97 protein-coding genes, 4 tRNA genes and 1 pseudogene (1 of these 102 only partly in view) are annotated in these 114,481 nt (G+C 73.2%); 60 read left to right on the top strand and 42 right to left on the bottom strand.

The window, feature by feature from the left end:
- Positions 1–19: 19 nt before the first annotated feature.
- Both sucB and lpdA read right to left on the bottom strand, forming a co-directional pair.
- Complete coding sequence (gene sucB, locus H9624_RS02175; RefSeq protein WP_251838268.1) at positions 20–1,849, bottom strand: 2-oxoglutarate dehydrogenase, E2 component, dihydrolipoamide succinyltransferase; 1,830 nt, start codon at positions 1,847–1,849, stop codon at positions 20–22.
- Between the two features lie 26 nt (positions 1,850–1,875).
- A complete protein-coding gene (gene lpdA / locus H9624_RS02180) occupies positions 1,876–3,264 on the bottom strand; it encodes a dihydrolipoyl dehydrogenase (protein ID WP_251838269.1) in 1,389 nt (462 codons plus the stop codon).
- 132 nt (positions 3,265–3,396) lie between these two features.
- Between lpdA and H9624_RS02185 the strand changes: the two genes are divergently transcribed.
- On the top strand, positions 3,397–3,723 hold the full coding sequence (locus tag H9624_RS02185) for an oxidoreductase (RefSeq protein WP_251838270.1): 327 nt from the start codon (positions 3,397–3,399) through the stop codon (positions 3,721–3,723).
- A gap of 90 nt (positions 3,724–3,813) precedes the next feature.
- Here H9624_RS02185 and H9624_RS02190 read toward each other — a convergent pair whose 3' ends face one another.
- Positions 3,814–5,292, bottom strand: a complete 1,479-nt coding sequence (locus H9624_RS02190; RefSeq protein WP_251838271.1) for a leucyl aminopeptidase — start codon at positions 5,290–5,292, stop codon at positions 3,814–3,816.
- Between the two features lie 76 nt (positions 5,293–5,368).
- On the opposite strand from H9624_RS02190, the gene H9624_RS02195 reads away from it, so the two are divergent.
- The 4 genes from H9624_RS02195 (at position 5,369) to H9624_RS02210 (ending at position 8,692) form a co-directional block, all read left to right on the top strand.
- A complete protein-coding gene (locus H9624_RS02195) occupies positions 5,369–5,722 on the top strand; it encodes a hypothetical protein (RefSeq protein ID WP_251838272.1) in 354 nt (117 codons plus the stop codon).
- The gene (locus H9624_RS02200; RefSeq protein WP_251838273.1) at positions 5,719–6,174 is read left to right on the top strand and encodes a hypothetical protein; all 456 of its coding nucleotides are present in this window, start codon (positions 5,719–5,721) and stop codon (positions 6,172–6,174) included. The genes H9624_RS02195 and H9624_RS02200 overlap by 4 nt, the downstream gene beginning before the upstream one ends.
- A gap of 80 nt (positions 6,175–6,254) precedes the next feature.
- Complete coding sequence (locus H9624_RS02205) at positions 6,255–8,213, top strand: peptidoglycan-binding domain-containing protein (RefSeq protein WP_251838274.1); 1,959 nt, start codon at positions 6,255–6,257, stop codon at positions 8,211–8,213.
- Positions 8,189–8,692 (top strand): hypothetical protein, encoded by a 504-nt coding sequence (locus tag H9624_RS02210; protein ID WP_251838275.1) that lies wholly within the window; start codon positions 8,189–8,191, stop codon positions 8,690–8,692. Before H9624_RS02205 ends, H9624_RS02210 begins: the two co-directional genes overlap by 25 nt.
- Position 8,693: 1 nt before the next feature.
- Here H9624_RS02210 and H9624_RS02215 read toward each other — a convergent pair whose 3' ends face one another.
- Complete coding sequence (locus H9624_RS02215) at positions 8,694–9,716, bottom strand: quinone-dependent dihydroorotate dehydrogenase (RefSeq protein ID WP_504740226.1); 1,023 nt, start codon at positions 9,714–9,716, stop codon at positions 8,694–8,696.
- Positions 9,717–9,742: 26 nt separating this feature from the next.
- On the bottom strand, positions 9,743–10,324 hold the full coding sequence (locus H9624_RS02220; protein ID WP_251838276.1) for a DUF3043 domain-containing protein: 582 nt from the start codon (positions 10,322–10,324) through the stop codon (positions 9,743–9,745).
- Between the two features lie 132 nt (positions 10,325–10,456).
- Between H9624_RS02220 and H9624_RS02225 the strand changes: the two genes are divergently transcribed.
- From H9624_RS02225 to ctaF, 7 genes are all read left to right on the top strand, one after another.
- Positions 10,457–11,203: an MBL fold metallo-hydrolase gene (locus H9624_RS02225; RefSeq protein WP_251838277.1), complete on the top strand. Its 747-nt coding sequence runs from the start codon at positions 10,457–10,459 to the stop codon at positions 11,201–11,203.
- A gap of 36 nt (positions 11,204–11,239) precedes the next feature.
- The gene (locus tag H9624_RS02230; protein WP_251838278.1) at positions 11,240–12,598 is read left to right on the top strand and encodes a dipeptidase; all 1,359 of its coding nucleotides are present in this window, start codon (positions 11,240–11,242) and stop codon (positions 12,596–12,598) included.
- 28 nt (positions 12,599–12,626) lie between these two features.
- On the top strand, positions 12,627–13,748 hold the full coding sequence (locus H9624_RS02235) for a glycerate kinase (RefSeq protein ID WP_251838279.1): 1,122 nt from the start codon (positions 12,627–12,629) through the stop codon (positions 13,746–13,748).
- A 73-nt stretch (positions 13,749–13,821) separates the two neighbouring features.
- Positions 13,822–14,187, top strand: coding sequence for a HesB/IscA family protein (locus H9624_RS02240; protein ID WP_110850942.1), 366 nt, complete (start codon positions 13,822–13,824; stop codon positions 14,185–14,187).
- A 163-nt stretch (positions 14,188–14,350) separates the two neighbouring features.
- Positions 14,351–15,232, top strand: coding sequence for an aa3-type cytochrome oxidase subunit II (ctaC, locus tag H9624_RS02245; RefSeq protein WP_443678506.1), 882 nt, complete (start codon positions 14,351–14,353; stop codon positions 15,230–15,232).
- The gene (ctaD, locus tag H9624_RS02250) at positions 15,232–17,046 is read left to right on the top strand and encodes an aa3-type cytochrome oxidase subunit I (RefSeq protein ID WP_251838281.1); all 1,815 of its coding nucleotides are present in this window, start codon (positions 15,232–15,234) and stop codon (positions 17,044–17,046) included. The genes ctaC and ctaD overlap by 1 nt, the downstream gene beginning before the upstream one ends.
- A complete protein-coding gene (gene ctaF, locus H9624_RS02255; RefSeq protein ID WP_251838282.1) occupies positions 17,046–17,501 on the top strand; it encodes an aa3-type cytochrome oxidase subunit IV in 456 nt (151 codons plus the stop codon). Before ctaD ends, ctaF begins: the two co-directional genes overlap by 1 nt.
- A gap of 604 nt (positions 17,502–18,105) precedes the next feature.
- Here the strand turns inward: ctaF and H9624_RS02260 are convergent.
- The 5 genes from H9624_RS02260 to ctaE form a co-directional block, all read right to left on the bottom strand.
- Positions 18,106–18,741 (bottom strand): superoxide dismutase, encoded by a 636-nt coding sequence (locus H9624_RS02260; protein WP_251838283.1) that lies wholly within the window; start codon positions 18,739–18,741, stop codon positions 18,106–18,108.
- 98 nt (positions 18,742–18,839) lie between these two features.
- Entirely contained in the window at positions 18,840–20,588 is a 1,749-nt protein-coding gene (gene qcrB / locus H9624_RS02265) for a cytochrome bc1 complex cytochrome b subunit (protein ID WP_251838284.1), read from the bottom strand.
- Positions 20,585–21,679 (bottom strand): cytochrome bc1 complex Rieske iron-sulfur subunit, encoded by a 1,095-nt coding sequence (gene qcrA / locus H9624_RS02270; RefSeq protein WP_251838285.1) that lies wholly within the window; start codon positions 21,677–21,679, stop codon positions 20,585–20,587. Before qcrA ends, qcrB begins: the two co-directional genes overlap by 4 nt.
- On the bottom strand, positions 21,676–22,455 hold the full coding sequence (qcrC, locus tag H9624_RS02275) for a cytochrome bc1 complex diheme cytochrome c subunit (protein WP_251838286.1): 780 nt from the start codon (positions 22,453–22,455) through the stop codon (positions 21,676–21,678). The genes qcrA and qcrC overlap by 4 nt, the downstream gene beginning before the upstream one ends.
- A gap of 55 nt (positions 22,456–22,510) precedes the next feature.
- Positions 22,511–23,161 (bottom strand): aa3-type cytochrome oxidase subunit III, encoded by a 651-nt coding sequence (gene ctaE, locus H9624_RS02280; RefSeq protein WP_251838287.1) that lies wholly within the window; start codon positions 23,159–23,161, stop codon positions 22,511–22,513.
- Positions 23,162–23,444: 283 nt separating this feature from the next.
- Between ctaE and H9624_RS02285 the strand changes: the two genes are divergently transcribed.
- The 3 genes from H9624_RS02285 to H9624_RS02295 all read left to right on the top strand — a co-directional run bounded on the left by H9624_RS02285 (position 23,445) and on the right by H9624_RS02295 (position 25,301).
- Positions 23,445–23,876, top strand: a complete 432-nt coding sequence (locus H9624_RS02285) for a response regulator (protein WP_251838288.1) — start codon at positions 23,445–23,447, stop codon at positions 23,874–23,876.
- Between the two features lie 2 nt (positions 23,877–23,878).
- Positions 23,879–24,949, top strand: coding sequence for an anthranilate phosphoribosyltransferase (gene trpD, locus H9624_RS02290; protein ID WP_372435117.1), 1,071 nt, complete (start codon positions 23,879–23,881; stop codon positions 24,947–24,949).
- Between the two features lie 70 nt (positions 24,950–25,019).
- Positions 25,020–25,301 (top strand): Lrp/AsnC family transcriptional regulator, encoded by a 282-nt coding sequence (locus H9624_RS02295; protein WP_110850950.1) that lies wholly within the window; start codon positions 25,020–25,022, stop codon positions 25,299–25,301.
- Positions 25,302–25,319: 18 nt separating this feature from the next.
- On the opposite strand, the gene H9624_RS02300 is transcribed toward H9624_RS02295, so the two are convergent.
- Positions 25,320–27,092: a DEDD exonuclease domain-containing protein gene (locus tag H9624_RS02300; RefSeq protein ID WP_251838290.1), complete on the bottom strand. Its 1,773-nt coding sequence runs from the start codon at positions 27,090–27,092 to the stop codon at positions 25,320–25,322.
- A gap of 86 nt (positions 27,093–27,178) precedes the next feature.
- On the opposite strand from H9624_RS02300, the gene H9624_RS02305 reads away from it, so the two are divergent.
- Positions 27,179–27,376 (top strand): hypothetical protein, encoded by a 198-nt coding sequence (locus H9624_RS02305; RefSeq protein ID WP_251838291.1) that lies wholly within the window; start codon positions 27,179–27,181, stop codon positions 27,374–27,376.
- Between the two features lie 225 nt (positions 27,377–27,601).
- On the opposite strand, the gene H9624_RS02310 is transcribed toward H9624_RS02305, so the two are convergent.
- Complete coding sequence (locus H9624_RS02310) at positions 27,602–29,425, bottom strand: AMP-dependent synthetase/ligase (RefSeq protein ID WP_251838292.1); 1,824 nt, start codon at positions 29,423–29,425, stop codon at positions 27,602–27,604.
- A 126-nt stretch (positions 29,426–29,551) separates the two neighbouring features.
- Here H9624_RS02310 and H9624_RS02315 point away from each other — a divergent pair, with 126 nt between their 5' ends.
- Positions 29,552–30,490: an ROK family glucokinase gene (locus H9624_RS02315; RefSeq protein WP_251838293.1), complete on the top strand. Its 939-nt coding sequence runs from the start codon at positions 29,552–29,554 to the stop codon at positions 30,488–30,490.
- Between the two features lie 20 nt (positions 30,491–30,510).
- On the opposite strand, the gene H9624_RS02320 is transcribed toward H9624_RS02315, so the two are convergent.
- Complete coding sequence (locus H9624_RS02320; protein ID WP_251838294.1) at positions 30,511–30,984, bottom strand: hypothetical protein; 474 nt, start codon at positions 30,982–30,984, stop codon at positions 30,511–30,513.
- A gap of 70 nt (positions 30,985–31,054) precedes the next feature.
- Between H9624_RS02320 and H9624_RS02325 the strand changes: the two genes are divergently transcribed.
- The 5 genes from H9624_RS02325 (at position 31,055) to H9624_RS02345 (ending at position 37,627) form a co-directional block, all read left to right on the top strand.
- Entirely contained in the window at positions 31,055–31,933 is an 879-nt protein-coding gene (locus H9624_RS02325) for a lysophospholipid acyltransferase family protein (RefSeq protein WP_251838295.1), read from the top strand.
- Positions 31,934–32,041: 108 nt separating this feature from the next.
- Positions 32,042–33,271, top strand: coding sequence for a pyrophosphate--fructose-6-phosphate 1-phosphotransferase (locus tag H9624_RS02330; protein ID WP_251838296.1), 1,230 nt, complete (start codon positions 32,042–32,044; stop codon positions 33,269–33,271).
- 143 nt (positions 33,272–33,414) lie between these two features.
- Positions 33,415–35,571, top strand: a complete 2,157-nt coding sequence (locus H9624_RS02335) for a glycoside hydrolase family 84 protein (protein ID WP_251838297.1) — start codon at positions 33,415–33,417, stop codon at positions 35,569–35,571.
- Positions 35,572–35,649: 78 nt separating this feature from the next.
- Positions 35,650–37,002, top strand: a complete 1,353-nt coding sequence (locus tag H9624_RS02340) for a class II 3-deoxy-7-phosphoheptulonate synthase (RefSeq protein WP_251838298.1) — start codon at positions 35,650–35,652, stop codon at positions 37,000–37,002.
- Between the two features lie 103 nt (positions 37,003–37,105).
- Entirely contained in the window at positions 37,106–37,627 is a 522-nt protein-coding gene (locus tag H9624_RS02345) for a molybdopterin-dependent oxidoreductase (protein WP_286010771.1), read from the top strand.
- A 93-nt stretch (positions 37,628–37,720) separates the two neighbouring features.
- Here H9624_RS02345 and H9624_RS02350 read toward each other — a convergent pair whose 3' ends face one another.
- The 8 genes from H9624_RS02350 to H9624_RS02385 form a co-directional block, all read right to left on the bottom strand.
- Positions 37,721–39,409, bottom strand: a complete 1,689-nt coding sequence (locus H9624_RS02350) for an FAD-binding oxidoreductase (RefSeq protein WP_251838300.1) — start codon at positions 39,407–39,409, stop codon at positions 37,721–37,723.
- The gene (locus tag H9624_RS02355) at positions 39,406–40,176 is read right to left on the bottom strand and encodes a lysophospholipid acyltransferase family protein (RefSeq protein ID WP_251838301.1); all 771 of its coding nucleotides are present in this window, start codon (positions 40,174–40,176) and stop codon (positions 39,406–39,408) included. The genes H9624_RS02350 and H9624_RS02355 overlap by 4 nt, the downstream gene beginning before the upstream one ends.
- Positions 40,173–40,994: an SDR family NAD(P)-dependent oxidoreductase gene (locus H9624_RS02360; RefSeq protein ID WP_251838302.1), complete on the bottom strand. Its 822-nt coding sequence runs from the start codon at positions 40,992–40,994 to the stop codon at positions 40,173–40,175. The genes H9624_RS02355 and H9624_RS02360 overlap by 4 nt, the downstream gene beginning before the upstream one ends.
- A complete protein-coding gene (locus tag H9624_RS02365; protein ID WP_251838303.1) occupies positions 40,991–43,258 on the bottom strand; it encodes an HAD-IB family hydrolase in 2,268 nt (755 codons plus the stop codon). The genes H9624_RS02360 and H9624_RS02365 overlap by 4 nt, the downstream gene beginning before the upstream one ends.
- A 73-nt stretch (positions 43,259–43,331) precedes the next feature.
- On the bottom strand, positions 43,332–44,090 hold the full coding sequence (locus tag H9624_RS02370; protein ID WP_251838304.1) for an anaerobic ribonucleoside-triphosphate reductase activating protein: 759 nt from the start codon (positions 44,088–44,090) through the stop codon (positions 43,332–43,334).
- Positions 44,087–45,919 carry a ribonucleoside triphosphate reductase gene (locus tag H9624_RS02375; RefSeq protein ID WP_251838305.1) on the bottom strand — a complete coding sequence of 611 codons (1,833 nt, stop codon included), beginning with the start codon at positions 45,917–45,919 and terminating at the stop codon, positions 44,087–44,089. The genes H9624_RS02370 and H9624_RS02375 overlap by 4 nt, the downstream gene beginning before the upstream one ends.
- A gap of 170 nt (positions 45,920–46,089) precedes the next feature.
- A complete protein-coding gene (pknB, locus tag H9624_RS02380) occupies positions 46,090–48,009 on the bottom strand; it encodes a Stk1 family PASTA domain-containing Ser/Thr kinase (RefSeq protein ID WP_251838306.1) in 1,920 nt (639 codons plus the stop codon).
- A gap of 76 nt (positions 48,010–48,085) precedes the next feature.
- Positions 48,086–49,555 (bottom strand): lytic transglycosylase domain-containing protein, encoded by a 1,470-nt coding sequence (locus tag H9624_RS02385; RefSeq protein ID WP_251838307.1) that lies wholly within the window; start codon positions 49,553–49,555, stop codon positions 48,086–48,088.
- A gap of 156 nt (positions 49,556–49,711) precedes the next feature.
- Between H9624_RS02385 and H9624_RS02390 the strand changes: the two genes are divergently transcribed.
- The gene (locus H9624_RS02390; protein WP_251838308.1) at positions 49,712–50,077 is read left to right on the top strand and encodes an Rv2175c family DNA-binding protein; all 366 of its coding nucleotides are present in this window, start codon (positions 49,712–49,714) and stop codon (positions 50,075–50,077) included.
- A gap of 15 nt (positions 50,078–50,092) precedes the next feature.
- Here H9624_RS02390 and H9624_RS02395 read toward each other — a convergent pair whose 3' ends face one another.
- Positions 50,093–51,172 (bottom strand): polyprenyl synthetase family protein, encoded by a 1,080-nt coding sequence (locus H9624_RS02395; RefSeq protein ID WP_251838309.1) that lies wholly within the window; start codon positions 51,170–51,172, stop codon positions 50,093–50,095.
- 115 nt (positions 51,173–51,287) lie between these two features.
- On the opposite strand from H9624_RS02395, the gene H9624_RS02400 reads away from it, so the two are divergent.
- The 3 genes and pseudogenes from H9624_RS02400 to H9624_RS02410 all read left to right on the top strand — a co-directional run.
- On the top strand, positions 51,288–52,469 hold the full coding sequence (locus H9624_RS02400; protein ID WP_251838310.1) for a DUF4192 domain-containing protein: 1,182 nt from the start codon (positions 51,288–51,290) through the stop codon (positions 52,467–52,469).
- Between the two features lie 61 nt (positions 52,470–52,530).
- Positions 52,531–52,938, top strand: a complete 408-nt coding sequence (locus tag H9624_RS02405) for a universal stress protein (RefSeq protein WP_251838311.1) — start codon at positions 52,531–52,533, stop codon at positions 52,936–52,938.
- A 184-nt stretch (positions 52,939–53,122) separates the two neighbouring features.
- A pseudogene (locus H9624_RS02410) lies at positions 53,123–54,391 on the top strand (RNA polymerase sigma factor); the annotation flags it as partial.
- Positions 54,392–54,444: 53 nt separating this feature from the next.
- Here the strand turns inward: H9624_RS02410 and H9624_RS02415 are convergent.
- Positions 54,445–55,239 carry a MerR family transcriptional regulator gene (locus tag H9624_RS02415; RefSeq protein WP_251838312.1) on the bottom strand — a complete coding sequence of 265 codons (795 nt, stop codon included), beginning with the start codon at positions 55,237–55,239 and terminating at the stop codon, positions 54,445–54,447.
- Positions 55,240–55,385: 146 nt separating this feature from the next.
- Here H9624_RS02415 and H9624_RS02420 point away from each other — a divergent pair, with 146 nt between their 5' ends.
- On the top strand, positions 55,386–56,240 hold the full coding sequence (locus H9624_RS02420; protein ID WP_251838313.1) for a hypothetical protein: 855 nt from the start codon (positions 55,386–55,388) through the stop codon (positions 56,238–56,240).
- 3 nt (positions 56,241–56,243) lie between these two features.
- Here the strand turns inward: H9624_RS02420 and H9624_RS02425 are convergent, their stop codons facing one another.
- Together H9624_RS02425 and H9624_RS02430 are read right to left on the bottom strand one after the other, a co-directional pair.
- Positions 56,244–57,230: a GNAT family N-acetyltransferase gene (locus tag H9624_RS02425; protein ID WP_251838314.1), complete on the bottom strand. Its 987-nt coding sequence runs from the start codon at positions 57,228–57,230 to the stop codon at positions 56,244–56,246.
- Between the two features lie 103 nt (positions 57,231–57,333).
- A complete protein-coding gene (locus H9624_RS02430) occupies positions 57,334–57,525 on the bottom strand; it encodes a DUF7455 domain-containing protein (RefSeq protein WP_251303393.1) in 192 nt (63 codons plus the stop codon).
- Between the two features lie 218 nt (positions 57,526–57,743).
- Here H9624_RS02430 and H9624_RS02435 point away from each other — a divergent pair, with 218 nt between their 5' ends.
- The 3 genes from H9624_RS02435 to H9624_RS02445 all read left to right on the top strand — a co-directional run bounded on the left by H9624_RS02435 (position 57,744) and on the right by H9624_RS02445 (position 62,048).
- A complete protein-coding gene (locus H9624_RS02435) occupies positions 57,744–59,879 on the top strand; it encodes a DNA gyrase/topoisomerase IV subunit B (protein ID WP_251838316.1) in 2,136 nt (711 codons plus the stop codon).
- Positions 59,880–59,926: 47 nt separating this feature from the next.
- Entirely contained in the window at positions 59,927–60,946 is a 1,020-nt protein-coding gene (locus H9624_RS02440) for a GNAT family N-acetyltransferase (protein ID WP_251838317.1), read from the top strand.
- Positions 60,947–61,007: 61 nt separating this feature from the next.
- The gene (locus H9624_RS02445) at positions 61,008–62,048 is read left to right on the top strand and encodes a GNAT family N-acetyltransferase (protein WP_251838318.1); all 1,041 of its coding nucleotides are present in this window, start codon (positions 61,008–61,010) and stop codon (positions 62,046–62,048) included.
- Between the two features lie 452 nt (positions 62,049–62,500).
- Here H9624_RS02445 and H9624_RS02450 read toward each other — a convergent pair whose 3' ends face one another.
- Positions 62,501–64,957 carry a DNA gyrase/topoisomerase IV subunit A gene (locus H9624_RS02450; protein WP_251838319.1) on the bottom strand — a complete coding sequence of 819 codons (2,457 nt, stop codon included), beginning with the start codon at positions 64,955–64,957 and terminating at the stop codon, positions 62,501–62,503.
- 91 nt (positions 64,958–65,048) lie between these two features.
- Here H9624_RS02450 and H9624_RS02455 point away from each other — a divergent pair, with 91 nt between their 5' ends.
- The 4 genes from H9624_RS02455 to H9624_RS02470 are packed head-to-tail and all read left to right on the top strand — an operon-like array spanning position 65,049 to position 70,153.
- Positions 65,049–67,763: a GNAT family N-acetyltransferase gene (locus H9624_RS02455; RefSeq protein WP_251838320.1), complete on the top strand. Its 2,715-nt coding sequence runs from the start codon at positions 65,049–65,051 to the stop codon at positions 67,761–67,763.
- The gene (locus H9624_RS02460; protein ID WP_251838321.1) at positions 67,745–68,329 is read left to right on the top strand and encodes a DUF5998 family protein; all 585 of its coding nucleotides are present in this window, start codon (positions 67,745–67,747) and stop codon (positions 68,327–68,329) included. The genes H9624_RS02455 and H9624_RS02460 overlap by 19 nt, the downstream gene beginning before the upstream one ends.
- Entirely contained in the window at positions 68,326–69,498 is a 1,173-nt protein-coding gene (locus H9624_RS02465) for an alkaline phosphatase family protein (RefSeq protein ID WP_251838322.1), read from the top strand. The genes H9624_RS02460 and H9624_RS02465 overlap by 4 nt, the downstream gene beginning before the upstream one ends.
- A 1-nt stretch (position 69,499) precedes the next feature.
- On the top strand, positions 69,500–70,153 hold the full coding sequence (locus H9624_RS02470; RefSeq protein ID WP_251838323.1) for a thymidine kinase: 654 nt from the start codon (positions 69,500–69,502) through the stop codon (positions 70,151–70,153).
- A gap of 152 nt (positions 70,154–70,305) precedes the next feature.
- Here H9624_RS02470 and sepH read toward each other — a convergent pair whose 3' ends face one another.
- Positions 70,306–71,448 carry a septation protein SepH gene (gene sepH, locus H9624_RS02475; protein WP_251838324.1) on the bottom strand — a complete coding sequence of 381 codons (1,143 nt, stop codon included), beginning with the start codon at positions 71,446–71,448 and terminating at the stop codon, positions 70,306–70,308.
- Positions 71,449–71,618: 170 nt separating this feature from the next.
- On the opposite strand from sepH, the gene H9624_RS02480 reads away from it, so the two are divergent.
- Both H9624_RS02480 and H9624_RS02485 read left to right on the top strand, forming a co-directional pair.
- Complete coding sequence (locus H9624_RS02480; RefSeq protein WP_251838325.1) at positions 71,619–72,431, top strand: inositol monophosphatase family protein; 813 nt, start codon at positions 71,619–71,621, stop codon at positions 72,429–72,431.
- Positions 72,432–72,662: 231 nt separating this feature from the next.
- Positions 72,663–72,962, top strand: coding sequence for a DUF4193 domain-containing protein (locus H9624_RS02485; protein ID WP_110850981.1), 300 nt, complete (start codon positions 72,663–72,665; stop codon positions 72,960–72,962).
- Here the strand turns inward: H9624_RS02485 and H9624_RS02490 are convergent.
- Positions 72,917–73,426, bottom strand: a complete 510-nt coding sequence (locus tag H9624_RS02490) for a DUF3093 domain-containing protein (protein WP_251838326.1) — start codon at positions 73,424–73,426, stop codon at positions 72,917–72,919. The two genes, H9624_RS02485 and H9624_RS02490, sit on opposite strands and share 46 nt — an antisense overlap.
- Before the next feature lie 116 nt (positions 73,427–73,542).
- Here H9624_RS02490 and dut point away from each other — a divergent pair, with 116 nt between their 5' ends.
- The 4 genes from dut to H9624_RS02510 are packed head-to-tail and all read left to right on the top strand — an operon-like array spanning position 73,543 to position 75,750.
- A complete protein-coding gene (dut, locus tag H9624_RS02495; RefSeq protein ID WP_251838327.1) occupies positions 73,543–74,016 on the top strand; it encodes a dUTP diphosphatase in 474 nt (157 codons plus the stop codon).
- Positions 74,016–74,747, top strand: coding sequence for a DUF3710 domain-containing protein (locus H9624_RS02500; protein ID WP_251838328.1), 732 nt, complete (start codon positions 74,016–74,018; stop codon positions 74,745–74,747). Before dut ends, H9624_RS02500 begins: the two co-directional genes overlap by 1 nt.
- A gap of 5 nt (positions 74,748–74,752) precedes the next feature.
- Positions 74,753–75,028: an OB-fold nucleic acid binding domain-containing protein gene (locus H9624_RS02505; protein ID WP_251838329.1), complete on the top strand. Its 276-nt coding sequence runs from the start codon at positions 74,753–74,755 to the stop codon at positions 75,026–75,028.
- Positions 75,025–75,750 carry a DUF3159 domain-containing protein gene (locus tag H9624_RS02510; RefSeq protein ID WP_251838330.1) on the top strand — a complete coding sequence of 242 codons (726 nt, stop codon included), beginning with the start codon at positions 75,025–75,027 and terminating at the stop codon, positions 75,748–75,750. The genes H9624_RS02505 and H9624_RS02510 overlap by 4 nt, the downstream gene beginning before the upstream one ends.
- Here H9624_RS02510 and H9624_RS02515 read toward each other — a convergent pair.
- Together H9624_RS02515 and H9624_RS02520 are read right to left on the bottom strand one after the other, a co-directional pair.
- On the bottom strand, positions 75,686–76,360 hold the full coding sequence (locus tag H9624_RS02515) for a potassium channel family protein (RefSeq protein WP_251838331.1): 675 nt from the start codon (positions 76,358–76,360) through the stop codon (positions 75,686–75,688). The genes H9624_RS02510 and H9624_RS02515 overlap by 65 nt on opposite strands.
- Positions 76,360–77,013 (bottom strand): potassium channel family protein, encoded by a 654-nt coding sequence (locus H9624_RS02520; protein WP_251838975.1) that lies wholly within the window; start codon positions 77,011–77,013, stop codon positions 76,360–76,362. The genes H9624_RS02515 and H9624_RS02520 overlap by 1 nt, the downstream gene beginning before the upstream one ends.
- Before the next feature lie 54 nt (positions 77,014–77,067).
- On the opposite strand from H9624_RS02520, the gene H9624_RS02525 reads away from it, so the two are divergent.
- The 3 genes from H9624_RS02525 (at position 77,068) to H9624_RS02535 (ending at position 83,035) form a co-directional block, all read left to right on the top strand.
- Entirely contained in the window at positions 77,068–78,753 is a 1,686-nt protein-coding gene (locus H9624_RS02525; RefSeq protein ID WP_251838332.1) for a hypothetical protein, read from the top strand.
- Positions 78,754–78,757: 4 nt separating this feature from the next.
- A complete protein-coding gene (locus H9624_RS02530; protein ID WP_251838333.1) occupies positions 78,758–80,059 on the top strand; it encodes a class I SAM-dependent RNA methyltransferase in 1,302 nt (433 codons plus the stop codon).
- Positions 80,060–80,218: 159 nt separating this feature from the next.
- On the top strand, positions 80,219–83,035 hold the full coding sequence (locus H9624_RS02535; protein WP_251838334.1) for an aconitate hydratase: 2,817 nt from the start codon (positions 80,219–80,221) through the stop codon (positions 83,033–83,035).
- Positions 83,036–83,245: 210 nt separating this feature from the next.
- Here the strand turns inward: H9624_RS02535 and H9624_RS02540 are convergent, their stop codons facing one another.
- Positions 83,246–83,845, bottom strand: a complete 600-nt coding sequence (locus tag H9624_RS02540; protein WP_251838335.1) for a DinB family protein — start codon at positions 83,843–83,845, stop codon at positions 83,246–83,248.
- Positions 83,846–84,322: 477 nt separating this feature from the next.
- On the opposite strand from H9624_RS02540, the gene dxs reads away from it, so the two are divergent.
- From dxs to pflA, 3 genes are all read left to right on the top strand, one after another.
- A complete protein-coding gene (dxs, locus tag H9624_RS02545; protein ID WP_251838336.1) occupies positions 84,323–86,254 on the top strand; it encodes a 1-deoxy-D-xylulose-5-phosphate synthase in 1,932 nt (643 codons plus the stop codon).
- 138 nt (positions 86,255–86,392) lie between these two features.
- Entirely contained in the window at positions 86,393–88,654 is a 2,262-nt protein-coding gene (gene pflB, locus H9624_RS02550) for a formate C-acetyltransferase (RefSeq protein WP_251838337.1), read from the top strand.
- Positions 88,655–88,726: 72 nt separating this feature from the next.
- Positions 88,727–89,629, top strand: coding sequence for a pyruvate formate-lyase-activating protein (gene pflA / locus H9624_RS02555; RefSeq protein WP_372435082.1), 903 nt, complete (start codon positions 88,727–88,729; stop codon positions 89,627–89,629).
- Positions 89,630–89,713: 84 nt separating this feature from the next.
- Here pflA and H9624_RS02560 read toward each other — a convergent pair whose 3' ends face one another.
- The 3 genes from H9624_RS02560 to H9624_RS02570 all read right to left on the bottom strand — a co-directional run bounded on the left by H9624_RS02560 (position 89,714) and on the right by H9624_RS02570 (position 93,742).
- A complete protein-coding gene (locus tag H9624_RS02560; protein ID WP_251838338.1) occupies positions 89,714–91,783 on the bottom strand; it encodes a 3-hydroxyacyl-CoA dehydrogenase NAD-binding domain-containing protein in 2,070 nt (689 codons plus the stop codon).
- Positions 91,784–91,854: 71 nt separating this feature from the next.
- Positions 91,855–93,084: an HRDC domain-containing protein gene (locus H9624_RS02565; protein WP_251838339.1), complete on the bottom strand. Its 1,230-nt coding sequence runs from the start codon at positions 93,082–93,084 to the stop codon at positions 91,855–91,857.
- Positions 93,085–93,166: 82 nt separating this feature from the next.
- The gene (locus H9624_RS02570; RefSeq protein WP_251838340.1) at positions 93,167–93,742 is read right to left on the bottom strand and encodes a DUF3000 domain-containing protein; all 576 of its coding nucleotides are present in this window, start codon (positions 93,740–93,742) and stop codon (positions 93,167–93,169) included.
- A gap of 92 nt (positions 93,743–93,834) precedes the next feature.
- On the opposite strand from H9624_RS02570, the gene H9624_RS02575 reads away from it, so the two are divergent.
- Positions 93,835–95,088 (top strand): carboxylate--amine ligase, encoded by a 1,254-nt coding sequence (locus H9624_RS02575; protein ID WP_251838341.1) that lies wholly within the window; start codon positions 93,835–93,837, stop codon positions 95,086–95,088.
- 67 nt (positions 95,089–95,155) lie between these two features.
- Here the strand turns inward: H9624_RS02575 and H9624_RS02580 are convergent, their stop codons facing one another.
- A complete protein-coding gene (locus tag H9624_RS02580) occupies positions 95,156–96,028 on the bottom strand; it encodes a putative RNA methyltransferase (RefSeq protein ID WP_251838342.1) in 873 nt (290 codons plus the stop codon).
- Between the two features lie 38 nt (positions 96,029–96,066).
- Here H9624_RS02580 and H9624_RS02585 point away from each other — a divergent pair, with 38 nt between their 5' ends.
- From H9624_RS02585 to H9624_RS02600, 4 genes are all read left to right on the top strand, one after another.
- A complete protein-coding gene (locus H9624_RS02585; protein ID WP_251838343.1) occupies positions 96,067–96,816 on the top strand; it encodes a YaaA family protein in 750 nt (249 codons plus the stop codon).
- 56 nt (positions 96,817–96,872) lie between these two features.
- Complete coding sequence (locus H9624_RS02590) at positions 96,873–97,853, top strand: LLM class flavin-dependent oxidoreductase (protein WP_251838344.1); 981 nt, start codon at positions 96,873–96,875, stop codon at positions 97,851–97,853.
- Between the two features lie 72 nt (positions 97,854–97,925).
- The gene (locus tag H9624_RS02595) at positions 97,926–98,987 is read left to right on the top strand and encodes a lipid II:glycine glycyltransferase FemX (RefSeq protein WP_251838345.1); all 1,062 of its coding nucleotides are present in this window, start codon (positions 97,926–97,928) and stop codon (positions 98,985–98,987) included.
- Entirely contained in the window at positions 98,984–100,012 is a 1,029-nt protein-coding gene (locus tag H9624_RS02600; protein ID WP_251838346.1) for a lipid II:glycine glycyltransferase FemX, read from the top strand. The genes H9624_RS02595 and H9624_RS02600 overlap by 4 nt, the downstream gene beginning before the upstream one ends.
- A gap of 100 nt (positions 100,013–100,112) precedes the next feature.
- Here H9624_RS02600 and H9624_RS02605 read toward each other — a convergent pair whose 3' ends face one another.
- The 4 genes from H9624_RS02605 to glgX form a co-directional block, all read right to left on the bottom strand.
- The gene (locus tag H9624_RS02605) at positions 100,113–100,598 is read right to left on the bottom strand and encodes a hypothetical protein (protein WP_251838347.1); all 486 of its coding nucleotides are present in this window, start codon (positions 100,596–100,598) and stop codon (positions 100,113–100,115) included.
- Between the two features lie 103 nt (positions 100,599–100,701).
- A complete protein-coding gene (gene treZ, locus H9624_RS02610) occupies positions 100,702–102,471 on the bottom strand; it encodes a malto-oligosyltrehalose trehalohydrolase (RefSeq protein ID WP_251838348.1) in 1,770 nt (589 codons plus the stop codon).
- On the bottom strand, positions 102,464–104,983 hold the full coding sequence (gene treY / locus H9624_RS02615) for a malto-oligosyltrehalose synthase (protein WP_251838349.1): 2,520 nt from the start codon (positions 104,981–104,983) through the stop codon (positions 102,464–102,466). Before treY ends, treZ begins: the two co-directional genes overlap by 8 nt.
- On the bottom strand, positions 104,980–107,100 hold the full coding sequence (gene glgX, locus H9624_RS02620; protein ID WP_251838350.1) for a glycogen debranching protein GlgX: 2,121 nt from the start codon (positions 107,098–107,100) through the stop codon (positions 104,980–104,982). Before glgX ends, treY begins: the two co-directional genes overlap by 4 nt.
- 69 nt (positions 107,101–107,169) lie before the next feature.
- On the opposite strand from glgX, the gene H9624_RS02625 reads away from it, so the two are divergent.
- Positions 107,170–107,805 (top strand): hypothetical protein, encoded by a 636-nt coding sequence (locus tag H9624_RS02625; RefSeq protein ID WP_251838351.1) that lies wholly within the window; start codon positions 107,170–107,172, stop codon positions 107,803–107,805.
- A 50-nt stretch (positions 107,806–107,855) separates the two neighbouring features.
- Here H9624_RS02625 and H9624_RS02630 read toward each other — a convergent pair.
- From H9624_RS02630 to H9624_RS02640, 3 genes are all read right to left on the bottom strand, one after another.
- Positions 107,856–107,930: transfer RNA gene (locus H9624_RS02630), tRNA-Val, on the bottom strand.
- Positions 107,931–107,975: 45 nt separating this feature from the next.
- Positions 107,976–108,833 carry an aminotransferase class IV gene (locus tag H9624_RS02635; RefSeq protein WP_251838352.1) on the bottom strand — a complete coding sequence of 286 codons (858 nt, stop codon included), beginning with the start codon at positions 108,831–108,833 and terminating at the stop codon, positions 107,976–107,978.
- 96 nt (positions 108,834–108,929) lie between these two features.
- A complete protein-coding gene (locus H9624_RS02640; protein WP_504740227.1) occupies positions 108,930–110,057 on the bottom strand; it encodes a chorismate-binding protein in 1,128 nt (375 codons plus the stop codon).
- 76 nt (positions 110,058–110,133) lie between these two features.
- Between H9624_RS02640 and H9624_RS02645 the strand changes: the two genes are divergently transcribed.
- From H9624_RS02645 to H9624_RS02680, 8 genes are all read left to right on the top strand, one after another.
- Positions 110,134–110,206: transfer RNA gene (locus H9624_RS02645), tRNA-Gly, on the top strand.
- Between the two features lie 38 nt (positions 110,207–110,244).
- Positions 110,245–110,315 (top strand) — tRNA-Cys (locus H9624_RS02650).
- A gap of 17 nt (positions 110,316–110,332) precedes the next feature.
- A tRNA-Val gene (locus H9624_RS02655) sits at positions 110,333–110,404 on the top strand.
- A 90-nt stretch (positions 110,405–110,494) separates the two neighbouring features.
- Positions 110,495–111,115, top strand: a complete 621-nt coding sequence (locus tag H9624_RS02660) for a maleylpyruvate isomerase N-terminal domain-containing protein (RefSeq protein ID WP_251838354.1) — start codon at positions 110,495–110,497, stop codon at positions 111,113–111,115.
- 139 nt (positions 111,116–111,254) lie between these two features.
- A complete protein-coding gene (gene thrS / locus H9624_RS02665; protein ID WP_372435083.1) occupies positions 111,255–113,285 on the top strand; it encodes a threonine--tRNA ligase in 2,031 nt (676 codons plus the stop codon).
- Positions 113,282–113,848 carry an HIT family protein gene (locus H9624_RS02670; protein ID WP_504740228.1) on the top strand — a complete coding sequence of 189 codons (567 nt, stop codon included), beginning with the start codon at positions 113,282–113,284 and terminating at the stop codon, positions 113,846–113,848. Before thrS ends, H9624_RS02670 begins: the two co-directional genes overlap by 4 nt.
- Entirely contained in the window at positions 113,845–114,462 is a 618-nt protein-coding gene (gene pgsA, locus H9624_RS02675) for a phosphatidylinositol phosphate synthase (protein ID WP_251838977.1), read from the top strand. The genes H9624_RS02670 and pgsA overlap by 4 nt, the downstream gene beginning before the upstream one ends.
- A protein-coding gene (locus H9624_RS02680; RefSeq protein WP_251838356.1) for a phosphatidylinositol mannoside acyltransferase crosses the window boundary here: on the top strand, positions 114,459–114,481 show its 5' portion. It continues 928 nt past the right edge of the window; only the first 23 of its 951 coding nucleotides appear in the window; its start codon is at positions 114,459–114,461; its stop codon lies beyond the right edge, outside the window. Before pgsA ends, H9624_RS02680 begins: the two co-directional genes overlap by 4 nt.

The raw sequence follows: 114,481 nt of genomic DNA on the forward strand, positions 1-114,481 counted from the left end.
CCCGTCACGGGGGAGGTGCTCAGAGGCCGAGCTCGGCCTCGAAGGCGCCCTCCTCCAGACGCTTCTTGATCGTCTGCATGAAGCGGCCCGCGTCCGCACCGTCGACCAGGCGGTGGTCGTAGGTGAGGGGCAGGTAGACCATCGAGCGGATGCCGATCGTCTCGTTGCCGTCCGCGTCGGTGACGACGACCGGGCGCTTGACGATCGCGCCCAGGCCGAGGATCGCGACCTCGGGCTGGTTGATGATCGGGGTGTCGAACAGGGCCCCGTTCGAGCCGAGGTTGGTGATCGTGAAGGTCGAGCCACCGAGCTCGTCAGGGGTGACCTTGTTGTCCCGGGTGCGGGCCGCGAGGTCCGCGACGCGCTTGGAGATGCCCGCGATGGTGAGGTCACCGGCCTCCTTGATCACCGGCACGAGGAGCCCGCGGGGGGTGTCCACCGCGATGCCGATGTTCTCCTCGCCGTGGTAGACGATCTGGTCCCCGTCGATCGAGGCGTTGAGCGCCGGGTGGGCCTTGAGCGCCTCGGTCGCGGCCTTGATGAAGAACGGCAGGTAGGTGAGCTTGACGCCCTCCCGCTCCTGGAAGCTGTTCTTCGCGCGGGCGCGGAGCTTGGCGATGCGCGTGACGTCCACCTCGATGACCGTGGTCAGCTGGGCGGAGGTGTCCAGCGACTCGATCATGCGCTTGGCGATGACCTTGCGCAGGCGCGACATCTTCTCGGTGGTGCCACGGAGCGGGGAGACCTCGGGGACCGAGGGCGCCTTGGCGGCGGTGGGGGCCTCGGCGGCAGCCGGGGCTGCCTGCTGCTGGGCCTTCTCCGCGGCGGCGAGGACGTCCTCCTTGCGGATCCGTCCACCGACGCCCGTGCCCTGGAGGGAGTCGAGATCGACGCCCTTCTCCTTGGCGAGCTTGCGCACGATCGGGGTGACGTAGGAGGTCTTGGCGGTCTCCGCGGCACTCGGCCGCTCGGGGGCCGGGGTGGTCGAGGCCTCCTGCGGCGGGGTTTGCTGCTGCTCGGCCTTGGGCTGCTCGGCCTGCTTCGGCTCGCTCTGCCGGGGGGCGGCCTCCTCGGACGGGATGGTCCTCGTCGCCGCACCCTGGTGCTGCTCGGCGCGCTGCTCGGAGGGCTGCTCCTCCTCCTTGGCCTGCTCCTCGGAGCCCTGCGGGGTCTCCTCGGACGCGGACGCGGAGGAGTCGCCGCCGCTCTCGCCGCCGATGACGGCGAGGTCGGTACCGACCTCCACGGTCTCGTCCTCCTGGACGAGGATCTTGCTCAGCACACCGGCGTAGGGGGAGGGGACCTCGGTGTCGACCTTGTCGGTCGAGACCTCGAGCAGCGGCTCGTCGACTTCGACCTGGTCGCCCTCGCTCTTGAGCCAGCGGGTGACGGTGCCCTCGGTGACGGACTCACCGAGCGCCGGCATCTGGACCTTCTGGCCCTCGCCGGAGCCGGAGGACCCGGACGAGGCCTGCTGCTTGGCCTCCTGGGCCACCTCCTGCTCGGAGGGCTGCTCCTGCTCGGCAGGCTGCTCCTCCTCGGCGGGCTCGGGAGCCTGCTCCTGCTCGGCGGGCTGCTCGTCCTGCGCGGGCGCGGAGTCGCCGCCGCCCTCACCGGAGCCGATGACGGCGAGCTCGGCGCCGACCTCGACGGTCTCGTCCTCCTGGACGAGGATCTTCTCGAGCACGCCGGCGAACGGCGAGGGGACCTCGGTGTCGACCTTGTCGGTCGAGACCTCGAGCAGGGGCTCGTCGACCTCGACACGGTCCCCCTCGCTCTTCAGCCAGCGGGTGACGGTTCCCTCGGTGACGGACTCGCCCAGGGCGGGCATCTGCACGGAGTCGGACATGACCTGGTGTCTCCTTCGATCGAGGGTCAGTTGTGGGAGTGCAGCGGCTTGCCCGCGAGGGCGAGAGCTGCCTCGCCAAGGGCCTCGTTCTGCGTCGGGTGGGCGTGGATGAGCGAGGCGACGTCGTCGGGGTACGCCTCCCAGTTGACGATGAGCTGGCCCTCGCCGATGAGCTCGCCGGCGCGGGAGCCGATCATGTGGACGCCCACGATGGGGCCGTCCTTCTGGCGCACCAGCTTGACGAAGCCGGTGGTCTGCAGGATCTGGCTCTTGCCGTTGCCGGCGAGGTTGAAGTCGACGGTCTCGACGCCGTCCTCGCCGTGCGCCTCCTTGGCCTGTGCCTCGGTGAGGCCGACCGAGGCGACCTCGGGCTCGCAGTAGGTGACGCGCGGGATGCCGGACTCGACGATCGTCGCCGGGTTGAGCCCGGCGATCTCCTCGGCCACGAACACGCCCTGCTGGAAGCCGCGGTGGGCGAGCTGCAGGCCGGGGACGATGTCCCCGACGGCGTAGATGTTGGCGACACCGGTGTGGAGACGCTCGTTGGTGAGGACGAAGCCGCGCTCCATGGGAACGCCCTGCTCCTCGTAGCCGAGGTTCGCCGTCGCCGGCCCACGGCCGACGGCGACGAGCAGCAGCTCGGCCTCGTAGGTCTTGCCGTCCTCGGTGGACACGACGACGCCGGAGTCGTTCTGCTCGACGCCGGAGAAGCGGGTGCCCGTCGCGAAGTTGATCTTCCGCTTGCGGTAGGCGCGCTCGAGCGCCTTCGACAGGGAGATGTCCTCGTTCGGGACGAGGTTCGGCAGCGCCTCGATGATCGTGACGTCGACCCCGAAGGACTTCCACACCGAGGCGAACTCGACGCCGATGACGCCGCCGCCGAGGACGATCGCGCTCTTGGGCACGTAGTCGAGGGTGAGGGCCTGCTCGCTCGTGATGACCCGGCCGCCGATCTCGAGGCCGGGCAGGGAGCGGGCGTAGGAGCCGGTCGCGAGGATGATGTTGCGGCCGCGGTAGGTGGTGCCGTCGACCTCGACGGTGTCCTTGCCGGTGAGCCGTCCCCAGCCGGTGACGTAGTCGATCTTGCCGGCCTTGATGAGCCCCTGGAGGCCCTTGTACAGGCGGCCGACGACACCGTCCTTGTAGGAGTTGACCGTCGGCATGTCGATGCCCTCGAAGGAGCTGTTGACCCCGACGGCGTGGCTGTGCTGGATCTCGTCAGCGACGGCGGCGCTGTGGAGGAGGGCCTTGGTGGGGATGCACCCGCGGTGCAGGCAGGTGCCGCCGACCTTGTCGGCTTCGATCAGGGCGATGGACAGCCCGAGCTGGGCGGCGCGCAGCGCTGCTGCGTAGCCTCCGCTCCCGGCTCCCAGGATGACCAGGTCGTAGACATTTCCTTCAGGGCTGTCGGTCACAAACCTCTCCTCGAGCACACGTCGATCCCGGGCCGCAGCCGGGGCTTCGGTCCATCTTGTCACCGTCCACGCTGCCGGGACCACCTGACGCAGTGTCCGTCGGGTCACAACCGGAGCCGTACGCTAGGGCGTATGCGGCTGTTCTCCCGACGCAGGAACCAGGGCTCCACGAGCACCGAGGTTCCCACCGCGCAGCGACGCGCGGAGGTCATCGCCCACTTCCGTGACTTCGTCGCGACCCGGGTCGGGGTGGAGGCCTACATCGAGCCGCCGACCCCGAACGACCCGACGACGATGGTCCTCGTGGCGCGCACCGGGGAGTGGACCCGCCGTCGGGTCCCGGACCAGAAGGCGGCCTGGGCACTGGCCCGCGAGCTGGAGATCCCCGTCTACGACGTCAACCTCACCGGCTACCCCAGCAGCATGCGCCGCTGGAGCGCCGCTCAGCGCAGGAAGTAGCCCCCTCCCCTCGCATATGCGGGAAAAGCGCAGCCTTCCGACGCGGAGGACTGCGCTTTTCCCGCATATGCGGAGTGGGGGGGGAGGGGGTCAGCGGGGGGCGGCCTGCTCCAGGACTGTCAGGAGAGTGCGGACTCCCATGCCCGTGCCACCCTCGGGGGTGTAGCCGCGGGGGCTGCCCTCGTTGTAGGCGGGGCCGGCGATGTCGAGGTGGGCCCACGGGGTGTCCCCGACGAACTCCTTGAGGAACAGGCCCGCGACGAGCATCCCGCCGAAGCGGTCGCCCATGTTCGCGATGTCGGCCACCTGGGACTTCATCGAGTCGGCGAGCTCGGCGGGCAGTGGCATCGGCCAGAACTGCTCACCGGCGTCGCCGGCAGCGGCCACCACCTGCTCGCGGACGTCGTCGGTGCCCATGACGGCGCCGACCTGCGAGCCGAGCGCCACCATCTGCGCCCCGGTGAGCGTCGCGATGTCGATGAGGAGGTCGGGGCTCTCCTCCCCGGCGGCGACGAGCGCGTCGGCCATGACGAGACGGCCCTCAGCGTCGGTGTTGAGCACCTCGACGGTCTTGCCGCCGCGGATGGTGATGACGTCGGAGGGCCGCTGGGCGGTGCCCGAGGGCATGTTCTCGGCCAGCGCGAGCCAGCCGGTCACCCGGACGGGCAGCTCGAGGGCCGCGGCGGCGAGGACCGTGTGGAGCACGGTCGCGGCGCCGGCCATGTCCATCTTCATCGTCTCCATGCCCTTGGCGGGCTTGATGGACAGGCCGCCGGAGTCGAAGGTGATGCCCTTGCCCACGAGGCCGACGTGCGCCTTGGCGCGCGCGGGGGAGTAGGTGACCTTGACGAGGCGCGGGGGACGGGCCGAGCCCATGCCGACGCCGATGAGGCCGCCGAAGCCGCCGGCCGCGAGCTCCTTCTCGTCGAGGACGGTGACCTTGACCTTCGTGCCCTTGGCGCCGGCCGTCGCCTCCTCGGCGAAGGACTCCGGGTACAGGTCGGCGGGGGAGGTGTTGACGAGGTCCCGGACCCCGGAGACGGCGTCGGCGACGACGACGGCGCGGGCGTGTGCCGCCTTGGCCTCCTTGGTCCTGGCGACGTCGGAGACGAGCTCGAGGCGGGCGACCGGCGCGGTACGCGTGGTGCGGTAGCGGTCGAAGCTGTAGGCACCGAGGAGCGCGCCCTCGGCGACGGCGCCGACCTGCTCGGCCGTGGCCGCCGGCAGCGCGAGAGCGACGTCGGCGGTCCCGGCGAGGGAGCGCACGGCGGCACCGGCGGCGCGGCGCAGCGCCTCGAGGTCCGGCCCGTCCTCGCCCACGGGGCCCACGCCGGTGAGGACGACGACGTCGGCGGCGAGCTCCTTGCCCGCGGCCACGCGCAGCACCTCGTCGGCCTTGCCGGAGACCCCGAGGGCCGGCAGCAGCGAGGTGAGCGTCTTGACGGTCGCGGAGGGGAGGTCGGCGCCCGGGACGAGCACGGCGTCCTCACCGCGCCGGCCGACGGCGACGACGACGGCGTCGGCCTGGATGCGAGCAACGTTCTTCGTGGTCAGCGTCAGTTCAGTCACGCACCCGACTCTATCCGGCCCGTCTCGGGCACGGCACGGTGCGGGACTGCCGGGGTCGCGCCGTTAGGATGACGCGGTGCTCCCCGTCGTCCTCGTCGTCTCGGTCCTTGCGGCCGTGCTCGGTGTGTGGGCACTCGTCTTCGCGGTGAACGACCGCGCGGTCGTGCTGCGCCAGCTCATCGCGGGGGGTGTGGTCGAGGGGGCGCTCGTCGTCCAGGCGCTCGTCCTCGCGATCGAGCAGCTGACGGGTTCGTTCACGGGCGACCCGGTCCTCATGTGGGGCTACCTCCTGGTCGCGATGATGCTCCTGCCGGGAGCGGCGCTGGCGGCCTTCGTCGAGCGCACCCGCTGGAGCTCTGTCGTCCTGGTCGTCGCGGCCTTCACCATCATCGTCATGGAGCTTCGGATGTGGCAGCTGTGGCAGGCATGAGCAAGCAGCCGGTGCACACCGCACCGGCCACCGACGACCGTCCGCCCGCGCGCGGTGCCGGGCTCCTCGTCGTCGCCGTCTACGTCGTCTTCGCGCTGGCGGCCTCCGCCCGCGCCGGCGTCCAGCTCGTCCGTGACGCGGCGGAGGCGCCGCTCGCCTACGGGCTGTCGGCCTTCGCGGCCGTCGTCTACGTCCTCGCCGCGGCCGCCCTGGCCCACAACGGCCGCCGCATGCGGCGGCTGGCCTGGACCGCCGTCACCATCGAGCTCGTCGGTGTCGTCACCGTCGGGATCCTCAGCGTCAGCCAGCCGGGGCTCTTCCCGCGCGACACCGTGTGGTCGCACTTCGGCAGCGGCTACGGCTACGTCCCGCTCGTCCTGCCCGTCCTCGGCCTGTTCTGGCTGTGGCGCTCGAGCCCCGGCCGGGTGGCCCGCGCCAGCGAGAGCCGCTGACGCCGGGGGCAGGGAGCCCTGCCTGATCGGCTGCCCGCCGGCCACTCCCGCGTGCGGCGGCACGCGGCTTTGCTGCGTCCATGGTCCCGCACCGCGCGCCCTCCAGGGCCCGGGACGACGGCGCTGCCCTCGCCCGTGTCGACGGCAGCGGCGCCGTCCGCCGCCCGCGTGCGGTCCGCCCGGCACGGCCTGCGGTGCTGCGGGCGTCGGCAGACCGGACGACGGTCTCCCGGCTCCAGCGCCTGGTGGGCAACCACGCGGTGGCCGGCTGGATCGACGTGCCTTCGACGGCGCAGCGGGTGTCGGCCGCGACGGGCGAGGGCGGGCAGGAGTGGCTCCGCCCGGGGGACACGGGCCCACGCGTCGCGGAGCTCAAGACCCGTCTCAACGCCGCCGGCGTCGCCGGTACGCCGCTGCCCGTCACCGAGACCTACGACCCCGGGACCGTCGCCGTCGTCCGCCGGCTCCAGCGTGACAGTGGGGTGGGCGTGGACGGCGTGGTCGGCCCACAGACCTGGGAGGCCCTCGACCGGCTCACGGCGACGACGTCCGAGACGGTCACGACCGGGCCTGACCACCACGCCGGGGTCGACGCGCCGACCACTCCGGAGATCACGGCGATCGAGGCCGCGCTCAACCCGACGTCCTCGGGACCGGGCGGAGCGGCGCGGGACTGGGACGGGAGGGCGGACCCCGTGAAACGCGCCGAGCTGCGCACCGAGCTCCACGCGGCCCTGCAGGAGCACCTCGACGAGGCCACGCCCCACGTCACCGCGCGCGAGGCCGCCAAGCGGGCGGGCCGGGTCCTCACCACCACCGACCAGGAGGGCGCCGGGCGGGCGGCGAAGAGCTCGGTCGACGCCGTCTTCGGGTCGCTGGCCTCGGCGGCCACCCTGACGACGGCGCAGGAGACGGCCCGCAGCGCCTTCCGGTTCACGGCCGGGGTCAACCTCCTCGACGCCAGCGACCCCGCCGTCCGGCCGCCGGACCCGCGTGACCTGTCCGAGTGGATGTCCGAGACCGACAGCGACGCCCGCAGCGTCCAGCAGGCGCACGGCTTCAACCCGCGCCGCACGACGCAGGGCGAGCCGCAGTTCTTCGACACGCTCCTCACCGAGTTCATCGCCCAGGGCAGCAACCGCGACGACCTCGAGCGGTACGACCTCTTCGGCTTCGCCTTCGCGCTGCAGGGCCCGCGGGTCCTCAGCCAGACGGCGGTGGTCGCCCAGCCGGGCTTCGCCGACACCCCGGGCAGCGGCGGCGCACCGTCCGAGGCGGAGCGCCTCATGCGCTGGAGCACCTGGCAGACGCTCGTCCACGAGTACATCCACACGCTCGCCCACCCGAGCTTCAACGCGGCCAGCGGAGGCAACCGGATCCTCACCGAGGGCTTCTGCGAGACCTTCACCAAGGACGTCCTGCTCCACGGCGGCGCGATCGCCCGGGCCGAGGCCGACGCCGACCCCGCGCTGCGCCGCGAGGTCGAGGGCGGTGACTTCCCGGGCTTCGACCCTCGCTTCGTCCCGGACTACTCCTCGGGCGAGTACAGCGACTACGTCGCGCAGGCGGGCAAGATCGCGGCCGAGGTGGGCATGGCGGCCCTGCGCGCTGCCTTCTTCCTCGGCCACGTCGAGGCGATCGGCCTCAAGCCGGACGGGTCGATGATCGACCCCAGCGCCCCCGACGCCGCCGTCCACCTCATGCCGCGGACCGTCACCGTCCACCGCAGCGTCACGAGCGTCACGGGGCTGAGCATCGTCACCGGCGCGCCGGAGGACGACATCGTCGCCGCCAACAGCGGCCTCGTCCGCGGGGGACCGCTCCCCGCGGCGGCCTACACGTCCGGGCTCGTGGTGCCGGGCACCTCCCACCACCGCACCCTCGCCGTCGCCGACCGCAGCGGTGGCGTCGCGGTGGAGACAAAGGCGAAGATCGCCGTGCAGCACGGTGTCTCGGACGCCGCGCTGGAGCGTGCCAACCACGAGCTGTACCACCGCGAACCACGGGAGGGTGAATGGGTGCTGATACCGGTCCACTGAGCGCGGACGGGTTCCGCGCGCTCGCCGAGGGCCGCTGGTCCGCCTGGTCGGGGATCACCGGGCCGCAGACGGGCGCCGACGTCGAGGCGCAGCTGGGGACGAGCCTGGACGAGAGCCCGCACGGCGGCGTCTTCGGCGGCGCCCCCGCGCTGCTGCGCCGCTGGCCCCCGTCCCCCGGCGCGCCCCGTGGGCTCACCGTGTGGTTCGAGGGTGACGTCGTCGTCGGGGTGCAGGTGGAGGGAGCGAGCCGGGCGCAGGACGACGGCCCGCTGCCCGAGCCGGACCTGGACGAGGACTCGGGGCTCGGGACCACCGTGCGTCAGCTGCTGTGGGGAGGACGCGGCCTGGTGGTCCACACCCGCGACGACGCCTCGGCGCCGCAGGAGGCGACGCTCCTGCTCGGCCTCGCGCCGGTGACAGCGGACGCCTGGCGACAGGACCCGCTGCGCCACTGGGCCGCGGAGCGCCGCCGACGCTGACTCAGCGTCGCGCGAGCGCCCGGTTGACCGAGCCCGGCCACGCCGGGCCCTGGTAGACGAACGCCGTGTAGGTCTGGAGCAGGTCCGCGCCGGCGTCGAGCATCCGGCGGGCGGAGGCGACGTCGTCGATGCCGCCGACGCCGATGACGAGCGCGTCCGGTGAGAGCCGCGCGCGCAGCAGCCGCACGACCTCCAGCGCCCGGGCCTGGAGCGGGCGGCCCGAGACGCCGCCCGGGCCGTGGTCGTGGGCGATCGTCGTGTTCGTCGCGACGACACCGGCCAGCGACAGCTCGGTGACGAGGTCCGCGACGGCCGCGACGTCGTCGTCGTCGAGGTCCGGCGCCACCTTGACGAGGACCGGGACGCGGCGGCCCGCCGCGGCGTCCGCCTCCCGCTGCACGGCGGTGAGGATGGGGCGCAGCGCGTCGACGGACTGCAGGTCCCGCAGGCCCGGGGTGTTGGGCGAGGAGACGTTGACCGTGAGGTAGTCCGCCCAGCGGGCGAGGAGGCGGGCGCTCGTCGCGTAGTCGCCCACGGCGTCGTCCACGGGCGTCACCCGCGACTTGCCGATGTTGACGCCGACGACGACGGACCGTCCCCGGCGGGTGCTGCGCAGCGCCCGCAGCCGCTCGGCCGCCGCCTCCGCGCCGGCGTTGTTGAAGCCCATCCGGTTGCGCAGCGCGCCCTCGTCCGGGTGGCGCCACAGCCGCGGGCGGTCGTTGCCCGGCTGCGGGTGGGCGGTGATCGTGCCGACCTCGACGTGCCCGAAGCCGAGCATGTCCATGCCGAGCACCGAGCGGGCGTCCTTGTCCATCCCCGCAGCGAGCCCGAGGACGCCCGGGACGGGCCGGCCGAGCGCCGTCGTCACCCGGGAGGCGGGCCGGCGGCCGAGGGTGCCGCGCACGGCGTCGGCCACCACGGGGGTGGCCGCGACCCCGCGGATGAGCCGCAGCGCGAGCTCGTGGGCCCGTTCGGGGTCGGTACGGAGGAGGAGGGACCGGAAGACCAGGCGGTACAGGCGCACCCGGTAAGGGTAGCCAGCGCCGGAGGTCAGTCCCGCCGCTCGCCCCGCTTGACCTGGGGCTTGGGCGCGCGCAGGAAGCGTGGCTGGAAGAGCCGGCTGAAGGCGTAGATGCCGGTGAAGCGGGGGATCTGGGCCTCGTCGAAGCGCGCCGCGAGCTTGCGCTTGATGACGAGGGTGAGGCCGATCGCGAAGGCGAGGGAGATCGCGAAGGCGACGTACATGACGACCATGCCGACGACGGCGACCTCGGGGACGATGTTCGCGAAGAACAGCAGGACGATCGAGGCCATCGCGAGCGGGAGGAAGTACTCGCTGGGGCTGAAGCGCGCGTCGACGTAGTCGCGCACCCAGCGGCGGACCGGGCCCTTGTCCCGCACGGGCAGGTAGCGCTCGTCGCCGGTGCGCATGGCCTCCTGCTGCTTGGCGTACATCTCGTTGCGCTGCCGGCGCGCCTCCGCCTTGGCGACCTTGCGGTCGGTCGGGACCAGGGGACGCTGGTTGCGCGCCTGGGCCTCCTTGCGCCTGGGCGTGGGGCGGCCCTTGCCCGCGGGCGTCACCTCCGGCGCGGGGGCGGGCGCCGGGGTCTCCTTCTTGCTCCGTCCGATCACCCTTCGAGGGTAGTCGACCGCGGGTGCTGCTCGGCGTCGCGCCCGGGTGCGGGTCCCGGCGGACCGGGCGATAGTGGACGGCGCGGCGCGTCCCGCGCGCCGCCGCGTGCCGACCGACGAAGGGGAGCATCCATGAGTGCCACCGTCCGCGAGGTCGCCCCCGGCGTGCACCTCGTCTCCCACGCCCACGTCAACTGCTACCTCGTCGAGGACGACGACGGCGTCACGCTCGTCGACGCCGGCCTGCCCGCCGTCTGGCGGCCCCTGGGCGAGGCGATCCGCGCGATCGGGCGCCGTCCCCGTGACCTGCGGGCCCTGGTGCTCACCCACGCCCACTTCGACCACGTCGGCGTGGTCCGCAAGCTCCAGGGGATCGGGGTGCCCGTGTGGGCCGCCGCCGCGGAGCACCACCTCGTGGCCCACCCCTTCTCCTACGCCCACGAGAACCCGCGGGCGCTCTACCCGGTCCGACACCCGGCGGCCCTGCCGATCCTCACCTCGATGCTCCTCGCCGGGCTGCCCCTCGTGCGCGGCACCACCGGTGTGCGGACCCTGCAGACCGGCGGGATCCTCGACGTGCCCGGCCGCCCGCACGTCGTCGCCACGCCCGGCCACACCTACGGGCACGTCGCCCTCCACCTGCCCGACCGCGACGTCGTCATCTCCGGTGACGCCCTCGTCACTCTCGACCCCTACACCGCCCGGACCGGCCCCCGGATCGTGGCCGGGGCGGCGACGGCCGACTTCGCGCTCAGCTTCGCCTCCCTCGACGCGATCGCGGACACGGGTGCCGGCACGGTGCTGCCGGGCCACGGTGAGCCGTGGACGGAGGGCGCCCGCTCCGCCGTCGAGCACGCCCGCGCCGCCGGGGCCGCCTGACCCGCCCGTCGCGGGGGCCGCCGTTAGGCTGACGTCGTGACCATCGAGGACCTGACCACCCGCACCGCCGCCGAGTTCCCCCGCATCCGCAGCGACCTCGAGTCGCTCGTGCGCATCCCCAGCGTCTCGGCGCCCGCCTTCGACCCCCAGCACCTGGAGGACAGCGCCGCCGCCGTGGCGCAGCTGTTCCGCGACGCCGGGATGCCCGAGGTCGAGGTCGTGCGCGTCACCGGCCCCGACGGCCGCCCCGGCGCACCCGCCGTGCTCGCCCACAAGCCCGCGCCGGCCGGTGCCCCCACCGTCCTCCTCTACGCCCACCACGACGTCCAGCCCCCGGGCGACCCGGCCGGCTGGACCTCCTCGCCCTTCGAGCCCACCGAGCGGGACGGGCGGCTCTACGGCCGCGGCGCCGCCGACGACAAGGCCGGGATCATGGCCCACGTCGGGGCGCTGCGCGTCCTCGGTGACGAGCTCGGTGTCGGGGTCACCGTCTTCAGCGAGGGCGAGGAGGAGATCGGCTCCCCGACCTTCCGGACCTTCCTCGAGACCTACCGCGACCGGCTGGCCGCCGACGTCATCGTCGTCGCCGACTCCTCCAACTGGAAGGTCGGCGTCCCGGGCCTCACCACGTCCCTGCGCGGGCTCGTCGACTGCACCGTCGAGCTGTCCGTCCTCGACCACGCCGTCCACTCCGGCATGTTCGGCGGCCCCGTCCTCGACGCGCTCACGCTCATGTCGCGCCTCGTCGCCACCCTCCACGACGACGACGGGAACGTCGCCGTCCCCGGCCTCGTCGCGACCGACCACGCGGACGTCGACTACCCGGAGGCCGACTTCCGCGCCGACGCCGGCGTGCTCGACGGCGTCCGCCTTGCCGGCACCGGCCCGCTCGCCGCGCGGCTGTGGACCAAGCCGGCGATCTCGGTCATCGGCCTGGACGCGACGAGCGTGGACCACTCCTCCAACACCGTCATCCCGTCGGCCCGCGCCAAGCTGTCCATGCGCATCGCGCCCGGCCAGGACCCCGCTGCCGCCGAGCGGGCGCTCCACGACCACCTCGTGGCCAGTGCCCCCTTCGGCGCGCGCGTCACCGTGACGCCGGGGGAGACCGGGCAGGCCTTCCAGGCGCCGGAGGACTCCGCGGCCATGCAGGCCGCCCGCTGGGCCTTCACCAACGCGTGGGGCACCGAGCCGGTCGACCTCGGCGTGGGCGGCTCGATCCCCTTCATCGCCGACCTCGCCGAGGTGTACCCCCAGGCCGCGATCCTCGTCACGGGCGTGGAGGACCCCGACTCCCGGGCGCACTCGGAGAACGAGTCGGTGCACCTCGGGGAGCTGGAGAAGGTCGTCCTCGCCGAGGCGCTGCTCCTCGCCCGCCTCGCCGACCGCCTGTGACCGCGCCCCGCCACGGAGCGGAGGCACCGTGCGGCTGCTCCTGAGCCCCGGGCGCCTGTCCGGCGCCCTCAGCGCGGCCCAGGTCGCCGCCGCCGTGCGCCGCGGCTGGCTGCAGACCGCCCCCGGCACGGAGGTCCGCGCGCTGCCGATGTCCGACGGCGCGGCCGGCCTGCTCGACGCCGTCCACACCGCGCGCGGCGGGGAGCTCGTCTCGGTCACCGTCCGCGGGCCCCTCGGGGACCCGGTGCCCGCCACCCTCCTCCACGTCCCCGGCACCGGGGGCGGCACGGCGTACGTCGAGGCCGGGCAGGTCCTTGGCCGCCAGCTCGTCGCGTCCGGCCAGGAGCAGCGGCACGCCGAGGAGGGCAGCAGCGCCGGCCTCGGTGAGCTGCTCCTCGCCGCCCGTGACCTCGGGGCGGGACGCGTCGTCGTCGGCCTGGGGGAGGCGGCCACGCACGACGGCGGTGCCGGCCTGGTCCGGACCCTCGCCGGCGCGGACGCCGGGCACGAGATCGACGGCGACGTGCTGGCGGCCGCCCACGGCGTGCTCGCGGGGGCCGACGTCGTCGTCGCCGCTGCCACGCAGGTGCCCCTCCTCGGGCTGCACGGCGCCGGTGCCCTCCTGTCCGACCGTCTCGGTCCGGCCGAGGCGCAGCGGCTGGACACCCGGGCCGGCGAGCTCGCTGCCTACCTGGACCGCCTCGGGCGCGTGCTGCCTGCCCGGACGGCGCTGCTGCCCGCGCCGGGCGGGCACGGCGCCGCGGCGCGTCCCGGACGCGCCGACGGGTCCGGCGCCGGGGGAGGAGCGGCCCACGCCCTCACGGTGCTGGGCGGGCGGCTGCTCCACGGTCCCGACGTCGTCGCCGCCGCCATCGGCCTGCCCGAGGCGGTGGCAAGCGCCGACGTCGTCCTCACCGCGACCGCGGTCCTGGACGCCCCCGCGGTCGACGCCTCCGTCGTCGCCACGGTGGGGCGAGCGGCGATGGAGCTCGGGCTGCCCGTCGTCGTCCTCGCCGAGGAGGTCCACACCTCCCGGCGCGAGGTCGCCCGCGCGGGGATCAGCGCGACGTACGCCACGGGCACCACCGGCGTCGAGGGGCTCGAGGGCTGGGCCGTACGGCTTGCGCGCACCTGGGCGCTCGAGGCGTAGGCTGGACGGGAACAACTGCGGCCGCGCCGTGGTTGACCGGTTGTACTGCCCCAGAGACAGCGGAGATGTGAGCATGAGCGAGACGACGGCTACGACGCCCACCGAGGTCCCGACGCACGAGATCGAACTCACCGACGTCGCCGCCCAGAAGGTCAAGACCCTCCTCGCGCAGGAGGGCCGTGACGACCTGCGGCTGCGGATCGCCGTGCAGCCCGGCGGCTGCTCCGGCCTCATCTACCAGCTCTACTTCGACGAGCGTCTGCTCGACGGTGACGCCGTGCGCGACTTCGGTGGCGTCGAGGTCATCGTCGACCGGATGAGCGTGCCCTACCTCGCCGGCGCGACGATCGACTTCGCCGACACCATCGAGAAGCAGGGCTTCACGATCGACAACCCGAACGCGGGCGGCTCCTGCGCGTGCGGCGACTCCTTCCACTGAGACACGCCACCGGCGGATCCCGCCACGGCCCGTTGGGACCAGGGTTACACCCCTGGCCCGGCGGGCCGTTTCGCGTACCAGGGCAGTGTTAGCGGTAAGGTGGCCGGAAGGACGTAGGTCCTGTCTGAAATGCCCTAAACGCGTCGTGTCGGAAGGTCTTGAAGTGCGATCACCGTCCTCCGGTAGCCGCTCGCCCCGCGGTTGGCGACTGGTAGTCCTGGGCCTTGTGGCGGCCCTCACCCTCGCCGGCTGTGCCGAGCTCGGCGCCCCGCGGAACGGCTTCCTGCCCTCCGAGCCGGGCCTGACCGACAAGACCGAGTCGATCATCAACCACTGGAGCGGCGCCTGGGTCGCCGCCCTCGCCGTCGGCGTCATCGTGTGGGGCCTGACGATCTGGTGCATCGTGGCCTACCGCAAGCGCAAGAACGACAACGCGCTCCCGGTCCAGCTGCGCTACCACGTGCCGCTCGAGCTCATGTACGTCGTCGTGCCGATCCTCATGATCGGGGTGCTGTACTTCTACTCCACCCAGGTCACGCACGAGCTCACGGACACGAGCGCGGAGCCGGACCTCACGATCCAGGCCTACGGCAAGCAGTGGAGCTGGGACTTCAACTACATCGACGATGGCGTCTTCTCCGAGGGCGGCCGCGTCCAGCTCACCGGTGAGGAGGGTGTCGAGGAGACGCTCCCGACCCTCTACCTGCCGGTGGGGGAGACCGTCGAGTTCATCGTCGACTCCCGCGACGTCCAGCACTCGTTCTGGATCCCCGCCTTCCTCTTCAAGATCGACATGATCCCCGGGCACACCAACGTCTTCCAGGTGACGCCGCAGGAGGAGGGCCACTACCAGGGCAAGTGCGCCGAGCTGTGCGGTGAGTTCCACTCGGAGATGCTCTTCAACGTCGAGGTCGTCGACCGTGCGACCTACGACGCCCAGATGGATGCGCTGCGGGAGGCCGGCAACGTCGGCGTCCGCGGCGAGGAGTACAACCGCGTGTACGACCAGCGCGGCTACCTGCAGGACGGGACGGTAAACAACTGATGGCCACCACCGACGAGGCACGCCCTCAGCTCGTCCCCGGGCTGCGGCCGGAGCGCCAGAGCCTGGGACGCACTGTCGTCAGCTGGGTGACGTCGACCGACCACAAGGTCATCGGCTACCTCTACCTCATCACCGCCTTCCTGTTCTTCCTCATCGGCGGCGTGCTCGCCATGGCGATGCGTCTGGAGCTCTTCGACCCCGGCATGGCACTGTTCCAGTCCAAGGAGCAGTACAACCAGTTCTTCACCATGCACGGCACGATCATGCTGTTCCTCTTCGCGACGCCGCTGTTCACCGGCTTCGGGAACGTCTTCGTGCCGCTGCAGATCGGTGCCCCTGACGTCGCCTTCCCGCGGCTCAACATGTTCAGCTACTGGCTGTTCCTCTTCGGTGGGCTCATCGCGCTGGCCGGCTTCCTCACCCCGAAGGGGGCGGCGAGCTTCGGCTGGACGGCCTACACGCCGCTGTCGCTCGAGCCGTTCTCACCGGGCCTCGGTGGCAACCTGTGGGTGCTCGGCATCGGGTTGACCGGTTTCGGCACGATCTTCGGCTCGGTCAACTTCATCGCGACGATCATCACGATGCGCATGCCCGGCATGACGATGTTCCGGATGCCGATCTTCACCTGGAACATCCTCATCACCTCGCTGCTCGTCCTCATGGCGTTCCCGGTCCTCGCGGCCGCGCTGTTCGGCCTGGCCTTCGACCGTGTGCTCGGCGGGCAGATCTACAACCCGGAGAGCGGCGGTGCCCTGCTGTGGCAGCACCTCTTCTGGTTCTTCGGCCACCCCGAGGTGTACGTCATCGCGCTGCCGTTCTTCGGCATCATCAGCGAGGTCCTGCCGGTCTTCTCCCGCAAGCCGATCTTCGGCTACAAGGGCATCGTCTTCGCGACGATCGCCATCGCGGCCCTGTCGATGACCGTGTGGGCGCACCACATGTACACGACCGGTGGAGCGCTGCTGGACTTCTTCGCCCTCATGACGATGCTCATCGCGGTCCCGACCGGTGTGAAGTTCTTCAACTGGATCGGCACGATGTGGCGCGGCAAGCTCACCTTCGAGACGCCGATGCTGTGGTCGCTGGGCTTCATCGTCACCTTCCTCTTCGGTGGCGTCACCGGCATCATCCTCGCCAGCCCTGCGATGGACTTCCAGGTCCACGACTCCTACTTCGTCGTCGCGCACTTCCACTACACCGTCTTCGGCACCGTCGTGTTCGCGATGTTCGCCGGCTTCTACTTCTGGTGGCCGAAGATGACCGGCCGGATGCTCAACGAGCGTCTGGGCAAGGTCCACTTCTGGATGCTGTTCCTCGGCTTCCACGGCACCTTCCTCATCCAGCACTGGCTCGGCGCGCAGGGCATGCCCCGCCGCTACCCCGACTACATGGTCGAGGACGGCTTCACGCTGATGAACCAGGTCTCCACCGCCGGCGCCGCGCTGCTCACGCTGTCCACGCTGCCGTTCCTGTGGAACGTCTACGTCACCTCGCGCGGCCCGCGCACCGTGTTCGTCGACGACCCGTGGGGCTTCGCCAACTCCCTCGAGTGGGCCACCAGCTGCCCGCCGCCGCGGCACAACTTCACCTCCCTGCCCCGGATCCGCTCCGAGCGTCCCGCCTTCGACCTGCACCACCCGGAGGTCGCGGCGATGGACCAGGCCGCGGTGCCGGACCAGGGTGTCCTCGAGCAGGCACTGGGCGACGCCCAGCGCACCGGTGGCGGGGACGCCGCCTCCCAGCCGCAGCCGGGACGCACGTCCACGGCCACGCTCGAGCGTGAGGACGACGACGAGAAGAAGGGCAAGGCCTGATGGCACGCGAGCACGACCGCGCACCCGGCGAGCAGTCCGCCGAGCACCCCAAGCCCCTTGGCGTCGAGAAGTGGCTCTTCATCGCCGGCGTCGTCTTCTTCCTCCCCGTGGCCCTGGTCTACGGCTTCTGGACGGGCTGGGAGCCGATCGGGACGGTCGCCCTGCTCCTCCTCGTCGGGCTGTACGGCCTGTCCGGCTTCTACCTGGCGCTGCTGGCCCGTCGCGTCGACCCGCGTCCGGAGGACAACCCGGTCAGTGACGTCGACGAGCACGCCGGTGAGATCGGCGTCTACGCGCCGCACTCGTGGTGGCCGTTGGTCCTCGGCGTCGCCGCGGCGCTGGCCTTCGCCGGTGTGGCCGTCGGCTGGTGGATCTTCGGGATCGGCGTCGCCGTCGGCGTCGTCGGCCTGATCGGTCACACCTACGAGTTCTCGCGCGGCCCGCACGCGCACTGAGCTGACCTCACACGGCCCGAACGGGCGGCGCTCCACGAGGAGTGCCGCCCGTTCGGCGTTTCTTGGGGGCAGCCGCGGCTGTACGCCGTGCCGGGTTCACCGCAGCTGCGTCCCGTACGGGGGCGGCGGCGTCCGTCGGTGCGGACGGCGGAGGGCGACTGCGCGGCCGGGAGTCGCCAGCTGCGTCTTCTGGGACGCACCTGCGGTACCTCAGCGGCGTGTGGCAGGTGCGTCCAGCGGTCCTGACGTGCGTACCGGACGAGGGCACCGAGAGCGGCTGCTTCATGGGCGCCTGCTGGGCCCTTGTGGCGGTACGCGGGCGTCGGAGACGGTGACGAGCGTGATTGGGCCCCGTCGTCGGGCAGCGCGCGCTTGAGGCGCCGCCGTCGGGTATCGACGGGCCGAGCGTTGCAGCGGCGACTCCTCGGGCTGCACGGCCGGGAGCCGGCAGCCGCGTCTCTGGGACGCACCTGCGGTACCTCAGCGGCGTGTGGCAGGTGCGTCGAGCGGTGCGGACGTGCGTACCAGACGAGGGCAGGCACAGACGCACGAAGGCCCGGCAGCCCTGAGGGGGCTGCCGGGCCTTCGCGGCGCTACGGAGGCGTCAGACGACCGTCACGGGGGTGATGAGGCCCGCCGTCTGGGTGCGCGCGCGCTCGAGGCGAGCGGCGACGTCGCGCCAGTTGACGATGTTCCAGAACGCCTTGACGTAGTCCGCCTTGACGTTGAGGTAGTCGAGGTAGAAGGCGTGCTCCCACATGTCGAGCATGAGCACCGGGGTCAGGCCCAGCGGCACGTTGCCCTGCTGGTCGAAGAGCTGGAAGATCGACAGCTTCTGGCCGATCGAGTCCCAGCCCAGCACGGACCAGCCGGAGCCCTGGATGCTCGTCGCGTTGGCGGTGAACTGCGCCTTGAAGCCCTCGAAGGAGCCGAGCTGGTCCTTGATGGCCTCGGCGAGCTCGCCCTCGGGCTCACCGCCGCCCTCGGGGGAGAGGTTGTTCCAGAAGACCGTGTGGTTGACGTGGCCACCGAGGTTGAACGCGAGGTTCTTCTCGAGCAGGTTGATCGCGGCGTTGTCGCCGCTCTCACGGGCCGCGGCGAGCTTCTCGAGGGCGGTGTTCGCGCCGTCGACGTAGGTCTTGTGGTGCTTGGAGTGGTGCAGCTCCATGATCTTGCCGCTGATGTGCGGCTCGAGGGCGCTGTAGTCGTACGGGAGCTCCGGCAGGGTGTACACGGTCATGTGTCTCCTCCTCAGGTCGTCCCGGTGCGGGAACGCACCGGCCTACATATGGCATGTGCCCGGCAGTGATGCCGGGCACATGCACTCATCGGTCTAACCTACGACGACGTCGGGTTGTTCCGCCCGTCGGTTCCAGCGCCGATGGACGCGCGCTCCTCGGGACGGTCGAAGGCCTCACGCAGGCCCCCGGACTCGACCTCGGCGTGGCTGCCGTTGCCGTTGCCGTGAGCGCCGTGCTCGGCGTTCGCGGCGGCCAGCTCGGCCGGGGTCACCGGCTCGACCCGGTCCTCGTAGAGGAGGCGGGACAGGCGCTGGAGCGGCTTGTCCTTCGCGGCGCCGGGGCGGCGCACACCGTTCTCGTCCTCGGGCGGCTCGATCTCGAGCATGCGGTCGGCCTCGTGGTGGACGAGCAGCCAGCGCTCCTCCTGCGTGAGGGGCTGGTGCACCTCGAGGAACTCACCGGTGGGCATCCGCACGATGCGGCCCGTCTCGTGGCCGTGGAGCGCGAGCTCGCGGTCACGGCGCTGCAGCGAGAGGCAGATGCGCTTGGTGAGCCAGAACGCGAAGACCGGCGCGACGAAGAGGGCGATGCGCAGGAACCACGTGATGCCGTTGAGCGACAGCTCGAAGTGGGTGGCGACGAGGTCGTTGGAGCCGGCGACGTTGAGCACCATGAAGGCGGTGATGATCGCGACGCCGACGGCGGTGCGGGTCGGCGCGTTCCGCGGGCGGTCCAGGACGTGGTGCTCGCCGCGGTCCTTGGTGACGGCCGCCTCGAGGAAGGGCCACACCGCGAGCGCGGTGAACAGGATGCCCGGCACGACGACACCCGGGATGAGGACGTTGAGCGACAGGACGTAGCCGAAGATCGTGAACTCGGCGAAGCCCGGCATGAGCCGCAGCGCGCCCTCGAGGAAGAGCATGTACCAGTCGGGCTGGGCGCCCGCGCCCACGGGCGAGGGGTCGTAGGGCCCGTGGGTCCACACCGGGTTGATCGACACGAGGCCGCCGAGCAGGGCGAGGAAGCCGAAGACGATGAAGAAGAACCCACCGGCCTTCGCGGCGTACACCGGCAGGACCGGGTAGCCGACGACGTTCTTCTCCGTCTTGCCGGGCCCGGGGTACTGCGTGTGCTTGTGGACGACGACGAGGATGAGGTGGACCGTCACCAGCGCGATGATGAGGCCCGGCACCACGAGGATGTGGATCGTGAACAGCCGCGGCACGATGTCGGTTCCCGGGAACTCCCCGCCGAAGAGCGCGAGGGAGACGTAGGAGCCGACGATCGGGATCGCGCGCGCCACGCCGTCGGCGATGCGCAGGCCGTTGCCCGACAGGACGTCGTCGGGGAGGGAGTAGCCGGAGAAGCCGGCGAGGAGCGCGAGGATCATCAGCGAGAAGCCGACGAGCCAGTTGAGCTCACGGGGCTTGCGGAACGCGCCGGTGAAGAACACGCGGAGCATGTGCGCGACGATCGACGCCACGAACAGCAGGGCCGCCCAGTGGTGGATCTGCCGCATGAGCAGGCCGCCGCGCACCTCGAAGGAGATCCGCAGGGTCGAGGCGAAGGCCTCGGACATCGCCACGCCCTGCATCGCCTCGGGCAGCGCGTCCGAGGGGTAGGTGACGTGGCCCATGCTCGGGACGAAGAACATCGTGAGGAAGAAGCCCGACAGCACCAGGACGATGAAGCTGTAGAGCGCCACCTCGCCGAGGAGGAAGGACCAGTGGTCCGGGAAGACCTTGCGGGCGAACTCCTTGACGGCCTTGCCGATACCCGTGCGCTGGTCGAGGTAGTCAGCGGCCGGTGCCGCCTTGCTGGGCTTGCGAGCCGTGGTGGTGCTCATCGGTTCTCATCCATTCGCTCGCGCTCCCAGAAGCTCGGGCCCACGGTCTCGTGGAAGTCCGAGCGGGCCACGAGGTAGCCCTCGGTGTCCACGGTGATGGGGAGCTGCGGAAGGGCGCGATTCGCCGGTCCGAAGACCACCTTGGCCTCGTTGGCGAGGTCGAAGGTGGACTGGTGGCAGGGGCACAGCAGGTGGTGCGTCTGCTGCTCGTAGAGAGCGACGGGGCAGCCCACGTGGGTGCAGACCTTGGAGTAGGCGACGATGCCGTCGTAGCTCCAGTCCCGGCGCTCGGGGGAGACGTTGAGCTCGGAGGGGTCGATGCGCGTCATGAACACGACCGCCTTGGCCTTCTCCTCCAGGTAGTGCTCCTGGTCGCTGATGCCGTGCGGGATGACCTGGAAGGCCGACCCGTTGGTGACGTCGGCGGCGCGGATGAGGCGGTTGTCCGGGTCGGTCGCGAGACGACGGCCCATCGTGCCGTCGGGCAGGCGGCCACCGGTGCCCTCGGGCACGTCGCCCCAGGCGGTGTAGCGGAACTTGCGGGTGTCCCACGACGGGCTGAGCTCACCGACGAGCGGGACGACGAAGGGCAACGGCGCGAGGGCCGCGGCTCCGACGAGTGCGCCCTTGAGGACGGGGCGACGGGCGATCCCGGCCTCGGCGACACCGGTCTCGAGCATCGTCACGGCCTGCTCGCGGACCTCAGGGGAGGAGGCGGCCGGCTTGCGCTGCTCGACGTACTCGGTGTTCGACATGAGCGTCTTGGACCAGTGGACGGCGGCGAGGCCGATGCCCAGCATGCCGAGCCCCAGCCCGACGCCGAGAGCGATCGTCGAGAGGCGGACGTCCAGGAGCGTGGTCCCGACCGGGATGAAGAGGAAGCCGACGACCCCGCCGACGGAGGCGAGGATCGAGACGAGCAGGAGCGTGACGACCTGGCGCTCGGCGCGCTTGGCGGCCTTCGGGTCGCGGTCCGCCATGCGCTCGGGGTGGTGCGGCAGGCCCGGGTCCTCGAAGCGCTGGGGGACGTCGGCGACCGGTGCCCCGCCCGTGGCGGGGGTCAGGTCACCAGAGGGGCGATTCGTGCTCACGAGGACCGTGCTCCCATCCACACTGCGATACCGATGATGCCGCCGATGCCGACGAGCCAGACCCAGAAGCCCTCGGAGACCGGGCCGAGGTTGCCGAGCGAGAACCCGCCGGGGGCGACCTCACGCTGCTCCATGATGTAGGCGATGACGTCGCGGGCGCCCTCGTCGGTCACCGACGCCTCGTTGAAGATCGGCATGGACTGCGGACCGATGCGCATGGCCTCCCAGATCTGGGTGGGCGTGGCCTGGTCGAGCGGCGGGGCGACCTTGCCCTCGGTCAGCGCACCACCGGCGCCGACGGCGTTGTGGCACATCGAGCAGTTCGTGCGGAACAGCTCCATGCCGCTCGCGGCGTCTCCGAGCTCGGGGTCGACCTGCTCGTCGGAGGGGATGGCGGGGCCCGGGCCGAGGCTGGCGACGTACGCGGCGAGCGCGGCCGTCTGCTCCTCGTTCATCTGCGGGTCCTTGCGCTCCGCCTGCGGGGAGTTGTTGGCCATCGGCATGCGGCCGGTGGACACCTGGAAGTGCACGGAGGCGGCACCCACGCCGACCAGCGACGGCGCCAGGTCGGTGCCCTGGGCGTCCAGGCCGTGGCAGGTGGAGCAGTTCGAGCGGAACAGCGCCTCGCCTTCCTCGATCATGTCCTGGCTGGCGGCCTGGGCGTTGGCCGGCTCGGAGGTGACGGCTGAGTACGCCACCCCCGTGAGGATCAGGGCCAGGAGCAGGAGGACGACCGGCGCGAGCCGGTGCCTTCTGCTGGCGGCGAGTGCCTTCACGGTGATGTGTCCTTCTCTGGCGTTGCGGGTGGAACGGGGGCGGGTCGCCGGTGCTCTAGAACATCTCGAGGAAGTAGATGATGAAGAACATCGCGACCCAGACGACGTCGACGAAGTGCCAGTAGTAGGACACGACGACCGCGCCGGTGGCCTCGTAGTGGCCGAAGCGGTTGGCCGCGAACGAGCGGCCGAGGATGAAGAGGAAGGCGATGAGGCCGCCGAGCACGTGGAGGGCGTGGAAGCCCGTCATGATGTAGAAGACCGAGCCGTAGGGGCTGGAGGACACCGTGAGGCCGTGCGAGACGAGCTCGGCGTACTCGAAGGCCTGACCGGCGACGAAGAACGCGCCCATGATGAAGGTGAGGACGAACCACTCCTCCATGCCCCAGCGGCGCACGTCCAGCAGCTTGCCGGTCCGGCGCGGCTGGAAGCGTTCGGCGGCGAACACACCCATCTGCGCGGTCACGGAGCTGGCGACGAGGACCAGGGTGATGGTCAGTGCCCAGGGGATGTTGAGCATCGAGTAGTTCTCGGGCCAGATCTCCGCCGACACCGACCGGTGGGTGAAGTACATGGCGAAGAGGCCAGCGAAGAACATCAGCTCGCTGGACAGCCACACGATGGTGCCGACCGATACTGCGTTCGGCCGGTTGACGTTCACGTGGGGGGCGCTCGGAGCAGCCGTAGTAGACGACACGATTGCCATTATGGCCCGAAAGTTCACGTGGATGACCACTCCGGACGCGTGCGTTTCCTCCTGCGCCTCGACCTCAGGCTAGGAGTTCCGCGACATCTCGCGCCTGAGTCCTTGGTCCCGATCCGGTCACGGCGCAACACGCCGGTGGGGCCGGTGTCCGCTTCGTCTCATTCGGGCCGACGACGGCGTGGCCCGGGCCGTGGGCTTGTGCGCCCCGGTCCCGCGGCGTGACTACCATTCGAGGAGGTCACCGCGCCTCGCGGTGTGTACCGAGCGAACCTGGAGGACGACGATGACGCCCGCGCAGCCCGACGCAGCCGCGACCACCGACACCGACGTCGTGGACGTGCTGCTCTACAGCGACGACGTCACGACCCGCGAGCAGGTCCGCCGGGCCATCGGCCGCCGCGCCGCGGTCGACGTCCCCCGGATCCGGTGGACGGAGGCGGCCACGCACGAGGGCGTGGTGATGAAGGCCAGGGAGGGTGACTTCGCTCTCATCGTGCTCGACGGCGAGGCGGCCAAGGCTGGCGGCATGGCCGTGAGCCGGGAGCTGAAGAGCGAGATGTACAAGTGCCCGCCCGTCGTCATCCTCACCGCGCGCCCGCAGGACGCGTGGCTGGCGACGTGGGCGCAGGCCGACGCGATCGTCCAGGCGCCGATCGACCCGGTGGAGATCCAGGAGGCCGTGGCCGGACTGCTGCGCTCGGGCGGTCGTCGGTGACGGTGGAGGGGGTCGAGCCGGTCCAGCCCACGTGGGCGGACCTCATCACCTCCCTCGTCGCCGGGGAGCACCTCAGCGCCACGCAGACCGGCTGGGCGATGGACCAGGTGATGTCGGGCCTGGCCAGTCCCGTCCAGCTCGCCGGCTTCCTCGTCGCGCTGCGGGCCAAGGGCGAGACGGTGGCCGAGCTCACCGGGCTCGCCGACGTCATGCTCGAGCACTCGGTGCCCATCGACGTGCCCGACGACGTCGTCGACATCGTCGGCACGGGCGGGGACCGCGCCCGGACGGTCAACATCTCGACGATGTCCTCCCTCGTCATCGCGGGCGCGGGGGTGCCCGTGGTCAAGCACGGCAACCGGGCCTCGAGCTCGGCGAGCGGCTCCGCCGACGTCCTCGAGGTGCTCGGCGTCCGCCTCGACATGGACGTGCCCCAGGTGGAGGCGGTGTTCCGGGAGGTCGGGATCACGTTCTGCTTCGCCCAGACCTTCCACCCCTCGATGCGGCACGCGGCCGTCGCCCGCCGCGAGCTCGCCGTCGCCACCGCCTTCAACGTCCTCGGCCCGCTCACCAACCCCGCGCGTCCGCGGGCGGCCGCCATCGGCGTCGCCGACCGGCGGATCGCCCCGCTCGTCGCCGGTGTCCTCGCGCGCCGCGGGACGCGCGGGCTCGTCTTCCGCGGCGAGGACGGGCTGGACGAGCTGACGACGACGGCGGCCAGCCGGGTCTGGCACGTCGCCGACGGCGAGGTCACCGAGCACCTCCTCGACAGCCGCGAGGTCTTCGGGCTCGCGCCGGCGACCATCGCCGACCTGCGCGGCGCGGACGCGACCTTCAACGCCGGGGTCGCCCGGGAGATCCTCGACGGGGCGACCGGGGCGGTGCGTGACGCCGTCCTGCTCAACTCGGCCGCCGCTCTCGTCGCGCACGGCAGCCTCCCCGGGACGAGGGCCGACGACGGCGACCTCGTCACCCGGCTGCGGGCCGCCATGGACCTGGCCACCGCGGCCATCGACGACGGCCGGGCGCGCGGCGTGCTCGACCGGTGGGCAGCCGCCAGCGCCGCCCTCTGAACGCGGGCGGCACCGGCCGTCAGCGAGACCGCCGGCGGGACCCCGCCGGCAGCGAGACGAAGGAGACCCCATGCTCACCGCCATCGTCCTCATCGACACCGACGCCTCCCGCGTGCCCGAGGTCGCCAAGGAGGTCGCCGAGCTGGACGGGATCAGCGAGGTCTACTCGGTCACCGGCGACGTCGACCTCATCGCGCTGGCGCGGGTACGCCGCCACGAGGACCTCGCCGACGTCGTCGCCGACCGCGTGGGCAAGGTCAAGGGCGTGACCAACACCCGCACCTACATCGCCTTCCAGGCCTACTCCAAGCACGACCTCGAGTCGGCCTTCGCCATCGGCCTGGGCGACTGACGCCGCCCCCGCTCCCGGCTAGGCGGTCGGGGGCAGGGGGTACTTGGCGGCGCCGTCGACGGGCCACGCGAGCGGCTCGTCGCCCTCCTCGTGCTGGACCAGGCGCGTGGCGGGGTGCTCGATCCAGTCCGCGATGAGCTCGGCCTCCTCCGTGCCGGAGGCGCCGAGGACGGTGGAGGGGGCGGGGACCTCCTCACCGGTTGCGACGAGGGCGTCGATGGTCGGCATCGGGTTGACCCCGCGGGGCACGGTGCTGGTGCCGGCGAGCCGGCCGTACCGCACGAGCACGACCTCCCAGCCGCCGTCCTCGGTGCGCCGGGCGGCGACGAGCTGCGGGCTGCGCCACAGCGGACGCAGGCGCTGTGTGCGCCGCGCCGCGACGAGGTAGGCACGCAGCCGGTCACGCTCGGCGGCCGCCTCCTCGTAGCGCTGCTGTCCCGCGAGCGTGCCGATCCGCGCGCGCAGCGCGGCGACGACCGGACCGGCCGCGGAGGTGAGGCCCGCGCGCACGGAGGCGGCGACCTCGGCGTAGTCCTCCAGGCTCTGGGCACCGGTGCACGGGGCGCCGCAGCGGCCCATCTCGGCCAGAGCGCAGGCGCGGGCCTCGGCCGAGGGGACGACGGGCAGGCGCTGGCTGCAGCGCCGGACGGTGAAGGCCTCCTCCAGCGCCTCGAGCGCCGACTGCGCGGCGGCCCGGGAGGAGAAGGGGCCGATCGCCTCGGCGCTGCGCCCGGCGGGGACGCTGCGCACGATCGACAGGCGCGGGAAGGGCTCGTCGGTGAGCCGGATCCACGGACGGCGGTGCGGCTTGCGGGAGCGGCGGTTGTAGGGAGGGTCGAGCTCGGCGATGAGCCGCAGCTCCCGCACCGCCGCCTCGAGCTCGGTGGCGCACGGGATGGGACGGACCTCCTGGGTGAGGTCGACCATCTCGCCGATGCGCTTGCGCTTCTCCGCGGCGGTGAAGTACGACCGCACCCGCCGGCGCAGGTTGACGGCCTTGCCCACGTAGAGCACCTCGCCCCCGGGGCCCAGGAACTGGTAGACACCGGGACCGGTGGGCAGGGAGTCGGCGAGGGTGGCCTTGCGGCGCCGCTTGTGGGGCACCGGGTCCCCGAGGGTGGCGAGGTCCTCGAGGTGGGTGGCGCCGAGGGGCGCGAGGCGGCCGAGCAGTCCGTGGAGGACGTCCACCGTGGCCCGCGCGTCGTGCAGCGCGCGGTGGTCGGGGCTGGTGGTGGCACCGAAGAGGGCGGCGAGCGTGCCGAGCTTGTTGTTGGGCGCCTCGTCGCGCGTGACGGTGCGGCGAGCCAGGGCGACGGTGTCGACGACGGCGGGTGAGGGCCACGGCATCTCGAGACGCGAGGCGGCCGCGCGGAGGAACCCGACGTCGAAGCGGGCGTTGTGCGCGACGAGCACGGTGGTGGGGCCGAAGCCGGCGAACTCGAGGAAGGCGGGCAGCACCTCCCCGATCCGCGGGGCGCCGACGAGCATGGCGTCGGTGATGCCGGTGAGGACGGTGATCATCGGCGGGACGGGCCCGCCGGGGTCCACGAGGGTCTGGAACTCCCCGAGGACCTCCCCGCCGCGCACCTTGACCGCGCCGATCTCCGTGATCTCGCACTGCGTGGGGGAGCCGCCGGTGGTCTCGAGGTCGACGACGACGAAGGTCACCTCCGACAGCGGCACGCCGATCTCGTCGAAGCCGATCTGGAGGGGCACCCCGGCCCCGGCGCGGGTGGCGCCCTCGAGGTCCAGCCGACCACCGGGGGCGGGAGCAAGCAGGTTCGCGGTCACGAGTCCGACCGTACGTGCGACCACCGACAAGCCCCCGGTGCCGTGCCGGGACCCGCGATGTCAGAGGTCACCCCTACGGTCGCGGCATGATCATCGACTGCGACTCCTGCACCATGCGGACCATCGCCTGCGACGACTGCGTGGTCAGCTTCCTCACCGACCCCGGCCGCGAGCAGGCGCCGGCGGCCCGTGACCTCGGGGAGGACGAGCGCACCGCGCTTGCCGTCCTCGCCGACAGCGGGCTCGTCCCGCCGCTGCGGCTGCGGCGGTCCGGGACGGCCTGAACCGTGCCCGGCCAGCACGCCCCGCGCACCGGCAGGGCTGTGCCGCGCGCCCGGGCACCGGCAGCGCTGTGCCGCGCGCCGCGCCCGGGCACCGGCAGGCTGTGCCGCGCCCCGCGCCCCGCGCCCCGCGCCGCGCGCCCGCGCCCCTGCAGCGCTGTGCCGTGCCCCGCACGCACCACGGCCGGTGCCCGCGCGGTCGCGGGCACCGGCCGTGGAGGTCGGACGTCAGCCGCGGGTGGCGGCGGGCGTCTCGGCGTAGATGTCGTCGATGGTCTTCGCGTAGTCGCGGAGCACCGCGTTGCGTCGCACCTTCATCGACGGCGTGAGGTAGCCGTTGTCCACGGTGAAGTCCTCGTCGAGGACGACGAACTTCCGGATGGACTCGGCGCGCGAGACCTTCTTGTTCGTCCGGTCGATCTCCATCTGGATGTGCTCGCGGACGAGCGGGTCCTGCGCGGCCTCCTCGACGCTCATCGGCTCCTTGCCGTGGTTCTTCAGCCAGCTGGGCAGCATCTCGGCGTCGAGGGTGATGAGCATGCTGATGAAGTGCCGGCGGTCGCCGATCGCCAGGCACTGGGAGATCAGCGGGTGGGCGCGGGTGGGGTCCTCGAGCTGGCTGGGCGCCACGTTCTTGCCCCCGGCCGTCACGATGATCTCCTTCTTGCGGCCGGTGATCGTCAGGCAGCCGTCCTCGTCGAGCCGTCCGACGTCGCCGGTGTGGAACCAGCCGTCGGAGAATGCCTCCGCCGTCGCCTCGGGGTTGTTGTGGTAGCCCCGGAACACCGCGATGCCCTTGGCGAGGATCTCGCCGTCGTCGGCGATCCTGATGCCGCACCCGGGCAGCGGGGTGCCCACGGTGCCGATCTTCACGCGTCCGGGACGCGCGACGGCGACGGGCGCGGTGGTCTCGGTCAGGCCGTAGCCCTCGAGCACCACGAGCCCCAGGCCGCGGAAGAAGTGCCCGAGACGCTCACCGAGCGGGGCACCGCCCGAGACCGCGTAGACGGCCTGCCCACCGAGCACGGCCCGGATCTTCTTGAGCACGAGCGCGTCGGCGACCTTGTGGAGCGCCTTGAGCCGCACCCCGGGGCCGCCCGGCTGGTCCAGCGCACGGGAGTAGGCGATGTTGACCTTCGCGGCCCACCGGAAGATCTTCACCTTGCCGCCGGCCGCGGCCTTCTGCTCGGCGGCGTTGTAGACCTTCTCGAAGACGCGCGGGACCGAGAGGATGAAGGTCGGGCGGTAGGTGCCCATGTCGGCGACCAGGTCCTTGGTGTCCGGCGTGTGGCCCAGCGGGACGCCGGCGGCGATGACGAGGACCTCGACGAAGCGGGCGAACACGTGGGCCAGCGGCATGAAGAGCAGCGTGCGCGCGCCGGGGTAGTCGAACACCTCGTGGAGGTCCTCGATGGCGTTGCGGCACAGCTCGACGAAGTTGCCGTGGGTGAGCTCGGCGCCCTTGGGGCGGCCGGTGGTGCCTGAGGTGTAGATGATCGTCGCGATGTCGTCGAGGCCGACGGCGGAGTGGCGGGCGGCGAGGTCGGCGTCGCTGACCTCACGGCCGAGGGCCACGAGGGCGTCGATGGCGCCGTCGTCGATCGTCCACACCTCCCCGAGGTGCGGCAGGCCGCCGTTCTCCTCGCGGGCCTGCGTCACGGTCGCGGCGTGGGCGGGGGTCTCCACGACGGCGGCCACGCAGTCGGAGTCCCCGAGGATCCACGCGCACTGGTCGGGGGAGGAGGTCTCGTAGACCGGCACCGGGACGGCGCCGGCGTGCCAGATCGCGAAGTCGAGGATCGTCCACTCGAAGCGGGTGCGGGACATGATCGCGACGTGGTCCCCGGGACCGACGCCGGCGGCCATGAGTCCCTTCGCCACGCTCTCGACGAGTTCGAGGACCGCGCTGGTCGTGTACTCGCGCCAGACCCCGTTCTCCTGGCGCTCGATGAGCACCTTGGAGGGGGAGGACGTGGCCTGCGCGATGAGGAGGTCGCTCACGCTGGTCGACGATTCGGACGTCACGGCAAGGGGGACATGGAACTCGTCCATACTGACTCCAGTGGCAGCGGTAGGAGGGATTGACTACCGGCTCCACGATATGGCAGATCTGGGCGTTTCGGAGCCACCTCCACAGGGAAGTGGCGCCGTGTCCACGACGACGGACAGGAATCATCGATGACGACGATCGGTATCGACATCGGCGGGACGAAGATCGCCGCCGGTGTTGTCGACGAGACCGGCCGGGTGCTCGCGCAGACCCGCCGCGCGACGGACGCGCTGGACCCCGAGGCGATCGAGAGCGCGGTCATCGCGTGCGTCGCCGAGCTGCGGTCCGGGTACGACATCACCGGCGTGGGCGTGGCCGCGGCCGGCTTCGTCAGTCCGAACCGCGACGGCATGCGCTTCGCCCCGAACATCGCGTGGCGTGACTACCCGCTCCGTGACCGGCTGGCGCGCGGCATCGAGGTCCCGATCGTCATCGAGAACGACGCGAACGCCGCCGGGTGGGCGGAGTTCCGCTTCGGCGCCGGCCGCAACGCCCGCTCGATGGTCATGCTCACGCTCGGTACCGGGCTCGGCGGCGCGATCGTCCTGGACGACCGCCTGCTCCGCGGGGCCTTCGGCGTGGCCGCCGAGCTGGGCCACATGCGCGTGGTGCCCTCGGGCCACTACTGCGGCTGCGGCCACGAGGGCTGCTGGGAGATGTACGCCTCCGGCCGCGCGCTCACCCGCGCCGCCCGCAACGCCCTCATCACCGACGAGGACCGCGCCGGCCGCCTGCGCGAGCTCGCGGCCGCCGACGGCGGCAAGGTGCGCGGGCAGCACGTCACCCTGGCCGCCGCCGAGGGCGACCCGCTCTCGCGTGACCTCGTCACCGAGCTCGGCCGCTGGGTGGGGGCCGGGATCGCCGACCTCGTCGCCATCCTCGACCCCGAGCTCTTCGTCATCGGCGGCGGGGTCGCCGACACCGGGGACCTCGTCCTCGAGGCCGCCCGGGCGTCCTTCCGTGACCAGCTCTCGGCCCGCGGCTACCGGCCCGAGGCGCAGATCGTCCTTGCCGAGATGGGCAGCGAGGCCGGCATCGTCGGCGCCGCCGACCTCGTCCGTCACTGATGCCGGGTGGGCACCCGCGGTCAGACGACGGCGCCGTCGTCGTAGTCGTCGGTGTCCCGGCGGGCCGGCATGCGCCACAGGAGCAGGCCCACGCCCACCGCCAGCGCCCCGGCGGCGACGAGCCAGACCACGCCAGGGGCCGAGCGCCACAGCAGGACGCACAGCAGCATGACCGCCAGCCCGCCGAGCACCCCGCCCCAGGCGACGACGAGCACCGGCTCCGAGCCGGACAACGGGTCCGGGTCGGGCTCGCTGAAGCCGTCGACGACGTCGCGGGCGCGGTCGTCGTCCTCCGTCTCGGCCGCGGGGGCGTAGTCCCGCGGGCCCGGCGCGGGCGGCGCTGCCGGGGGCGGCGGCGCGGGATCCGGCCCTGACTCCTCCTCCGGGGGCAGCCGCAGCTCGCCCAGACGCGCGGTGAGCTCGGCCCACTGGGCGTCGAGGTCGTCGTCGGGCACGTGGTCGCCGTCAGCGGCGCCCCGGGTAGGACCAGCCATGGGGAGCACTCTAGAGTGCTTCAGGTACGCGCGGTCCGATCCGGCGCCGCCGGCAGCAAAGGGGTAGTGAGTGTTCTACGGCTTGATGAAGGCGACGCTGGGCACGACGCTGCGCGTCTTCTACCAGCCGTGGATCCGCGGCGCGGAGAACGTGCCCGAGGAGGGCGCGGCGATCCTCGCGAGCAACCACCTCGCCGTCATCGACTCCTTCTTCCTCCCGCTCATGGTGCGCCGGTCCGTCGTCTTCCTCGGCAAGCAGGACTACTTCACCGGGCGCGGGGTCAAGGGCAAGCTCGTCGCCGGCTTCATGCGCGGCGTCGGCACGATCCCGGTCGACCGCAGCGGCGGACGCGCCAGCGAGGCCGCGCTGCGCACCGGGCTGCGCCGCCTCGAGGAGGGGGGCCTGTTCGGGATCTACCCCGAGGGCACCCGCAGCCCCGACGGCCGCCTCTACCGTGGCAAGACGGGCGTGGCGCGCCTCGCCCTCCAGTCCGGCGCCCCCGTCATCCCGGTCGCGATGATCGGCACGAACATCGCCCAGCCGATCGGCACCCGCATCCCGCGCCTGCGCCCGATCGGCATCGTCATCGGCAAGCCGCTCGACTTCAGCCGCTACGCCGGCCTCGAGGAGGACCGCTTCGTCCTGCGCTCGGTGACCGACGAGATCATGTACGAGATCATGCGCCTGTCCGGCCAGGAGTACGTCGACGCCTACGCCGCCTCGGTCAAGGCGCGCGCGGCCTCCGGCACGGCCCCGGCCACGGCCGCGCCCGCCGCCCCGGCGGGCCCCGGCGGCCGCCGTGTCCCCGGCACCGGCGTGCCCGAGCCCACCGAGCGCGAGCTCGCCGAGGGCAAGGAGCTCCTCGAGGCCGCCGCGCAGGAGGCCGAGACCGCGGCCGGCGAGGACGAGGACGGCGCGGGCACGCCGCCGTCGTCGTCCACGAGGTAGGCAGTCCCGGGTCACCTCTCCGGGCGTCACTACACTGGGGGGACGCGCGCGAGCACTCCCTGCTCGCCGGCCGCTGCCCCGCGGCCGCCGTTCGACGAAAGGTTGCCGATGTCCGTCCGCCGTGTCGCCCTGCTCACCGCAGGTGGCTTCGCCCCCTGCCTGTCCTCCGCGGTCGGAGGTCTGATCGAGCGCTACACCGAGGTGGCGCCGGACGTGGAGATCATCGCCTACCAGTACGGCTACCACGGCCTGCTGACGGGCACGAAGGTCGTCATCGACGACGAGGCGCGCGCCAAGGCGAGCGTCCTGCACGACTTCGGTGGCAGCCCGATCGGCAACAGCCGCGTCAAGCTCACCAACGCCAAGAACCTCGTCGAGCGTGGCCTCGTCAAGGAGGGGGACGACCCGCTCAAGGTCGCCGCCGAGCAGCTGCGCGCCGACGGCGTCGACGTCCTCCACACCATCGGTGGCGACGACACGAACACGACGGCCGCGGACCTCGCCGCCTACCTCGAGGACAACGGCTACCACATGGCCGTCGTCGGCCTGCCGAAGACCATCGACAACGACATCATCCCGATCCGGCAGTCCCTCGGCGCCCACACCGCCGCCGAGCAGGCCAGCCGCTTCGCCCAGAACATCATCGGCGAGCACCGCTCCAACCCGCGGATGCTCATCGTCCACGAGGTCATGGGCCGTCACTGCGGCTGGCTCACCGCCGCCGCCGCCCGCGACTACCACCAGTGGGTCGCCGAGCGTCCCGAGTGGAACCCGAGCGCCGGCCTGAGCAAGGAGCGCTGGGACGTCCACGCCGTCTTCCTGCCCGAGATGAAGCTCGACCTCGAGGGCGAGGCGCAGCGCCTGCGCGCCGTCATGGACGAGATCGGCAACGTCAACATCTTCCTCTCCGAGGGCGCCGGCGTGCCGGAGATCATCGCCGAGCTCGAGGCGAAGGGCGAGGAGGTCCAGCGCGACCCCTTCGGCCACGTCAAGCTCGACACGATCAACCCCGGCCAGTGGTTCGCCAAGCAGTTCGCCGAGCTCATCGGCGCCGAGAAGGTCATGGTCCAGAAGTCGGGCTACTTCTCCCGCTCGGCCGCGGCCAACGAGCAGGACATCGCGCTCATCAAGTCGATGGTCGACCTCGCGGTCGACAGCGCCTTCAAGGACGTCTCCGGCGTCGTCGGGCACGACGAGGAGAACGGCGACGAGCTGACGACGATCGCCTTCCCGCGCATCGCCGGCGGCAAGGCCTTCGACATCACCCAGCCGTGGTTCACCGAGCTCATGGCGAGCCTCGGCCAGGACGTCACCCCGGCGGAGAACGCCGCCCACTGACGGTCACGCGCACGGGTGAGGGTGGGTCGCGAGCGTGCGGCCCGCCCTCACCCGTGAGTTGACCGCCGTGTGTGCCGGGACACAGGCTGGGGTCACTCGTCCGGCACCTGCCGGACGTGCTCCTGCCGAGAGGTGCTTCACCGATGAGACGTCCTGTCCTGGCCTCGGGGGTGACGCTCGCGCTGGCCGCCGGCGTGGTCGCGCTCCCGACGTCGGCCTCGCCCGCCGCAGCCGCCCTGCCCGACCCGCTCCTCGTCCCGGCCCCCGTCGAGGCCACCTACACCGGTGAGTCGGTGCCCGTCGAGGACGTCGACGTCGTGACGGACGCGTCGACCGACGACGCCGCGCTCGCCGCGCTGCTGGCAGCGTTCGACGCCTACGGCGTCGAGGACGTCACCGTGCTCGAGCCGGGCCAGGAGCCCGCGGGCTTCGCGGTCGCGGTCGTCGGGGCCGACGCCGTCGAGGACGAGGGTGTGCCGGAGGAGGCCGAGGGCTACGCGCTCGTCAGTGACGCGGACGGCGCGCTGGTCGTCGGGCGCGACGGCGCCGGGCAGTTCTACGGCGTCCAGACGCTCGTCCAGCTGCTCGCGGACGTCGACGGCGCCACCCACCTGCGGGAGGCCGCCGTCGTCGACCACCCGGCGATGGCGCTGCGCGGGACGATCGAGGGCTTCTACGGCGAGCCCTGGACGCATGCCGAGCGTCTCGACCACCTCGACTTCCTCGGGTCGGTCAAGGCCAACACCTACGTGTACGCCCCCAAGGACGACCCGTACCACCGTGACCAGTGGCGCGAGCCGTACCCCGAGGACACTCTCGCCGAGCTCACCGAGCTCATCGCGCGCGCCGACGAGAACCACGTCCAGTTCACCTTCGCCGTCTCCCCGGGCGTGTCGATCTGTTACTCCGACCCGGAGCACCGCGCCGACCTCGAGGCCAAGCTCGACGCCATCTACGACGCCGGGGGCCGCTCCTTCTACATCGCTCTCGACGACATCGCCTACACCGACTGGAACTGCGAGGCCGACGCCGAGGCGTACGGGCCGGCCGGTCAGGCGGCTGCGGCGGCGGCACAGGTCGACCTGCTCAACGACGTCCAGCAGACGTGGGTGAGCGAGCGTGAGGGCGTGCGCCCGCTGCAGATGGTCCCCACGGAGTACGGGGACCTCGAGGCCACCGCGTACAAGGACGTGATCCGCGAGACGCTCGACCCCGCCGTCGTCATCCAGTGGACCGGCACCGACGTCGTGCCCACCTCGATCACCACCGCGGACGCCGAGCGGTTCTCCGAGCTCTACGGGCGGCCGGCGTTCCTCTGGGACAACTACCCGGTCAACGACTTCGGCGACACGGCCGGACGCCTCCTGCTCGGCCCCTACGCCTACCGGGACAACGGCCTGTCCGAGCACCTCACCGGGATCGTGTCGAACCCGATGAACCAGCCCTACGCCTCGGAGGTCGTCGTCGCGAGCGTCGCCGACTTCGCCTGGAACGACGCCACCTTCGACGCCGAGGAGTCGTGGCTGCGGTCCCTGGCCCTCCTCGCCGGCGGCGACGCGGACGTCACGGCCGCCCTCGCCGTCTTCGCCGACCTCAACCGGCAGGCGCCGACCTTCGGTGCCGAGCCGTGGCAGCCGCAGGCGCCGGGCCTCACGGCCGTCGCGGAGGAGTTCCGCACGACGTGGGAGGAGGGCGACACCGACGGCGCCCTGGACCAGCTCAGCGCCTACGCCGAGCTGCTCGCCGTGGCCCCGGAGCTCATCACCGAGGGTGTGCACGACGGCTTCCTCGCCGACGCCGCCCGGTGGCTGGAGTCCACCGCGCTGTGGGCGGACGCCCTGCGTGACGCGATCGCCTCCGTCGACGCGCGCCTGGCCGGTGACGCCGAGGCAGGGGAGGAGCTGGCGGCACGGGCGCGCGAGGCGGCCGCGGCCGCGTCCGACGTCCCCGTCGACCCGCTGCGCAACCGCTGGCCTGCCGACAGCCGGGTCAAGGTGGGTGACGGCGTGCTCGACGTCCTCGTCGAGGACCTGCTCGCCCTCGAGGTGAGCGCGCCCGAGCCGACCGAGCCGCCCACCGACGGCGCGAGCCCCGAGCCCACCGAGGGCGCCACGCGCGTCCCGACGGACGACGCGCCCGACACCGGCTCCGGTGGGGCGACGGACGAGGCCTCGGCCGCGCCGGGCGGCTCGCTCCCGAGCACGGGCGCCGGCGGCGTCGCGGGGTACCTCGCCCTGGCGGCCGTGCTCGCGGCGCTCGGCGGTGGGCTCCTCCTGCGCCGGCGGACCGCGGGCGCCTGACCGCACAGCGCCAGGGCCCCTTCCCACCGGTCGGACCGGTGGAAAGGGGCCCTCGTCGTTCGTCGTATTGTGGAGCGCGTGAGTATCGAGGCTGATCCCGCGGTCCTGCGCGGGCTGGACAACTGGCGCGACCTTCCTGCTTCCCAGCAGCCGGAGTGGCGCAGCGCCGAGGAGCTGCGTGCCGTCACCGACGAGCTCGCCGTCTCCCCGCCGCTCGTCTTCGCCGGCGAGGCCGACCAGCTGCGCGAGCACCTGGCCAAGGCCTCTCGCGGTGAGGCGTTCCTCCTCCAGGGCGGTGACTGCGCCGAGACCTTCGCGGAGTCGACGGCGGACAACATCCGCAACAAGATCCGCACCATCCTCCAGATGGCGGTCGTCCTCACCTACGGCGCGAGCCTGCCCATCATCAAGATGGGCCGGATGGCCGGCCAGTACGCCAAGCCGCGCAGCAACACGATGGAGCTGCGCGACGGCGTCGAGCTGCCCGCCTACCGGGGCGACGCCGTCAACGGGCACGCCTTCACCCCCGAGTCCCGCGTGCCGGACCCGAACCGGCTGCTGTCGGCGTACCACCGCTCCGCGACGACCCTCAACCTCATCCGCGCGTTCACCGGCGGCGGCTTCGCCGACCTGCGGCGCGTCCACGAGTGGAACCGCGGCTTCACCTCCAACCCCGCGTACAAGCGCTACGAGCAGCTGGCCGCCGAGATCGACCGCGCCGTGCGCTTCATGGCCGCGGCCGGCGCCGACTTCGACGCGCTGCGCACCGTGGACTTCTACTCCAGCCACGAGGCGCTGCTCCTCGACTACGAGCGGGCCATGACGCGCATCGACTCGCGCACGGGGCACCCGTACAACACCTCGGCCCACTTCCTGTGGATCGGGGAGCGCACCCGTGAGCTCGAGGGCGCGCACGTCGACCTCCTCTCCCGCGTGCACAACCCCATCGGCGTCAAGCTCGGCCCGGCGACCACGCCGGAGACCGCCCTCGCCCTGCAGGAGCGGCTCAACCCGGAGGGCACCCCCGGGCGCCTCACCTTCATCACCCGCATGGGCGCCGAGCGCATCCGCGACGTCCTGCCGAGCCTGCTGTCCGCGGTGGCCGCGGAGGGCAGCCCCGTCACGTGGGTCTGCGACCCCATGCACGGCAACACCTTCTCCTCGCCCAGCGGGTACAAGACGCGCCGCTTCGACACGGTCCTCGACGAGGTCCGCGGCTTCTTCGAGGCGCACCAGGCGGCGGGCACCGTCCCCGGCGGCCTGCACGTCGAGCTCACCGGCGACGACGTCACCGAGGTGCTCGGCGGCGGCGAGGAGATCGACGAGGGTGCGCTCAGCCGCCGCTACGAGACGCTCGTGGACCCCCGGCTCAACCACCAGCAGTCGCTGGAGATGGCCTTCGCCGTCTCGGAGATGCTCCGCGGGAGCTGACGGCCAGGGATCGGGGGGAGCGGTGAGCACGGCGGGGGCGATCGAGGTTCCGCCCGAGCGGAGCGTCCCGCCCGGGCAGCACCTCGTCGCCGAGGCACCGGTCATGCACTACGGCCCGGTGCCGCGCCCGCGCCCGGACCGGTGGGACTTCGCCGTCGGCGGGCTGACCCGCGACGGCGCGGAGCACCGCTTCTCGCTGGACGAGGTCCTCGCGATGGCACCGGTCGAGGTCCTCGGTGACCTCCACTGCTCGGCCAGGTGGAGCACGCTGGACGAGCGGTGGTCGGGCGTCGCGGCCCGCGCGCTCGTCGAGGCCGCGCCCCCGGCGGACGGCGTCGAGGACGTCCTCGTCTTCGCCGAGTACGGCTACAGCGCCACCATCCGGGTCGACGACCTCATGTCCGCGCGGGCCGTCCTCGCCACGCACCACGACGGCGCGCCCCTCACCCAGGAGCGCGGCGCGCCGCTGCGCCTGGTCATCCCGCACCTGTACTCGTGGAAGGGCCCCAAGTGGGTGCGCGGGTGGAACTACACCGCCACTCCCGAGCGCGGCTTCTGGGAGCAGCGCGGCTACCACCTGCGCGGTGACGCGTGGCGCGAGGAGCGCTACTCCTACCAGGAGTAGCAGCCGCCGTCACCCCTCGAGCGCCGACAGCTGGATCGCGCACGGCGTGGGCGGTGCGGGATCCAGCTGTCGGCGGAGGTGGGGCTGGCTAGCTCACCACTCGCGGGCGGCGGGGATGAGGGTGCCGGGGTTGAGGTTGCGGCCCGGGTCCACGCCCTTGAGCAGGGTCACCTGGACGTCGACGCCGGCGGCGGAGATGTCCTCCTCCAGCCAGGGCGTGTGGTCGGTGCCCACGCCGTGGTGGTGGGAGATGGTCCCGCCGTTGTCGACGAAGGACTGCTGGACCGCGCTCTTGACCACCCAGTACTGGCGCAGCTGCTCCTCCATGTCCGGGCTCCCGGACACGAAGGCGAAGGTGAAGTACAGGCAGGCGCCGGAGTGGTAGCTGTGCGAGAGGTGGCACATGATGTAGCCGCGCACGCCCAGGGAGTCGAAGGCGTCACGGGCCGCGCGGACGGTGAGGTGGTAGACCTCCATGAGCCGCGACCAGGGCATCGCCGTCTCCGACACGTCGGCGAGCGCGCCGATGTCGAGGAGGAAGTCGCGCAGGTAGGGCGTGTCGAACTTCTTCTGGTCGTACAGCGCGCCGGGGCCCTTGCCGAGCTTGACGCCGCCGTGCTCGCGGACGATCTTCCCGACCGTCGCCTTGTCGGCCTTGACGCGGGCGCTGCCGCCCTCGTAGCCGACGTAGCTGAGGCAGGCCTTGTCCAGGTCCCAGCCGCGCTTCTCGAGGAAGCCGAACAGGCCGTCCTGGACCGCCTTCTTCGCGCCCTTGGACGCCTTCTGCGTCGACAGCGAGAACGCCGTCTCGTTGCCGTCGGAGACGCGGGTGACCGACGGGCGGGCGTCGGACACCGAGATCGCGTGCATGGCCTGGACCGCGCTGCCCCAGTTGGGGAAGAGGTAGGCGATGATCTCGCGGTTCTCCGGGAGCCGGTGGACGTGGACCCACGCCTCGGTGATGACGCCCAGGCGGCCCTCGGAGCCGAGGATCATCTCGCGCACGCTCGGGCCGGAGGACGTGCTCGGCAGCGGGCGCAGGACGATGACCTTGCCGGGCAGCACGACCCGCATGCCGCGGGTGATGTCGGCGATGTCGCCGTACTTGTCGGACTGCATGCCCGAGGAGCGGGTGGCGATCCAGCCGCCGAGGGTCGAGTGCTTGAAGCTGTCGGGCTGGTGTCCCATCGTCCACCCGCGGGCGGTCAGCTGCTCCTCGAGGTCCGGGCCCAGGACGCCCGCCTGCACGCGGGCCAGGCCCGCGTCCTCGTCGACCTCGAGGACGCGGTTGAGGCGTCCGAGGTCGAGGGAGACGACCGGGCGGGTCTCGTCGGCCGGCGGGGTGAGGGAGCCGGAGATGTTCGAGCCGCCACCGAAGGGGATGAGGACGGCGTCGCTCGCGACGACGGCGTCGACGACGGCGCGCACCTCCTCCTCGGTGCCGGGGTAGACGACGACGTCGGGCACGCGCGGCAGGTGGCCGGCGCGGACCCGGACGAGGTCGACGAGGCCCTTGCCGTAGGTGTGGACGACACGGTCGAGGTCGGTGGTGACGACGTGGTCCTCACCGAGCGCGGAGCGCAGCTCGGCGGCGAGGTCCTCCGGGAGCCGGGTGGCGGGGACGTCGATGTCGTCGAAGGACGGCGGGGGCGTGCCCGGGGCCGAGAGGTCGATCCCGATCCTGTCCATGACGAAGGGCGCCATCTTCGGCTTGTCCCGGTAGTTGAAGGCGATGCCCTCCACTCCCCAGCCCCACCACTTCTGGTGTGTCACTCCCGTCACGAAGCCTCCTCCTGGGACCGGCCCTCCGGCCCGCCCCTCCTCGAGTCGCCGACGACGTACGGCGTCTGCATGGTCATCATGGTGCTGATGTGCTGGGCGATGCGGTCGCTGAACTCGCGGGCCGTCTCCCCGGGGTGGGGCCGCATCGGTCGGCCGATGAGCACCCGGACGGGCGGACGGCCGGGCGCGGGCCAGAAGCGACCCACCGGCATCGCCTGGTGGGTGCCCAGGAGCGCGACCGGGACGCACGGGACCCCGGAGGTCGAGCACAGCACGGCCGCACCGGGCTTGAAGGGGCGCATGACGCCGTCGCGGCTGCGCGTGCCCTCCGGGAAGAGCAGGATCGGCAGGCCGCTGGTGAGCAGGCGCTGGGACATGCCCTTGTTGCGCCCGCGGCCGCCGGTGCGCTCGATCGGGTAGGTGTTGAAGAAGAGCGAGGTGAGCGCCTTGACCCACCAGCGGGAGTAGAAGTAGTCGGCGGCGGCGCCGACGGTCAGCCGCTTGGTGAGGCGGTAGGGGAGCTGGGACACGAGGACGCCGGTGTCCAGGTGGCTGCAGTGGTTGGCGACGACGACGAAGGGGCCGCGCAGCGAGTCGACGTTGTCGGTGCCCTCGACCGTCGTCGTCGTCACCGCCGAGACGACGGGGCGCAGCACGAGCCGCTGCGCGACGAAGCGCATGGCCCGGTGCCAGCGGGCGTGGTAGCGGCTCAGGCTGGAGGCGTCCTCGCCCCCACGGCCGCCCCGTGCGGAGTCCCCCTCGGTCACGACCGACCTCCCTGGATGAGTGCGGTGGCGCGCCGCACGAGCGGCCGCGGTGCGTGCGCGGCGAGGAACGCGATGACGCGGAAACGGAGGGAGGGCACCGAGCGGACCCGTCCCTTCTCGACGTCGTCCAGCGCGTCGGCGACGACGCGGTCGGCCTCGAGCCAGAGGAAGCCGGGGATGGCGCTCGTGCGGATCTTCGCCCGCTCGTGGAACTCGGTGCGCACCCAGCCCGGCACGAGGGCGGTGGCCTGGACGCCGGTGCCGGCGAGCTCGAGGGACAGGGACTCGGAGTAGGTCCCCACCCACGACTTGATCGCCGAGTAGGCCCCCATGGGGACGAGCCCGGCGACCGAGGCGACATTGACGATGACGCCGCGCCCCCGGGTGACCATCGCGCGGCCCGCGGCGTTGCCGAGGACGAGGACGGCGCGGACCATGACGTCCAGCGACCGCTCGACCTCGGTGAGGTCCTCCGCGAGGAGGGGCACGTGCACGCCGTGGCCGGCGTTGTTGACGAGGACGTCGACGGGGGAGTCGGCGTCGAGGAGCCGCGCCGCGACGGCGTCCACGTCGTCGCGCGCCGCGAGGTCGGCCACGAGCGTCTCCACCTCGACACCGTAGCGCCACCGCAGCTGCTCGGCCGTCTTCTCCAGACGCTCCCGGTTACGGGCGACGAGGACGAGCGACAGGCCCCGGGCCGCCAGAGCGCGGGCGAACTCGAGGCCGAGGCCGGAGGTGCCGCCGGTGACGAGCGCCCGCCCGCCCAGGACGGAGGACTCGGCGGGCGCCGAGAGCGGGCGCCGGGGACTGGTCGTCATCGCTGGACGCCCTCCTTGAGGCTGCGCAGGACGGGTGCCACCCGGCCCTCGACCGTCGTCGTCCAGGAGAGGACGGGCCAGCGCTGGGCACGTGCGTAACGGTAGAGCTGGGCGTCGGGGTTGACCACACGGGGGTTGCCGACGACCTCGAGCCAGGGCCGGTCGGCGTAGCTGTCGCCGTAGGCGTAGGACGCGGACAGGTCCAGGCCCTCGTCGCGGGCGTAGCGCGTGAGCCAGGTGGCCCGCGACTCCCCGACGAGCGGGGAGGCGAGGAGGTGGCCGGTCCAGCGGCCGTCGTCGTCCGTCTCCATCTGTCCGGCGACGACGACGTCGAAGAGCGGGGCGAGCGGCTCGACGAAGACGTCGATCTCCCCGGTGACGAGGACGGTGCGGTGCCCGGCGGCGCGGTGCGCGCGGATCTGGGCGACGGCCTCGGTGAGGACGTCCCGGCGCAGGGAGTCCTGGACGCGCTCGAGGATCGCCGCCCGGAGCTCCGCCTCGTGGGTGCCGGCGTAGCGGCGCATGAAGGTGCGGATGAAGTCGCCGCGGTCACGCATCTCGGCCTGGAGGTAGCGCGGGCCGAGGGCGACGAGGTTGCCCAGCGCCTTGGGCCAGCCCGAGGGCGGCTGGGTGGCGAGCTCGACCCACAGGTACTGCTCGACGAGGGTCGCGGCGATGACGGTGCGCTGGAGGTCGAAGACCGCGACGACGTCGCTGCGCTCGGGCAGCTCGGTCACGCGCGGCGTGCCGGCCTTGGGCCGCTCGCCGCGCATGAGCCCGGGCACCCCGGGGATGTGGACCTCCTGGAGGTAGTGGCGCCAGTCGATCTCGGTGACGTCGAAGCCGTGCTCGACCTGCCGCTCCGGGGGCAGGGAGGCGTGCAGCGCCCGGGTGCGGGCGTCGTCGAAGATGACCTCGATCTGCGTGTACGGCTGGTAGAGCGCGGTGAACTTGCGCAGCGTGTTGATGTCGCGGCGCGCCTTGTAGAGCGTGGACATCCACTCGCGGGTGCGGGCGCGGGCGGGCAGGCGGCCGACGGCGCGGTCGGCGATCTCCACGGCCTTCTCCCGGCGGCGCACCGCGCGCTCGACGGCGCCGCGGTGGGGGAAGGACCACGAGGGCACCGAGACGTGGGAGCCGCTGGAGTCCTTGAGCGGGTTGGCGGAGAAGTACTCGCGCACGTACTCGTAGAGCTTGCCGAAGCGCAGCGGGTTCGTGATGCCCGAGGAGACCTGGTAGTAGCTCGCCTCGCCGGTCTGCGGCGGGGCCGCCGCCGCGGCGAGGATCGCGTTGACGACGAAGTCGACGGGGATGACGTCGAGGACGGTGTCCGCCAGCGCCGGGAACTCCGGGAGCATGCCGCGCCCGTAGGCGGCGATGAGGGGGTCGGCGACCTTGAAGCCGTCGATCCAGCCCGGGTAGGGGTGGCGGAAGGAGGACTCGATGATCGTGGGGCGCACGACCGACAGGCGGTGCCCGCCGCCCTGCCAGAGGGTCTCCGCGACCCGCTCACCCATCGCCTTGGTGAAGGTGTAGACGTCCGGCCAGCCGAGGGACTCGGCGCGGGTGCGGGCGTGGTGGACCAGCTCCTCGCGGACCCAGGCGGCGCGGGCGGCCTCGGCGGCCTGCGAGACGGCGCGGGGACCGGCGCGGCGGTGGTCGGCGTCGGCCTGGCGCAGCAGCGGCTCGAGGACCTCGGGACGGCGGGAGGCCTCCTCGGCGGTCTGGCGGGCGGCGAGGGCCGAGCGGAGCTCGGTGCGGTAGTCGACGTCGTGGTCGAGGCTGCGCTCCTCGGCCACGCCCTTGCGCAGGCCGGCGACGTAGCTCGTCGAGACGTGGACGACGTGCGGGTCGGTCCCGGTGGCGAGGAGCCGCTCGTAGAGGTTGACCGGCCCGGCGACGTTGGCGGCGAAGGCCTCGTCCACGGGCAGGTCGAAGGACACGCTCGAGGCGGAGTGGACGACGACGTCGAGGTCGTCGGGCAGCTCGGGGACGTCCTCGAGGTCGCCGGAGATGACGGTGACCCGCTCGGTGAACGCGGCGAGCGCGTTCTCCTCACCGACCGAGTCGCGCCAGCTGCGGAAGACCGGCTTGCGCAGCAGCTTCTCCGCGCGGCGCTGGGCGCTGAGGTCGCCGCGGGGGCGGACGAGGATGCTGACACGGGTTGTCGGGTAGGCGGCGAGCAGCTTCTCGACGACGGCCTGGCCGACGAAGCCGGTGGCGCCCGTGACGAGGACGTGCGCGTGCTCCAACGGTGAGTGCATTTGCCGAACTCTATAGCCGAGGGCCCCGAGTCCAGAACTCCCCCCGGTCCCGCGCGCCGCGACCCGGCGGTGCTCAGCCGGGGCGCAGCTCGTAGTGCGGCAGGCCGAGCGCGGCGATCTGCTCGTCGAGGCTCGTCACCTCCTCCCGCCAGGCGCGGTGGTCGGCCGACGAGTGCGCGGCGGCGAACTCCGCGCGCGTGCCGGCCGTGCGGACCACCTGGAGGGCGAAGGCGCGGGCACCCGCGTCGCGGGCGCGCCGGGCGATCTCGACGGCGTGGCGGGCGGCGGGGGAGCCGGGCGCGACGGTCGTGCGCACCTCGTGGTCGACGCCCGACGCGACGAGCAGGTCGAGGCACTCCCACGCGAGGTGGCCCGCACCGGGCCGCCGCACGACGTCGTGGTAGTCCTCGGGCAGCGCCTTGAGGTCCAGGCCCACCCAGTCGACGTCGCCGAGCAGCGCGGCCAGCCGCCGCGGGTAGGGCCCCGCGGTGTGGAGACCGACGGCGAACCCGAGCCCGCGCACCTCGCGGACGGCGGGGAGGAGCGCGCCCTGGCGGGTGGCCTCCCCGCCGGACATGACGACGGCGTCCAGGAGGCGTCGTCGTCGGCGGAGGAAGGCGAGCACGTCCTCCCAGGGGAGCGTGCCGGGGGTGCGCGGTGCGATGAGCGCCGGGTTGTGGCAGTAGGAGCAGTCCCACGGGCAGCCCTGGCAGAAGACCGTCGCGGCGAGCCGCCCGGGCCAGTCGACCGTCGACAGCGGCGTCATCCCGGCGACCTGGAGGTCGCCGGCACGGGCCGGTGCGGGCGGGTGGCCCGCCGCGACGGTGCTCACGGCGCCGCGACGGGGGAGGAGACGGCGGCCTGCTCGGTGAACATCTCCCGCTCGGCGTACTCGCCCTTCTTGCCGATGTTGAAGGAGCTGACCGGCCGGAAGTAGCCCATGACGCGGGTCCACACCTCGCAGGCCACCGGCTCCTCGCGGTCGACGCCGCAGCGCGGGCAGGTGTGGTGCTCACCGGCGAGGTAGCCGTGGTTCGGGCACACCGAGAACGTCGGGGTGATGGTGATGTAGGGCAGGCGGAAGCTCTCCAGGGCCCGGCGCACGATCTCCTTGCACGCCTGCGCCGAGGAGATCCGCTCGCTCATGTACAGGTGCAGGACCGTGCCGCCGGTGTACTTCCCCTGCAGCTCCTCCTGCCGCTCGAGGGCCTCGAAGGGGTCGTCGGTGAAACCGACCGGAAGCTGGGAGGAGTTCGTGTAGTACGGGTTGGTCTCGGTGCCGGCCTGGAGGATGCCGGGGAAGCGCTTGCGGTCCTCCTTGGCGAAGCGGTAGGTCGTGCCCTCCGCCGGCGTCGCCTCGAGGTTGTACAGGTGCCCGGTGGCCTCCTGGTACTCGACCATCCGCTCGCGCACGTGGTCGAGGAGACGGGCGCACAGTGCGTGCCCCCGCGGGTCGGTGAGGTCGTACTCGCCGAGGGTGAAGTTGCGGACCATCTCGTTCATGCCGTTGACGCCGATGGTCGAGAAGTGGTTCTCGAGCGTGCCGAGGTAGCGGCGGGTCCACGGGAACAGGCCGCCGTCGATGTGCTCCTGGATGACGACGCGCTTGAGCTCGAGGGTGTCGCGGGCGATGTCCATGAGCTCGTCGAGGCGGCGGACGAGCCCGGGCTCGTCGTGCGCGTGGAGGTAGCCCAGGCGGGCCATGTTGACGGTGACGACGCCGAGCGATCCGGTCTGCTCCGCCGAGCCGAACAGCCCGTTGCCGCGCTTGAGGAGCTCGCGCAGGTCGAGCTGGAGACGGCAGCACATCGAGCGGATCATGCCCGGGTCGAGGTCGGAGCTGATGAAGTTCTGGAAGTAGGGCAGCCCGTACTTCGCGGTCATCGCGAAGAGCCGCTCGGTGTTCTCCGCGTCCCAGTCGAAGTCCTTGGTGATGTTGTACGTGGGGATCGGGAAGGTGAAGACCTGCCCGTTCGCGTCGCCCTCGGTCATCACCTCCATGTAGGCGCGGTTGACGAGGTCCATCTCGTGCTGGAGCTCCCCGTAGGTGAAGTCGCAGGGCTCACCGCCGATGAGCGGCACCTGCTCGCGCAGGTCCGGCGGGCAGGTCCAGTCGAAGGTGAGGTTGGTGAACGGGGTCTGGGTGCCCCACCGGGAGGGGACGTTGAGGTTGTACACGAGCTCCTGCACGCACTGCTTGACCTGCGGGTAGGTCATGTCGTCCAGCCGGACGAAGGGCGCCATGTAGGTGTCGAAGGAGCTGAAGGCCTGCGCGCCGGCCCACTCGTTCTGGAGGGTGCCGAGGAAGTTGACGATCTGCCCGACGGCGGAGGAGAAGTGGCGGGCGGGTGCGGCGGAGATGGCACCGGGCACGCCGTTGAAGCCCTCCTCGAGCAGCCGCCGCAGGGACCAGCCCGCGCAGTAGCCGGCGAGCATGTCGAGGTCGTGGATGTGGAGGTCGCCCTCGCGGTGGGCGCGGCCAGCGTCGGGGGCGTAGACGCGGTCGAGCCAGTAGTTGGCGACGACCTTCCCCGAGGTGTTGAGCATCATCCCGCCCAGCGAGTAGCCCTGGTTGGCGTTGGCGTTCACCCGCCAGTCGCTGCGGTCCAGGTACTCCTCGACGGTGGTGATCGGGTCGACGTGGGTGGGTCGGTGGTCCATGGGCTTCTCCCGAGGCTCGTGCGGTCCGTGGCAGGACAGACGCTAGAGCCGGTGCGTCAGGGAGTAACCACTAGGTGTTGGGGCGTGTCGCTTCTCGCGCCACAAGATGTGGTGGTCGAACCGGACGAATGGTGGCCGGCGCGGGACCTTTGTCCCGGATCCGGGAGACGTCAGACGACGGTGAGGGTGACGGTCGTGCCCGGCACCGCGAGCTCGCCCGCGTCCGGCGACATGCTGCGCACGGTCCCGAAGATCCCGCCGAGCACCCGCTCGACCTTGACGACGAAGCCCGCGGCCTCGAGCTCGTCGGTGGCGGCGCCCACCTGGCGACCGATGAGGTCGGGCAGCTCGACCGGCTGCGGGCCGAGGGAGACGGTGACGGTCACCTCGTCGCCCCGGTAGAGCTGGACGTCCTCACCCGGCTCGGGGCTCTGGCTCACGACCCGGCCGGCCGGGACCTCGGGGTGGTAGTCCTCCTCGACGACGGCGCTCAGGCCGGCGTTCTCGAGGTCGGACACGGCGGTGTCGGTGTCGGCGCCGACCACCGAGACGAGCTCGACGGGCTCCCGCCCGGCGGACACGACGAGGTCCACGGGCTGGTCGTAGGGGATGACCTCCCCGGCCTCCTGGCTCGCGGACATCACCTCGCCCTCGGGGACGTCGTCGTCGTACGGGGTCTCGACCTGCCCGACGCCGAGCTGGGCCTCCTCGAGCGCGGCGGCCGCCTCGTCCTGCGTGAGGCCGACGAGCTCGGGGACCTCGACCATGAGGATGCCGCGGGAGACGTGGAGGACGACGGTGCCGTCGGTGCGGACGCGGTCTCCCGGGGCGGGATCGGCGGAGACGACCTCGTTCTCGGGCACGGTGTCGTGGTGCTCGCGCTCGACCGTGAGGTCGATGCCTGCCTCGCTGAGCACGGCGACGGCGTCGTCCTCGGCGAGACCGACGACCTCGGGCACGGTGACGTAGGCGCCGGGGCCCTGGGTGAACCACCACCACGAGCCGCCACCGGCGAGGGCGAGCAGGGCCAGCACCATGGTGAGCGCGAAGACCCGGCGACGACGGCGACGACGGGCCGGTCCGGCGGGTCCGGGGTCGGGGGCGCCGGCGTGGATCGCGCCGATGGGCAGGGCGACGGTGCCGGCGGGCAGCGGCGTCACGTCGGTGGCGGAGCCGCCGGTCGCCTCGGCGTCCTCCTCCTCGACGGCGGGGGCGACGTCCGCGCGGCGGGCGAGGGTGGGGTCGTCGAGGGTGGCACGCGTGCGGCGCAGGAGCGCGAGGGCGGCGTCGGCGTCGGCGGGCCGGTCCTCGGCGTCGCGCGCGGTGAGGGCGGCGACGAGCTCGTCCACCTCCGCCGGGAGCCACTCGACCCGGGAGGAGGGCCGCGGCACGCCGTCGTTGACGTGCTGGAAGGCCACGCGGATCGGCTGGTCGGCGACGAAGGGCTGGGAGCCGGTGATGAGCTCGAAGAGGACGATCCCGACGGCGTAGACGTCCGCGCGCGCGTCGGCGACCCCGGAGGTGACGATCTCGGGGGCGAGGTACGCGACGGTGCCGAGCACGGTGCCGGTCGAGGCGGCCGTGGCCTCGGTGACGGCGCGCGCGAGACCGAAGTCGGTGACCTTGGGGCGCCCGTCGCGCTCCAGGAGGACGTTCTCCGGCTTGACGTCGCGGTGGACCACGCCGGCGCGATGGGCGCAGGCGAGGGCGTCGAGCACACCGTCGACGACGTCGAGCGCGCGGCCGAGTGGCAGGGCGCCCTGCCGGCGCAGCTCGGTGCGCAGGTTGTGGCCCTCGATGAGCTCCATCGTGAGGTAGCTCGTGTCGTCGGCCAGGCCCTGGTCGTAGATCGCGACGATCCCGGGGTGGTTGAGCCGGGCGGCCGACCGTGCCTCGCGGCGGAAGCGGGCCACGAAGTCCGCGCTCTCCGCGAGGTGCGGGTGCATGGCCTTGAGGGCCACGGTGCGGTCCAGGCGCCGGTCCAGCGCCCGGTAGACGGTGGCCATGCCGCCCCGTGCGATGCGGGCACGCACCTCGTACCGGCCGTCGACGAGACGGCCGAGCATGGGGTCGCTCACGGTGCGCTGCACGGGGCCGAGTCTAGAGTGGCGGGCCCGCCCCGACCGGTAAGGGGACCGGTGAGGCGGGCCGCGTCGTCGTGCTCCGTCAGAACTGCCGCATGAGGTTCTTGATGCCCGCGACGTAGTTGCGGGTGTCGGCGTACATGCCGTTGCGCTTGACCCCGGCCAGGCCCTGGTAGTAGCCGGCGACCGCCTGGTCGAAGTTGTCGGCGGTGCGGACCAGCTGGCGCAGGATCGCGACGCCGGCGACGACGTTGTCCTGCGGGTCGAGCAGGTTGAGCCGGCGGCCGACGAGGTCCGAGGCCCACTGGCCCGAGCTCGGGATGACCTGCATGACGCCGACGGCGTTCGCAGGGGAGACGGCGCGCATGTCGAAGCCGGACTCCTGCTGGGCGATGGCCAGGGCCAGCGCCGGGTCCACGCCCATGGTCACCGCGGTGCTGCGGACCATGGCGCGCATCTGGTCGCGGGAGGGGACGCTCATCGACAGCAGCGTCGCCTTGTTCGTGTTGGCCGCGCCGACGACGTCGCTCGCGTAGGTGCGCCCGAGGAAGGTGCTGCCGACGAGCTGGCCGCCGCTCGTGCTGCCGCCACCCGCGCTCGTGCCACCACCGGAGCCGCCGGGCACGGTGAGACGCTGGCCGACGTAGATGAGCCCGGAGCCGGGAAGGTTGTTGGCGGAGATGATCGCCGACGTCGTCGAGCCGTAGCGCGAGGCGAGGCCCGAGACGGTGTCCCCGGCCGCGACCACGTGGGTGCGGGAGGCGGTGCTGCTCACCGGGACCGTCGCCGGCTTGGCGGCGGGCTTGGCGGCGGGGGCTGAGCCCGAGCCGCCGCCCGAGACGGTGAGGCGCTGGCCGATGCGGATGAGGCCGGGGTCGCTCAGGCCGTTGGCGGAGGCGATGCGCTCGACCGTGGTGCCGTAGCGCTGGGCGATGCCGGAGACGGTGTCCCCGGCGCGGACCACGTGGGTGCTCGCGCTCTGGGCGGCCGGGCGGTTCGCCGCGGGGGCGGCGCTCACGCCGCTGGCGGAGGCGCCGGGGATGGTGAGGCGCTGGCCGATGATGATGAGCGCGCGCGAGCCGAGACGGTTGGCGGAGACGATCTCCTCGACCGTGCTGCCGTACCGCTTGGCGAGCGCCGAGACGGTGTCACCCGCGGCGACCGTGTGCGTGGTGGAGCTGGCGGCGCGGGTGGGGGCGGCGGTCGCGGCCTTGCCGGCGGCCGGCAGGCGCAGCACCTGTCCCACCTTGATGAGGGCCCGGGAGTTGAGGTTGTTCGCCGAGACGATCGCGGAGACGGTCGTGCCCGCGCGGGCGGCGATCGTGCTGACGGTGTCCCCGGCGCGGACCTGGTAGGTGCCCGTCGGCAGGCTGCGCTGGGTGGCGGGCGCGGTGAGCGCGAGCGCCGTGGCGCCCACGGTGGGCGCGGCGGGGGCCGCGGTGGCGGCGCCGGCCGGCACGGTCATCGCCGCGACGGTGGTCGCCGCGAGCACGAGGCCCACGCCGGTGCGGCCGGCGGGGCGGGGCGCCCGGGTGCGAGTGCGAGCCTTCATCGATGTCCTCCGCGACGGGTCCCGGCGTGTCGCAGACGGGACCACAGTGGCTGGTGTTATTGGTGGGGCGAGAGTGAACGCTGTGACACTAGCGTTATCGAGGCGGCACGTAAAGGCGGGGACGGCAGGGGCCGCCGGGCTCGTTAGGCTGCCGGGATGACCGACTCAGACCCCCGCTGGTGCTCCCTGCCCGAGGTCGCCGAGCTCCTCGATGTGCGGCTGCGCGACGTCCGGGACCTCCTGCGCGACCACCACCTGGCCGGCACCCGCCCGCAGGAGGAGGGGCCCTTCCTCGTCCCGCGCGACTTCATCGTCACCGCGGAGGACGGCGCCGCGGAGCCGGGGCCGGTGCCCTCGCTGCGCGGCACGCTCACCCTGCTCACCGACACCGGCTTCACGGTCGACGAGGCCGTGGAGTGGCTGCTCAGCGAGCAGGAGGAGCTGGGCACCACGCCGATCGCCGCGCTCCGGGCGCAGCGGATCCACGAGGTGCGCCGGCTCGCCCAGACCTTCGCGGTCTGAGGGGCGGGCGGCGGCTCAGGCCGCGCGGGCGGTGAGCCGGCGCGCCAGCCCGGTGAGCATCTCGTGGCTCGCGGCGGGCAGGCCGAGCGTGTCCAGCGCGGCCAGGCCCTCGTCGAGGTGGCTGTCGACGAGCCGCTGGTGCTCCTCGACGGCGCCGGTCGTCTCCAGGACGGTGCGCAGCAGCGCGACGTCGTCCGCGGACAGGTCCGGGCGGCCCACGTGCCGCTGCAGGGTGGCGCGCTGCTCGGCGTCCGCGCCCCGCAGCGCCAGGGCGAGGAGCACGGTGCGCTTGCCCTCGCGCAGGTCGTCACCGGCGGGCTTGCCGGTGACCTCGGGCTCGCCGAAGACGCCGAGGACGTCGTCCCACAGCTGGAAGGCCACCCCGAGGGGGAGGCCCACCCGGCGCAGCGCGGCGAGGGCCTCGTCCGGCGCGCCGGCGAGGGCGGCGCCGAGGACGAGCGGGTGCTCGACGCTGTAGCGCGCCGACTTGTGCTGCACGACCGTGAGCGCGCGGTCGACGTCGTCCTGCTCGTTCCACGGCAGCACCTGGGAGCGCACGTCGAGGTACTGCCCCACGGCCACCTCGGTCGTCATGAGGTCCCAGGTGGCTCGCGCCCGCGTGGAGGCGGCGTCGTCGACGAGCCGCCGCGCGAGGTCCATCTCGACGGAGGACACCGACAGGAGCAGGTCGCCGAGGAGGATGGCGCCGGCGGCCCCGTGCCGGTCCGGGTCGCCCAGCCAGCCCCGCTCGGCGTGCTCGCCCGCCATCCGCCGGTGGACGGCCGGCAGGCCGCGGCGCGTCAGCGACCCGTCCATGAGGTCGTCGTGGGCGAGTGCGGCGCCCTGGAAGAGCTCGAGGGCGCTGCCCGCGAGGACGGGCGCCGAGCCGGCCGTCACCGGCCGGTCGGTGAAGGCAGTCCAGCCGGCGGTGCAGAAGGCCGCGCGCAGCCGCTTGCCCCCGCCGAGCAGGGCCTCACCGGCGGACAGCAGCTCCTCCACCCCCTCGAGGGACTCGAAGGGGCGGGTGTGCTCGCGCAGGGCGGTGGCGACACGGTCGGTCACGAGCGTGGCCAGGCCGGCGGTGGGTGCTGCCATGCAGGGCAGCCTACGGGTGGTGGCCGCTGCTCCCCAGGCGAGCAGGCCCGGGTGTCCTCCACAACGGGCGCCTGCGCCCCGGTGGTGGACACCCGCGGCGGTGTGCGATGGGCCCATGAACACGACGACCATCACGATCTCCCAGCCCGAGGACATCGTCGCCTACCTGCCCTACCGGCTCGGCTTCCGCCCGCGGGACTCGGTGGTCCTGCTCGCGATGTGCGGGGAGCGCAACCGCCTGGGACTCGTCACCCGGGCCGATCTCGCGGACATCGGTCACCCGCGGGTGGGACCCGCCCTCGTCCGCGACGTCTCCCGGCTCATGGCGGAGGAGGGGGCCCACGACGTCTTCGTCGTCCTCTACTCCGACCTGCCCCGGGACCGGCTCGCGGCCGACCCTCTCGTGCGTGGCGCCCTGGAGCACCTGCGCACCCTCACCTCGTGGGCGGACCCACCCGGCCCCTGGGTGGTGGGCGCCGGCACCTACGGGTGCTGGGGGACCGGCGAGGAGTGCGCCCCCGCCACCCGCGACGCCGCCGAGCTCGACCAGCGGCCCGTCGTCGCCACCCTCGTCCTCCACGGCCTCGCCCTCGTCCCCGCGCGGGAGGACCTCGCGGTGCCCCGCACCACCGACGCCGAGCGTCGACGGGCCGCCACGCGTGCGACGCGGGAGGGCCGCCGCCGGCTCGCGGAGCTGCGCGCCCGCAGCGGCGGGGGAGCGGCGCTGCCCGGTGCGGCCTTCGGTGTCCCGGGTGCGGCGCCGGCCGTCGACCAGCGGGAGGTGACCGAGTGGCGGGAGGAGGAGCGGCGCCGCTGGGAGCGGCTCGTGGCCCTCGCCGTACGCGGCGCCGTCCTGCCGGCGAGCGAGCTCGGCATGCTCGCGGCCGCCCTGGAGGACAACACCGTGCGCGACAGCGTCCTGTGCTCGGTGATCCACCCGCTGGCCGGCCGCGTGCTCGACCGGGCCCGGACCGAGGAGATCCTCGACCTCGCGATGCTCCCCGGTGGGCCCCCGCCGGACCAGGACAGGGTGGAGCCCGCCGCCGCCGTCCTGCGGGCGCTCGTGGCCTGCGTGCCACGCCGCTCGGGGGCACTGGCGCTCGGCCTGCTCGCCTGGGTCGCGTGGTGGTGCGCCGACGGCGCCCGCGCCGACGTCCTCGCCCAGCAGGCGCTGCGTGCGCGGCCGCGCACCCGCCTGGCCGAGCTCGTCGACGAGGCCCTCGCGGCGCGCCTCCCGCCGGGGTGGGTCCGGACCGCCTCGGGTGACCCGGCGGCCCCGAGCCCGCCGATCCGGTAGCGTCAGCCCACACGGAGCAGGCCCAGGACGTCCCGGCGCGAGCCGGAGGATGGAGTGCTGAATGACGGTCGTCGTGGGCTACCTCGCAACCCCGGAGGGCGAGGCGGCGCTGGAGACCGGCGTCGCGGAGGCCCGACGACGGGACGCACGCGTCGTCGTCGTCATCTCCCGGCGCTCCCGGCAGGAGCAGCACGCCGACGTCGACGCCGAGCTCGACGCCCTGCGTGACCGACTGGACGACGCCGACGTCGCCTACGACGTGCGCCAGCTCGGCCGCGGCAACGACGTCGCCTCCGACCTCGTCGAGACCGCCGAGGAGACGGGGGCCGAGCTCATCGTCATCGGGCTGCGCCGCCGTTCGCCGGTGGGCAAGCTCATCCTCGGCTCCAACGCCCAGCGCATCCTCCTCGACGCGCCGTGCCCGGTGCTCGCGGTCAAGCCGCCCTCCACGGAGCGCCGCTCCTACTGAGTTTCCGCCACCGGCCGGGGAATGCCGGGGGCGCCTGCCGTGTTGACACGGGTGGCTGCCGATGGACTGGCGTCCGCGTGAGACCGCGCGGACGGGCATGGCGAGTTATAATTGTAGGCAGCGCACCGGCTCGAAGCCGGAACCCCCATTCCCCTCCGAAAGGCTTTCTGTGTCGTCGCACGCCCAGAGCACCTCCAGCCGCACGCACGCCGCGCGCACCTCTGCCGGCGGCACCACCGCGTCGGTCGAGGAGACGTCGACGAAGACCCGGGCCAAGGCGCCCGCGAAGTCGACCACGGCCAAGAAGCCCGCGGCGAAGAAGGAGACCAGCACGGCTACCAAGCGCACGGCCACGAAGACCACCGCCGCCAAGAAGGCGGCCCTCAAGGCGGTCCCCGACGTCGAGGAGACCACGGCGACCACTGGCGAGGCGAGCGAGACCGCCGCCGCGCCGGAGGCCGAGGCCACCACCGGCAAGGAGAGCGGGTTCGTCGTCTCCGACAACGACGACGACGACGCCCCGGTCCAGCAGGTCGTCACCGCCGGCGCCACCGCCGACCCGGTCAAGGACTACCTCAAGCAGATCGGCAAGGTCGCCCTCCTCAACGCCGAGCAGGAGGTCGAGCTCGCCAAGCGCATCGAGGCCGGCCTGTTCGCCGAGGAGAAGCTCGCCAGCGAGGACGTCTCCGGCAAGCTCAAGCGTGAGCTCGAGTGGATCGCCAACGACGGCCGCCTCGCCAAGAACCACCTCCTCGAGGCCAACCTCCGCCTCGTCGTCTCCCTCGCCAAGCGCTACACCGGGCGCGGGATGCTCTTCCTGGACCTCATCCAGGAGGGCAACCTCGGCCTCATTCGCGCCGTGGAGAAGTTCGACTACACCAAGGGCTACAAGTTCTCGACGTACGCCACCTGGTGGATCCGTCAGGCGATCACCCGCGCCATGGCCGACCAGGCCCGCACCATCCGCATCCCCGTGCACATGGTCGAGGTCATCAACAAGCTGGCCCGCGTCCAGCGCCAGATGCTCCAGGACCTGGGCCGCGAGCCCACCCCGGAGGAGCTGGCCAAGGAGCTGGACATGACGCCCGAGAAGGTCGTCGAGGTCCAGAAGTACGGCCGTGAGCCGATCTCCCTGCACACCCCCCTCGGTGAGGACGGTGACAGCGAGTTCGGTGACCTCATCGAGGACTCCGAGGCCGTCGTCCCGGCCGACGCCGTGAGCTTCACCCTCCTCCAGGAGCAGCTCCACCAGGTGCTCGACACGCTCTCCGAGCGCGAGGCCGGCGTCGTGTCCATGCGCTTCGGCCTCACCGACGGCCAGCCGAAGACCCTGGACGAGATCGGCAAGGTCTACGGCGTCACCCGTGAGCGCATCCGTCAGATCGAGAGCAAGACGATGTCCAAGCTCCGTCACCCCAGCCGCTCGCAGGTCCTGCGCGACTACCTGGACTGAGCGCACGCGTACGACGAAGGCCCGCACCGGCACGGTGCGGGCCTTCGGCCGTCCTAGCCGCGTGCCGCGTGGCGGTCGGCGTTGGCGTGGATGGCGTCGCGGACGTACTGCGCCAGCCCGGGACGGATGTCCTCGTAGGTCTTCGTGAAGCGCGGGTCGCTCACGTACATGTCCCCGAGGTTGCGGTGGAAGTCCGCCGAGAGCGAGTAGAAGCGCTCGTGGATGTGGAGCCGGGCCCGCTCGGCGGCGTCCATGGCGGCTTCGCTCGTCGCGGGCTCACCCGCCTCCAGGGCGGCGACGAAGGCGGCGTTGACCTCCTCGGCCTCCGCCTTGATCTCCTCCCAGTCGGCCTTGGTGTAGCGGGACGTGCGCTGCTGGGACTGGCGCCACGCGTCGGTGTCGCCCCAGCGGTCCTTCGCCTCGGCGGCGTACTCGTCGCTGAACCCGTCGCCGAACAGCTCGCGCTGCTCCTCCTTGGTGAGGTTCACCCCGGTCATCTCTTTCTCCAGTGCTCGGTCGATGGCCGTGACGAGCTCGGCGAGCTCCTCCAGCCGGGACACGACCGCGGAACGCTGCCGTCGCAGGTGCTCGAGCAGGGCCGGCCGCGTGCCGTCGTCGAGCAGCTGGGCGATCTCCTCCAGGGAGAAGTCCAGCCGCCGGTAGACGACGACGTGCTGCAGGCGGGTGACGTCCTCCTCGGTGTAGAGCCGGTAGCCGGCCTGGCTGCGGGCGCTCGGGCTCAGCAGGCCGATCGCGTCGTAGTGGTGCAGCGTGCGCACCGTGACGCCGAAGCGCTCGGCCACCTGGCCCACCGTCAGCACCGTGAGGACTCCTGTTCCGTCGGTCATGCCTCCACCGTGGCGCCTGACGCCGCGTGAGGGTCAAGCCCATCCTCCCGGACCGCGGGGCTGCGCGTGCGGGATGTGGGCCCGGACCGCCCGGCAGGTCCGGCTGCGGACGAGGGGGGGGCGCGGCCGACCTCTACGATCGACCGGTGAGCACCGACACCTCGACCACGCGCCGGCCGCTGGGCCTGCGCACCTCCGACCTCGTGACCGCCGCCGCCACCGGGCTCCTCACGCTGCCGGACCCGGCCCGCCGCACCCCGGCCACCCGCTTCGCGCTGCGGACCGCCGTCGCCGGGACCACCGGCGCCGGCGTGTGGCTGGGCACGGACGGGGACTCCGCCCTCGACCTGCCCAGCCGGGCCGCGTTCACCGCCGGCGCCGTCGGGCTCGTCTACGGGGCCGCCGAGCTCGGCGAGGCCATGGACCGGGCGCTCCAGCGCCGGCTCGTGCGCATGGGGGTGCGCCGCCCGCGGCTGGCGATGGCCCTGGCCGGCGTCGGCGCCTCGCTGGCCGTCTCCTTCCTCGAGCGGCGGGCCGAGGCCACCGACGAGGAGGACGACGCCCCCGAGGGTCCCGTCCTGCGTCCCCTCCCGGAGCCCGTGCGCGAGCTCGTCGGCGCGATCCTCGCGCACACCGAGGACTACGACTCCCTGCGCCTGCGCGCCCAGCTCGCCGGTGCCCGCGAGGAGGTCTGGGGCGAGCCGGAGGACGCCCCGCAGATGGTCGAGCTGTCCGTGCCCGAGGGCGCCCCGCTCGCCGTGCCGCACTCCTTCACCTTCCCGGTAAGTGCGCGCTTCACCTCCGCGCGCGGGGTGCCCTGTGCCGCGCGTGTCCTCGTCAGCGGCGGCCGGCTCGCCGCCGTCGTCGTCGACCTCGACGACGACGCGTGGGAGGTGCTCGCCGAGGACTGGGACCCTGCCGGCGGCGACCCCGACCCGCTCGCGGACGTGACGCTGCCGCGGGCGCAGGACGTCATCCTGGTGACCGAGGCGCGGGGCTGAGCCTCACACGTCCTTGCCGTAGGCGAGGGACCGGCGCGACTCGCGGTAGCCGAGGCCCGTGTAGAGGTCCAGGGCCCGGTTCGGGTTCTCGACGTCGACGCCGAGGTCGGCCCGCTCGATCCCGTCCTCCCGCAGGGCCCGCATGGTCGCCGCCAGGAGGGCGCTGGCCACGCCCGCGCGCCGCCACGGCCGCCGGACACCGAGGAGGTCGGTCCACCCGGCCGAGTAGCCCTGCGCCGCCCAGTCCTGCTCGTAGGCGGAGGTGAGGCTGTACCCGGCGACCTGGTCGCCGTCGAGGACGACGAAGCTCCACGAGGGGCGGAAGTAGCGCCCGCCGACGCTCTGGCGCTCCCAGTTCTCCGGGTCGCGGGGCTCGCTGCCCCAGTGGTCGGCGAAGGCCTCGTTGTGGGCCAGCCGGACCGGCTCGCTGAGGCCCGGGTCGTAGGGCACGAGCCGCAGGCCCTCCCGCAGGGCGGGCGCGGCGATCTCGGCGTCCAGCGGGCGGGTGAGCTCGAGGTAGACGCGCAGCCGCCGGAACCCGGCCCGGTCCAGGAGGCGCTCGGTGGCGGTGAGCCCGTCGTCGACGTTGACGAGCACGCGTCCCGGTCCGGTGGACCGTGCGGCGGCGATCTTCTCCCGCCCCAGCCGCTCCTGCCAGGCGAGCAGCTCGCGGCCGATCCCGCGGCCGCGCCACAGCGGGTGCACCCCGCCCCAGCAGAAGGCACGGACCGTGCGCACGTCACCCGGGAGCACCTGGACGTGCCCGAAGGCGCGCGGGACGCCGTCGTCGTCGATGCCGATGGTGCTGTCGCGGGCCGGGTCCTTCCACGAGCCGTCGAGCAGCTCGTCGTGGAGGTCCTCGGGGGTGTAGCGCTCGGCGGGGTCGTCGGCCGCCTCGATCGCCCGGACGAGCCCGTGCCAGTCGGGGACGTCCTGCGGGGTGATGGGCCGCCAGCGCAGGCCGGAGACGGGGGCGGGTGCGGTGCTCATGCCGCGGAGATTACGGGGCGCGCCGCCGGCCGTCATGGGAAATAGCGCAGGCGCCGACACCCATCGGGTGCCGGCGCCTGCGGTCTGTCGTGGAGGGCGCCTCTCAGCGGGCGTTGTCCTCGGTGAGACGGTGCGTCTCGTCCTGGATGGCCGTGGCGACCCCTTCGAGTGCCTCGGCGTGCTTGCGGGCGTGGTGCGCGCAGAAGAGCAGCTCCCCTACGGGCAGTCCCACGCGCACATACGCCTGGGCGCCGCAGCGGTCGCAGCGGTCCTGTGCGGTCAGCGGGGCGGTCATCGTTGCGTTCACACCTGCATACAACCACGTCGGCGCCGGAAACATCCCCGGGACGGCACCCCGTTCGCTTCCAGCGGACCGGGTGGCGGGATCCGGTGACCAGGGTCACGACGACGGCCGGCGCGCGGGTGCTCCCCATCACCTCCTCACGGGGTCGTCTTGCGCGATTCCGCGGGTCAGTCCGCGGGAGCGGGGCAAGTCGTTCGTATGATCGCCGGGTGCCTCCCAAGTCGACCGCGTCGCCCTCGCAGTACACCGCCCGTCACCTCTCCGTCCTCGAGGGGCTGGAGGCGGTCCGCAAGCGCCCGGGCATGTACATCGGCTCGACCGACTCGCGCGGCCTCATGCACTGCCTGTGGGAGGTCATAGACAACGCGGTCGACGAGGCCCTCGAGGGCCACGGCGACGCCATCGCCGTCGTTCTCCACCCCGACGGCTCCGTGGAGGTCCGCGACAACGGCCGCGGCATCCCCGTCGACACCGTCGACTCCGTGGGCCTGAGCGGCGTCGAGGTCGTCTTCACCAAGCTGCACGCAGGCGGCAAGTTCGGCGGCAGCTCCTACGCCGCCTCGGGCGGCCTGCACGGCGTCGGCGCCTCCGTCGTCAACGCCCTGTCCGCGCGCCTGGACGTCGAGGTCGACCGCGGCGGCAAGACCTACCGGATGACCTTCCACCGCGGCGAGCCGGGCACCTACGACGACCGCGGCGGCGCCGGCCCCGAGGCGCCGTTCGCGCCCTTCACCGACGCGAGCGAGCTCGCCGTCGTCGGCAAGACGCCGCGCGGGCGCACCGGCACCCGCGTGCGCTACTGGGCCGACCCGCAGATCTTCCCCTCGACCTCCCAGTTCTCCTACGACGAGCTCGTCACCCGCGCCCGCCAGACGACCTTCCTCGTCCCGGGCCTGACGATCACCGTCCGCGACGAGCGCCGCCTGCCCGGCACGCCGGGGGAGGACGGCCCGGTCGAGGAGGTCTTCCGGCACGACGGCGGCGTCGTCGACTTCGCGGAGTTCCTCGCCACCGACCCGCCCGTCTCGGACATCTGGCGCCTCACCGGCAGCGGCACCTTCACCGAGACGGTCCAGCAGCTCGACGCCTCCGGCCACCTGCGGCCGCAGGAGGTCGAGCGCACCTGCGAGGTCGACATCGCGCTGCGGTGGGGGCAGGGCTACGAGACGACGGCCCGCTCCTTCGTCAACATCATCTCCACGCCCAAGGGCGGCAGCCACCTCACCGGCTTCGAGCAGGGGCTCGTGCGCACGGTGCGCAAGCAGATCGAGGCGAACTCCCGGCGTCTCAAGGTCACCGCCAAGGACCCGAAGATCGAGAAGGACGACGTCCTCGCCGGCCTCACCGCCGTCGTCAACGTCCGCCTGCCCGAGCCGCAGTTCGAGGGCCAGACCAAGGAGATCCTCGGCACGGCGCCGGTGCGCGGCATCGTCGCGAACGTCGTCGACAAGCAGCTCACCGAGATCCTCACCTCGCCCAAGCGCCACGAGAAGGCGCAGGCTTCCGCGGTGCTCGAGAAGGTCGTGGGGGAGATGCGCGCCCGCGTGCAGGCGCGGCTGACCAAGGAGATCTCGCGGCGCAAGAACGCGCTGGAGAGCTCACGGCTGCCCGCCAAGCTCGCGGACTGCCGCACCGACGACGTCGAGCGCTCCGAGCTGTTCATCGTCGAGGGCGACAGCGCCCTCGGCACGGCGAAGCTCGCGCGGTCCAGCGACTTCCAGGCGCTGCTGCCGATCCGCGGGAAGATCCTCAACGTCCAGAAGGCCTCACCCGCCGACATCCTCCGCAACGCGGAGGTCGCCTCGATCATCCAGGTCATCGGCGCCGGATCCGGGCGCACCTTCGACCTCGACGCCGCCCGCTACGGCAAGGTCATCCTCATGACCGACGCCGACGTCGACGGCGCCCACATCCGCACCCTCCTCCTCACGCTGTTCTTCCGGTACATGCGCCCGCTCGTCGAGGCCGGCCGCGTGTACGCCGCGGTGCCGCCGCTCCACCGCGTGGAGATCGCGGGCTCGGGCGGCAAGAAGGGCGAGAAGATCTACACCTACTCCGAGAGCGAGCTCCACCAGCTGCTGCGCAAGCTGGAGAAGCAGGGCAAGCGGTACAAGGAGCCGATCCAGCGCTACAAGGGCCTGGGGGAGATGGACGCCGACCAGCTCGCCGAGACGACGATGGACCCCGCCCACCGCACCCTGCGGCGGGTGAGCATGGCCGACGCCCAGGCGCTGGCCGAGGCCGAGCGGGTCTTCGAGCTCCTCATGGGCAACGACGTCGCCCCTCGCAAGGACTTCATCGTCGCCGGTGCCGGCCAGATCGACCGGGACCGCATCGACGCGTGACGCGCCCCGCACCGACCACCATCGCCAGCGCACTTTAGGATTCCGACATGCCCGACACCCTCCCCGACCGCGCCGCCCCTCCCGCCCACGCCGCCGTGCCCGCCCCACACCTCGGCCTCACCTGGCGGGCGCTCACCACCGACGACGTCGACCACGTCCATGCGCTCATCGGGCGCTGCGAGGCCGTGGACCAGCCCGTCCTGCGCACGGCGCGCGCCCAGGTGGAGGACGTCCTCGGGCGCCCGGCCACCGGGATGAAGGCCGACAGCCTGGGCGGCTTCGACAGCTCCGGGGAGCTGCGCGCCGCAGCCTTCGTCCACGCGCCGCTCGGGGACGAGACCCACGCCCGCGTGTTCATCTCCGCGTCGGTCGACCCGTCGTGGCGCGGACGCGGCATCGGCCGCGCCCTGCTCACCTGGCAGGACGACCGTGCCCGCCAGATCCTCGCCACGCTCGACCCGAGCCTGCCCGGGCGCATCGCCGCCTACGTCGACGAGGACCTCGAGGACCGCCGTCGCCTGTACGCCGCGGCGGGCTTCAGCCCCAAGCGCACCTTCCGGGAGATGCGCCTGCGGCTCACCGAGCCGCCCGCCGTCGTCGACGTCCCCGAGGGCTACGAGATCCGGCAGTGGAGCCCGGAGATCGACGACGCCGTCCGCGACGCCCACAACGAGGCCTTCCGGGACCACTGGGGCTCCCAGCCCGTCGCCGAGACCACCTGGGCGGCCTCCCACCGTTCGCTCGAGGCGGCGTGGAGCGTCGTCGCCGTCCACCTCGAGACCGGCAGCGTCGCGGGCTACGCGCTCACTGCCCGCCACGAGCACCAGTGGGAGGCGCTGGGCCACACCGAGGGCTACACCGAGCTCCTCGGGGTGCTGCGCGCGCACCGCGGCTCCGGGGTGGCGCGCGCGCTGCTCTCCGCGGTCCTCGGTGCGCTGTACCGCGACGGCATCGAGGTCGCGGCGCTCGACGTCGACATGGAGAACCCCTCCGGCGCCCACCGCTTTTACGAGCGCATGGGCTACGAGCCGCAGGGCGCCCGGATCCTCTACACGATCGAGGTGTGACGCGTCCCGCTCAGCGGTGCCGCCGGTAGGCCGCGGCGCGGTGAGCACGTATCGTCGGAGCATGCTCGAGGACTACGACGGCGCCGGCCGCGCCCCGGCGCCCCGCGCCGCCGTGGAGGGGACCGGCGTCGAGCTGCCGCACGGGCACGACCTGCGGTGGCACTGGCTGACCCTGGAGAGCAACGACGCGCTCGTCGAGCTGCTCGGGCGCATCGAGGAGCACGACGACCCGCCCTACCGCACGACTGCCGAGGAGTCCGCGGAGACCTTCGTCCAGGTGGGGGCGGACGCCGGCAACGCCAAGGTCCTCGGGATCGACGCCGACGGCGTCCCCCGCGCCTACGCGATCGTGCGGGTGCGGCCCACGGCCGGCACCTACCGCGCGCTGTGCGACGGCGGGGTGGACCCTGCGTGGCGCAGCCGCGGGATCGGCGCGACCCTCCTGGACTGGCAGCTGCGGGCCGCCCGCGTCATCCTCGACGCCGCCGGGCAGGGCAGCGCCCTGGCCGTCGTCCACGTCGAGGACAACATGACCCACGCGCAGACCATGCTGCGCCTGGCCGGCTTCGTCCCCACCCGCTGGTACACCGAGATGCGCAGGGACCTTGCCCTCCCGCTGCCGGACGTCCAGCCCAAGGGCAAGGTCACCATCGAGCCGTGGAACCCGGCCCTGGACGACGCCGTCCGGCGCGCCCACAACGACGCGTTCAAGGACCAGTGGGGCGGGGAGCAGCACACCCCCGAGACCTGGGTGCAGGGCCGCACGTACTTCGCCCCGCAGTGGAGCTTCATCGCCCTCGACCGCACGAGCGACCGTGCGCGCGTCGCGGGCTACCTCATGTCCGGGCGCTACGAGGGCGACTGGGAGGCGCAGGGCTGGACCGAGGGCTACACCGAGATCCTCGGCGTCCGTGAGGAGTGGCGCGGGATGCGGGTGGCCACGGCGCTGCTCGTCACCGCGATGCGCGCCTACGCCGCCGACGGCATGGAGTACGCCGGCCTCGGCGTCGACTCACCGGCGCCCGGCGGCGACTTCGGCCTCTTCGGCCAGCTCGGCTACGAGCCCACGCGCCACTCGCTCATGTTCACCCGCTCCGTCTGACCCAGGGCGACCAGCCCCACCCGCGCCGCCCTCTTTCGCGCCCTCCTCGCCGACAGCTGAGTTGTTCCTGGACGTCACCGCTGTGGGAGTCGGGGCAGCCCGGCCAGAGACGTTGGTGACGGCCAGGCGCGCCGGCGCCAGCTCTCGCCCCCACGGAGTCGCAGCGTCGGCGCCATGTGGGTGGTTGGTGTCCGGTCACACGTGGGCTGTCGGCGGGCCGGGGAGCAGGGAACAAGTCAGCTGTCGACGCTGGGGGTCCGGCGTCGGGTAACAAGTCAGCTGTCGACGCTGGGGGTCCGGCGTCGGGTAACAAGTCAGCTGTCGGCGCTGGGGGTCCGGCGTCGGGTAACAAGTCAGCTGTCGGCGCCCGGGAGGCCGGCGGCGGGTAACAAGTCAGCTGTCGGCGAGTGGGCGGGGGCGGGATCCAGCTGTCGGCGGGTGTGTGTGGCCGGTCAGCCGATGGCGGTGACGGGGGCGGGGAGCGGACGGCCGGAGCCGTCGCGGCGCTCGTCGACCTCGGGCAGGTCGACCGGCTGCCCACCGGAGCCGACCGCGCGGAGGGGCTCGAGGCCCACCCACGCCGTCGTCAGGGTGTCCTCGCCGCGCAGGAAGCGCTGCGCGCGGACGCCGCCGGTGGCGCGGCCCTTGCCGGGGAAGCGGTCGAAGGGGGTGACCTTCGCGCTGCCCGGCATCGTCCCGGGAAGGGCCGTGGACGATCCGGCGACCGTGACGACGAGGCTGCGGGAGACGTCGTCGGGGTGGACGACGCCGAAGGCGACGACGCGCGCGTCCTCGGGCATCTTCACCCCGGCCATGCCGCCCGCGCCGCGCCCCTGCGGCCGGACCGCGGAGGCCGCGAAGTGGAGGAGGTGCGCCTCGGTGGTGACGAGGACGAGGCGGTGCTCGTCGGGCGCGTGCGCGGCCCCGACGACGGCGTCACCCGGCTTGAGGGAGATGACCTCCCACGCGTCGCCCTTGCCGGGACGGTCGGCCGGGCTCACGCGCTTGACGGTGCCTCCGGCGGTGGCCAGGGCGAGGGGCGGGGCGTCGTCGTCGAGGCGGGTGAGGCCCACGACGCGCTCACCCGGCTCGAGCTGGAGCAGCTCGGCGACGGGCGCGCCGCCGGACAGGCCGGGCGCGGAGTCGGTGGGCGGCAGCGCGGGGGCGTCGAGGACCGACAGCCGCACGCAGCGGCCGCTGCTCAGCACGACGCCGACGTCGCCGCGGGTGCGGGCCGGGACGGCGGCGGCGATGGCGTCGTGCGCGACGCGCGGACCCGAGCGCGGCGGTTCCTGCGCGCTGCGGGCGAGCAGCCCGGTCCCGGACAGCGCGACCCAGCAGGGCTCGTCGGGGATCTCGAGCGGCACGCTCGTGCCGGTGCGGCGCGCGGAGGCGGCCGAGCCGGTGGCCGGGCCGCCGGCGTGCTCGAGGAGCACGGTGCGCCGCGGGGTGCCGTGGGTGGCGGCGACGTCGGCGAGCTCGTCGCTCACGACCTGTCGCAGCAGCGCCTCGTCGGCGAGGATCCGCTGCAGCTCCTCGATCTCGCGGGCCAGCGCGTCGCGCTCCGCCTCGAGCTCGAGCCGGGAGAACTTCGTGAGGCGGCGCAGCCGCAGCGCGAGGATGTAGTCGGCCTGCGGCTCGGACAGGTCGAAGACCATCATGAGGCGCTGGCGCGCGGCCTCGGCGTCGTCCGAGGAGCGGATGACGGCGATGACCTCGTCGATGTCCGCGATCGCGACGAGCAGGCCGGCCACGAGGTGCGCGCGCTCGATGCGCTTGGCGAGCCGGTGCTCGGTGCGGCGGCGGACCACCTGCAGGCGGTGCTGGACGTAGACCGAGAGCAGCTCGCGCAGGCCCAGGGTCTGCGGCTGCCCGTCGACGAGCGCGACGTTGTTGATCCCGAAGGAGTCCTCCATCGGGGTGAAGCGGTAGAGCTGCTCGAGGACGGCCTCGGGGTTGAAGGCGTTCTTGATCTCGATGACCAGCCGCAGCCCGTGCGCGCGGTCGGTGTAGTCGGCGACGTCCGCGATGCCCTGGAGCTTCTTGGCGTCCACCGCCTCCTTGATCTTCTCGATGACCCGCTCCGGGCCCACCTGGTAGGGCAGCTCGGTGACGACGATGGCCTTGCGCCGAGCGGTGACGTTCTCCAGGTGCGTGGTGGCGCGGGTGCGGAAGGACCCGCGCCCGGTGGCGTAGGCGTCGCGGATGCCGTCGAGGCCGACGATCTTCCCGCCCGAGGGGAGGTCCGGCCCGGGCACGAAGCGCATGAGCTCCTCGAGCGTCGCGTCCGGCTGCGCGATGAGGTGGCGCGCCGCGGCGACGACCTCGACGAGGTTGTGCGGCGGCATGTTCGTCGCCATGCCGACGGCGATGCCCGAGGCGCCGTTGACGAGGAGGTTGGGCATCGCGGCCGGCAGCACCGAGGGCTGGGTGAGCTGGTTGTCGTAGTTGGGGACGAAGTCGACGACGTCCTCGTCCAACCCCGCCGTCATGAGGAGGGCGGCCGGCGCGAGCCGTGCCTCGGTGTAGCGCGGGGCCGCGGGGCCGTCGTCGAGGGAGCCGAAGTTCCCGTGGCCGTCCACGAGCGGCACCCGCAGCGAGAAGTCCTGCGCGAGGCGCACCATGGCGTCGTAGATGGCGGTGTCGCCGTGGGGGTGGAGCTTGCCCATCACCTCGCCGACGACGCGCGCGCACTTCACGTGCCCGCGCTCGGGCCGCAGGCCCATCTCGTCCATCTGGAAGAGGATCCGCCGCTGCACGGGCTTGAGCCCGTCGCGCGCGTCGGGCAGCGCGCGCGAGTAGATCACCGAGTACGCATACTCGAGGAAGGAGCCCTGCATCTCGCTGGAGACGTCGATGTCGACGATCTGCTCGTGCACGGGCGGCGGAGGGGTGCTGCGGCGTGGCATTGGGCCATTGTCCCCCGACTCGGGCGCCGGTCCGCGCACCCGTCCCCGCCGTGTCCGGGCCCGTGTCGGACCAGGCCGGTAGGTTGGGCCCATGAGCGAGGAGGCGCCCCCGTACCCCGCGCACTGGGAGGCCGACGTCGTGCTGCGCGACGGCATCCCCATGCACATCCGCCCGATCCGGCCCGAGGACGCGCCCGCGCTCCAGGCCATGCACCAGCGGCAGTCCCCGCTCTCGCAGTACTACCGCTTCTTCGCGCCGATGGAGCGGCTCAGCGATCGTGACCTGCACCGCTTCACGCACGTGGACCACGACGACCGCGTCGCCCTCGTCCTCACGAGCGGCGAGGACATCCTCGCGGTCGGCCGCTACGACCGCGTGGACCACGACGTCGCCGAGGTCGCCTTCTACGTCGCCGACTCCGAGCACGGCCGCGGCCTGGGCTCGGTGCTCCTCGAGCACCTCGCCGCCGCGGGCCGCGAGCGCGGCGTCGTGCGCTTCACCGCCGAGGTGCTGCCCGCCAACGCCCGGATGATCCGGGTCTTCCGCGACGCCGGCTACGACGTCACCCAGGAGCTGGACGACGGCGTGCTGCGCGTGGAGTTCCACATCGAGGAGACCGGCCGCTCCTGGGGCGTCATGGCCGAGCGGGAGCAGCACGCCGAGTCGCTGAGCATGCGCACACTCATGGCGGCCGGGTCGGTCGTCGTCGCCGGGCTGGGCGGGCCCGAGCAGGTCCTCGCCGAGCGCGCCGCCGAGACCGTCCGTGACGGCAGCTTCACCGGCCCCGTCCACCTCGTCGGCATTCCCGACGGCGGGGCGGAGGGGGTGGGCCACGCCTCCCTCACCGCGCTCGCCGAGCACCTGCGTGCGTCGCAGGCGCCCGCCCCGGACCTCGCGGTCGTCGCGGGGGAGCCGGACGCCGTCGTCGCGGCGGTGCCCGAGCTCGCGGCGCTGGGCGTGCACGCCGTCGTCGTCCTCTCCGGCGGCTTCGCCGAGAGCGACGAGGCGGGGCGGCAGCGGCAGGCGGAGCTCGTCCGCCGCACCCGCGCGGGCGGGATGCGGCTCCTCGGGCCGGCGTCCTACGGCGTCGTCGCCACCGGTCCCGCGGGACGGCTGGACGCCACCGTCCGCCGCGGGATCGGGCAGGGCGGCCTCGCGATGTTCTGCCAGTCGGCCGCCGCGGGCAGCGCGCTCCTCTCCGCGGTCCAGCGGCGCGGCATCGGGCTGCGCAGCTTCGTCTCCGCGGGCAACCGCGCCGACGTGTCCGGCAACGACACGATGCAGGCCTGGCAGGACGACCCCGGCATCACCGCCGCCGTCGTCAACCTCGAGTCGATCGGCAACCCGCGCAAGTTCTCCCGCATCGCGCGGCGTCTCGGCGCCACCGTGCCGCTCATCACCGTGCTCAGCGGGCAGACCGGCCAGCAGGTGCCCCCCGGCCACGCGGTACGCACCACGCGGGAGCCGCAGCGGGTGCTCGCGCAGATGCTCGACCAGGCGGGAGTGGTGCGCTCGCGGACCACCCAGGAGATGCTCGACCTCGCCCAGCTCCTCGTCTCCCAGCCGCTCCCGCGCGGGCCGCGCACGGCGGTGCTCGGCAACTCCGGCGCCCTCACCACCGCGATCGCCGGCGCGGCGCGCGGCCACGGCCTCCAGCCGGTGCCCTCCGGCGCGCTGCCCGCCCTCGCCACGGGGGAGGACTACGCCCGTGAGCTCGCCCGCCTGCGGGAGGACGACTCGTGGGACGCGCTCGTCGTCGCCCACGTGCCGCCCCTGGGCGACGGCGACGCCGGGGTGTGGCGGGCGCTCGCCTCGGCCGCGGCGGGGGAGGAGCGTCCGGTCCTCGCGGCCGTCCAGGGGCTCCTCGGCCTCACCGACGAGCTCACGAGCGACGGACGCACCGTGCCGGCCTACGCGACGACCGCCGACGCCGTCGCGAGCCTCGCCGGGGCCGTCGCCCACGCGCGGTGGCGCGACACCGACCGCGGTGAGCTCGTCGACCCCACCGGGATCGCCCCCGCCCGTGCCCGCGAGCTCCTCGCCCCCGCCCTGCGCGGCCTCGGGCCCGGTGAGGCGGCGCGGCTCGCGCCGGACGCCGTCGCCGAGCTCCTCGCCTGCTACGGGCTCAGCCTCGTGCCCTCCCGCACGGCCCGCACCCCCGAGGAGGCGGTCGCGGCCGCCCAGGACCTCGGCTGGCCGGTGGCGCTCAAGACCCGCGACGAGGTGCTGCGCCACCGGGCCGACCTCGGCGGGGTGCGCCTGGACCTCCGCACCCCCGCGGAGCTCACCGCCGCGATGGCCGCGATGACCCGCGACCTCGAGGCCGTCGGCCGTCCCGGCCTCGGCGTCGAGGTCCAGGCCATGGCGCCGCCCGGCGTCGCCTGCGTCGTGCGCGGCACCGAGGACGACCTCTACGGCCCGGTCGTGTCCTTCGGCCTGGGCGGCGACGCCGTCGAGCTCCTCGACGACGTCTCCTACCGGATCCCCCCGCTCACCGACGTCGACGTCGCGCAGATGGTCCGCGCGGCCAAGGCCTCGCCCCGTCTCTTCGGCCACCGCGGCCTGCCGGTCATGGACGTCAAGGCCCTCGAGAACGTCATCGCACGGGTCTCCGTGCTCGTCGACGACCTCCCCGAGGTGCGGCAGATCCTCCTCAACCCCGTGCTCGTCGGGCGTCGCGGCGCGGCCCTGCTCAGCGCCGTCGTCGAGGTCGCCCCGCCCGGGCGGGCCGACAGCGGACGACGCGTCCTGCCCGGGGCGGGCGCAAGTGGTGTCAAGATGGAGCCGTGGATCGCCGCAACGTGACGAACGACTTGCAGTCCCGCCTCCGTGCAGACCTGGACCGCGCCGGCTACTACCCGCGGCTCGTCCAGGGTGTGCTCGACATCGCGCTCGCCGGCGAGGAGGTCCGGGCCTACCTCGTGCACCCCGAGACGACCTTCGACTCCCGGGAGGTGCGCCGCCACCTCACCGCCCTCGCCCTGACGCCCACCCGGCTCGTCATGGCGCACGTCGACGACGTCCCCGGCAACGAGGTGCCCTCGGCCGCCGCGACCACCGAGGCGGTGCCGATCGACCGCATCTCCTCCGTCGCCCTCACCCACGGCGTGAGCGACCCGGCCGGCACCCACGGCGGGCTGCGCTCGGACGACCTCACCATCGCCGTCACCTGGGGCGGGGCGCAGCAGGTCGACCTCGCACCGGCCGGCTGCAGCGACCCGGACTGCGAGGCGGACCACGGCTACACCGGCCTGCTCACCCCGGAGGACGTCGTCGTGCGCGTGAGCGCGCAGGCGGAGGGCGCCGCTGCCCTGGAGCAGGCGCTGGCCTTCGCGCGGGCGCTGTCCGCCGCGACGGTGTCGTCGACGTGACCGAGCTGCCCCCCGACCTGCGCCTGCCCGACTACGACGGCGCGGGGCTCCGCGCCGTGCTCCCTGCCGCGCTCGACGCCGTCGGTGCCCCGACGACGAGCGCCGGCCGCAGCTCCGGCGACGACCGCGAGGCCCTGGGCCTGCCGCAGGCCCGTAAGGTGTGCGTCGTCCTCGTCGACGGACTCGGCGCCCGCATGCTCGCCGAGCGCGGCGGGCACGCCCCCTTCCTGCGCCGGCACCTGGCCGACGGGCTCACCCTCACGAGCGGCTACCCGTCGACGACGGCGGCGAGCCTCACGATGTTCGGTACCGGCTGCCCGCCCGGCCAGACCGGCATGCTCGGCTACACGGTCCGCAACGACGCCGACGGCTCGCTCCTCAACCTCATCAGCTGGGAGGACGCGACCGTCTCGCCGCGGCAGTGGCAGCCCGAGCCCACCCTCGTGGAGCAGCTCGGCACCGAGTCGTGGGGACGGCGCGTGGCGAGCGTCGGACCAGCGCGCTTCGTCGGCTCGGGGCTCACCGAGGCCGCGCTGCGCGGCCCGCGCTTCGTCGCCGCCGACTCCATGGCCGACCGCGTGGACGCGACCTGCTCCCTGCTCCGCACCCGCGGCACCGACCTCGTCTACCTCTACTGGGGCGACGTCGACAAGATGGGCCACCACCACGGCTGGGGCTCCTGGCAGTGGGGCGAGGCCGTCGAGCTCGTCGACGCCGAGATCTCCCGGCTCGCCCGGCAGCTGCCCAAGGGCACCCTCCTGCTCGTCACCGCCGACCACGGCATGGTCGACCTCGGGTCCGACTCGCGCATCGACGTCGCGACGACCCCGGAGCTCGACCGCGACGTCGCGCTCATCGCGGGGGAGCCGCGCGCCGTCCACGTCCACACCGAGCCCGGGACCGCCGGGGACGTCGCGGGGCGCTGGCGCGATGTGCTCGGGGACACCGCCTGGGTGCTGCTGCGCGAGGAGGCGGAGGAGGTCGGCCTCTTCGGCCCGCTGAGCGAGCGGCACCGCACGACCGTGGGCGACGTCGTCGTCGCGACCCGGGGGACGCGCGCCGTCGTCGACTCCCGCACGCAGACGCCGTCGTCGATCGCGCTCGTGGGCGTGCACGGCTCGCTCACCCCCGGCGAGCTGGAGATCCCGCTCGTGCGGGTGGTGGTGTGAGGTGGCCGAGCTCGCCTTCTTCGCCGGCACGATGGACTCCGGCAAGTCCACCCTCGCCCTGCAGATCGACCACAACTACCGCCGTCGCGGGCTGAGCGGCCTCATCTTCAGCCGCAACGACCGCGCCGGCAGCGGTGTGCTCTCCTCCCGCCTCGGCCTGGCCGTCGCCGCCGTCGAGGCCGACGACGCGACGGACTTCTGGCAGGAGGTCGTCACCCGGCGCACCCACGGGGAGCGCGTGGACTACCTCGTGTGCGACGAGGCGCAGTTCTACAGCGTCACGCAGGTCGAGCAGCTGGCCCGGCTCGTCGACGACATGGGCGTGGACGTCTTCGCCTTCGGCATCACCACCGACTTCCGCACCCGGCTGTTCCCCGGCTCCGCCCGGCTGCTCGAGCTCGCCGACCGCGTCGAGCAGCTCCAGGTGCAGTCGCTGTGCTGGTGCGGGCGTCGCGCGACCCACAACGCCCGCACCGTGGGCGGGCGCATGGTGACCGAGGGCGAGCAGGTCGTCGTCGGGGACACCGAGGCGGAGCCCGAGCCGGCCGGCGGCGTGGGCTACGAGGTGCTGTGCCGCCGCCACCACGTGCGCCGGGAGACCGCCGCCGTCGCCGGTGCGGCTGAGCTCAGCCCGGAGACCCTGCCCCTGGGCTGAGGGCCGGTGCGCCGATCTGCGCACAGGTCCGCCCGGAGGCGGGTCGGGCGGCACCCGTCCCGGCGTGTCGCGCGCGTGTCGCCGACCTGTGCGCAGGTCAGCGACGGGAGAGGCGGGCCGGACCCGGGCGTGCCGGCGGCCGACCCGCCTGACTACTCGGGCTTGGCGCCGAAGACGATCTCGTCCCAGCTCGGCACGCTCGCGCGGCGGCCACGGCTCGGGCGTCGCTTGGCGTCCTTGGCCTCGCCGTCACGGCGCTGTGCCGGTGCCTGCGCGGCCCGGCGGCCCTGGCTCTCGCCGCTGCGGGCCTGGGCCGGCTCCTCGGCCGTCGTCGCGGCGGGTGCGGCGGGCGGGATGGAGGGCGCAGACGGGGCCGACGGTGCGGGCTCCGGCTCCTCCACGGCGGCGGGACGGGCGTCACGCGGCATGGGCAGCACCTGGGCGTCGACCGCCTCGTGCGCCCGGGAGGCCGGCGGGTGGGCGGCCGGGGGGAGACCCCAGTCGTCGTCCTCCTCGACCGGCTCCAGCTCGGGTCGGGTGCCGCGCGTGGCGCGCAGCTCCGCGAGGAGGTCGTCGGTGCTCGCCGCGGGCAGGTCGCCGTAGCCGAGGTCGTCCTCCGGCTCGGCGTCGGTGAGATCGGCGTCGACCGCCGCGAGGGCCGGCCCGAGGTCGCCGTCGGCCTCGACGTCGTACAGCCGCACCGGCATGAGGTGGCGGCGCGAGGGGCTGGCGGGGGTGACCTCGGTCTCCGAGAGCCAGCGGCCCTCGTCGTCCAGCGCGTGCGTGGTGCGGGCGGCCATGTCGACCTCCCAGCGGGCCTCGCGGTGCTTGTCGCCTGCGGTGAAGCGGGCGATGAGCTCCCACGAGCGGTCCTGGGCGCGGACGGCGTCCCACTCGATCTCCGGTGCGCGCACCCCGCGGGTGGCGAGGCGGTCGAGGACGAGGTCGCCCAGCGACGGGGAGTCCTCGGCCCGGCCGACGGTGAAGCGGCGGGCCTGGTCGACCACCCAGCTGCGCTCGGCGAGGACGGGGCCCTCGTAGCGCTGGACGTGCTCCACGGGCAGGCCGGCGGCCTCCGCGACCTCCACGGCCGTGGCCCCGGCGCGGATGCGCGCCTGGATCTCCTTGGGCCGCAGCCCTGCACCGGCGCGGATCTGCTCGAGCTGGGGCCGGTCGCGCCGGACGGCAGCCCGCAGCGCGTCGTCGACCAGCAGGCGGTAGCGCTGGCCGTCCGGACCGGCGAGCGTGAGGTGCTCGCCGTCGCTGTGCAGCCCGACGAGTTCGAGCTCTAGCATGTCGTCCCCCTTCGAGGTATGGGTCGAGGGTGCCACCGCTCGCGGCCCGGATGCCGGATTCCCGCCGGTGTGTTCGCCAGGGTCCTGTCAGCATGGACCAGTGCGGCCGCCGGACCGGGGAGGTTCCCCGGCGTGGCACGACCCGCCCGACGCCGCCCAGGGAGGATGCCATGACCGACACCACCGCCGTCAGCCAGGAGCTCATGGGGATCGCCGAGACCGTCGCCCGGGAGGCCGGCGACCTCGTCCGCGAGGCCCTCGGCGGGTCGGTCACCGTCGCCGCGACCAAGAGCAGCGGTGTCGACCTCGTCACCGAGGTGGACCAGGCGGCCGAGGCGCTCATCCGCCGCCGTCTCGCCGAGCTGCGCCCGGAGGACGGCGTGCTCGGGGAGGAGGAGGGCTGGCAGGCCGGCTCCTCCGGACTCGTCTGGGTGGTCGACCCCATCGACGGGACGACGAACTTCGTCTACGGGCTGCCCGCCTACTCGGTGAGCATCGCCGTGGCCCGCGCGGAGGGGGAGGACCCCTTCGCCTGGGAGCTGCTCGCCGGCGCCGTCCACGCCCCGGCCACCGGGCAGACGTGGACCGCCGCGCGCGGCGGTGGTGCGTACGCCGACGGCGAGCCGATCACCGTCGGCACGCCGCCGCAGCTCGCCACGGCGCTCGTGGGGACCGGTTTCGCCTACACCGCCGACCGCCGTGCGGGGCAGGCGCAGGTGCTCGCCGCGGTCCTGCCCGAGGTCCGGGACATCCGCCGCCTCGGGTCCGCCGCGATGGACCTGTGCCTGGTCGCCGCGGGGGCCATGGACGTCTTCTTCGAGCGCTACCTCAACCCCTGGGACATGGCGGCGGGCGCGCTCGTCGTCACCGAGGCGGGCGGGGTCGTCGAGCGGCTGGGGGAGGGCGTCGAGGGCCTGACCGTCGCGGGCCCGGCCGCGCTCGTCGAGGCCCTCCTCGCCGTCGTGCGTCCCGTCCTGCGCTGAGCGTCCCGCCCGGCCGGGAGATTCCGGTCACACCGCTGGGGGTTTTGCACTCGACAACGCGCGGATCGCGGCGGAAACTCAGCACTTGGTACGGACCCGACCGCGACGGCGGGCCGCCTGATGGTGCACAATCCGGGTGCCGCGGGAACAACACGGGGCTCTCAACGTTCCTGAGGTACGGCACGAGCCGTGCCCCTGACACAACTAGACGAACCGGAGCGTGACGTCTACATGGCGACCGACTACGACGCGCCTCGCAAGAACGAGGAGGACCTCTCCGAGGACTCGATCGAGGAGCTCAAGGCCCGTCGGGCCGAGAAGAGCTCTCCCTCGGTCGACGAGGACGAGGCGGAGGCCGCCGAGGGCTTCGAGCTCCCGGGTGCCGACCTCAGCAACGAGGAGCTCTCCGTCCGGGTGCTGCCGCGCCAGGCCGACGAGTTCACCTGCTCGCGGTGCTTCCTCGTGCACCACCGCAGCCAGCTCGCCTACGAGGACGGCGGCCAGCTCGTCTGCTCGGAGTGCGCTGCCTGACCTGCCCGTCCCAGGGCCGCGGCCAGCTCGGCAGGACGCCGGCTGGCCACGAGCCAGTAGGGCGCCGGGTCCCGCGGGTCGACGACCTCCACACGCAGGCCCTGCCGCACCCACGGGCGCTGGCAGACGAAAGCGCGAGCATCGGCCTTCGGCCCCATGGCCGCAACCATCGCATCGGCGTCGAGCACCTCGGTCCCCCCGAGGTGCGCGACGCCGATTCGTGCGTTCGCGGCGTGCAGCACCGGGCCCGTGCCCAGCTCCTCGTCGCCGAGCTCGACGACGACGCGCGGCGAGGTGACGAGCAGTGCGACGACGACGGCGACGGCCGCCACCACCCCGACGACGTAGCCGGCCGTGGCGCTGAAGGGCCACACGAGCGCGCCGACCGCCGCACCGGCGAGCGCGCCGAGCACGAGGTTGACCGGGCGGGGGTGCAGGCGCTCGGAGAAGATGACGGAGTCCACGGCACCACTCTCCCACCTCGCCCGCCCCGCCCCCCTTCGTCGGGCGGCCCGGTGGGGCGGCCGGCGGTGTGGACGGTGGTTGGGGTCGCAGGGCCCAGGTCAGTACAGTCGCGGGCGTGAGTGACTACGTCGACGTCCCGCTCGTCCGGCTCGACCCGGACCTGCCGGCACCGTCCTACGCCCACCCCGGGGACGCCGGGGCCGACCTCCACGCCCGCCACGACGTCGAGCTGGCGCCGGGGGAGCGGGTCGTCGTCCCGACCGGGGTGGCGATCGCGCTCCCCGAGGGCTGGGCGGCGTTCGTCCACCCCCGATCCGGGCTGGCGGCCCGGCACGGTGTCACGGTCGTCAACGCGCCGGGTACCGTGGACGCAGGGTTCCGGGGCGAGATCAAGGTGATCCTCCTCAACACCGACCTCCGGGAGACGGTGCGGATCGCACGCGGGGACCGCGTGGCGCAGCTCGTCGTGCAGCGCGTCGCGCAGGCCCGGTTCACCGAGGTGCAGGACCTGCCCGAGTCGGTACGCGGCACGGGCGGGCTGGGGTCAACGGGTGGCTGGACGGCCACCGGAGCAGGAGGCGAGAACTGATGGGGCTCTTCTCACGACGCCGCAAGGGCGACGAGGCCGCGCCGGCCGAGACCGACGCACCGACCGAGGACGCCACGACCGAGGACGCCTCGGCCGACGACGCCGCGGCCGCCCCCTCGGGCCGCGGCCCCTGGGACGTCGCCGACGTCCCCGAGCTCGGCCAGCGCCTCGACCTCGGCGCGCTGCGCGTCCCCGCCCGCCCCGGCCTCAAGCTGCGGATGGAGATGGACAAGCGCACCCGCCAGGTCGTGGCCACGAGCCTGTCCGTGTCCGGCTCCGCGCTCCAGCTCCAGGCCTTCGCCGCCCCCCGCTCCGGCGGGCTGTGGGCCGACCTGCGCCCCGAGATCATCGCCTCGGTGGAGAAGCAGGGCGGCACCGCCGACGAGGTCGACGGCCCCTTCGGCCGCGAGATCCTCGCCCGGCTGCCCGTCACCACCCAGGACGGCCGCATGGGCCACCGCCCCGCGCGCTTCATCGGCGCCGACGGGCCGCGCTGGTTCCTCCGCGGCGTCCTCAGCGGACGCGCCGCCGTCGACCCCGACGCCGCCGCCGAGCTCGAGGACCTCTTCGCCGACGTCGTCGTCGTCCGCGGGCAGGAGGCCCGCCCGCCGCGCGACGTCCTCATGCTCCGCGTGCCCGGCAAGGCGGGCGCGGGGACGACGGCGGAGGAGACCCCGACGACCTCCTTCGACCCGCTCGCCCGCGGTCCCGAGATCACCGAGATCCGCTGAGGGACGTGAGCCTGTCCGTGGCCGAGGCCCCCAGCCGCCGGCGCACCCGCGTCGACGGTGTCCTCGTGGCCGTCACCTACCGTCCCTCGGGCTCGCCCGTGGGGCTCGTGGGTCGGCTCACCGACGGCACCACCGAGGTCGACCTCGTGTGGCTGGGCCGCCGCGAGATCCCGGGCATCACCCCCGGCCGGCGGCTCGTCGCCGAGGGCGTCGTCCACCCCGGCGGCCTGCGCCCCACCATCTTCAACCCGGCCTACCGGCTGCTGCGGGAGGACTCATGACCACCGGCCCCACCGACCCGGGCGGCGCACCCGACAGCGCACCGGAGGTCGTCGCCGAGGCGGTGACCCGCTCGCGGGTGAGCCAGCTCGCCGGGGAGGACTTCTCCGTGGCGGACGCCGTCGGCGGTGTCCGCGGCCTCGTCGAGTCGGTGGCCCCCGGGCTCGTCTTCGTCGTCGTCTACCTCGTCGCGGGCCAGGAGCTCGTGCCCCCGCTCGTCGCCTCGCTCGCCGTCGCGGTCGTCCTCGTCGTCGCGCGGCTCGTCGGCGGCACGCCGGTCACCCAGGCGCTCGGCGGGGTGGTCGGCGTCCTCGTCGGCGTCCTGTGGGCGTGGCGCTCGGGCGAGGCGCAGGACTACTTCGCGCTGGGCCTGTGGACCAACGCCATCTACGGGGCCGGCCTGCTCCTCAGCATCGTCGTGCGGTGGCCGCTCGTCGGCGTCGTCGTCGCGCTCCTGCGCCAGGAGGGCTTCGCCTGGCGCACCGACCCCGAGCAGCGCCCGCGGCTGCGCCGCTACACCGCCGCGACGTGGCTGTGGATCGGGCTCTTCGGCGCGCGTCTGGCCGTCCAGCTGCCGCTCTACCTCGACGCGTCGACGGCGTGGCTGGGCACCGCCCGCCTCGTCATGGGCGTCCCGCTGTGGGCCCTGGCCCTGTGGGTCACGTGGCTGCTGGTGCGGGAGCGACCAGCCGCTGCAGCGCAGCCGGGTCCGCCCGCTCACTGAGCACGAGGACGAGCCGGTCCCCGGCGAGCACCCGCTCGTCCGGGTCCGCCGGCACCGGCTCACCGGCCCGGATGATCGCCGAGAGGAAGCAGCCCGGGCCCCAGTCCAGCTCCCGCACGGTGCGGCCGGCGACGGCCGAGCCGGGCGCCAGCGTCACCTCGTGCAGGCTCGTTCCCGAGCCGTGGAACGAGAAGATCCGCACGAGGTCGCCGACCGTGACGGCCTCCTCGACGAGCGCCGTCATGATCCGCGGCGTGGAGACCTGGACGTCCACGCCCCACGCGGAGTCGAACATCCACTCGTTCTTCGGGTTGTTGACCCGCGCGACGACGCGCGGCACCCCGAACTCGGTCTTGGCGAGCAGGGAGATGACGAGGTTGGCCTTGTCGTCGCCGGTCGCGGCGACGACGACGTCGCACGAGTCGACCCCCGCCTCCGCGAGGCTGGAGATCTCGCACGCGTCGGCGAGCTGCCACTCGGCGTCGGCCACCGAGGCGATGCGCATGGCGGCGGGCTGGCGGTCGACGAGCGTCACGGAGTGCCCGTGGGAGAGCAGCTCGCGGGCGATGGACCGGCCCACGCTGCCGGCCCCGGCGATGACGACGCGCATCAGATCTCCTCCTCGCGCGGGGGAGCGGACAGCACCCGCTGGACCTGCTCGACGGCGTCGGTCACCGCGAGCACGTGGAGGAGGTCACCGTCCTGGAGGACCGTCCCGGCATCGGGCAGCAGGCCGGAGCCGCGCCGGGTGAGGAAGGCCGCCCGCGCCCCGGACGCCACCTCGAGGTCGACGAGCGGACGACCCACCCAGCCGCTGTGGACGTCGAGCTGGAGGAGGGACACCCGGCCGGAGGCGTCGCGGTACTCGGCGGCCGCACCGGCGGGGAGCAGACGCCGGAGCACCTGGTCGGCGGTCCAGCGCACCGTCGCCACGGTGGGGATGCCGAGGCGCTCGTAGACCTCGGCGCGCCGCGGGTCGTAGATCCGGGCGACGACGCTGCCCACCCCGAAGGTCTCGCGGGCCACGCGGGCCGCGAGGATGTTGGAGTTGTCGCCGCTGGAGACCGCCGCGAAGCCGTAGGCGTCCTCGATGCCGGTCTGCGACAGGGCGTCGCGGTCGAAGCCGAGGCCGGTGACGCGCTGCCCGGAGAAGTCGTCGGGAAGGCGACGGAAGGCGTCGGGGTTCTGGTCGAGGACGGCCACCGAGTGGCCCTGCTCCTCGAGCTGGACGGCGAGGGAGGCCCCGACGCGGCCGCAGCCCATGATGACGAAGTGCACGTCGGCACGCTACCGCGCCCGGGCCTAGCATGACCTTCCGTGACCCTCGACCCCGCGGCCTTCCACCGGGCGCTCCTCGCCCGGCCCCGCGGCAGACAGCGCCACCCGGCACCGGCTGCGGCGCTCGTGGCCCTCGCGGCGCCCGCCGCAGCGAGCGTCGTCGGTCCCGGCATGCTCGCCGACGACCTCGCCCGGTGGGCGGTGCTCGGCACGGTCGGGGCGCTCGGCATCGTCCTCCTCGCCCTCGGCCAGCTGCCCGACGACGCCCCGCGCGGCGGGGACGGGGTGCGCACGCCCGCGCTGCTCGTCGAGCGTGTGCTCCTCCTCGCCGCGTCGGCGGCCGCCGCGGCCGAGCTCCTCGTCGCCGCGGGCCTCGCCCTGCCGCGCCCGCTCCTCGCGGCCGTCCTCGTCGTGCTCGCCCTCGTGGCCCGGCTCGCGGTCGCGCAGCCGGTCCGACGGCGGGTGACGGCCGGGCTCGGCGTCCTCGCCGCCGTCGTCCTGGCCGTCGTCGTCGCCGCGGGCGCCGGGGCGGCCGCGGCGGGCGGCCCGCCCGACCCCGCGGTCCGCAGCGGGCTCGGGCGCTCGGCGCTCACGCGGCTGCTCGCGGTGGGCGGGGCCGTGGCCGTCGCCGGCGCGGTGCTGCAGCCCGCCCTCCTCGTCACCCGCCGGCGCGGGCTGCCCCGTGCCGCGGCCGCCGGAGCCACCGTCGTCCTCGTCGTCGCGCTCGTCGGCGCCGGTCTCGCAGTCGGCAGCGACGCCCTGCTGCTCGGTGTCACGGACGCGGGCCTGGGCGGCTGGGCCGAGCCGTGGGTCGCCGTCGTCCTCGCCGGTGGGCTGCTCGCCGCGGGCACCAGTGCCCTGTCCGGCCTGCCGCGCCCGCCCGCGACGTGGCCCGCGAGCCGGGGCTGGCCCGCCGGTGCGGCCGGCCGCCGGCTCAGCACCGCGGTGGCCGGGGCGGCGGTCGCCGTCGTCCTCCTCGCAGGCGGGCAGCCGTGGCAGCTCGTCGCGTGCTACGCCGCCGCCGTCCTGCTCCTCGCCCTCCTCGCCCTGCTCGCCGGACGGCGGGAGTGGCGGCGCCGGCTCGAGATCCTCTACCGGCCCGCCGGCCGGCGCACCGCCCGCCGCGCCCGGGCGCTGACGGGGGTCGGGGCGGGCGTGTCCGCCGTCCTGCTCCTCCTCGCGGTGCCCCACGGCTGGCCCGCTCTCGTCGCCGTCGCGGCCGGGTCGGCGATGATGTGGGGTGTGAGCCGACACGACCGCGAGCTGCGCGCACGCCTGGCCCTGGACCACGTGACCCAGGACCGGCCCCTGCCGACGGTCGTCCGCGCCTTCGTCGTCGTCACCGAGCTCGACCGGCCCGCCGTGCGGGCCGTCACCTGCGCGCGGGCGATGCGGGCCACCTCCGTCGAGGCGCTCACCGTGCCGGTCGACGAGGACGCCGCGGCGTCCCTGCGCCGGCAGTGGGCCACGCTGGACCTGCCCGTCCCGCTCGTCGAGCTCGCGGCACCTCCCGGCGACACCGGCGCGGGGGTGGTCGCGCACGTCGCCGCCGCCCGCCGCGCGGAGCCGGACGGGATCGCCGTCGTCTACCTGCCCGAGACCACCGCCAGGCGCTGGTGGCGCCGGCTGCTGCTCGGCAGCGGACCGCAGCGGCTGCGCACGCGGCTGCTCGCGCTGCCCGGCACCGTCGTCACCACCGTCCCCTGGCCCACCGAGGAGAGCTGAGCACATGGACGTCCTGACCGGGGTCACCGTCGGCCCGCCCGCCCACGGCGGGCACTGCGTGGCCCGCGTCGAGGGCCGCGTCGTCTTCGTGCGCCACTCCGCCCCCGGCGAGGTCGTCGACGTGCGCCTCACCGACGCCGGCGAGGGCCGCAAGTTCTGGCGGGGGGACGCCGTCGTCGTCCACGAGGCCTCCCCGGACCGCGTCCCGAGCCGCTGGCCCGAGGCCGGCCCCGGCGGGGTCGGCGGGGGAGAGCTGGCGCACCTGTCCCTGGTGGCCCAGCGCCGCTGGAAGGCGGAGGTCGTGCGCGACACCCTGCGCCGCATCGGCCACCTCGAGCTCGACCACCTGGGCCCGCTCGTCGTCGAGCCCCTCGGCGAGGACGACGCGCGCGACGGCCTGGGCACGCGCACGCGCATCGACCTCGTCCTCGACGCCGCCTCCCGGCCGGGCATGTACCGCCACCGCACCCACGACGTCGTGCCGCTCGAGCAGATGCCGCTCGCCGTGCCGGCCATCGCCGACGCCGACCTCTTCGCCGCCGGCCGCTGGGACGGCGTGCGGCCCGGCACCCGCCTCGACGTCGTCGCGCCGAGCGAGGGGCCCGTCGTCGTCCTCGCCGACGGCCGGCTCGTCGACCTCGCCGACCCCGCCGGCTCGCTCGCCGCCACGCGCGGGTCCCGCCCGCGCCGAGGACGCCGCGACGCCGGCGCACCGGCCCGGGTGGCCGTGCACGAGCACGTCACCACCGCGGTCGGGGACCTCTCCTACCGCGTCGATGCCACGGGGTTCTGGCAGGTCCACCGCGACGCCCCCGCCGCCCTCGTCGACGCCGTCCTCGCCGCCGCCCGCCCCCAGTCCGGGCAGCGGGTCGTCGACCTCTACTCCGGGGCCGGGCTCTTCACCCTCCCGCTCGCCCGCGCCGTCGGCGAGAGCGGGCGCGTGGACGCCGTCGAGGTCAACGCCCGCGCCGTCACGGACGCCCGCCGCAACCTCCACGACAGCCCGCAGGCCACCCTCCACGTCGCCGGCGTCACCGCCGCCGTCGTGCAGGGGCTGGGCAGCGGCGTCGACGCCGTCGTCCTGGACCCGCCGCGCTCCGGCGCCGGGGCCGAGGTCGTCACGGCGCTCACCGAGCTGCGGCCGCGCCGGATCGTCTACGTCGCCTGCGACCCGGCGGCGCTGGCGCGCGACCTGCGCACCGCCGTCGACCACGGCTACGACGTCACCGCCCTCACCGGCTACGACCTCTTCCCGCACACCCACCACGTCGAGTGCGTCGCGGTGCTCGAGCCCCGCGCGGGCTGACCGGCCGACGACGCGCCGGACGGTTCGGCGTGACTTCACCCGGCCGACAAAGTATCTTGATGTCGAGATAACTTGTGGGTGGCGGCTGCTGCGACGGCTCCACCCGCGTGGGACGATGACCGACAGAAGCGCAGCAGCGAAGCGGCAAGAGGAGCAGATGTGAGCGTCGACAGCTTTGGAGCCCGCTCCACCCTCACGGTGGGCGAGCAGGACTACGAGATCTACCGCCTGGACGCGGTCGAGGGCCTGGAGCGGCTGCCCTACAGCCTCAAGATCCTCGCCGAGAACCTCCTGCGTACCGAGGACGGCGCCAACGTCACCGCCGACCACGTGCGCGCCCTCGCGACGTGGAACCCCGAGGCGGACCCGGACACGGAGATCCAGTTCACCCCGGCGCGCGTCGTCATGCAGGACTTCACCGGCGTGCCGTGCATCGTCGACCTCGCCACCATGCGTGAGGCGATGGCCGACCTCGGTGGCGACCCGACGAAGATCAACCCGCTCGCCCCGGCCGAGCTCGTCATCGACCACTCCGTCGTCGTCGACTCCTTCGGCAACGCGCAGTCCTTCGCCCGGAACGTCGAGCTCGAGTACGAGCGCAACGGGGAGCGCTACCAGTTCCTGCGCTGGGGCCAGACCGCCTTCGACGACTTCAAGGTCGTCCCCCCGGGCACCGGCATCGTCCACCAGGTCAACGTCGAGTACCTGGCCCGCACCGTCATGACGCGGGAGAAGGACGGCGTGACCGTCGCCTACCCCGACAGCTGCGTCGGCACCGACTCCCACACCCCGATGGTCAACGGCCTGGGCGTGCTGGGCTGGGGCGTCGGCGGCATCGAGGCCGAGGCCGCCATGCTCGGCCAGCCGATCAGCATGCTCATCCCCAAGGTCGTCGGCTTCAAGCTGTCCGGGGAGATTCCCGACGGCGCCACCGCCACCGACGTCGTCCTCACGATCACCGAGACGCTGCGCGACCACGGCGTCGTCGGCAAGTTCGTCGAGTTCTACGGCGAGGGCGTCGCCGCGGTGCCGCTGGCCAACCGCGCGACCATCGGCAACATGAGCCCGGAGTTCGGCTCCACCGTCTCGATCTTCCCGGTCGACGACGTCACCCTCGAGTACCTGCGCCTCACCGGCCGGGACGAGGCGCAGGTCCAGCTCGTCGAGGCCTACGCCAAGACGCAGGGCCTGTGGCACGACCCGTCCCGCGAGGTGCAGTACTCCGAGTACGTCGAGCTCGACCTCTCCTCGGTCGTGCCCTCGATCGCCGGTCCCAAGCGGCCGCAGGACCGCATCGCGCTGAGCAACGCCAAGGACCAGTGGCGCGCGGACATCAAGAACTACGTCAACGGCGACCAGGGGGCCAGCAGCGAGCTCGACAAGGAGCTCATGGACACCTTCCCGGCGTCCGATCCGACGAGCCCCGACCCGACGCACCACTCCTCCGACGCCGGGCGCCCGGCCCACTCGGCCGTGGTTCCGGGTGATGGACGTCCGAGCCAGCCCGTGCGCGTGACCCTCGAGGACGGCACCGACGTCGAGCTCGACCACGGCGCCGTCGTCATCGCGGCGATCACCTCGTGCACGAACACCTCCAACCCCTCCGTCATGCTGGGCGCCGCCCTGCTCGCGAAGAAGGCCGTCGAGAAGGGCCTGGAGACCAAGCCCTGGGTCAAGACCTCGATGGCCCCCGGCTCGCAGGTCGTGACGAACTACTACGACAAGGCGGGCGTCTGGCCCTACCTCGAGGCGCTGGGCTACCACCTCGTCGGCTACGGCTGCACGACCTGCATCGGCAACTCCGGCCCGCTGCCGGAGGAGATCTCGACGGTCGTCAACGACAACGACCTCGCGGTCGCGTCCGTCCTCTCCGGGAACCGCAACTTCGAGGGCCGGATCAACCCGGACGCGAAGATGAACTACCTCGCCTCCCCGCCGCTCGTCGTCGCGTACGGCCTGGCCGGGACGATGGACTTCGACTTCGAGAACGAGCCGCTCGGGCAGGACAAGGACGGCAACGACGTCTTCCTGCGCGACATCTGGCCCAGCCCGGCCGAGATCGACGCCGTCATCGCCAGCTCCGTCAGCCAGGAGATGTTCGAGGAGGACTACGCCGACGTCTTCGCCGGTGACGAGCGCTGGCGCGAGCTCCCGACGCCGGAGGGTGACACCTTCGCGTGGGACGAGGACTCGACCTACGTCCAGAAGCCCCCGTACTTCGAGGGCATGACCGCGGAGCCGGAGCCCGTCTCGGACATCACCGGTGCGCGCGTCCTCGCCAAGCTGGGCGACTCGGTGACCACCGACCACATCTCCCCGGCCGGCGCGATCAAGCCGGACAGCCCCGCGGGCCGCTACCTCGCCGAGCACGGCGTGGCGCGCAAGGACTTCAACTCCTACGGCTCGCGCCGTGGCAACCACGAGGTCATGATCCGCGGCACCTTCGCCAACATCCGGCTGCGCAACCAGCTGCTCGACGGCGTCGAGGGTGGCTTCACGAAGAACTTCCTCACGGGGGAGCAGGAGTCGATCTTCGACGCGTCGATGGCCTACCAGGAGGCCGGCGTCCCGCTCGTCGTCCTCGGTGGCAAGGAGTACGGCTCCGGGTCCTCGCGCGACTGGGCCGCCAAGGGCACGACGCTCCTCGGCATCAAGGCCGTCATCGCCGAGAGCTTCGAGCGCATCCACCGCTCCAACCTCATCGGCATGGGCGTCCTGCCGCTGCAGTTCCCGGCCGGCGAGAACGCCGACTCCCTGGGCCTGGACGGCACCGAGACCTTCTCGGTCTCCGGTGTCACCGAGCTCAACGAGGGCCGCACGCCCCGCACGGTCAAGGTGACCGCCGAGAAGGACGGTGGCGAGACGGTCGAGTTCGACGCCGTCCTGCGCATCGACACCCCCGGCGAGGCGGACTACTTCCGCAACGGCGGCATCCTCCAGTACGTGCTGCGGAGCCTGGTCAAGAAGGCTGCCTGACCCCACGCGCACGGACGGGCCCCGGTCGACAGACCGGGGCCCGTCCCGTTCTTTCCGCCTGAGCCCTCCCTCAGCGCCGAGCGCCCCACCAGCGCCGAGCGCTGAGCTGTTGCTCCCTCAGCGCCGAGCGCCCCACCAGCGCCGAGCGCTGAGCTGTTGCTCCCTTAGCGCCGAGCGCCCCACCAGCGCCGAGCGCTGAGTTGTTACTCGCTACGTCGCGGGCGAGCGGTAGAGGTCGGTGAGGACGAAGATCTCCGAGCCGTGGTGGATGAGCTCACGGTTGAGGTGCAGCACGAGGTGCCCGAACGGCGCGGCGGCGTCGATCTCCGTCGCCTGACTCAGCCCCACGGTCATGAACTCGTCGTCCGGCACCGACTCGACGCCCGTGCGCCAGGCGTCCACCCAGCGGGCGAGCTCCTCACGAGCGTCGTCGACGTCCCCGTGGACGACGGCGTCCTGGCGCCGCCGCTGCCGCTCACCGAAGGTCCACTCCCACCGCTCGAGGTATGTCTCGGTGAGGTGGGCGACGAGCCACGCGATCGTCCGCGGGCCGGGCTCGTCCGGGCCAGCCGGCCACTCGGCCACCCACTCGCCGGTCCCGATCGTGCGCGGGGCGCGTTCCTCCCCGCGGCGCACGACGTTGAGCGCCCCGGGGCGGGGCTCCCGGGTGAACTCCTCCTGCGTCACGGTGGCGAGCCGGCCGGCGAGCTCGAGCCAGGAGAAGCCGAGCTGGCCCAGCGCCATCGCCTTCGGTGTCGGGACCTCAAGGATCGACCAGTCGAACTCGGGTGCGCCGTAGTCGCCTCGCATCGGTGCGCCTCCTGGGGTGTGCGACGTTCAGCACACCGTAGTGCCCGACGGCGGGGCGTCGGAAGGGGGAAGGGGCGCCGTGGCGCCGCACGGAGGCACCGCGCCGTGGTGGCGACGGCACTCGCGGGCGAACACGTGCGCAGTCGGTCACAAGTGAGCTGTCGGCGCGATCGCCGGTGTCCGTCACAAGTGAGCTGTCGGCGCGATGGCCGGTGTCCGTGACAAGTGAGCTGTCGGCGACAGGGGGTTACCGGGTTGTCGGTAACAAGTGAGCTGTCTGCGAGAAGGGGGGGCCGGGTTGTCGGTAACAAGTGAGCTGTCGGCGAGAAGGGGGGCCGGGTTGTCGGTAACAAGTGAGCTGTCGGCGCGAGGGGGTTGTCGGGGACGACACGGACGGTGTCGGCGGGGGAGTGGGCGCGGCACGGCGCGGCGACGTAGGGTGATCCAGCGTGCTGTCACCGATCTGGAAGGGGAGCGATGAGTCTGCTCGGACGCATCCGCAGGCCCGCTGACCTGCACTCCCTGACCGGCCCCGAGCTCGAGGTCCTGGCCAAGGAGCTGCGGGACTACCTCGTCGACTCGGTCTCCAAGACCGGTGGTCACCTGGGCCCCAACCTCGGCGTCGTCGAGCTCACGCTCGCGATCCACCGGGTCTTCGAGTCTCCGCGCGACCGCGTCGTCTTCGACACCGGCCACCAGTCCTACGTCCACAAGCTCCTCACCGGACGTCAGGACTTCACCGACCTGCGCAAGCGCGGCGGCCTGTCCGGCTACCCCAGCCGCACCGAGTCCGAGCACGACATCGTCGAGAACTCCCACGCCTCCACCGCCCTCTCGTGGGCCGACGGCATCGCCCGCGCCCACGAGCTCACCGGCCAGAAGGACCGCCACGTCGTCGCCGTCATCGGTGACGGCGCCCTCACCGGCGGCATGGCCTGGGAGGCGCTCAACAACATCACCGAGGCCCAGGACCGCCGCCTCGTCATCATCGTCAACGACAACGGCCGCTCCTACGCCCCGACCATCGGCGGCTTCGCCCACCACCTCGACGCGCTGCGCACCGCCCGCGGCTACGAGAAGGTCCTCGGCTGGGGCAAGCGCGCCCTGCAGCGCAGCGGCCCGCCCGGGCGGATGACCTACGACGCCCTCCACGGCTTCAAGAAGGGCGTCAAGGACGTCATCGCCCCCCAGGGCATGTTCGAGGACCTGGGCATGAAGTACATCGGCCCGATCGACGGCCACGACCTCGCCGCCATGGAGTTCGCGCTGCGGCGCGCCAAGGCCTTCGGCAGCCCCGTCATCGTCCACGCGATCACCGAGAAGGGCCGCGGCTACACCCCGGCGATGGAGGACGTCGCCGACCGCTTCCACGCCGTCGGCGTCATCCACCCCGAGACCGGCCTGCCCGTCGCCCCCTCGCGCTTCGGCTGGACCTCCGTCTTCGCCGAGGAGATCGTCGAGATCGCCCGCAAGCGCAGCGACGTCGTCGCCGTCACCGCCGCGATGCTCGCCCCCGTGGGGCTCGCCCCGCTCGCCGAGGAGTTCCCCGAGCGCGTCATCGACGTCGGCATCGCCGAGCAGCACGCGCTCACCTCCGCGGCCGGGATGGCCTTCGCCGGGCTGCACCCCGTCGTCGCCCTCTACGCGACCTTCCTCAACCGCGCCTACGACCAGCTCCTCATGGACGTCGCGCTCCACCGAGCGGGTGTCACGATCGTCCTGGACCGCGCCGGCATCACCGGTGACGACGGCGCCAGCCACAACGGCATGTGGGACCTCGCGCTGCTGCGCACCGTCCCGCGCCTGCGCCTGGCCGCGCCCCGCGACGAGGAGACCATGCGTGCCGAGCTGCGCGAGGCCGTGGACGTCGACGACGCCCCGACCGTCGTCCGCTACCCCAAGGGCGCCCTGCCCGAGGCGATGCCCGCGATCGGCCGCGAGGGCGACGTCGACGTGCTCGCCCGCACCGCCGGCGACGGCGGGGCCCGGGTGCTCCTCGTCGGCGTCGGGATCATGGCGCACACCGCTGTCGCCGCCGCCGCAGCGCTGGGCGCGCAGGGCATCGGCTCGACCGTCGTCGACCCGCGGTGGGTGCTCCCGGTGAGCGAGGACCTCGTCGACCTGGCCGCCAAGCACGACCTCGTCGTCGTCGTCGAGGACGGTCTGGGCACCGGCGGGGTCGGCAGCGCCGTGCGCGACGCCGTGGCACAGGCGGGCCACGCCGTCCCCGTGCAGACCCACGGCCTGCCGCACGAGTTCCTCGACCACGCCACCCGGCCGCAGGTCGTCGAGCAGTACCACCTCCAGGCCCAGGACGTCGCTCGCCAGGCCGCGGGCGCCGTCGCCGCCCTCTCCGCCGGTGCCGAGCAGGCACTCGACCGGACCGTGGAGCCCGACACCCGCGCCTGAGCGTGTGCCCCGTCACAGCGGGTTAGCGTCGTGTGAGGGGGCTTACGTGGGTCCTCGGGCCTAGGTCCCACGGGCGCGCCCCGCCAGGTTCGTACGGTGGTCCTACCGGCAACCGCCGGGGAGGAGAGGGAGACAGCAATGGCTACGACCACGATCCACACGGCGCCGCAGTCCGCGGACGCCTGGCAGGGCTTCGCACCCGGCCCGTGGCAGGAGAGCGTCGACGTCCGCGACTTCATCCAGCGCAACTACACCGCCTACGACGGCGACAGCTCGTTCCTCGCCGGGCCCACCGAGCGCACGACGCACGTGTGGTCCACCCTGTCGGCGATGTTCCCCGAGGAGCGCGAGAAGGGCGTGTACGACGTCGACGCGACGACGCCGTCGACGATCACCGCCCACGCGCCCGGCTACATCGACGAGGACCGTGAGGTCATCGTCGGCCTGCAGACCGACGCCCCGCTCAAGCGCGCGATCATGCCCTACGGCGGGTGGCGGATGGTCGCGACCTCGCTGGAGACCTACGGCTACGAGGTCGACCCCACGCTCGAGACGATCTTCACGACCTACCGCAAGACCCACAACCAGGGCGTCTTCGACGTCTACCCGCCCGACGTGCGCCGGGCCCGCAGCGCCCACATCGTCACGGGCCTGCCCGACGCCTACGGGCGCGGCCGCATCATCGGCGACTACCGCCGCGTGGCGCTCTACGGCGTCGACGCCCTCATCGAGGCCAAGAAGGCCGACCGCGCGCTCCTCGACACCCAGCGCTCGGTCGAGGACGTCATCCGCGACCGCGAGGAGAACAGCGAGCAGATCCGCGCGCTCCAGGAGCTCAAGGAGATGGCCGCCTCGTACGGCTACGACATCTCCGGCCCCGCCCGCACCGGCCGCGAGGCCGTCCAGTGGCTGTACTTCGCCTACCTCGGCGCGGTGAAGGAGCAGAACGGCGCGGCCATGTCGCTGGGCCGCACCTCGACCTTCCTCGACATCTTCCTCGAGCGGGACATCGCCGCCGGCGTCCTCACCGAGTCCGAGGCTCAGGAGATCATCGACGACTTCGTCATCAAGCTCCGCATCGTGCGCTTCCTGCGCACCCCCGAGTACGACGAGCTCTTCTCCGGTGACCCGACGTGGGTGACCGAGTCGATCGGCGGCGTCGGCGACGACGGACGCCACCTCGTCACGAAGAACTCCTTCCGGATGCTCCAGACCCTGTACAACCTGGGCCCGGCTCCCGAGCCCAACCTCACCGTGCTGTGGAGCGAGAACCTGCCCGAGGGTTTCAAGCGCTTCTGCGCGCAGGTCTCGATCGACACCTCGGCGATCCAGTACGAGTCCGACTCGCTCATCCGCTCCCAGTGCGGTGACGACGCCGGCATCGCGTGCTGCGTCTCGGCGATGGGGATCGGCAAGCAGATGCAGTTCTTCGGGGCCCGCGTCAACATCGCCAAGGCGCTGCTCTACGCGATCAACGGCGGCCGGGACGAGATCACCGGCAAGCAGGTCGCTCCCGTCAGCGAGCCGGTGAGCGGCGACGTCCTGGACTACGACGACGTGCTGGGCCGCTACGACGCCCTGCTCGACTGGCTCGCCGCCACCTACGTCGACGCGCTCAACTGCATCCACTACATGCACGACAAGTACGCCTACGAGCGCCTGGAGATGGCGCTGCACGACCGCGACGTCCTGCGGACGATGGCCTGCGGCATCGCCGGCCTGTCCGTCGCCGCCGACTCGCTCTCCGCGATCCGGTACGCGACCGTGCGGCCGGTGCGCCGCGAGGACGGCCTCGTCGTGGACTACGAGGTCGAGGGCGACTTCCCGACCTTCGGCAACGACGACGACCGCGTCGACGACATCGCCGTCATGCTCGTCGAGCGGTTCATGGAGAAGATCCGCCGCCAGCCCACCTACCGGGACGCCGTGCACACCCAGTCGGTGCTGACGATCACCTCGAACGTCGTCTACGGCAAGCACACCGGCAACACCCCGGACGGCCGCCGCGCGGGGAAGTCCTTCGCCCCCGGCGCCAACCCGATGAACGGGCGCGACACCCACGGCATGCTCGCCTCGGCGCTGTCGGTGGCCAAGCTGCCCTACTCCGAGGCGCAGGACGGCATCTCGCTGACCAACACCGTGGTCCCCGCCGGCCTGGGGCGCACCAAGGACGAGCAGGTGGGCAACCTCGTCGGCCTCCTCGACGCCTACATGGGCTCCCAGGGCTTCCACATGAACGTCAACGTCCTCAACCGCGACACCCTCTACGAGGCCATGGAGCACCCGGAGAAGTACCCGCAGCTCACCATCCGGGTCTCCGGCTACGCGGTGAACTTCGTGCGGCTCACCCGTGAGCAGCAGCTCGACGTCATCTCGCGGACCTTCCACGGACAGGTCTGACGTCCCGCTCCCGGCCCGCCACCCGAGCGGGCCGGGAGGCCACCACACCGTCGTCGTCAGGGGAGGAGACCGATGAGCCAGGAGCACACCCTCGTCAGCGGCGTCGTCGCCCCCGACGGCATCAACGGCGAGTACGTGGCCGTCCCGGAGGACGCCGTGCCCCGGCTGCGGCGCTCGGCGGGCACCGCCGGCCTCGCGTCGGTGGAGGAGATGGACCGCACCGAGCACCTCGCCGCCGTCCGCGCGGGCGACATCGGCTCGGTCCACTCCTGGGAGCTCGTCACGGCGGTGGACGGCCCCGGCACCCGGCTCACCGTCTTCCTCGCCGGCTGCCCCCTGCGGTGCCTCTACTGCCACAACCCCGACACGCTGCGCATGCGTGACGGTGAGGCGGTCCGTGTCGAGGAGCTGCTGCGCCGGGTCAGGCGCTACGTGCCCGTCTTCAAGGCCACCGGCGGCGGGCTCACCGTGTCCGGCGGCGAGCCGCTCATGCAGCCGGCCTTCCTCACCCGGCTCCTCGAGGGCGCCAAGGAGATGGGCGTGCACACGACGATCGACACCTCGGGCTTCCTCGGGTCCCACGCGAGCACCCGGCTGCTGGACGCCCTCGACCTCGTCCTCCTCGACGTCAAGTCCGGCCTCCCCGACGTCTACCGGGCGACGACGGGACGTGAGCTCCAGCCGACGCTCGACTTCGGGCGCAGGCTCGTCGCGCACGGCAAGGACATCTGGGTGCGCTTCGTCCTCGTGCCGGGCCTCACCGACGGCTACGACAACGTCGAGGCCGTCGCCGACTACGTCGCGAGCCTGTCCACCGTGACGCGCGTGGAGGTGCTGCCCTTCCACCAGATGGGCCGCGACAAGTGGGAACGCCTCGGCGCCACCTACCAGCTGGGCGACACCGAGCCGCCGTCGCCGGAGCTGGTGGACAGGGTCCGGGCCCAGTTCCGCTCCCGGGGGCTCACGACGTACTGAACGCCCCCTTCCCTCGCATATGCGGGAAAGGCGCAGCCGTCCGGCGGGCAGAGCCGTATCTCTCCCGCATATGCGGATCAGGGGCTAGGGGAGGGTGGCGACCCCCGGCTCCAGGAAGCGGCGGCCGGTCACGGCCTCGGAGGTTCCTGTCCTGTCGAGGTAGGGGGTGATGCCGCCGTTGTGGAGGGGCCAGCCGGCACCGAGCACCATGGCGAGGTCGACGTCGCGGGCGTCGGCCACGACGCCGTCGTCGAGGAGGAGACGCACCTCCTGGGCGAGGGCGCGGCGCACGCGCTCGAGGACGCCGTCGGCGTCCAGCGGCTCGGGCAGCGGCCGTGAGCCGAAGAACCGGTCGAGGTCCTCGCGCACGGCCGAGGCGGCGCTCGGCCGCTCGTCCACCGTGAAGCGCTCACCGTCGGCGACCATCCGCTCGAGCCCCGGCGAGTGCGGGTAGCGGTCCCCGAGGGTGCGGCGCAGCTCGTCGAGCACGTGCATCGCCACCGCCGGCCCCACGAGCTGGAGGAGCTGGAAGGGCCCCATCGGCAGGCCCATCGGGCGCAGTGCACGGTCGGCCACGGACACCTCGGTGCCCTCCTCCAGGGTGCCGAGCACATCGCCGAGCATCCGCACGAGCACCCGGTTGACGACGAAGCCCGGCGCGTCCTGGCAGGCGATCGCGCTCTTGCGGGCCCCGGCGGCGACGGCGAAGGCGGTCGCGTAGGCCGCCTCGGAGGTGTGCGGGGTGCGGATGACCTCGACGAGCGGCATCTGCGCCACCGGGTTGAAGAAGTGCAGCCCCACGACCCGCTCGGGGTGCGCGAGCCCCGCCGCCATCTCGGTGACGGACAGGGCGGAGGTGTTGGTCGCGAGGACGCAGTCCGGCCCGACGACGGGCTCCACCTCGGCGAACACCCGCTGCTTGACGGCGAGCTCCTCGAAGACGGCCTCGACGACGAGGTCGCATCCGGCGAGCTCGGAGAGGTCCGCGGTGGCCGTCACGCGGGCGCGCAGCTCCTCGGCGCGTGCCTCGTCGAGGCGGCCAGAGCGCTCGAGCCGGGCCACCTGCTCGTGGACGTGGCGCAGGCCTGCGGCGGCCCGGTCGTCGTCGAGGTCCCGCATGACGACGGGGACCCGCAGCGTCCGGGCGAGGAGGACGGCGAGCTGGCTCGCCATGAGCCCGGCCCCGAGCAGGCCCACCCGGCGCACCGGGCGCGCGAGCTCCTCGGGCGGCGCGCCGGCGGGCCGGCGGGCGCGGCTGCGCGTGAGGCCGAAGGCGTAGAGGCCGGCGCGCAGCTGGTCGGACATGATGAGCTCGGTGAGCGCGAGGTCCTCGGCGGCGAAGCCCTCTGCGCGCGAGGCGGTGCGGGCGGCGGCCACGAGCTCCAGCGCGCGCTGCGGCGCGGGCGCCCCGCCCTCGGCGCGGCGGGCCACGAGCTGCTGGCGGGCGCTGACCGCCTGCTCCCAGGCCGCGGCGTCGGAGGTGTGGTCGCTGCGGACCGGGTCGATGGCACCGGAGAGCACCTCGGTGACCCACGCCAGCGCCCCGTCGCGGAAGTCCTCCCCGCCGCGCTGGACGCTGTCGACGAGACCGAGGTCGAGGGCCCGCTGAGCGTCGAGCGTCCGCTGGCGCGCCGGGTTGTCGACGATGACCTGGAGCGCCGCCTCGGGGCCGACGAGCCGGGGCAGGAGGTAGCACCCGCCCCAGCCGGGCACGAGCCCGAGGGACGTCTCGGGCAGGCCCAGCGGCGCGGCGTCGGCCGCCGCCACGCGGTAGCGGCAGGCGAGGGCGAGCTCGAGACCGCCGCCCAGGGCGAGGCCGCTGAGGAGCGCGAAGCTCGGGAGGTCGCGCAGCAGGGTGACGATGCGGTGCCCGGCCTCGGCCACCGCACGGGCGTCCTCGACGCGCGCCATCGAGCCGACGGCACGCAGGTCCGCGCCCGCCGCGAAGCAGCCCGGCGTGCCGGTGAGGGCGACGGCGGTGATCTCGCCGTCGTGCACGCGGGTGGCGCAGGCGGTGAGCGCCTCCTCGAGGGCCGCGATGCTCCGCGGGCCGAGCGTGGCGGGCCGGCCGTCGGTCCCGGCCATGGTGACCAGGGCGACCGTGCCGGTGGCCAGCGGGACGTTCTCGACGCTGATCGTCGTGGTGGGTGTCATCGTCACTCCCTTGTGATGGGTACCGACGACCGACAGTACCGGGTACCTCGCCCGGCGTCTCCCTCCGGGGGTCAGGAGCTGCGCAGCGCCTCGGTCAGCGGCGCCGCCGTGAGCCCGACCTGCCACGGACGGGCACCCTGCTCCTCGAGCATGGCGCGCACCGACGTCTCGTCGACGACGTCCGGCGGCGTCCAGGCGACCTGGCGCTGGACGGCGGGGGACAGGAGGTTCTCCTGCGGGACGTCGTGCTCCTCGGCGAGGGCGCGGACGGCGGCCCGGACGGCGTCGAGGCGCCCGGCCGCGGCCGGGTCCTTCTCCGCCCACGCGCGCGGCGGGGGCGGGGTGCCGGTCGCCGACGCCAGCCGGCGCGGCGGGTGCTCCGAGGCCGGCAGCGCGAGCGCCCGCTCGACGGCGGACCACCAGTACCCGCTGGAGCGCCGCGTGCCCTTGCCGGAGAACTCCGGGAGCGCGGCGAGCGCCCCCTCGCTGCGGGGCAGGGCGAGCGCGGCGGCGACGATGGCGCGGTCGGGCAGCACGCGGCCGGGGGAGCGGTCGCGCTTGCGGGCCAGCTCGTCACGCGCCTCCCACAGCTCACGGACGACGGCGATGCCGAGGCCACCGCGGACGGCGTGCATGCCCGAGGTGCGGCGCCACGGGTCCACGCGCGGGGACGGGTCCGGTGCCACGCGCACGGCCTCGAACTCCTGGCGCGCCCACTCGAGCTTGCCGGCCTCCTCGAGCGCCGCGGCCAGCCGGTCGCGCAGCTCGACGAGGAACTCCACGTCCAGGGCGGCGTACCGCAGCCAGTCCTCCGGCAGCGGGCGGGTGGACCAGTCGGCCGCGGAGTGCTCCTTGGCCAGGGAGTAGCCGAGCTCCTCGGCGATGATCGCGCCGAGGCCGACCTTGCTGCGCCCGAGCAGCCGCGCGGCGAGCTCGGTGTCGAAGAGGGCGGTGGGGTACATCCGGAGGTCGTGGAATCCCGGCAGGTCCTGGTTGGCGGCGTGCAGGACCCACTCGGTGCCGTCGAGCGCCTCCCCGACCTCGCTGAGCTCGCCGACCGCGATGGGGTCGATGAGGAGGGTGCCGGCACCCTCGCGCCGGAGCTGGACGAGGTAGGTGCGCTGGCCGTAGCGGTAGCCCGAGGCGCGCTCGGCGTCGGCGGCGACCGGGCCGGTGCCCGCGGCCAGGGCCGCGGCGGCGCGGGCGAGGCCCTCGCGCGTGGTGATGACGGGCGGGGTGCCCTCGCGCGGCTCGGTGACGGGGACCAGCTGGGGCGTCTCGACGTCGACGGGCTCGGTCATGGAGGTCACGGTAAGCCCGGCGCGGCCCCACGGCCCCACAGGCACGCGGTGCGGGCCGAGACCGTGACGAACACCGCTCGTCTCAGCGGCGCGGCGTCAGGGCGGTGACGCCGTCGGGCAGCGGCTCGAGGCCGGAGGCGGAGGAGGTGAGCTGGGTCCAGGCCATGAGGTGGGGACCGAGGTCGGTCGTGTTGGGCGACCACGACGCGCGCACCTCGATCTCGACGTCCTGGTCGCGCAGGACGAGCCCGCCGAAGCTCTCCGACAGCACGCGGGTGACCGTGCCGGACAGGGAGTGGTAGCCGGCGCCGGCGGACGCGAGGGCGTCGGTGAGCCACGCCCAGCCGACCTCACCGAGGAGCGGGTCGGCACCGAGCTCGTCCTCCAGCCGCGCGCGCGCCATGACGATGACCCGGAAGGTCCCGTTCCAGGCGCTCTGCCCCTCGGGGTCGTGGAGCACGACGAAGCGACCGCTGCCGAGGAGCGTCTCGGGCTCCGCCGTCGGGTTGACCTCGGCGGTGAGCGCCAGGGCGTAGGGGGCGATCCGCGTGGGGGCGGGGACCTCCTCCAGGCGCACCTCGGGCCGCTGGCGGAGCCCGCGCAGACTGAGGAGCGCCTCCTCGAATGCGGGCGGAACCTGCGCACCGTCGCTGTTCACGCCCCCAGGCTAGGGCGGCACGCCCCGAACGCGGCCGTGGCGCGCCGGTAGACTCACCGGGCCCCCCGCCGCCCAACCCCGGAGGAGCGCCCGTGGCCGACTTCCGTCCCGTCCTGCTCGGCACCGACCTTGGCGTGTACTCGATCGCCCGCTCGTTCCACGAGGCGTACGGCGTCCGCTCGATCGTCGTGTCCAACCAGAGCCGCGGGCCGGTCGACCACTCCCGCATCCTCGACAACGTCCTCGTCGGGGCGGGTGCGAGCGAGGACCAGACCGTCGCGGCCCTCGTCGACGTCGCGCGCCGGCACGCCGGCACCCCGCTCCTGCTCCTCGTCAACGCCGAGCACGAGGTCGAGATGCTCGTGCGCCACCGCGCGGTCCTCGAGGAGCACTACGTCATCCCCTACGCCGCCAACGAGGTGCTCACGGCCGCGGGGGACAAGGAGGTGCTGGCCGCTGCCTGCGAGCGGCTCGGGATCGCGACGCCGGCCACCCGCGCCGTCGACCTCTCGTCGGCCGACGACGGCGGGTGGGCGCCGCCGCGGCTCGACCTCACCTTCCCCGTCGTGCTCAAGCCGGCCGTCAGCGCCGAGCACCTCCTCCTGTCCTACGAGGGCAAGCGCAAGGTCTACAGCGCGGCCACCCAGGCGGAGGCCGACGCCGTGCTGCGCCGCCTCGCCACGGCGGGGCTGCGCGACGTCGTCCTCGTCCAGGAGCTCATCCCCGGTGACGACACCCAGGGCCGCACCGTCACCTGCTACGTCGACCGCTCCGGTGAGGTGACGCTCATGGCGTCGGGGCAGCTGCTCCTCCAGCTGCACGCGCCGACGATGATCGGGAACTCGGCGACGATCCTCACCGAGGCGCAGCCGCAGATCGAGGCGCAGGCCGCGGCGATCCTCGGTGAGCTCGGGTTCACCGGCTTCGCGAACTTCGACGTCAAGGTTGACCCGCGCGACGGCCGCGCGCACTTCCTCGACCTCAACCCGCGCATCGGGCGACCGAACTACTACCTCAACGTCGCGGGACGGAACCCGGCCCGCGCCGTCGTCGCGGACTTCGCGGCCGAGCTCGGCACGGCTCCCGCGTCCGGGCCGCTGTACCGGCCCGAGCAGGAGCTCGGGGTCTACTCCTACCTGCCGTGGCGGCTCGTGCGCCGCTACCTCACCGAGCCCGAGCTGCGGCGTCGCGTGGGGCGTGTCCACCGCACGCGCCGCTTCACCCACCCGCTCGCCTACCCGCTCGACCGGGACCCGCGCCGCGGCTTCTACCGCGCCGCCTCCACGGTCAACCTCGTGCGCGACTTCAAGGAGCACTACCCGGAGCCCACGCCCACCGGCCTGTGAGTTCGCCCGCCCGCGTCCCTCTCTCCTTCGCCGACAGCTGAGTTGTTACTCGTCGGGGAGGAACAACTCAGCTCTCGGCGGGGAGGGGGCGGTAGGTCGTCACCGTCACGGACACGGTGACGTCGACGGCGTCGGGGAGGGCCGCGACGGCAGCGGCGAGCGTGTCCCGGTCGACGTGGTGGGCGCTGGGGCCCATGAGCGCCTCGAGGGTGACGTCCTCGCGGGTCATCGCCGCGCGGTACCGCACCGCCCGCTCCTCGACGACGGCGAAGTCCGCGAGCTGCCGGGCGAGCCGGTCCGCCTTGTCCGGCGCGACGCCGATCATCCCGAGCGGCCCGATGATCTCCGTCAGGTGGTCCTGCGCCGGGGCGACGACGACGAGCCGCCCCTCCGGCGCGAGCACCCGGGCGATCTCCGGGGCGTTGCGGGGCCCGAAGACGCTGAGCACCGCCGCGGCCGAGCCGGTGGCGAGCGGCAGGCGCTGCCAGACGTCGGCGCGCACCGCCGCGAGGCGCGGGTGGGCGCGGGCGGCGCGGCGGGCGGCGTAGGGGGAGAGCTCGACGTCGAGCCCGACGGCGCGAGGGAGCGCGTCGAGCACCGCGGCGAGGTAGTAGCCGGTGCCGCCCGCGAGGTCGACGACGAGGGGCGGGACGCCGTCGTCGTCGACTGCCGGGACGGTGCCCACCGCCCGGGCGAGGGAGCCGGCGATCGGCGCGTAGTGCCCGCGGCCGAGGAAGGCCTCGCGGGCGGCGACCATGTCCGCGGTGTCGCCCTGGCCGGCGCGGCTCCCGCCCGCCAGGAGGGTGAGGTAGCCCTGCCGGGCGAGGTCGAAGCCGTGGCCCTCGGCGCAGCGCGCGCTCCGGTCCGTCCGCGTGAGCGGGCCCGCGCACACCGGGCAGCGCAGGTGCGGCAGGACGAGGTCGATGCGCGGGTTCTCCATGACGGCCGCCAGCCTATGGGGTCGCCTAGAGTTGTCCGGTGCTCATCCTCCTGCCGCCCTCGGAGTCCAAGTCCACCCGCAGCAGGGGCAAGCCGGCCGACCCGGCCGAGCTGAGCTTCCGCGAGCTCGTCGGCCCGCGCCGCACGGTCGCGGCCGAGCTCGCCGCCGTCAGCGCCCGCCCGGACGCCCTCGAGGTGCTCGGTGTCGGCGCAAGCCTGGCCGAGGAGGTCGCCGGCAACCTCCGCCTCGACACCGCACCCGCGCTGCCGGTGCGCGAGCTGTACACCGGCGTCCTCTACGACGCCCTCGACCTCGCCGGGATGGACACCGCCGCCCGGCGCCGGGCCGGCCGGTGGCTCGTCGTCGTCTCCGCGCTCCACGGCGTCCTGCGCCTCGGCGACCGCGTCGCCCCCTACCGCCTCGCGATGAACGTCACGCTGCCCGGCACCGGCCCGCTCGCCCGCTTCTGGCGCGAGCACCTCGACGCGACGCTGACGACGGCGGCCGGTGACGGCGTCGTCGTCGACTGCCGGTCCTCCACCTACGCGGCCGCCGGGTCCCCGCGCGGCGCCGCGGCCGAGAGGTGGGTCCAGGTCCGCGTGCCGGGCGCGAGCCACATGGCCAAGCACACCCGCGGGCTCGTCGCCGGCCACCTGTGCCGCACCGGCGCGACGCCGCGCACCCCCGAGCAGCTGGCCGAGGAGCTGGCGGGGGACTTCACCGTCGTCGGCCTCACCGGGCCCGCGCGCCCGGGGAAGGCGTGGGTGCTGGACGTCACCGCGGAATAGAAGCGGGCGGTCCCGGTTGGACCCCGGTAGACCACCCCCTCGACGAAAGGTGCCCGATGCCTCTCCCGCTATCCATCCTCGACCTCGCCACCGTGGGCCGTAGCCAGACCGTCGCCGAGTCCCTCGCCGGGACCGTCGCCCTGGCGCAGAAGGCCGAGGAGACGGGCTACACGCGGGTCTGGTACGCCGAGCACCACAACATGGCCGCCATCGCGTCCTCGGCCACGTCCGTGCTCATCGCGCACGTCGCCGCACACACGAGGACGATCCGCCTCGGCTCGGGCGGCGTCATGCTCCCCAACCACTCGCCGCTGACGATCGCCGAGCAGTACGGCACCCTCGAGACGCTCCACCCGGGCCGCATCGACCTCGGCCTGGGCCGCGCGCCGGGCACCGACCAGAACACGATGCGCGCCCTGCGCCGGGACAACAGCTCCGCCGACACCTTCCCCGAGGACGTCCTCGAGCTCCAGGGCTACCTCCAGGGCCAGTCGCGCATCCCGGGCGTGGACGCCTACCCCGGCAAGGGCACCGACGTCCCGCTCTACATCCTCGGCTCCTCGCTCTTCGGCGCCGGGCTCGCCGCCACGCTCGGCCTGCCCTACGCCTTCGCCTCGCACTTCGCGCCCGCCGCGCTGCACGAGGCCATCGCGCTGTACCGGCGTGAGTTCGAGCCCTCCGCACAGCTCGACAAGCCGCACGTCATCGCCGCCTACAACGTCGTCGCCGCGGACCAGCAGGCCGACGCCGAGCGCCAGCAGCAGGAGGTCATGCGCGGCCGCGTCGCGCTGCTCCTGCGCCCGGGCACCGAGTACACCGACGAGCAGGCCGACGCGCTCCTCGCCTCGCCCCAGGGCCGCCACCTCACGCAGATGATGACCTACAGCGCCGTCGGCACCCCCGACGTCGTGCGCGACAAGGTGACCGAGTTCGCCGAGCAGACCGGCGCCGACGAGATCATCGTCGCCCACCAGGGCCCCACGGTGGAGGAGCGGCTGCGCTCCGCCGAGCTGCTCGCCGAGGCCTACCTCACCTGAGCGGAACGGCCCGCCTGCCGTGCGTCGCCCCCTCCCGCACCTAGGGTGGGGGGCGACGCGAAAGGGGATGAGGTGGAGCACAGCATCAGGCTCGTGCCGCTGGACGACGGCGAGTTCGCCGCGATGACGGCGGACGTCGACCTCCCGGTGGAGCAGTCCCTCGCCTGGGACGCCTACGACCGCGCCGTTCCCGGACGGCGGCCGTGGAAGCGCTTCGCCTTCCTCGTCGACGAGGAGCCGGCCGCGGTCGTCGCCCTCTCGGAGTACCTCGGGCGCGGCTTCCACTACCTGTGGGCCAAGCACGGGCCGGTCTGGCTCACCGAGCCGACGCCGGAGCTCGAGCGCGCCCTGCGCGAGCGGCTGGTCACCGGCGTGCGCGCCGTCGACCCGCGGCTCGTCTTCGTGCGCCTCCACGCCGCCCACCCCGCCGAGGACCTCCACCCCCTGCTCCAGTCGGTCACCTACGACCGCACCGTCGTCGTCGAGCTCGACGGGCGCACCGACGACGAGCTGCTCGCCGGCATGAAGAAGCGCGGCCGCCGCGACCTGCGCAAGGGCCTGCGCGAGCAGCCCGTCGAGTGCACCGAGGAAACCGGCGCCGCGGACTTCACGCCCTTCTACGAGGTGCTGCGCGAGACCGCCGAGCGCGACGGCTTCGGCGTCCACCCGATGAGCGTCTACACGACCATGCTCGACGCCCTCGGCCCGCAGCACGCGCGCCTGTTCGTCGGGCGGCACGACGGCGAGCTCCAGGCCTGGGTCATCGTCACCGTCCACGACGGCCTCGCCACCGCCTACTACGCCGCGAGCACCGCCGCCGGCCGCGTCCACGACGCGCCCACGCAGCTGTACTGGCACATCATCCGCACGCTGCGCGACGAGGGGGCCCACAGCTTCGACTTCATGGGCATCGGCTCCGAGCTCGCCCCCTCGCTCGAGGCGCTGACGACGATGAAGACGAAGTTCAACCCCGAGCCCACGGAGGTCGCCCCGGCCTGGGACGTCCCCGTCCGCCCCTGGACCTACACCGCGCTGACCAAGGCCCTGGCCGCCAAGCGTGGTGCCGTCGCGACCGCCCGTCGCGCGGTGCCCGCCGCACGCCGCGTCATCAGCCGCGAGGAGGAGACTGCGTGACCCTGCGCCCCGTCGACGACACCACCTACACCGCCCTGGCCGCGGGCACCCCGCTGCCCGTCGAGCAGGCGCCCGTGTGGGCCGACTTCGACGCCGTCGTCCCCGGCCGCTCCCACTGGGGCCGGCTCGCCTTCGACGACGACGGCGCCACGGCCGCCGTCGTCACCCTCGCCGAGGTCCGTGGTCCGGGCGGCTTCCGGTACCTGTGGGCGAAGAACGGGCCGGTGTGGCTCGTGGAGCCGACCCCGGAGCGGGAGGCAGCGCTGCGCCGCGAGCTGGGGGAGCGGCTGCGCCGTCTCGACCCGCGGCTGGTGTTCGTCCGCCTCCACGCGCGCCACGAGGCACCGGACCTGCGCCCGGTCATGCAGGGCATCACCTACGACCGCACGGTTGTCGTCGACCTCGAGCGCAGCGAGGACGAGGTCTTCGCCGCGATGAAGCAGCAGGGCCGCCGCGCCATCCGCAAGGCGCTCAAGGACGAGTCCCTCACCGTGGGCGAGGAGACCGGCCTGGACGAGGCCGCCTTCGCCGAGCTCTACGACGTCTTCGTCGAGACGGGCGAGCGCGAGGGCTTCGGGCCCCACCCCGCGCGGCGCTACCTCGACATGCTCTCCACCCTCGGCCCCGAGCACGCCCGCGTGTTCGTCACGCGCCGCGAAGGGCGTGCCCTCGCCTGGGCGCTGGTCCTCGTCAACGACGGTGCCGCGCTCTACTCGGTGGGCGCGTCGAACTCCGAGGCGCGCGGGGCCTACGCCGCCGACCTCCTCCACTGGGAGGTCATCCGCACGCTGCTCGCCGAGGGCGTGCGCTCCTACGACCTCGCCGGCGCCGGCTCCGAGCGCTTCCCGGGGCTGTCCGGGCTCACGCAGTTCAAGACGAAGTTCGAGAAGGAGATCAGCGAGGTTTCCCCGGCCTGGGACATGCCCCTCCACCCGCGCGCCTACGCGGCGCTGGTCAAGGCGCTGGAGACCAAGCGCCGCGCGACTGCAAAGCTCAGCGAGCTGAAGCACCGCGCCCGCGCCTAACTGCCCCACCCCGCCCCACCCCCTCGCACATATGCGGGAAAAGTACGGCCGTTCGGGCGACTCGGCTGCAGGTATCCCGCATATGCGGGTGGGGGAGGGGTCAGCCGACGATGCTGGATCCGGTGTAGAGGTGGAGGACCGGCACTCCTAGGGCCTCGCGCGCGCGGCTCGCCCAGTCCCGGCGGAGGGTGTCGTCGAGGAGCTTGGGGGTCGTCACGACGACGACCTCGACGGCCCCGTGGTTCGCCACCGCCTGGCTGAGGGCGGGCAGCGGGTCGTCGGCGACGACGACGCCGTCCGCCGTCGCCCCAGCGGCCTCGAGCAGCGCGAGGGACAGGCGCAGCGCCTCGGCCGCCTCGGTCCGTGCCGCACGGTCGTCGGGGTCGCGGGTGCTGATGTCGTGCCACAGCCGGCGCAGGTCGAGCAGGCCGAGGTCGTTGACGACCTCCTGAAGGACGTTGTGGTCGGTGTCCGCGGGGACGAGCACCTCGAAGCGCACGTCGCGGCCGGCGTAGGTCTCGACGATCTGCGCGACGTCGGTGTCGAGGAGGGTGTCCTCGGTCAGGATGACGACGGTCTGCGTCACGTGTTCCTCCAGGTGGTCTCGGCTGGGACGCACCTCCGGTCGCGCCGGGGCGTGACGGAGGTGCTCCCAGCCGACCCTATGTGCGTCCCAGGCGGATGGCGCCTCAGACGCGGAGGACGACGACGTCGTGGCCCGGGAGGGTCAGCGTCTCGCCGTCCGTGGTGGCCTCGCCCGTCCAGGAGAGGACGACCTCGCGGACGTGGCCGCGCACGCGGACCTCGCGCGGCTCCTCCTCGAGGTTGGCGATGATGGCGATCGAGCCGCGGTACATGCCGATCCAGGCGCCGTCGTCGCAGGTCGTCACGCCGGTGTCGACGCGCACGCCGCTGGCGATGTCCGTCTCCGCGTGCCGCAGCGCGATGAGGCCGCGGTAGAAGGCGAGGAGCCGGGCGTGCCGCTCCTGGCCGGGCTCGGACCAGTCGAGGCGGCTCGCCTCGACGGTGGCCGGGGACTGGGGGTCGGGCACCTCGACGTCGCCGCCGTAGACCTCCTCCCAGCCGTGGGAGGCGAACTCCTCGCGCCGGCCCTTGCGGATGGCCTCGGCGAGCTCGGGCTCGGCGTGGTCGGTGAAGTACTGGAAGGGGGTGGTCGCGCCCCACTCCTCACCCATGAAGAGCATGGGGGTGTAGGGGCCGAGGATCGTGAGCGCGGCCGAGACGGCGAGCTGGCCGTCGGTGAGCGCGCGGCTGGGGCGGTCGCCGATGGCGCGGTTGCCCACCTGGTCGTGGTTCTGGCTGAAGACGACGAAGCGGCGGGTGTCGACCTCTGCCGGGACGGGCGCGCCCCAGACCTTGCCGCGGAACTCGGAGTACGTGCCGGCGTGGACGAAGGTCTCGGCGAGCGCGGTCCGCAGGGTCTCGGTGGTCCCGAAGCTCACGTAGTAGCCGTGCTGCTCGCCGGTGAGGCGGGCGTGCAGGGCGTGGTGCACGTCGTCGTCCCACTGCGCCGTCATCCCCAGCCCGCCCTCGGCGGTGGGGGTGACCATGCGGGCGTCGTTGAGGTCGGACTCGGCGATGAGGGACAGCGGCCGGCCCACCTCCTGCTCGAGCTCGGCGACGGCGTCGGACAGCTCCGCGAGGACGTGCTGGGGGGAGTCGTCGATGAGCGCGTGGACGGCGTCGAGCCGCAGGGCGTCGAGGCGGAAGTCGCGCAGCCAGCGCAGCGCGTTCTCGACGACGTACTGCCGCACCGGGCCGGCGTCGGGGCCGTCGAGGTTGACGGCCGAGCCCCACGGCGTCTCGTGCCGGTCGGTGAAGTACGGCCCGAAGGGCCCGAGGTAGTTCCCGGACGGGCCGAGGTGGTTGTAGACGACGTCGAGGCACACGGCCAGGCCGCGGGAGTGGGCGGCGTCGACGAAGCGCTGCAGCGCCTCCGGCCCGCCGTAGGGGTGGTGGACCGCGTACAGCGCGACGCCGTCGTAGCCCCAGCCGTGCTGCCCGGGGAAGGCGGCGACGGGCATGAGCTCGACCATGTCGACGCCGAGCTCGGCGAGGTGGTCGAGCCGCTCGATCGCGGCGTCGAGCGTGCCCTCGGGGGTGAAGGTGCCGACGTGGAGCTCGTAGACCACCGCGCCGAGGCTCGATCGGCCCTTCCAGTGCTCGGCCTGCCACTCGTGCGTGGCCGGGTCGAACACCCGGGAGGGGCCGTGGACCCCGTGCGGCTGCCACGCGCTGCGCGGGTCGGGCAGGCCGGGGCCACCGTCGAGGTGGAGCAGGTAGTCCGTGCCGTGGGCGAGCGGCTCTGGGGTGGCCCACCAGCCGTCCTCGCGCGCCTCGAGCGGGCGGCGCTCGGCGCCGTCGTCGTCCGGACCGGACGGGAGGCTGATCTCGACGGTGCGGGCGGCGGGCGCCCAGACGGTGAGCGGCTCAGTCATCGGCTCTCTCCAGCAGTGCGACGGGGTGAGGGTCGAGGAGGTCGGCGAGGCGGCACGAGCCACCGGGCACCTCGCGCCCGGTGAGGACGTCGCGCCACCGGCCCTCGGGCAGGACGACGCTGTGCTCACCGAAGCCGCCGAGGGCGTCGAGACCGCGCGCGAGCCGGGTGACGACCGTGACCGCACGCGGGCCGGAGTCGTCCCCGCGGGCGAAGGCGATCGCGTGACCGGTGGACGTCGGCAGCGGCAGGTACTGCGAGGACGCGCCGACGAAGGCCGCGGCCTCCCGGCGGCGCAGGCGCAGGGCCCGGGCGGTGAGAGCGAGCTTGACCTCGTCCAGCGTGCCCGGCGTGGCGCCGTCGTCGAGGCGGTCCAGCTGCCGCGCCAGCTCGGTGAAGTCGACCGGGCGGCGGTTGTCCGGGTCCACCAGTGACGTGCGGGTCACCTCGGTGCCCTGGTAGACGTCGGCGACGCCGAGCACGGTGAGCTGGAGCAGCTTGCTGCCGAGCACCGCGGCGCGCACGGCGTCCGCCGTCGTCCGCTCCCACTCGGTGAGGGCCTCGACGACGGCCGGGTGCTCGAGCAGCGCGGCCGCGTAGCCGAGGAGGGCGTCCTCGCGGGCGGTGTCGGGGTCGGTCCACGTCGTCCAGGACTTCTGCTCGCGCACCGCCTTGACGAGGTAGCCGCGCAGGCGGTCGGCAGTCATCGGGTCGGAGTCGGTCCACGTCCCGACGAGGACCTGCCACAGGAGGTTCTCGGCGCGGCCGTCGAGGTCCGCGGGCCGGATGTCGGCCGTCGCCTCGCGCAGGCGGCGCACCAGCGCCAGCCACTCCTCGGCGTACTCCGACAGGACCCCGATGCGGGCGCGGACGTCCTCCCCACGCTTGGTGTCGTGGGTGCTGCCGGCCGTCATCGTCGCCGGGTGCGCCGTGATGGTCTGGGCGACCCACGCGTGCAGCTCGTCGACGCTGATCCCGAAGCGGCGGGGCGACCCACCGACCTCGCACAGGCTCACGAGGTGGGTCCACCGGTAGTAGGCGGTGTCCTCCACGCCCTTGGCCATGACGGCGCCGCAGGTCTGCTGGAAGCGGACGATGAGCTCGGCGCGGCGGGCGTCCTGGGTGCGGCCGGCGCTGCCGACCTCGCGGCCCAGGACCAGGTCGACGACGACGTCCAGCGTCTCGTGACGGTCCTCGTCCAGCCGGGCGCGGGCCTCCTCGGCGGCCTCGCGCACGACCCGCTCGCTCATCTGCGGTGCCGGCTCGCCGGGGACGACGTAGGCGCGGTAGCGGTCGAAGGCGACGAGGAGCTCGACGACGCAGTCCTCGAGGGACCGGTAGGTGTGGTCGCGCAGGCGCACGTCCTCGTCGCACAGCTCGCGCAGGATGGTCGCGAGGCGGTGGACCTCGGCGTACAGGGAGGTGCTGATGATCTGGCGCTTGGCGTCGGTGATCATCTCCGCCAGCTCGCCGCGTGAGTCGCCGGCGATCTCGGTCATCGCGGTGCCCAGCGCGCCGGAGCCCGCCGGGTCGGTGAGGACGGAGTTGATCCGCCAGGCGGCGTCGTAGCCGGTGGTGCCGGCCGCGGGCCAGTCCGGGGCGAGGGTCTCCTCGCCCTCGAGGATCTTCTCCGCCACCACCCACGCGCCGCCGGTGGCCTCGTCGAGCCGCTCGAAGTAGCCGCGCGGGTCGGCCAGGCCGTCGGGGTGGTCGATGCGCAGGGCGTCGACGTGGCCCGAGCGCATGAGGTCGAGGAGCAGGGCGTGGCTGGCGTCGAAGACCTCGGGGTCCTCGACGCGCAGGGCGGCGAGGGTGTCGACGTCGAAGAAGCGGCGGTAGTTGAGCTCCTCGTCGGCCACCCGCCAGTAGGAGAGCCGGTAGAACTGCCGCTCGAGCAGCTCGGCCAGCGGCAGGTGCTCGGTGCTGGGCCGGACCGGGAAGGTGTGCTCGTAGTAGCGCAGCACGGGCTGCTCGCCGAGCTCGGGCTCGGAGGGCACGACCATCTGCTCGACCCGCAGCTCACCGCCGGCGAGCGCGGCACCGACCCGCTCGCCGAGCACCGGCATGAGGATGCCGGGACGCTCGGAGCCGAGGTCGACGTCGAACCACCCGGCGTACGGGGAGTCCGGCCCGTCCTTGAGGACCGACCACAGGGCGCGGTTGTGCCAGGTGGGCGTCGGGACGGCCATGTGGTTGGGCACGACGTCGACGACGACTCCCAGCCCGGCCTCGTGCGCCGTCGTGCACAGCCGCTCCAGGCCCTCCCGGCCGCCCATGACGGCCGAGATGCGGGTGTGGTCGACGACGTCGTAGCCGTGCGTCGAGCCGGGAGCCGCCTCGAGGACCGGGGAGAGGTACAGGTCGGTGACGCCGAGCCCGGCCAGGTAGGGCACGAGCCGCTCGGCGTCGGCGAAGCTGAGGTCCGGCCCGAGCTGGAGCCGGTAGGTGCTCACCGGCAGGCGGTGGCCCGGCGAGGGCAGGTGGCGGGAGGCGGCGGTGGGCAGCGTGCTCACGCCTCCTCCTCGCGGGGGCACACGAGGATGACGGTGTTGTGGGGCAGGACCTCGAGGGTGTCCCCGGGGTGGTAGTCCCCGTTCTCCGTGTGCGTGGGGTCGGTGTTGATCGCCATGCGCCACACCGTCCCGAAGCCCTGGTCGGGGATGGTGAAGGTGACGGGCTCGGCGGCCGCGTTGAGCATGACGAGCAGGTTGTCGTCCGTCACCCGCTCACCCCGGCCGTCGGGCTCGGGGATGGCGTCACCGTTGTAGAAGATGGAGATCGAGCGGGCGTGGGACTGGTCCCAGTCCTCGTCCTCCATCGGATCAGCCGTGGGCTTGAGCCACGCGATCTCCCCGACGTCGGACTGGCCGCCGTGGCCGGGGTCGCCGGCGAAGAACCGGCGACGGCGCAGCACCGGGTGGGACTTGCGGAACTCGACCATCCGCTGGGCGAAGTCGAGCAGGTGCTCCTGCTCTTCGCTGAGGGCCCAGTCCACCCACGCCAGCTCGTTGTCCTGGCAGTAGACGTTGTTGTTGCCCTGCTGCGTGCGGCCGAGCTCGTCACCGTGCGCGATCATCGGCACGCCCTGGGAGAAGAGGAGCGTGGCGAGGAAGTTGCGGTGCCGGCGCAGCCGCAGCGCGCGGACCTCGGCGTCGTCGGTCTCACCCTCCGCGCCGCTGTTCCACGAGCGGTTGTGCTCCTCGCCGTCGTTGTTGTCCTCGCCGTTGGCCTCGTTGTGCTTCTCGTTGTAGGAGACGAGGTCGCGCATCGTGAAGCCGTCGTGGGCGGTGACGAAGTTGATCGAGGCCATCGGACGGCGGCCGGAGTGCTCGTAGAGGTCGGCCGAGCCGGTGATCCGGCTGGCGAACTCCGCGAGGGTCGCGGGCTCCCCGCGCCAGTAGTCACGCACGGTGTCGCGATAGCGCCCGTTCCACTCGGTCCACAGCGGGGGGAACCCGCCGACCTGGTAGCCGCCCTCGCCGAGGTCCCACGGCTCGGCGATGAGCTTGACCTGGGAGATGACCGGGTCCTGCTGGATGATGTCGAAGAAGGACGAGAGCCGGTCGACGGCGTGCAGCTCCCGGGCCAGGGTCGAGGCGAGGTCGAAGCGGAAGCCGTCGACGTGCATCTCGGTGATCCAGTACCGCAGCGAGTCCATGATCATCTGGAGCGTGTGCGGGGAGCGCATGAGCAGGGAGTTGCCCGTGCCGGTCGTGTCGAAGTAGTGCGCCTCGTCACCCTCGACGAGCCGGTAGTACGAGGCGTTGTCGATGCCCTTGAAGGACAGCGTCGGGCCCAGGTGGTTGCCCTCGGCCGTGTGGTTGTAGACGACGTCGAGGATGACCTCGATGTTGGCCTCGTGCAGGGCCTTGACCATCATCTTGAACTCCTGCACCTGCTGCCCGGCCCCACCGAGGGAGCTGTAGGCGTTGTGCGGGGCGAAGAAGCCGATGGTGTTGTAGCCCCAGTAGTTGCTCAGCCCCTTCTCCTGAAGGTGCGGGTCGTTGACGAACTGGTGCACGGGCATGAGCTCGAGGGCCGTGACGCCCAGGGCGCTGAGGTGCTCGATGACGGCCGGGTGGGCGACGCCGGCGTAGGTCCCGCGCATCTCCTCGGGGACATCGGGGTGGAGCTCGGTGAGTCCCTTGACGTGCGCCTCGTAGATGACCGAGTCGTGGTACTCGTGGCCCGGCGGGCGGTCGAACTCCCAGTCGAAGAAGGGGTTGATGACGACGGACATCATCGTGTGCGCCGCCGAGTCGTCCTCGTTGCGCTGGGCGGGGTCCTCGAACTGGTAGGAGTACAGCGAGGGGTCGGTGGTGATCTGCCCGTCGATCGCCTTGGCGTACGGGTCGAGGAGGAGCTTGGACGGGTCGCAGCGGTGCCCGTTCTCGGGGTCGTACGGACCGTGCACGCGGTACCCGTAGCGCTGCCCGGGCTGGGCGGCGCGCAGGTACCCGTGCCACACGTGGCCGTCGACCTCGGTGAGCTCGATCCGCTCCTCGTTGCCGGCCTCGTCGAAGAGGCACAGCTCGACCCGTTCCGCGACGGAGGAGTAGAGCGCGAAGTTGGTACCGGTGCCGTCGAAGGTGGCACCCAGGGGGTAAGGACGTCCAGGCCAAGGCTGCATGAGCGATAGGTTCGCATCTCTGCAGCGATTCGGCCTGCGGTGCTGGGACGTGGTCCGAGGGAGGACGCGATGCTCGATCTGTCGCCCGGTTGGCAGGTGGCCCTGGAGGTTGTGGGGTGGGTCGGTTCGGGCATCGTCGTGTGGTCGATGATGCAGCAGCGGATCCTGCGCCTGCGCGTGTACAACCTCGTCGGCTGCCTCGTCCAGGTGCTCTACAACGGGGTGCTCGGGGTGTGGCCGGTCGTCGCCCTCAACGTCGTCCTCGCCGTCGTCCAGGTGATCAACCTCACACGGCTGCTGCGCGGCCGCGAGGACCCGGCGTCCTACTCCGTGGCCGAGGTGCCGGCCCACGGACCGCTCCTCTCTCAGCTCGTCGCGCGCCACCGCGAGGACGTGGCCCGTTTCCACCCTGAGTTCCGTGCCCCCACGGAGGAGGCGGCCGCGTTCGTCGTCATGTCCGGGGACGAGGTCGCCGGGTGGGTGGTCGTCCACGACGACGACGGCGTGGCCCAGGTCGAGCTGGACTACGTCACCGAGCGCTTCCGGGACCTCTCGCCGGGCCGCTTCGTCTTCCGGCGCAGCGGGGTGCTGGCCGAGCGCGGCTACCGGGCGGTGGCCTCGGCGCCCGACACCGTGGAGCCGTACTACGAGCAGGTGGGCTTCGAGCGCCGCGGGGACCGCTACGTCCTCGACCTCACAGCCTGAGCCGGCGAACGAGCAGGGCCCCTGACCGATGGTCAGGGGCCCTGCTGCGCTGGTGGGCGATACTGGGTTCGAACCAGTGACCTCCTCGGTGTGAACGAGGCGCTCTACCACTGAGCCAATCGCCCGCGCTGGACGATGTTAGCCCACCGGCGGGCGCGTTCCCAAACCGCTCACGGGTCGAGCTCCTCCGCGGCCCGCGCCGCGTAGAGCTCCTGGACCCGCAGCGTCACCGGCCCCGGCGTGATCTCACGGCCGTCGATGCTGTCGACCGGGACGATGCCGCGGGTGGCGGAGGTCACGGCCGCGTGCTCCGCCGCGAGGAAGTCGCCCATGGGCACGACCGCCTCGCGCACCGGCAGCCCGGCCTCGGCCGCCCACTCGAGGACGAGCTCTCGGGTGACGCCCGCCAGGCAGCCGGAGGTCAGGGGAGGGGTGAGCAGCTCGCCGCCGGTCTCGAGGAAGACGTTGGACGCCGAGCCCTCGCACAGCTCGTGGCGGGTGTTGGCGAGCACCGCCTCGGTCCCGCCCTGGCGGCGGACGTGCTCGAGCGCGAGGACGTTCTCCCCGTAGGAGGTGGACTTCACCCCCACGAGCGGGGAGCGCTCGTTGCGCACCCACGGCACGACGACGACGGCGGTGCGCGGGCGCGGTCCGTCGGCTCCCGGGTGGGGGACGGCCTCGGCGGAGGCGGTGAGGAGCAGCGTGGGTGTCGCCGCGGCGCGGGTCGCCCCGGCGGGCAGCGGGCCGGCGGTCCACGTCACCCGCAGCCGGCCGCTCCCGCCCTCGAGCCGGGCGGCGAGGTCGAGGGCGGCGGAGGTGACGACGTCGGCGGGCGGGACGGGCAGGCCCGCGGTCGTGGCCGAGCGGACAAGCCGGGCCACGTGCCGGCGCAGGGCGAAGGGTCGTCCGGCGACGACGACGCAGGTGTCGAACACGCCGTCGCCCACCGTGAGGCCCCGGTCCAGGGCCGTGACGACGGGCTCCTCGGCCGGCCGGACCTCGCCGTCGAACCACACGAGAGTGCTCATGGGTGAAGCGTGCCACCAGAGGCGCCGTGGTGACCTCCCCGGTTCACCTCGTCGGGACGTGCGGGACGAGCAGAGGTCGGAGGGGAAGCGGGAAGGTCAGCGGGGCGGGGTGGAGGCGAGGGCGACGAGGCGGGACGCCTTGAGCTCGGTCTCGTGCCACTCGGCCTGCGGGTCGCTGCCCCACGTGATGCCTGCGCCGGTGCCGAAGTGGAGCGCGCCGGCGCCGGGTCCGGTAGGTGGGGTCCACCAGAAGGTGCGGATCCCGACGGCGAGCTCCGCCCGCCCGTTGTCGGCGTCGATCCAGCCGACCGCCCCGCAGTACGGGCCGCGTGGCCCCGGCTCCAGCTCGCTGATGAGTCGCAGGGCGCTCGACTTCGGGGCGCCGCTCACCGAGGCGGGCGGCAGCGTGGCGTCGAGCAGCGCCGCCCAGCCGGCGGCGTCCAGGGGGTCGCGGAGTGTGCCGCCGACCCGCGAGACGAGGTGGACGAGCCCGGGGTGCTGCTCGACGGCGCACAGGTCGAGCACCTCGACCGTGCCCGGCAGGCACACGCGCTGGAGGTCGTTGCGGACGAGGTCGGTGATCATGATGTTCTCCGCGCGGTCCTTGGCGCCGAGGTCCTCCGCCCGGGTGGCCGTGCCCTTGATCGGCCCGGACACCACCCGCCCGTCCCGGACGGAGAGGAAGAGCTCGGGGGAGGCGCTGACCACCCACACCGGACGGTCGGCCGCCCCGAGCGGGACGTGGACCGTCCCCGCGTGGGGGGCGGGGTTGCCGGCCGCGAGGACGGCGGCGAGCGCGGCGGCATCCGGCTCCGCCGTCACCGAGCCGAGCGGGGCGGACAGCACCCGGCAGATGTTGGCCTGGTAGACGTCCCCCTCGCGGACCGCCTCGCGGACCCGACGCACGGCCGCGACGTAGCCCTTCTCGTCCAGGGAGCTGCGCCAGGACGCGGGGGAGGGGCCCTCCCAGCCGGCGCGGCCGGACGGGCCAGATTCGCCCGTGGTCCTTGTCACATCGTGGACGTCGGAGGTGGCTTCGGCGAACCGCCAGCCGGTCACGGAGCCCTCGAAGTCGGCCACCACCGCCCACCACCCCGAGCTCAGCACCTCGGGGTGTTTGCGCAGGTCAGCGCACTGGACGAGGCCGCGAGCGCGGACTCCGGGGAAGTCCGCGCGGGCCTCCTGGAGGCGTCCGGAGGGGGCTGCTGAGGTCACTCTCGCCACGCTAGTGGGCGAGTTGGACGTGCGGCCCTCCCCTCGGCTAATGTTGGCAACGCCGCCGGGGAAGCCCGGCAGCAACGCGGATGTGGCTCAGTTGGTAGAGCATCACCTTGCCAAGGTGAGGGTCGCGGGTTCGAGTCCCGTCATCCGCTCGAGGTACCACCCCCCGGTGGGGCAGTACAAGCCTCAGGGTGGCGTGGCCGAGAGGCGAGGCAGCGGCCTGCAAAGCCGTATACACGGGTTCGAATCCCGTCGCCACCTCGGTTGAAGCAAGACAAGGGCGATTGGCGCAGCGGTAGCGCGCTTCCCTGACACGGAAGAGGTCACTGGTTCGATCCCAGTATCGCCCACGAGAACGAAGCCCCCGGCCAGCAGGCCGGGGGCTTCGTCGTTCCCCCGCGCGGGTCTACCGTGTCCTCCTCGCCAGGAGGAGGACCGCTGTGGACCAGGTCACGCTCTACCTCGACACCGCCCGCGCCTACACCCGTCTCGTGGCGCTGGTCCGCCCCGAGGACTGGCAGCGGCCGGCGCTCGGCGTGTGGGACGTGCGCGCCCTCGTCGGGCACACGACCCGTGCCCTCACGACCGTCGTCGACTACCTCGCGGTGCCCGAGCCCGAGGAGGGCGCCGACGTCCTCACCGCACCCGAGTACTTCGCGGCCTTCGCCGCGTCCCCGGACAAGGCCGCCGCCGACGACGCCGTGGCGGCCCGCGGGCACGCGGCCGGGGTCGAGCTCGGCCATGACCCTGCCGCGCGGACCGTCGAGCTCACCGGCGAGGTCGCCCGCGCACTGGACGGTCTGCCCGTGCAGCGCCTCGTCGCGACCCGCTTCGGCCACCTGCGGCTGGAGGAGTACCTGCGCACCCGCACCTTCGAGCTCGTCGTGCACGGCCTCGACCTCACCCGGGCGCTCGACCTGCCTGGCGTCCTCCCGTCGCCGGCCGTGGCCGGGGCGCTGGAGCTGGCGACGCAGACGGCGGTCGCGTCGGGGCACGGGCCGCAGGTCCTCGCGGCCCTCACCGGGCGGGCCCCGCTGCCGCCCGGGTTCGGCGTCCTCTGACGTGGCGCCCGGTGTGACGGCCGCGACTCCTGCAACGGATCGGTGACGATTCGGCACACGGGGCGGGACGGGGCCGGGGGCGCCCGGGCAACCTGAGTACGATCGGTCAGTCATGTCAGATCTTCAGCGGGAGCCCACTGTGTCATCCGTCTCCGAGCAGGTCATCCACGTCGACGGCGCCGAGCGGACGGTCACCGAGGGCACCACCGGGACGGACCTGTTCGGTGAGGACCGCGCCGTCGTCGCCATCCGGGTTGACGGCCAGCTCAAGGACCTCGCCACCGACGTGTCGGGCCTGCCGGCCGGCGCCGTCGTCGAGAAGGTCGACATCGCGAGCGAGGACGGCCTGTCCATCCTGCGCCACTCCGCCGCCCACGTGCTGGCCCAGGCCGTGCAGCAGGTGCGCTCGGACGCGCGCCTCGGCATCGGCCCGCCCATCAAGGACGGCTTCTACTACGACTTCGACGTCGAGACCCCGTTCACGCCCGAGGACCTCAAGGACCTCGAGAAGCAGATGAACCGGATCATCCGCGAGGGTCAGACCTTCGTGCGCCGTGTCGTCACCGACGACGAGGCCCGCGCCGAGCTCGCCGACGAGCCCTACAAGCTCGAGCTCATCGGCCTCAAGGGCTCCAGCGCGGAGGACGCCGCCGAGGGTGCCTCGGTGGAGGTCGGCGCCGGCGAGCTGACGATCTACGACAACGTCCGCCGCGGGGGAGAGGTGGCCTGGAAGGACCTGTGCCGCGGCCCCCACCTGCCCAGCACCAAGCTCATCGGCAACGGCTTCGCGCTCATGCGCTCGGCCGCCGCCTACTGGCGGGGCAGTGAGAAGAACCCCCAGCTGCAGCGCGTCTACGGCACCGCGTGGCCCACGAAGGACGAGCTCAAGGCCTACCAGGAGCGCCTGGCCGAGGCCGAGCGCCGCGACCACCGTCGCCTCGGCTCGGAGATGGACCTCTTCTCCTTCCCGGACGAGATCGGCTCCGGGCTGCCCGTCTTCCACCCCAAGGGCGCGATGATCCGCATGGAGATGGAGGAGTACTCCCGCCGCCGTCACGTCCAGGCCGGCTACTCCTTCGTCAACACGCCCCACATCACCAAGGGCCACCTGTTCGAGACCTCCGGGCACCTCGACTGGTACCGCGAGGGCATGTACCCCCCGATGCACCTGGACGAGGAGCGCGACGCCGAGGGCAACGTCAAGCGGCAGGGGCAGGACTACTACCTCAAGCCGATGAACTGCCCGATGCACAACCTCGTCTTCGGCTCCCGCGGCCGCTCCTACCGCGAGCTGCCGCTGCGGCTCTTCGAGTTCGGCACCGTGTACCGGTACGAGAAGTCCGGCGTCGTCCACGGCCTCACCCGCGCCCGCGGCTTCACCCAGGACGACGCCCACATCTACTGCACCCGCGAGCAGATGAAGGACGAGCTGAACTCCCTGCTCACCTTCGTCCTCGACCTCCTCAAGGACTACGGGCTCGACGACTTCTACCTCGAGCTCTCCACCCGTGACCCGGAGAAGTCCGTCGGCGACGAGGCGACGTGGGAGGAGGCCACCCGCGTGCTCGAGGAGGTCGCCACCGCCTCCGGCCTCGACCTCGTCCCCGACCCCGGCGGCGCCGCGTTCTACGGCCCGAAGATCTCCGTCCAGGCCAAGGACGCCATCGGCCGCACCTGGCAGATGTCGACCATCCAGCTCGACTTCAACCTGCCGGAGCTCTTCGACCTCGAGTACCAGGCCGCCGACGGCACCCGCCAGCGCCCGGTGATGATCCACCGCGCCCTCTTCGGTTCCATCGAGCGCTTCTTCGGCGTGCTCCTCGAGCACTACGCCGGTGCCTTCCCCGCGTGGCTCGCGCCCGTCCAGGTCGTCGCCGTGCCGGTCGCCGACGTCTTCGACGACTACCTCGCCGACGTCGTCGCCCAGCTCCGTGCCCGCGGCGTGCGCGCCGAGCTCGACCAGAGCGACGACCGCTTCAACAAGAAGATCCGCAACGCGACGAAGGAGAAGGTCCCCTTCATCCTCATCGCGGGCGGCGAGGACGCCGACGCCGGAGCGGTCTCCTTCCGGTTCCGCGACGGTTCCCAGCGCAACGGGGTCCCCGTGGCCGAGGCGGTCGAGCTCATCACCTCGGCCATCGCCGAGCGTCGGCAGGTGCTGACGGCGTGAGAGACGTGTCGCCGCCGAGCGGCGAGCCGGCGGAGGGGCTCGTCGGCGTCCCCGACGCGTTCCAGCGGCTGTGGACCCCGCACCGGATGGCCTACGTCGACGGCCACGACAAGCCCGACGACGCGACCACCGGTCAGTGCCCCTTCTGCCGGGCACCGCAGCGGGAGGACGCCGAGGCGCTCATCGTCCACCGCGGTGAGCACGCCTACGTCGTCCTCAACCTCTACCCGTACAACCCCGGACACCTTCTCGTGTGCCCCTACCGTCACGTCGCCGACCTCACCGAGCTGACGACGGCGGAGCGGGACGAGGTGGGCGCGCTCAGCGCCACCGCGATGACCGTGCTGCGGGCGGTCAGCGCGCCGCACGGCTTCAATCTCGGGATGAACCAGGGCGAGGCCGCCGGGGCCGGGATCGCCGCGCACCTCCACCAGCACGTCGTGCCCCGGTGGGGCGGGGACGCCAACTTCTTCCCCATCATCGCGGGCACCAAGGCCCTGCCGCAGGTGCTCGGCGAGACCCGGGAGCTGCTCGCCGCGGCGTGGCCGGGGGCGACGTGCTGAGCTCCAAGGGGCGCGTCGTCACCAACGCGATCTTCGGCCCCGTCGCGCGCACCCTCGTCCGAGCCGGGGTCAGCCCCGACACCGTCACCGTCACCGGGACCGTCCTCACCGTGGCGGTCGCGCTGTGGCTGCTCCCGTCCGGGCACTTCGTCGCCGGGCCGCTCGCCATCGCCGTCGTCGTCCTCATCGACAGCGTCGACGGTCTCATGGCCCGGATGCTGGGCCGCTCCACGCGCTGGGGCGCCTTCCTCGACTCCACCCTCGACCGGCTCGCCGACGCCGCGATCTTCTCCGGGATCCTCCTGTGGGCGATCGGCGCGGAGGAGACGTGGGTGCTCGGCACCGCCCTGGCCTGCCTCGTCCTCGGCAGCGTCGTCCCCTACGCCAAGGCCCGCGCCGAGGGCCTGGGCATGACGGCCTCCGGCGGCATCGCCGAGCGTGCCGACCGTCTCTTCGTCGCCCTCGCGGCGGTGCTCGCCGTGGGACTGGGTGCACCCGTGGCGGTCCTCGTCGTCGCGCTCGGGCTCCTCGCCCTCGCGAGCCTCTACACGGTGGGCCAGCGCATGGCGGCCGTGCGTCGCCAGACGCGGGGCGACCTGGCGGGGACGGCATGAGCCCGGACCCCGCAGCGCT

The organism is Oceanitalea stevensii, from assembly GCF_014837105.1.
Classification (GTDB): Bacteria; Actinomycetota; Actinomycetes; order Actinomycetales; family Actinomycetaceae; genus Oceanitalea; species Oceanitalea stevensii.

Excerpts from the sequence above, each read along its gene's own strand:
- sucB (WP_251838268.1), bottom strand. The coding sequence starts at position 1,849 with ATGTCCGACTCCGTGCAGATGCCCGCCCTGGGCGAGTCCGTCACCGAG.
- H9624_RS02185 (WP_251838270.1), top strand. The coding sequence starts at position 3,397 with ATGCGGCTGTTCTCCCGACGCAGGAACCAGGGCTCCACGAGCACCGAG.
- H9624_RS02200 (WP_251838273.1), top strand. The coding sequence starts at position 5,719 with ATGAGCAAGCAGCCGGTGCACACCGCACCGGCCACCGACGACCGTCCG.
- H9624_RS02205 (WP_251838274.1), top strand. The coding sequence starts at position 6,255 with ATGGTCCCGCACCGCGCGCCCTCCAGGGCCCGGGACGACGGCGCTGCC.
- H9624_RS02210 (WP_251838275.1), top strand. The coding sequence starts at position 8,189 with ATGGGTGCTGATACCGGTCCACTGAGCGCGGACGGGTTCCGCGCGCTC.
- H9624_RS02225 (WP_251838277.1), top strand. The coding sequence starts at position 10,457 with ATGAGTGCCACCGTCCGCGAGGTCGCCCCCGGCGTGCACCTCGTCTCC.
- H9624_RS02240 (WP_110850942.1), top strand. The coding sequence starts at position 13,822 with ATGAGCGAGACGACGGCTACGACGCCCACCGAGGTCCCGACGCACGAG.
- ctaD (WP_251838281.1), top strand. The coding sequence starts at position 15,232 with ATGGCCACCACCGACGAGGCACGCCCTCAGCTCGTCCCCGGGCTGCGG.
- ctaF (WP_251838282.1), top strand. The coding sequence starts at position 17,046 with ATGGCACGCGAGCACGACCGCGCACCCGGCGAGCAGTCCGCCGAGCAC.
- H9624_RS02260 (WP_251838283.1), bottom strand. The coding sequence starts at position 18,741 with ATGACCGTGTACACCCTGCCGGAGCTCCCGTACGACTACAGCGCCCTC.
- qcrB (WP_251838284.1), bottom strand. The coding sequence starts at position 20,588 with ATGAGCACCACCACGGCTCGCAAGCCCAGCAAGGCGGCACCGGCCGCT.
- ctaE (WP_251838287.1), bottom strand. The coding sequence starts at position 23,161 with ATGGCAATCGTGTCGTCTACTACGGCTGCTCCGAGCGCCCCCCACGTG.
- H9624_RS02285 (WP_251838288.1), top strand. The coding sequence starts at position 23,445 with ATGACGCCCGCGCAGCCCGACGCAGCCGCGACCACCGACACCGACGTC.
- H9624_RS02295 (WP_110850950.1), top strand. The coding sequence starts at position 25,020 with ATGCTCACCGCCATCGTCCTCATCGACACCGACGCCTCCCGCGTGCCC.
- H9624_RS02305 (WP_251838291.1), top strand. The coding sequence starts at position 27,179 with ATGATCATCGACTGCGACTCCTGCACCATGCGGACCATCGCCTGCGAC.
- H9624_RS02310 (WP_251838292.1), bottom strand. The coding sequence starts at position 29,425 with ATGGACGAGTTCCATGTCCCCCTTGCCGTGACGTCCGAATCGTCGACC.
- H9624_RS02315 (WP_251838293.1), top strand. The coding sequence starts at position 29,552 with ATGACGACGATCGGTATCGACATCGGCGGGACGAAGATCGCCGCCGGT.
- H9624_RS02320 (WP_251838294.1), bottom strand. The coding sequence starts at position 30,984 with ATGGCTGGTCCTACCCGGGGCGCCGCTGACGGCGACCACGTGCCCGAC.
- H9624_RS02330 (WP_251838296.1), top strand. The coding sequence starts at position 32,042 with ATGTCCGTCCGCCGTGTCGCCCTGCTCACCGCAGGTGGCTTCGCCCCC.
- H9624_RS02335 (WP_251838297.1), top strand. The coding sequence starts at position 33,415 with ATGAGACGTCCTGTCCTGGCCTCGGGGGTGACGCTCGCGCTGGCCGCC.
- H9624_RS02345 (WP_286010771.1), top strand. The coding sequence starts at position 37,106 with ATGCACTACGGCCCGGTGCCGCGCCCGCGCCCGGACCGGTGGGACTTC.
- H9624_RS02360 (WP_251838302.1), bottom strand. The coding sequence starts at position 40,994 with ATGACGACCAGTCCCCGGCGCCCGCTCTCGGCGCCCGCCGAGTCCTCC.
- H9624_RS02365 (WP_251838303.1), bottom strand. The coding sequence starts at position 43,258 with ATGCACTCACCGTTGGAGCACGCGCACGTCCTCGTCACGGGCGCCACC.
- H9624_RS02375 (WP_251838305.1), bottom strand. The coding sequence starts at position 45,919 with ATGGACCACCGACCCACCCACGTCGACCCGATCACCACCGTCGAGGAG.
- H9624_RS02385 (WP_251838307.1), bottom strand. The coding sequence starts at position 49,555 with ATGAAGGCTCGCACTCGCACCCGGGCGCCCCGCCCCGCCGGCCGCACC.
- H9624_RS02390 (WP_251838308.1), top strand. The coding sequence starts at position 49,712 with ATGACCGACTCAGACCCCCGCTGGTGCTCCCTGCCCGAGGTCGCCGAG.
- H9624_RS02395 (WP_251838309.1), bottom strand. The coding sequence starts at position 51,172 with ATGGCAGCACCCACCGCCGGCCTGGCCACGCTCGTGACCGACCGTGTC.
- H9624_RS02400 (WP_251838310.1), top strand. The coding sequence starts at position 51,288 with ATGAACACGACGACCATCACGATCTCCCAGCCCGAGGACATCGTCGCC.
- H9624_RS02405 (WP_251838311.1), top strand. The coding sequence starts at position 52,531 with ATGACGGTCGTCGTGGGCTACCTCGCAACCCCGGAGGGCGAGGCGGCG.
- H9624_RS02415 (WP_251838312.1), bottom strand. The coding sequence starts at position 55,239 with ATGACCGACGGAACAGGAGTCCTCACGGTGCTGACGGTGGGCCAGGTG.
- H9624_RS02425 (WP_251838314.1), bottom strand. The coding sequence starts at position 57,230 with ATGAGCACCGCACCCGCCCCCGTCTCCGGCCTGCGCTGGCGGCCCATC.
- H9624_RS02430 (WP_251303393.1), bottom strand. The coding sequence starts at position 57,525 with ATGACCGCCCCGCTGACCGCACAGGACCGCTGCGACCGCTGCGGCGCC.
- H9624_RS02440 (WP_251838317.1), top strand. The coding sequence starts at position 59,927 with ATGCCCGACACCCTCCCCGACCGCGCCGCCCCTCCCGCCCACGCCGCC.
- H9624_RS02445 (WP_251838318.1), top strand. The coding sequence starts at position 61,008 with ATGCTCGAGGACTACGACGGCGCCGGCCGCGCCCCGGCGCCCCGCGCC.
- H9624_RS02450 (WP_251838319.1), bottom strand. The coding sequence starts at position 64,957 with ATGCCACGCCGCAGCACCCCTCCGCCGCCCGTGCACGAGCAGATCGTC.
- H9624_RS02455 (WP_251838320.1), top strand. The coding sequence starts at position 65,049 with ATGAGCGAGGAGGCGCCCCCGTACCCCGCGCACTGGGAGGCCGACGTC.
- sepH (WP_251838324.1), bottom strand. The coding sequence starts at position 71,448 with ATGCTAGAGCTCGAACTCGTCGGGCTGCACAGCGACGGCGAGCACCTC.
- H9624_RS02480 (WP_251838325.1), top strand. The coding sequence starts at position 71,619 with ATGACCGACACCACCGCCGTCAGCCAGGAGCTCATGGGGATCGCCGAG.
- H9624_RS02485 (WP_110850981.1), top strand. The coding sequence starts at position 72,663 with ATGGCGACCGACTACGACGCGCCTCGCAAGAACGAGGAGGACCTCTCC.
- H9624_RS02500 (WP_251838328.1), top strand. The coding sequence starts at position 74,016 with ATGGGGCTCTTCTCACGACGCCGCAAGGGCGACGAGGCCGCGCCGGCC.
- H9624_RS02510 (WP_251838330.1), top strand. The coding sequence starts at position 75,025 with ATGACCACCGGCCCCACCGACCCGGGCGGCGCACCCGACAGCGCACCG.
- H9624_RS02515 (WP_251838331.1), bottom strand. The coding sequence starts at position 76,360 with ATGCGCGTCGTCATCGCCGGGGCCGGCAGCGTGGGCCGGTCCATCGCC.
- H9624_RS02520 (WP_251838975.1), bottom strand. The coding sequence starts at position 77,013 with ATGGGCTGCGGCCGCGTCGGGGCCTCCCTCGCCGTCCAGCTCGAGGAG.
- H9624_RS02530 (WP_251838333.1), top strand. The coding sequence starts at position 78,758 with ATGGACGTCCTGACCGGGGTCACCGTCGGCCCGCCCGCCCACGGCGGG.
- H9624_RS02540 (WP_251838335.1), bottom strand. The coding sequence starts at position 83,845 with ATGCGAGGCGACTACGGCGCACCCGAGTTCGACTGGTCGATCCTTGAG.
- dxs (WP_251838336.1), top strand. The coding sequence starts at position 84,323 with ATGAGTCTGCTCGGACGCATCCGCAGGCCCGCTGACCTGCACTCCCTG.
- pflB (WP_251838337.1), top strand. The coding sequence starts at position 86,393 with ATGGCTACGACCACGATCCACACGGCGCCGCAGTCCGCGGACGCCTGG.
- pflA (WP_372435082.1), top strand. The coding sequence starts at position 88,727 with ATGAGCCAGGAGCACACCCTCGTCAGCGGCGTCGTCGCCCCCGACGGC.
- H9624_RS02560 (WP_251838338.1), bottom strand. The coding sequence starts at position 91,783 with ATGACACCCACCACGACGATCAGCGTCGAGAACGTCCCGCTGGCCACC.
- H9624_RS02565 (WP_251838339.1), bottom strand. The coding sequence starts at position 93,084 with ATGACCGAGCCCGTCGACGTCGAGACGCCCCAGCTGGTCCCCGTCACC.
- H9624_RS02580 (WP_251838342.1), bottom strand. The coding sequence starts at position 96,028 with ATGGAGAACCCGCGCATCGACCTCGTCCTGCCGCACCTGCGCTGCCCG.
- H9624_RS02590 (WP_251838344.1), top strand. The coding sequence starts at position 96,873 with ATGCCTCTCCCGCTATCCATCCTCGACCTCGCCACCGTGGGCCGTAGC.
- treZ (WP_251838348.1), bottom strand. The coding sequence starts at position 102,471 with ATGACTGAGCCGCTCACCGTCTGGGCGCCCGCCGCCCGCACCGTCGAG.
- glgX (WP_251838350.1), bottom strand. The coding sequence starts at position 107,100 with ATGCAGCCTTGGCCTGGACGTCCTTACCCCCTGGGTGCCACCTTCGAC.
- H9624_RS02625 (WP_251838351.1), top strand. The coding sequence starts at position 107,170 with ATGCTCGATCTGTCGCCCGGTTGGCAGGTGGCCCTGGAGGTTGTGGGG.
- H9624_RS02635 (WP_251838352.1), bottom strand. The coding sequence starts at position 108,833 with ATGAGCACTCTCGTGTGGTTCGACGGCGAGGTCCGGCCGGCCGAGGAG.